The 115,343-nt window shown below is 41.2% G+C and carries 109 protein-coding genes and 2 pseudogenes (1 of these 111 running past the window's edge); 53 read left to right on the top strand and 58 right to left on the bottom strand.

Annotated elements, in window-relative coordinates; genetic code table 11:
• Together DRW42_RS29070 and DRW42_RS29075 are read right to left on the bottom strand one after the other, a co-directional pair.
• The coding region (locus tag DRW42_RS29070) for an IPT/TIG domain-containing protein (protein WP_425273471.1) at positions 1-257 on the bottom strand (257 nt) is incomplete at its 3' end.
• Positions 181-1,548: an IPT/TIG domain-containing protein gene (locus DRW42_RS29075; RefSeq protein WP_208643554.1), complete on the bottom strand. Its 1,368-nt coding sequence runs from the start codon at positions 1,546-1,548 to the stop codon at positions 181-183. The genes DRW42_RS29075 and DRW42_RS29070, both read right to left, overlap by 77 nt.
• 82 nt (positions 1,549-1,630) lie before the next feature.
• Between DRW42_RS29075 and DRW42_RS12655 the strand changes: the two genes are divergently transcribed.
• On the top strand, positions 1,631-2,683 hold the full coding sequence (locus tag DRW42_RS12655) for an SAM-dependent methyltransferase (protein WP_113949196.1): 1,053 nt from the start codon (positions 1,631-1,633) through the stop codon (positions 2,681-2,683).
• Here DRW42_RS12655 and DRW42_RS12660 read toward each other — a convergent pair.
• From DRW42_RS12660 to DRW42_RS12680, 5 genes are all read right to left on the bottom strand, one after another.
• Positions 2,680-3,843 carry an ABC transporter substrate-binding protein gene (locus tag DRW42_RS12660; protein WP_113949197.1) on the bottom strand — a complete coding sequence of 388 codons (1,164 nt, stop codon included), beginning with the start codon at positions 3,841-3,843 and terminating at the stop codon, positions 2,680-2,682. The two genes, DRW42_RS12655 and DRW42_RS12660, sit on opposite strands and share 4 nt — an antisense overlap.
• 92 nt (positions 3,844-3,935) lie before the next feature.
• Entirely contained in the window at positions 3,936-4,550 is a 615-nt protein-coding gene (locus DRW42_RS12665) for a phage tail protein (RefSeq protein WP_113949198.1), read from the bottom strand.
• 39 nt (positions 4,551-4,589) lie between these two features.
• On the bottom strand, positions 4,590-5,543 hold the full coding sequence (locus DRW42_RS12670; protein ID WP_113949199.1) for a methionyl-tRNA formyltransferase: 954 nt from the start codon (positions 5,541-5,543) through the stop codon (positions 4,590-4,592).
• A 326-nt stretch (positions 5,544-5,869) separates the two neighbouring features.
• On the bottom strand, positions 5,870-6,817 hold the full coding sequence (locus tag DRW42_RS12675; protein ID WP_113949200.1) for a sulfotransferase family protein: 948 nt from the start codon (positions 6,815-6,817) through the stop codon (positions 5,870-5,872).
• Entirely contained in the window at positions 6,817-7,533 is a 717-nt protein-coding gene (locus DRW42_RS12680; protein WP_113949201.1) for an aspartyl/asparaginyl beta-hydroxylase domain-containing protein, read from the bottom strand. Before DRW42_RS12680 ends, DRW42_RS12675 begins: the two co-directional genes overlap by 1 nt.
• Positions 7,534-7,619: 86 nt before the next feature.
• Between DRW42_RS12680 and DRW42_RS12685 the strand changes: the two genes are divergently transcribed.
• Positions 7,620-8,123, top strand: a complete 504-nt coding sequence (locus tag DRW42_RS12685) for a hypothetical protein (protein ID WP_113949202.1) — start codon at positions 7,620-7,622, stop codon at positions 8,121-8,123.
• A 46-nt stretch (positions 8,124-8,169) separates the two neighbouring features.
• Positions 8,170-8,787, top strand: coding sequence for a hypothetical protein (locus tag DRW42_RS12690; protein WP_113949203.1), 618 nt, complete (start codon positions 8,170-8,172; stop codon positions 8,785-8,787).
• Here DRW42_RS12690 and DRW42_RS12695 read toward each other — a convergent pair.
• The 4 genes from DRW42_RS12695 to DRW42_RS12710 all read right to left on the bottom strand — a co-directional run bounded on the left by DRW42_RS12695 (position 8,784) and on the right by DRW42_RS12710 (position 12,734).
• Complete coding sequence (locus DRW42_RS12695) at positions 8,784-10,016, bottom strand: MFS transporter (RefSeq protein ID WP_113949204.1); 1,233 nt, start codon at positions 10,014-10,016, stop codon at positions 8,784-8,786. The genes DRW42_RS12690 and DRW42_RS12695 overlap by 4 nt on opposite strands.
• Positions 10,009-11,082 (bottom strand): zinc-binding dehydrogenase, encoded by a 1,074-nt coding sequence (locus tag DRW42_RS12700; RefSeq protein WP_113949395.1) that lies wholly within the window; start codon positions 11,080-11,082, stop codon positions 10,009-10,011. Before DRW42_RS12700 ends, DRW42_RS12695 begins: the two co-directional genes overlap by 8 nt.
• Before the next feature lie 34 nt (positions 11,083-11,116).
• Positions 11,117-11,803 (bottom strand): phosphonatase-like hydrolase, encoded by a 687-nt coding sequence (locus DRW42_RS12705; RefSeq protein WP_208643555.1) that lies wholly within the window; start codon positions 11,801-11,803, stop codon positions 11,117-11,119.
• A 235-nt stretch (positions 11,804-12,038) separates the two neighbouring features.
• Positions 12,039-12,734: a LytR/AlgR family response regulator transcription factor gene (locus DRW42_RS12710; protein WP_113949205.1), complete on the bottom strand. Its 696-nt coding sequence runs from the start codon at positions 12,732-12,734 to the stop codon at positions 12,039-12,041.
• Positions 12,735-13,008: 274 nt separating this feature from the next.
• Between DRW42_RS12710 and DRW42_RS12715 the strand changes: the two genes are divergently transcribed.
• The gene (locus DRW42_RS12715) at positions 13,009-13,446 is read left to right on the top strand and encodes a hypothetical protein (RefSeq protein WP_147243733.1); all 438 of its coding nucleotides are present in this window, start codon (positions 13,009-13,011) and stop codon (positions 13,444-13,446) included.
• A 71-nt stretch (positions 13,447-13,517) separates the two neighbouring features.
• On the opposite strand, the gene DRW42_RS12720 is transcribed toward DRW42_RS12715, so the two are convergent.
• The 7 genes from DRW42_RS12720 to DRW42_RS12750 all read right to left on the bottom strand — a co-directional run bounded on the left by DRW42_RS12720 (position 13,518) and on the right by DRW42_RS12750 (position 26,121).
• Positions 13,518-15,383, bottom strand: a complete 1,866-nt coding sequence (locus tag DRW42_RS12720; RefSeq protein ID WP_113949207.1) for an FG-GAP-like repeat-containing protein — start codon at positions 15,381-15,383, stop codon at positions 13,518-13,520.
• A 52-nt stretch (positions 15,384-15,435) separates the two neighbouring features.
• Positions 15,436-17,217, bottom strand: coding sequence for a metallophosphoesterase (locus DRW42_RS12725; RefSeq protein WP_147243734.1), 1,782 nt, complete (start codon positions 17,215-17,217; stop codon positions 15,436-15,438).
• 173 nt (positions 17,218-17,390) lie between these two features.
• Positions 17,391-18,935: a RagB/SusD family nutrient uptake outer membrane protein gene (locus DRW42_RS12730; RefSeq protein ID WP_113949209.1), complete on the bottom strand. Its 1,545-nt coding sequence runs from the start codon at positions 18,933-18,935 to the stop codon at positions 17,391-17,393.
• Between the two features lie 18 nt (positions 18,936-18,953).
• Positions 18,954-22,343 carry a TonB-dependent receptor gene (locus tag DRW42_RS12735; protein ID WP_244215263.1) on the bottom strand — a complete coding sequence of 1,130 codons (3,390 nt, stop codon included), beginning with the start codon at positions 22,341-22,343 and terminating at the stop codon, positions 18,954-18,956.
• 180 nt (positions 22,344-22,523) lie between these two features.
• Positions 22,524-23,528, bottom strand: a complete 1,005-nt coding sequence (locus DRW42_RS12740) for a FecR family protein (RefSeq protein ID WP_113949211.1) — start codon at positions 23,526-23,528, stop codon at positions 22,524-22,526.
• Between the two features lie 328 nt (positions 23,529-23,856).
• Complete coding sequence (locus tag DRW42_RS12745) at positions 23,857-24,447, bottom strand: RNA polymerase sigma-70 factor (RefSeq protein WP_113949212.1); 591 nt, start codon at positions 24,445-24,447, stop codon at positions 23,857-23,859.
• Positions 24,448-24,711: 264 nt separating this feature from the next.
• Entirely contained in the window at positions 24,712-26,121 is a 1,410-nt protein-coding gene (locus DRW42_RS12750) for an aminotransferase-like domain-containing protein (RefSeq protein ID WP_113949213.1), read from the bottom strand.
• Positions 26,122-26,208: 87 nt separating this feature from the next.
• On the opposite strand from DRW42_RS12750, the gene DRW42_RS12755 reads away from it, so the two are divergent.
• From DRW42_RS12755 to map, 4 genes are all read left to right on the top strand, one after another.
• Complete coding sequence (locus DRW42_RS12755) at positions 26,209-27,102, top strand: DMT family transporter (protein ID WP_113949214.1); 894 nt, start codon at positions 26,209-26,211, stop codon at positions 27,100-27,102.
• 24 nt (positions 27,103-27,126) lie between these two features.
• Positions 27,127-27,636, top strand: coding sequence for a GNAT family N-acetyltransferase (locus DRW42_RS12760; RefSeq protein ID WP_113949215.1), 510 nt, complete (start codon positions 27,127-27,129; stop codon positions 27,634-27,636).
• A gap of 1,667 nt (positions 27,637-29,303) precedes the next feature.
• Entirely contained in the window at positions 29,304-30,497 is a 1,194-nt protein-coding gene (locus DRW42_RS12775) for a winged helix-turn-helix domain-containing protein (RefSeq protein ID WP_113949218.1), read from the top strand.
• A 67-nt stretch (positions 30,498-30,564) separates the two neighbouring features.
• Complete coding sequence (gene map, locus DRW42_RS12780) at positions 30,565-31,329, top strand: type I methionyl aminopeptidase (RefSeq protein WP_113949219.1); 765 nt, start codon at positions 30,565-30,567, stop codon at positions 31,327-31,329.
• A 40-nt stretch (positions 31,330-31,369) separates the two neighbouring features.
• Here the strand turns inward: map and DRW42_RS12785 are convergent, their stop codons facing one another.
• From DRW42_RS12785 to DRW42_RS12795, 3 genes are all read right to left on the bottom strand, one after another.
• The gene (locus DRW42_RS12785) at positions 31,370-32,056 is read right to left on the bottom strand and encodes an ATP-dependent Clp protease proteolytic subunit (protein ID WP_113949220.1); all 687 of its coding nucleotides are present in this window, start codon (positions 32,054-32,056) and stop codon (positions 31,370-31,372) included.
• Positions 32,057-32,135: 79 nt separating this feature from the next.
• Entirely contained in the window at positions 32,136-32,405 is a 270-nt protein-coding gene (locus DRW42_RS12790) for a hypothetical protein (protein ID WP_147243735.1), read from the bottom strand.
• Positions 32,386-32,946, bottom strand: coding sequence for an RNA polymerase sigma factor (locus tag DRW42_RS12795; protein ID WP_113949222.1), 561 nt, complete (start codon positions 32,944-32,946; stop codon positions 32,386-32,388). The genes DRW42_RS12790 and DRW42_RS12795 overlap by 20 nt, the downstream gene beginning before the upstream one ends.
• A 263-nt stretch (positions 32,947-33,209) precedes the next feature.
• On the opposite strand from DRW42_RS12795, the gene DRW42_RS12800 reads away from it, so the two are divergent.
• The 7 genes from DRW42_RS12800 to DRW42_RS12825 all read left to right on the top strand — a co-directional run bounded on the left by DRW42_RS12800 (position 33,210) and on the right by DRW42_RS12825 (position 37,509).
• Positions 33,210-33,569, top strand: coding sequence for a VOC family protein (locus DRW42_RS12800; RefSeq protein ID WP_113949223.1), 360 nt, complete (start codon positions 33,210-33,212; stop codon positions 33,567-33,569).
• A 12-nt stretch (positions 33,570-33,581) separates the two neighbouring features.
• Positions 33,582-33,791, top strand: coding sequence for an EVE domain-containing protein (locus DRW42_RS29265; protein WP_244215264.1), 210 nt, complete (start codon positions 33,582-33,584; stop codon positions 33,789-33,791).
• Positions 33,761-34,021 (top strand): EVE domain-containing protein, encoded by a 261-nt coding sequence (locus tag DRW42_RS29270; RefSeq protein ID WP_244215265.1) that lies wholly within the window; start codon positions 33,761-33,763, stop codon positions 34,019-34,021. The genes DRW42_RS29265 and DRW42_RS29270 overlap by 31 nt, the downstream gene beginning before the upstream one ends.
• Positions 34,014-34,481: a MarR family winged helix-turn-helix transcriptional regulator gene (locus tag DRW42_RS12810; RefSeq protein WP_113949224.1), complete on the top strand. Its 468-nt coding sequence runs from the start codon at positions 34,014-34,016 to the stop codon at positions 34,479-34,481. Before DRW42_RS29270 ends, DRW42_RS12810 begins: the two co-directional genes overlap by 8 nt.
• Positions 34,482-34,627: 146 nt before the next feature.
• A complete protein-coding gene (locus tag DRW42_RS12815) occupies positions 34,628-34,825 on the top strand; it encodes a hypothetical protein (protein ID WP_113949225.1) in 198 nt (65 codons plus the stop codon).
• A 296-nt stretch (positions 34,826-35,121) separates the two neighbouring features.
• Positions 35,122-36,984, top strand: a complete 1,863-nt coding sequence (locus tag DRW42_RS12820; protein WP_113949226.1) for a PAS domain-containing sensor histidine kinase — start codon at positions 35,122-35,124, stop codon at positions 36,982-36,984.
• Positions 36,985-37,227: 243 nt separating this feature from the next.
• Positions 37,228-37,509 (top strand): hypothetical protein, encoded by a 282-nt coding sequence (locus DRW42_RS12825; RefSeq protein ID WP_113949227.1) that lies wholly within the window; start codon positions 37,228-37,230, stop codon positions 37,507-37,509.
• A 64-nt stretch (positions 37,510-37,573) separates the two neighbouring features.
• Here DRW42_RS12825 and DRW42_RS12830 read toward each other — a convergent pair whose 3' ends face one another.
• From DRW42_RS12830 to DRW42_RS12840, 3 genes are all read right to left on the bottom strand, one after another.
• Positions 37,574-38,404, bottom strand: a complete 831-nt coding sequence (locus DRW42_RS12830; protein WP_113949228.1) for a hypothetical protein — start codon at positions 38,402-38,404, stop codon at positions 37,574-37,576.
• 145 nt (positions 38,405-38,549) lie between these two features.
• Complete coding sequence (locus tag DRW42_RS12835) at positions 38,550-39,317, bottom strand: LytR/AlgR family response regulator transcription factor (protein WP_113949229.1); 768 nt, start codon at positions 39,315-39,317, stop codon at positions 38,550-38,552.
• Positions 39,318-40,412, bottom strand: coding sequence for a sensor histidine kinase (locus DRW42_RS12840; protein WP_113949230.1), 1,095 nt, complete (start codon positions 40,410-40,412; stop codon positions 39,318-39,320). It abuts the gene before it with no gap.
• A gap of 314 nt (positions 40,413-40,726) precedes the next feature.
• On the opposite strand from DRW42_RS12840, the gene DRW42_RS12845 reads away from it, so the two are divergent.
• The 3 genes from DRW42_RS12845 to DRW42_RS12855 are packed head-to-tail and all read left to right on the top strand — an operon-like array spanning position 40,727 to position 42,240.
• Complete coding sequence (locus tag DRW42_RS12845; RefSeq protein WP_147243736.1) at positions 40,727-41,179, top strand: hypothetical protein; 453 nt, start codon at positions 40,727-40,729, stop codon at positions 41,177-41,179.
• A 54-nt stretch (positions 41,180-41,233) separates the two neighbouring features.
• On the top strand, positions 41,234-41,806 hold the full coding sequence (locus tag DRW42_RS12850; protein ID WP_113949232.1) for a Crp/Fnr family transcriptional regulator: 573 nt from the start codon (positions 41,234-41,236) through the stop codon (positions 41,804-41,806).
• Positions 41,807-41,850: 44 nt separating this feature from the next.
• Positions 41,851-42,240, top strand: a complete 390-nt coding sequence (locus DRW42_RS12855) for a DUF4260 domain-containing protein (RefSeq protein ID WP_147243737.1) — start codon at positions 41,851-41,853, stop codon at positions 42,238-42,240.
• 88 nt (positions 42,241-42,328) lie between these two features.
• Here DRW42_RS12855 and DRW42_RS12860 read toward each other — a convergent pair whose 3' ends face one another.
• The 3 genes from DRW42_RS12860 to DRW42_RS12870 all read right to left on the bottom strand — a co-directional run bounded on the left by DRW42_RS12860 (position 42,329) and on the right by DRW42_RS12870 (position 44,318).
• Positions 42,329-42,733, bottom strand: a complete 405-nt coding sequence (locus tag DRW42_RS12860; protein ID WP_113949234.1) for a GlcG/HbpS family heme-binding protein — start codon at positions 42,731-42,733, stop codon at positions 42,329-42,331.
• A gap of 73 nt (positions 42,734-42,806) precedes the next feature.
• Positions 42,807-43,670, bottom strand: coding sequence for an SDR family oxidoreductase (locus DRW42_RS12865; protein WP_113949397.1), 864 nt, complete (start codon positions 43,668-43,670; stop codon positions 42,807-42,809).
• A 78-nt stretch (positions 43,671-43,748) separates the two neighbouring features.
• Positions 43,749-44,318: a Crp/Fnr family transcriptional regulator gene (locus DRW42_RS12870; protein WP_113949235.1), complete on the bottom strand. Its 570-nt coding sequence runs from the start codon at positions 44,316-44,318 to the stop codon at positions 43,749-43,751.
• A gap of 256 nt (positions 44,319-44,574) precedes the next feature.
• Here DRW42_RS12870 and DRW42_RS12875 point away from each other — a divergent pair, with 256 nt between their 5' ends.
• Together DRW42_RS12875 and DRW42_RS12880 are read left to right on the top strand one after the other, a co-directional pair.
• On the top strand, positions 44,575-45,333 hold the full coding sequence (locus DRW42_RS12875; RefSeq protein WP_113949236.1) for a glucose 1-dehydrogenase: 759 nt from the start codon (positions 44,575-44,577) through the stop codon (positions 45,331-45,333).
• A 79-nt stretch (positions 45,334-45,412) separates the two neighbouring features.
• Positions 45,413-45,997, top strand: a complete 585-nt coding sequence (locus tag DRW42_RS12880) for a TetR/AcrR family transcriptional regulator (protein WP_113949237.1) — start codon at positions 45,413-45,415, stop codon at positions 45,995-45,997.
• A gap of 253 nt (positions 45,998-46,250) precedes the next feature.
• Here the strand turns inward: DRW42_RS12880 and DRW42_RS12885 are convergent, their stop codons facing one another.
• The gene (locus DRW42_RS12885) at positions 46,251-47,738 is read right to left on the bottom strand and encodes a glycoside hydrolase family 99 protein (RefSeq protein ID WP_208643556.1); all 1,488 of its coding nucleotides are present in this window, start codon (positions 47,736-47,738) and stop codon (positions 46,251-46,253) included.
• Positions 47,739-48,513: 775 nt separating this feature from the next.
• On the opposite strand from DRW42_RS12885, the gene DRW42_RS12890 reads away from it, so the two are divergent.
• The 7 genes from DRW42_RS12890 (at position 48,514) to DRW42_RS12920 (ending at position 57,473) form a co-directional block, all read left to right on the top strand.
• A complete protein-coding gene (locus DRW42_RS12890; protein WP_113949238.1) occupies positions 48,514-51,618 on the top strand; it encodes a SusC/RagA family TonB-linked outer membrane protein in 3,105 nt (1,034 codons plus the stop codon).
• 11 nt (positions 51,619-51,629) lie between these two features.
• Positions 51,630-53,516: a RagB/SusD family nutrient uptake outer membrane protein gene (locus tag DRW42_RS12895; RefSeq protein WP_113949239.1), complete on the top strand. Its 1,887-nt coding sequence runs from the start codon at positions 51,630-51,632 to the stop codon at positions 53,514-53,516.
• A 6-nt stretch (positions 53,517-53,522) separates the two neighbouring features.
• Positions 53,523-54,206, top strand: coding sequence for a DUF3823 domain-containing protein (locus tag DRW42_RS12900; protein WP_113949240.1), 684 nt, complete (start codon positions 53,523-53,525; stop codon positions 54,204-54,206).
• Positions 54,207-54,256: 50 nt separating this feature from the next.
• Positions 54,257-55,597: a glycoside hydrolase family 99 protein gene (locus DRW42_RS12905; RefSeq protein ID WP_113949241.1), complete on the top strand. Its 1,341-nt coding sequence runs from the start codon at positions 54,257-54,259 to the stop codon at positions 55,595-55,597.
• Positions 55,598-55,793: 196 nt separating this feature from the next.
• On the top strand, positions 55,794-56,099 hold the full coding sequence (locus tag DRW42_RS12910) for an ArsR/SmtB family transcription factor (protein ID WP_113949242.1): 306 nt from the start codon (positions 55,794-55,796) through the stop codon (positions 56,097-56,099).
• Positions 56,100-56,153: 54 nt separating this feature from the next.
• Positions 56,154-57,122: a zinc-dependent alcohol dehydrogenase family protein gene (locus DRW42_RS12915; RefSeq protein WP_113949243.1), complete on the top strand. Its 969-nt coding sequence runs from the start codon at positions 56,154-56,156 to the stop codon at positions 57,120-57,122.
• 117 nt (positions 57,123-57,239) lie between these two features.
• Positions 57,240-57,473 carry a nuclear transport factor 2 family protein gene (locus DRW42_RS12920; RefSeq protein WP_113949244.1) on the top strand — a complete coding sequence of 78 codons (234 nt, stop codon included), beginning with the start codon at positions 57,240-57,242 and terminating at the stop codon, positions 57,471-57,473.
• Positions 57,474-57,674: 201 nt separating this feature from the next.
• On the opposite strand, the gene DRW42_RS12925 is transcribed toward DRW42_RS12920, so the two are convergent.
• From DRW42_RS12925 to DRW42_RS12935, 3 genes are all read right to left on the bottom strand, one after another.
• Positions 57,675-58,064: a RidA family protein gene (locus tag DRW42_RS12925; protein WP_113949245.1), complete on the bottom strand. Its 390-nt coding sequence runs from the start codon at positions 58,062-58,064 to the stop codon at positions 57,675-57,677.
• 81 nt (positions 58,065-58,145) lie between these two features.
• The gene (locus DRW42_RS12930) at positions 58,146-58,739 is read right to left on the bottom strand and encodes a Crp/Fnr family transcriptional regulator (RefSeq protein WP_244215266.1); all 594 of its coding nucleotides are present in this window, start codon (positions 58,737-58,739) and stop codon (positions 58,146-58,148) included.
• Positions 58,740-59,055: 316 nt separating this feature from the next.
• Entirely contained in the window at positions 59,056-60,966 is a 1,911-nt protein-coding gene (locus DRW42_RS12935; RefSeq protein WP_158544336.1) for a tetratricopeptide repeat-containing sensor histidine kinase, read from the bottom strand.
• 463 nt (positions 60,967-61,429) lie between these two features.
• Here DRW42_RS12935 and DRW42_RS12940 point away from each other — a divergent pair, with 463 nt between their 5' ends.
• From DRW42_RS12940 to DRW42_RS12970, 7 genes are all read left to right on the top strand, one after another.
• Positions 61,430-62,179 (top strand): hypothetical protein, encoded by a 750-nt coding sequence (locus DRW42_RS12940; protein ID WP_113949247.1) that lies wholly within the window; start codon positions 61,430-61,432, stop codon positions 62,177-62,179.
• Between the two features lie 61 nt (positions 62,180-62,240).
• The gene (locus tag DRW42_RS12945) at positions 62,241-62,987 is read left to right on the top strand and encodes a hypothetical protein (RefSeq protein WP_113949248.1); all 747 of its coding nucleotides are present in this window, start codon (positions 62,241-62,243) and stop codon (positions 62,985-62,987) included.
• Between the two features lie 23 nt (positions 62,988-63,010).
• On the top strand, positions 63,011-63,484 hold the full coding sequence (locus DRW42_RS12950) for a hypothetical protein (RefSeq protein ID WP_113949249.1): 474 nt from the start codon (positions 63,011-63,013) through the stop codon (positions 63,482-63,484).
• Between the two features lie 11 nt (positions 63,485-63,495).
• Positions 63,496-64,434 (top strand): NHL repeat-containing protein, encoded by a 939-nt coding sequence (locus tag DRW42_RS12955; protein ID WP_113949250.1) that lies wholly within the window; start codon positions 63,496-63,498, stop codon positions 64,432-64,434.
• Between the two features lie 14 nt (positions 64,435-64,448).
• Positions 64,449-65,030, top strand: coding sequence for a hypothetical protein (locus DRW42_RS12960; RefSeq protein WP_113949251.1), 582 nt, complete (start codon positions 64,449-64,451; stop codon positions 65,028-65,030).
• Positions 65,031-65,041: 11 nt separating this feature from the next.
• Positions 65,042-65,533, top strand: a complete 492-nt coding sequence (locus DRW42_RS12965) for a hypothetical protein (RefSeq protein ID WP_113949252.1) — start codon at positions 65,042-65,044, stop codon at positions 65,531-65,533.
• A 105-nt stretch (positions 65,534-65,638) separates the two neighbouring features.
• Positions 65,639-66,358: a LytR/AlgR family response regulator transcription factor gene (locus DRW42_RS12970; RefSeq protein ID WP_113949253.1), complete on the top strand. Its 720-nt coding sequence runs from the start codon at positions 65,639-65,641 to the stop codon at positions 66,356-66,358.
• Positions 66,359-66,604: 246 nt separating this feature from the next.
• Here DRW42_RS12970 and DRW42_RS12975 read toward each other — a convergent pair whose 3' ends face one another.
• A complete protein-coding gene (locus DRW42_RS12975; protein ID WP_113949254.1) occupies positions 66,605-67,096 on the bottom strand; it encodes a hypothetical protein in 492 nt (163 codons plus the stop codon).
• A gap of 550 nt (positions 67,097-67,646) precedes the next feature.
• Here DRW42_RS12975 and DRW42_RS12980 point away from each other — a divergent pair.
• Entirely contained in the window at positions 67,647-69,119 is a 1,473-nt protein-coding gene (locus DRW42_RS12980; protein WP_113949255.1) for a serine hydrolase domain-containing protein, read from the top strand.
• A gap of 166 nt (positions 69,120-69,285) precedes the next feature.
• Here the strand turns inward: DRW42_RS12980 and DRW42_RS12985 are convergent, their stop codons facing one another.
• On the bottom strand, positions 69,286-69,816 hold the full coding sequence (locus tag DRW42_RS12985) for a hypothetical protein (RefSeq protein ID WP_113949256.1): 531 nt from the start codon (positions 69,814-69,816) through the stop codon (positions 69,286-69,288).
• Between the two features lie 89 nt (positions 69,817-69,905).
• On the opposite strand from DRW42_RS12985, the gene DRW42_RS12990 reads away from it, so the two are divergent.
• The 9 genes and pseudogenes from DRW42_RS12990 to DRW42_RS13025 all read left to right on the top strand — a co-directional run bounded on the left by DRW42_RS12990 (position 69,906) and on the right by DRW42_RS13025 (position 76,313).
• Positions 69,906-70,661, top strand: a complete 756-nt coding sequence (locus DRW42_RS12990) for an immunity 22 family protein (protein WP_113949257.1) — start codon at positions 69,906-69,908, stop codon at positions 70,659-70,661.
• 1,109 nt (positions 70,662-71,770) lie between these two features.
• Positions 71,771-72,073: a hypothetical protein gene (locus DRW42_RS12995; RefSeq protein WP_147243738.1), complete on the top strand. Its 303-nt coding sequence runs from the start codon at positions 71,771-71,773 to the stop codon at positions 72,071-72,073.
• A 26-nt stretch (positions 72,074-72,099) separates the two neighbouring features.
• The gene (locus DRW42_RS28775) at positions 72,100-72,255 is read left to right on the top strand and encodes a hypothetical protein (protein WP_158544337.1); all 156 of its coding nucleotides are present in this window, start codon (positions 72,100-72,102) and stop codon (positions 72,253-72,255) included.
• A gap of 91 nt (positions 72,256-72,346) precedes the next feature.
• The gene (locus tag DRW42_RS13005; RefSeq protein WP_113949260.1) at positions 72,347-74,032 is read left to right on the top strand and encodes an AAA family ATPase; all 1,686 of its coding nucleotides are present in this window, start codon (positions 72,347-72,349) and stop codon (positions 74,030-74,032) included.
• A complete protein-coding gene (locus DRW42_RS13010) occupies positions 74,029-74,958 on the top strand; it encodes an HNH endonuclease (RefSeq protein WP_113949261.1) in 930 nt (309 codons plus the stop codon). Before DRW42_RS13005 ends, DRW42_RS13010 begins: the two co-directional genes overlap by 4 nt.
• An 8-nt stretch (positions 74,959-74,966) precedes the next feature.
• Positions 74,967-75,122, top strand: coding sequence for a hypothetical protein (locus tag DRW42_RS28780; protein ID WP_158544338.1), 156 nt, complete (start codon positions 74,967-74,969; stop codon positions 75,120-75,122).
• Positions 75,123-75,164: 42 nt separating this feature from the next.
• Positions 75,165-75,449, top strand: coding sequence for a hypothetical protein (locus DRW42_RS13015; protein WP_113949262.1), 285 nt, complete (start codon positions 75,165-75,167; stop codon positions 75,447-75,449).
• A gap of 10 nt (positions 75,450-75,459) precedes the next feature.
• Positions 75,460-75,798: pseudogene (locus tag DRW42_RS13020) on the top strand (MvdC/MvdD family ATP grasp protein); the annotation flags it as partial.
• Positions 75,795-76,313: a hypothetical protein gene (locus DRW42_RS13025; protein ID WP_113949264.1), complete on the top strand. Its 519-nt coding sequence runs from the start codon at positions 75,795-75,797 to the stop codon at positions 76,311-76,313. The pseudogene DRW42_RS13020 and the gene DRW42_RS13025, both read left to right, overlap by 4 nt.
• A gap of 394 nt (positions 76,314-76,707) precedes the next feature.
• On the opposite strand, the gene DRW42_RS13035 is transcribed toward DRW42_RS13025, so the two are convergent.
• The 3 genes from DRW42_RS13035 to DRW42_RS13045 all read right to left on the bottom strand — a co-directional run bounded on the left by DRW42_RS13035 (position 76,708) and on the right by DRW42_RS13045 (position 84,187).
• Entirely contained in the window at positions 76,708-77,754 is a 1,047-nt protein-coding gene (locus tag DRW42_RS13035) for a hypothetical protein (protein ID WP_113949266.1), read from the bottom strand.
• Positions 77,755-77,804: 50 nt separating this feature from the next.
• Positions 77,805-82,937 carry a P-loop NTPase family protein gene (locus DRW42_RS13040; protein WP_113949267.1) on the bottom strand — a complete coding sequence of 1,711 codons (5,133 nt, stop codon included), beginning with the start codon at positions 82,935-82,937 and terminating at the stop codon, positions 77,805-77,807.
• Between the two features lie 467 nt (positions 82,938-83,404).
• Positions 83,405-84,187 (bottom strand): hypothetical protein, encoded by a 783-nt coding sequence (locus DRW42_RS13045; RefSeq protein WP_113949268.1) that lies wholly within the window; start codon positions 84,185-84,187, stop codon positions 83,405-83,407.
• Between the two features lie 521 nt (positions 84,188-84,708).
• On the opposite strand from DRW42_RS13045, the gene DRW42_RS13050 reads away from it, so the two are divergent.
• Positions 84,709-84,888, top strand: coding sequence for a hypothetical protein (locus DRW42_RS13050; RefSeq protein WP_147243739.1), 180 nt, complete (start codon positions 84,709-84,711; stop codon positions 84,886-84,888).
• 9 nt (positions 84,889-84,897) lie between these two features.
• Here DRW42_RS13050 and DRW42_RS13055 read toward each other — a convergent pair whose 3' ends face one another.
• From DRW42_RS13055 to DRW42_RS13100, 12 genes and pseudogenes are all read right to left on the bottom strand, one after another.
• Entirely contained in the window at positions 84,898-88,128 is a 3,231-nt protein-coding gene (locus tag DRW42_RS13055) for an error-prone DNA polymerase (RefSeq protein WP_113949270.1), read from the bottom strand.
• Positions 88,129-88,138: 10 nt separating this feature from the next.
• The gene (locus tag DRW42_RS29275; RefSeq protein ID WP_244215267.1) at positions 88,139-88,402 is read right to left on the bottom strand and encodes a hypothetical protein; all 264 of its coding nucleotides are present in this window, start codon (positions 88,400-88,402) and stop codon (positions 88,139-88,141) included.
• A 50-nt stretch (positions 88,403-88,452) separates the two neighbouring features.
• Positions 88,453-89,643: a Y-family DNA polymerase gene (locus tag DRW42_RS13060; protein ID WP_244215268.1), complete on the bottom strand. Its 1,191-nt coding sequence runs from the start codon at positions 89,641-89,643 to the stop codon at positions 88,453-88,455.
• Positions 89,644-89,647: 4 nt separating this feature from the next.
• Positions 89,648-90,376, bottom strand: coding sequence for an ImuA family protein (locus DRW42_RS13065; protein ID WP_113949271.1), 729 nt, complete (start codon positions 90,374-90,376; stop codon positions 89,648-89,650).
• 236 nt (positions 90,377-90,612) lie between these two features.
• Positions 90,613-90,927 (bottom strand): hypothetical protein, encoded by a 315-nt coding sequence (locus DRW42_RS13070; RefSeq protein ID WP_113949272.1) that lies wholly within the window; start codon positions 90,925-90,927, stop codon positions 90,613-90,615.
• On the bottom strand, positions 90,914-91,132 hold the full coding sequence (locus tag DRW42_RS13075; RefSeq protein WP_113949273.1) for a 3-isopropylmalate dehydratase: 219 nt from the start codon (positions 91,130-91,132) through the stop codon (positions 90,914-90,916). Before DRW42_RS13075 ends, DRW42_RS13070 begins: the two co-directional genes overlap by 14 nt.
• A gap of 11 nt (positions 91,133-91,143) precedes the next feature.
• On the bottom strand, positions 91,144-91,512 hold the full coding sequence (locus tag DRW42_RS13080; RefSeq protein WP_113949274.1) for a hypothetical protein: 369 nt from the start codon (positions 91,510-91,512) through the stop codon (positions 91,144-91,146).
• 48 nt (positions 91,513-91,560) lie between these two features.
• Positions 91,561-91,983 (bottom strand): hypothetical protein, encoded by a 423-nt coding sequence (locus tag DRW42_RS29280; protein WP_425273475.1) that lies wholly within the window; start codon positions 91,981-91,983, stop codon positions 91,561-91,563.
• 33 nt (positions 91,984-92,016) lie between these two features.
• Positions 92,017-92,336 (bottom strand): annotated as a pseudogene (locus tag DRW42_RS29285) (DUF3560 domain-containing protein); the annotation flags it as partial.
• Between the two features lie 63 nt (positions 92,337-92,399).
• On the bottom strand, positions 92,400-93,113 hold the full coding sequence (locus DRW42_RS13090; RefSeq protein ID WP_147243740.1) for a hypothetical protein: 714 nt from the start codon (positions 93,111-93,113) through the stop codon (positions 92,400-92,402).
• A gap of 381 nt (positions 93,114-93,494) precedes the next feature.
• Entirely contained in the window at positions 93,495-93,806 is a 312-nt protein-coding gene (locus DRW42_RS13095) for a UPF0758 domain-containing protein (protein WP_113949276.1), read from the bottom strand.
• Positions 93,803-94,054, bottom strand: a complete 252-nt coding sequence (locus DRW42_RS13100; RefSeq protein WP_113949277.1) for a hypothetical protein — start codon at positions 94,052-94,054, stop codon at positions 93,803-93,805. Before DRW42_RS13100 ends, DRW42_RS13095 begins: the two co-directional genes overlap by 4 nt.
• 157 nt (positions 94,055-94,211) lie before the next feature.
• Between DRW42_RS13100 and DRW42_RS13105 the strand changes: the two genes are divergently transcribed.
• The 3 genes from DRW42_RS13105 (at position 94,212) to DRW42_RS13115 (ending at position 97,803) form a co-directional block, all read left to right on the top strand.
• Positions 94,212-94,607: a hypothetical protein gene (locus DRW42_RS13105; protein ID WP_113949278.1), complete on the top strand. Its 396-nt coding sequence runs from the start codon at positions 94,212-94,214 to the stop codon at positions 94,605-94,607.
• 239 nt (positions 94,608-94,846) lie between these two features.
• Entirely contained in the window at positions 94,847-96,976 is a 2,130-nt protein-coding gene (locus DRW42_RS13110) for an AAA family ATPase (protein ID WP_113949279.1), read from the top strand.
• Entirely contained in the window at positions 96,973-97,803 is an 831-nt protein-coding gene (locus tag DRW42_RS13115) for an HNH endonuclease family protein (protein ID WP_113949280.1), read from the top strand. The genes DRW42_RS13110 and DRW42_RS13115 overlap by 4 nt, the downstream gene beginning before the upstream one ends.
• Before the next feature lie 88 nt (positions 97,804-97,891).
• Here the strand turns inward: DRW42_RS13115 and DRW42_RS13120 are convergent, their stop codons facing one another.
• The 5 genes from DRW42_RS13120 to DRW42_RS13140 form a co-directional block, all read right to left on the bottom strand.
• The gene (locus DRW42_RS13120) at positions 97,892-102,121 is read right to left on the bottom strand and encodes a hypothetical protein (protein WP_113949281.1); all 4,230 of its coding nucleotides are present in this window, start codon (positions 102,119-102,121) and stop codon (positions 97,892-97,894) included.
• Between the two features lie 289 nt (positions 102,122-102,410).
• The gene (locus DRW42_RS13125; protein ID WP_113949282.1) at positions 102,411-102,722 is read right to left on the bottom strand and encodes a helix-turn-helix domain-containing protein; all 312 of its coding nucleotides are present in this window, start codon (positions 102,720-102,722) and stop codon (positions 102,411-102,413) included.
• 11 nt (positions 102,723-102,733) lie between these two features.
• Positions 102,734-102,862: a hypothetical protein gene (locus DRW42_RS29385; RefSeq protein WP_279634135.1), complete on the bottom strand. Its 129-nt coding sequence runs from the start codon at positions 102,860-102,862 to the stop codon at positions 102,734-102,736.
• Between the two features lie 34 nt (positions 102,863-102,896).
• Positions 102,897-103,565 carry a hypothetical protein gene (locus DRW42_RS13135; RefSeq protein ID WP_113949284.1) on the bottom strand — a complete coding sequence of 223 codons (669 nt, stop codon included), beginning with the start codon at positions 103,563-103,565 and terminating at the stop codon, positions 102,897-102,899.
• 141 nt (positions 103,566-103,706) lie between these two features.
• A complete protein-coding gene (locus DRW42_RS13140; protein ID WP_113949285.1) occupies positions 103,707-104,534 on the bottom strand; it encodes a hypothetical protein in 828 nt (275 codons plus the stop codon).
• A gap of 623 nt (positions 104,535-105,157) precedes the next feature.
• Here DRW42_RS13140 and DRW42_RS13145 point away from each other — a divergent pair.
• Positions 105,158-105,640, top strand: coding sequence for a protease (locus DRW42_RS13145; protein ID WP_113949400.1), 483 nt, complete (start codon positions 105,158-105,160; stop codon positions 105,638-105,640).
• Between the two features lie 375 nt (positions 105,641-106,015).
• Positions 106,016-106,507 carry a DUF6985 domain-containing protein gene (locus DRW42_RS13150; RefSeq protein WP_113949286.1) on the top strand — a complete coding sequence of 164 codons (492 nt, stop codon included), beginning with the start codon at positions 106,016-106,018 and terminating at the stop codon, positions 106,505-106,507.
• Positions 106,508-106,597: 90 nt separating this feature from the next.
• Here DRW42_RS13150 and DRW42_RS13155 read toward each other — a convergent pair whose 3' ends face one another.
• A complete protein-coding gene (locus DRW42_RS13155) occupies positions 106,598-107,017 on the bottom strand; it encodes a hypothetical protein (protein ID WP_113949287.1) in 420 nt (139 codons plus the stop codon).
• 827 nt (positions 107,018-107,844) lie between these two features.
• On the opposite strand from DRW42_RS13155, the gene DRW42_RS13160 reads away from it, so the two are divergent.
• Complete coding sequence (locus DRW42_RS13160) at positions 107,845-110,121, top strand: glycoside hydrolase family 3 N-terminal domain-containing protein (protein WP_113949288.1); 2,277 nt, start codon at positions 107,845-107,847, stop codon at positions 110,119-110,121.
• Between the two features lie 193 nt (positions 110,122-110,314).
• Here DRW42_RS13160 and DRW42_RS13165 read toward each other — a convergent pair whose 3' ends face one another.
• Positions 110,315-111,247 carry an MBL fold metallo-hydrolase gene (locus tag DRW42_RS13165; RefSeq protein ID WP_113949289.1) on the bottom strand — a complete coding sequence of 311 codons (933 nt, stop codon included), beginning with the start codon at positions 111,245-111,247 and terminating at the stop codon, positions 110,315-110,317.
• A gap of 572 nt (positions 111,248-111,819) precedes the next feature.
• Between DRW42_RS13165 and DRW42_RS13170 the strand changes: the two genes are divergently transcribed.
• Positions 111,820-112,242 (top strand): cupin domain-containing protein, encoded by a 423-nt coding sequence (locus tag DRW42_RS13170; protein ID WP_113949290.1) that lies wholly within the window; start codon positions 111,820-111,822, stop codon positions 112,240-112,242.
• 497 nt (positions 112,243-112,739) lie between these two features.
• On the opposite strand, the gene DRW42_RS13175 is transcribed toward DRW42_RS13170, so the two are convergent.
• Positions 112,740-113,591 carry an SDR family oxidoreductase gene (locus DRW42_RS13175; protein WP_113949291.1) on the bottom strand — a complete coding sequence of 284 codons (852 nt, stop codon included), beginning with the start codon at positions 113,589-113,591 and terminating at the stop codon, positions 112,740-112,742.
• A 135-nt stretch (positions 113,592-113,726) separates the two neighbouring features.
• Here DRW42_RS13175 and DRW42_RS13180 point away from each other — a divergent pair, with 135 nt between their 5' ends.
• Positions 113,727-114,056 carry a winged helix-turn-helix transcriptional regulator gene (locus tag DRW42_RS13180; RefSeq protein ID WP_158544339.1) on the top strand — a complete coding sequence of 110 codons (330 nt, stop codon included), beginning with the start codon at positions 113,727-113,729 and terminating at the stop codon, positions 114,054-114,056.
• A gap of 73 nt (positions 114,057-114,129) precedes the next feature.
• On the opposite strand, the gene DRW42_RS13185 is transcribed toward DRW42_RS13180, so the two are convergent.
• A complete protein-coding gene (locus DRW42_RS13185) occupies positions 114,130-115,029 on the bottom strand; it encodes an alpha/beta hydrolase (RefSeq protein ID WP_113949292.1) in 900 nt (299 codons plus the stop codon).
• A gap of 9 nt (positions 115,030-115,038) precedes the next feature.
• Positions 115,039-115,343, bottom strand: partial view of a nuclear transport factor 2 family protein gene (locus tag DRW42_RS13190; RefSeq protein WP_113949293.1) — the 3' portion only. Its footprint extends 118 nt past the window's final position; the window shows 305 of its 423 coding nt (coding positions 119-423); the start codon falls outside the window, past its right edge — the gene reads right to left on this strand; it ends in the stop codon at positions 115,039-115,041.

Here is a 115,343-nt window from a genome sequence, read left to right on the forward strand (position 1 = left end):
GTAGCGCCGAAGGTTACCGCAGTCGCACCGATGAAGTTGGTACCATTAATGGTCACGCTAGTGCCTCCGCTGGTAGGACCACTGGTTGGGCTCAAAGCTGTTACCGTTGGCGCAGCGATATAGGTAAACTGGTCGCTGGCACTGGTTGCACTGGTGCCACCAGTTGTAGTGATGCGGACATCAACCGTACCTGTTCCCGCCGGTGCGGTCGCNGGCACTGGTTGCACTGGTGCCACCAGTTGTAGTGATGCGGACATCAACCGTACCTGTTCCCGCCGGTGCGGTCGCAGTAATCTGTGTTGCCGAATTAACGGTAAAGCCTGTAGCCGCCGTAGCGCCAAATCTCACCGCGGTTGCACCGCTGAAGTTGGTGCCGGTAATGGTTACGCTAGTGCCTCCGCTGGTTGGGCCACTGGTTGGGCTCAAAGAAGTTACCGTTGGCGCAGCGATATAGGTAAACTGGTCGCTGGCACTGGTGGCGCTGGTGCCACCTGGTGTAGTGATGCGTACATCAACCATACCTGTTCCCGCCGGTGCGGTCGCCGTGATCTGTGTTGCCGAGTTGACGTTGATGCCAGTAGCCGCCGTAGCGCCGAAGGTTACCGCAGTCGCACCGCTGAAGTTGGTACCATTAATGGTTACGCTAGTGCCTCCGCTGGTTGGGCCACTGGTTGGGCTCAAAGCCGTTACTGTTGGTAGTGCTAAAGTGGTAAATAGTTGATCTGCACCATAGGAAGTACCAACGCTATTTATGGCATAAGCGCGTACATGATAAGTTGTAGAACTTGATAGTGTTGTTTCATTATAGGTAAATGCACCTAGTGCAGTTCCAGCAACTATCCTTTTGGTATCGGCAGTTGTAGGATTAAGGCTTGTTGAATAAACAAACCCTTTTTCTGTGATGGTTGCAAAACCAGCACTAACCAAATTCCCATTAAATGTAGCAGAAGTAGCTGCTATAGAATTTGCAGTATTAGTCGTTATTCGTGGAGAAGGGTCGTATGTAAAACTGGTTATGCCCACATAGAAATCGGCAGCGTTAGTATTATTTGGAAATTGAGCATTTGTAGTAATGGTCAATAAAACTTCATCGATATCGCTCCACCCTGTTAAACTATATGGATATGCTACATTTGCATTGGCCAGATATACGTTTTGAGTATATTTAACCGTACCTGATTTTTTACCTTCTATCCTGATATACTGATCCTGGCTAAAAGTGAAAAAATTAATTGTCTTAAAATTAAAATTCTGACCATCTGCCCGCTTTATGGATGTTTTAGCATTACCGGTGGCTGTAGGCGTTGGGTCGCCCGATTGAAGCCAAAGCGCCTGATCGTTATATGTCCAAAATCCCGGGCTATTGGCCGACATTGTAAATGTCCAGCTTTCCTGAGCTGCAGTAGTCTGCGTAAAAGACGTTGTTCCCAATTTCGTCCCGTTGACCGGATCACCTGATATATTAGTAAAATCGAGTGTTCTTGTCTGCCCATACACAGCTATCTGAACAATCAACAAACAAATTAATAAGTAAAATTTTCTCATCATATTTAACACTTTATCATATATATTTATCCAAAATAATTTTGAATATTTCTTTTATTATTGCACTTTATCTAAACTTAACACCATGTCTGTCTCAAAAGAATCCTTGAATCATCGAACGGTATTTGAATTATATTCTAAAAAATTAACAGGTGTAATTGCTACTCCTGAAGTAATTGAAACTGTTAACGAATTACATCACCTCTATTCAAAACTCACTGCTATTGAAGGTGTTCTTGCACCGTCTGATACAGATGAAGTTTTTGAAGAATTGAGCGAAAATGGTACACGCGTAAACCCATATATGGCTGCTTACTGCTTTCTCGATTACCTTCGTTCCTACAAATTCACACTTGGCATTAAAAAACTCATCGATGATAAGCTCAATCAAGGCAATCAGAAACCTTTACAGATTTTATATGCAGGAACTGGCCCGTATGCATCGCTTATATTGCCTTTAACTACCGTATTTTCTGCACATCAAATCCAGGTTACTTTGCTTGATATCCACCAATCATCTCTGGATGCAGTTAATAAACTGATCTCAGCATTTAACCTTGAGGCTTATTTTAATGGTTATATCAAAGCAGATGCAACCCTCTTTATTCCTGATGATCATATCAACTATGATATTATCATTTCTGAAACGATGGATAAAGCCCTGCGCAAAGAACCTCAGGTAGCTATTTTTAATCATCTTCGCCAGTTTTTAAAACCAGACGGGGCTTTTATCCCTGAAGAAATACGCGTTGATCTATACCAATCTAAATGGGACGAAGAAAAAAATCCAGCTTTCGAATATTTCCTTGATGCAGAAACCAGAAAACACAATGCTGCATTTCGCGAAAAGATTACCAACCTGATGGCCATTAATAAACACTCTGTTACAATATTTAAAAGAACAAATTCTGATCATCTTCTTTTCCTGAAGAAAATTGACCCTGAAAATTTTAAAGCGGAGTACACAGCCTTGCTTCTGCTTACCGAAATACAGGTTTATAAAGACATTACCTTAACTGAGGACGAATCCATTTTAACAGAGAAGGATTATTTGTCTCCTTTAAATGATCGAATCCTTCAATCGGGGTTATCTTTTTATTATAAAATGGATAATGATCCCCGTATTACATGCGGTTAAATGCATAAATATGGGTTTTGCCAACCACTCAAATTTTCTTCATGTATTTCAGTAAAAATAGCATCATCAAATGCCAGTCGTTTACCCTGTTCAACCACAACCCTATGGGTATTTGATCCCGATACATTAATTTTAACGATATCTACATCTGGTAATAAAAAGCCAGATTTTGGATAAAAATTAACATCGCCACGTGGTCCTTTCTTTTTATCCGTCCGCAAATGTTCCATCACTTTATTCCAATCGCGGCGCTGTATGGCGGGTTCCATTTCCTTAAGGGTCATGCCCGCTTCAAATCCCAATAATGAAAATACATCAGCCTCTCTGCCAGATTGTCCTTCCACGATCCGAACGAAGGCATCATTAATATCGCCGGCCATTTCTCTTGACCATTGCGAATAGGAATAAAAAGATAAAGGGAATCCATTTATCTCTTTAAGCACGTCAGTAAAACACATGGGTTCGGAAAGTAATAAAGGCACCTTTTTATCCAGGCCCCTATCATAAAATGCCCTGATAAATTCTGCGGCCTGAGGCCCCGAAAACAAAGCATGTAAATAAGCTGGCGGGGCTTTTTCAATATTATTGAGTAAAACCTCCACATTAAGTGCATGAGGTTCATTATGATTTAATGAAAGAATATGAAAGTCTATCAATTTAGATCCCGCAGCAATTGTACCATGCCTAAAAGAAGAAGCCAGATGATAACCACCATCGTAAGGAGGCATAATAACAGCGCCATTATCACCAAAATATTTTTGCGCCCAGTAACCAAGCGCATATTCTCCCTGCCATAATTGATAACTGCTGTGAAATATATTAGGACTGGTATAACTTATAGATGGAAGATATTCACCCATATCAAAGAAAAAAGCAAGTTTTTGACGCTTTTCAATTAATGGGATCAATTCTGGCATGACCCTATAACTTATATAGCCCATTAGAATATCCACATTATGAAAATTAAGCAGTTTTTGTGCTGCTTGCTTTACATCGGACTCTTTTCCCTGACCAACATATTCTGGTATAAACTGATAATCCTTCTGGGTATAAATATCCCTACACAAGCCTGCAAATAAACCATTTACAATGTTGTTTGCATGATCTGGATAAATAGAAGAATAAGTGGATATAAAACCAATCTTAACAGGAGGTATCATGAGGAAAACGCTAATAAAAAAATATTACTTTACTTAATTTGAGTCAATAAAATGACCAACCGTTAGTTGCAGGCTGGTCACTTTATGAATTTTTAGTTTCTGCTTGGGTATATACCTTCTACTACTATTAATGCCGTTAATGCGGTATAAGGATTTGAAATACTAAAAGGCTGACTGCCACCTGCCACAGCTACAGTTACATTACCTGTTGGTGTGATCGAACTTCCACTGGAAGAACCAACATTCAGATTGATATCCGGAGTTGCATTGTTATATAAACCAATGCCAGCAGTACGAGGAACAACCATTTGCGCTAGCGTATTGGCCGACGTTGAAGGAATCGCAGCAGTTCCTACAGCACTAGAGGCCATTACAGCTGGTGCAGGAATGCTAACGCTATTACCTGTAAATGCGGCACCATGAGTGTGAATAGGCATGTTAGAGATCGTTAACGTTATCTGAGAATTTCCTCCAACACTGCCGAAAGGATAGGTTGTAGTGCCTAATGTGCCTGCACCAATTACAGTTCGTCCAGCAAGGTTGGGTAAGCCGAATGTGCTTTGTCCGTTACCGCCGAAAGCAGTACCAAGCAAAGAATAAAGCGCTGAATTTGATGCAATTGAAAGTAGCTGTCCATTACAGCCTGCAAATCCACGTGGCACAAAAGTACCCGCGAACATTCTTACCATCCCCATGTAATCTTCCATAATTTTAGTTGTTTAAAGGTTTAAATAGTTATTGTTTTATTAATTATTAAGTATTTGATCCTGAATGTTATTGCTAAAACGTGCGCCGGTCTTTACGCCTAAAGCAACCAATTTATGACCGGATAAAATAGATTCGTTGTTCCTAACCACATTAATCCTTAAAAAACTATCATATTTACAGGCCACGAATAAACCATAATTCCCGTCAGCAAAAACGATTGTACCTGGTTCTTCTCCACTTACATCATTTATAATTGCCGGAGAAACCTCAACTATCGAAACTTCCTGCCCGTTTAGAAATGCGATAGCCCCATTATAAACAGGGTTACAGGCATTAACTAAATTCATAATTTCTGCAGCGGTCTGATTCTCCCAATCAATAATCAAATCTTGTTGATTTACGGAAGGTAAAGTGAATGAAAGATGCTCATTTTGATCTGTCAGCATGTAATCGTTATTATTAAGCATATCGAATGCTTCAGCAATAATACTTACAGCTATAAGACTTAGCCTATGATTCAATGCCCCAAAACTTTCTTCTGCCCGAAGCTGAACTTGCTGCTGATGGAGTATCGGCCCGCTATCAAGGCTACTGCTTATTTTATGGATAGTAATTCCCGTAAAAGTTTCTCCATTTTTAATTTGCCAGAATAAAGGCGCTGGCCCGCGATATGCAGGAAGTAGGCTAAAATGAACATTAAAGAAGCCTAAAGGAGGTAAATCTAATAACGAATTGGGTATCTTTTTCGAAAATCCAAATACCAGCACCAAATCGGCTTTTGTAGAAATTATAAGATCGTGAACTTGTTCAGAAAAAGACGTTTGCGTAATTACTTCATAACATGCTATGCCTTTTAAATCACAGAAATCATGTATCTCATTTTTAATCAGCTGATTACCTGAAGTTACGACACACTCTAGCCACTTTTTTTCAAATAGGGCATTTATAGTGGGCAACGCCGCTATATGGTTTGAGAGTATTAAGATTTTCACTACGGAACTTTGGATGATTTGTATTGTAAATATCAGACAAAAAACTAATATAAAGCAATCCTTATTTATAAGTATTTTTCATCAAAAAATTAAATTATGCATCTAAACCCTCAAGAAAAGCTTTTTGAGTCATTTTTTTTTATTGACAATTGTCAAACTCCATTAAAAAACACAGGGAATATTTAAAACTAACTGATCTTACTAAAAAAAATAATTAATACTACACATAACGACATTTTTAGTTAACGTATAAACACCCCGTATTTAACTCAAAACAAATACAAACCTGATATTAAAATGTAATGTAAGTGTTTCTTCATCAGGCATTATTTTACTCTTAATGTGTTGATCAAATGCCAGTAGGCTGAATTGACTTCTGGATATTCGGGCAGGTCGGTTTTAGTTTCCTCATTAAAAGGCTGGTCAGGATATTTACTATGAAAGCTTAGCCGTTTTTTCATTTCATTTTCTTTTGCATTTTCCTTACCTATTGATGCAAAAAAATGAGTAAGCAGATTTTCCATCCCCCAACTATAATCATAAAAATGGTTGAGCGGGTTGTTTTCTAAAACTAAACTGTAAAGTTCCCTGTAATAAGCTGTGAGTACTTCAGCCGTAAAGAAATTAAAATCGCTATAATGTTCCTCCCTTAATTTTACCTTAAGGAGATCAGCTTCTATTAAACCTGGTATAGCGTGTATCCCTCTCCTTTTATGGTGCGAAACAATAACTGCATCAGGTTCTCTGGTGAGAAAATAAAATGGTGTATCAGGAAACCACTTTCTTAAAAGGGGATAAAAATGAATGTGCCAGCTATCAAGCTTTACAAATAACTGTTCATACCCGTGTTTACGCTTTTGCCCCATTATTTTCAGTGCAGCTTTAAACCACTTTTCGGTTTCTGCTTCCTTTAAATTTTCATCTTGTAGCGGTGCTCTCAAAATTTCATCAAGCAAGGGAGCCTCTGCATAAACAATATTATCTTGATCGGTTGATAATGCCTGCGATAGTAAAGTGGATCCGCATCGGGATACATGAAATATAAAGGCTGTTGGCGTTACTGCTTCGATTTTAGTTGATGATTCGAGTAAAAAACCGGTATCGCTTATTGATCTGTACTTCGAACGTTCACTCATCTTAGATAAGCAGATCCCTATGGTTTCATCAAAAAATGGTTCGGCGATGTGCCTGTCACCAAGATCCATCCAACGCAGTTGCCATAGGCCATCCTGCTTTTCTAATTTATAGGGAATCCAATTATGCAATATTTCCATCAGATCGTTTTTTTCAGATCTTGAATCAGTTGTTTTGATGTTGGAGTATTTAGCCGTTCCAATTCTTCTATTACCTTTAACGTACTTTCTCTATCCATCTGCTGTTCCTTTTGCTCAGCTGACATATCATAACCATGTGCAATAAAAACTTCATCCGTCCAACTGTTGCGCAAAGCATCTATCACCAGGTGAACCCTTACTATTTCGCCATTATTTTTAATGGCATGGGTTTGGTCGAAATCAATATACCAGCAACTGCCTTCTTTAAGCACCAACTGGTCATCACAGGCAATAAACTCCACCTGTTCGTTGGTTTGAATAGGTATATGGATTCTACATGCACCATTAACATAATTGCAGCCCCTATCCCTGTGGGGTTTAATTTCAGCACCCGGGTGCAAGGCCAACAGCCTGATCGATTCTTTAGGGCATTGCCACCAATCGAGTATAGATTTGATATAGGGCAGCTTTTTTAGCAAAGCTGTTTCTTTGTAGCCCTCTACACCGTAGTTAGACAAAATATCGTCTTCCTTTCCACTTGCCGATTGCAGTGATATACTTTGCCAGCTTCCATCATAATCTTTTGTGTTAAAATGATCTTTCCAATCTAAAGTCATGGCTATAGCAAGCTCTTTTTTGAGAAGCTGAACATCATATTGCTGGTTAAACTGAATATATCTGGTCACGGTGGGATGATTTTCTGTAATATTAGACATTGTTTATTAATCTGCAAATTTTTAAACCAGATTTATGGCATGCATATTTTTTATCATTTAAATTAGCATATTGAATCTGAATTAACATGGAACACAATACCAATCTTATACTCTCTTTCTTAGCCGATATCGGCATCAACTATAACCTTGAACCAATAACCGGCGAAACGTTTTTACCCGGGCTTAAACTGCGTAAAGGAGTACTTATTGTAGATATAGAAAAATTACTTTACCCGGGCGATATTTTGCATGAGGCTGGCCACTTAGCCTGTATGCCTCCAAATATCAGAAGTGAGATGAGTGATAACCTGCCCAGCGGCGATTTACATAATGGCGGTGAGCTTATGGCCATTGCATGGTCGTACGCTGCATGTATTTATCTGGGTATAGATGCCAGGGTGGTATTTCATGAAGATGGTTATAAAGATGCTTCGGAATCGATTATAGAAAATTTTAAAGAATCGAGGTTTATTGCCGTGCCCCTTTTACAATGGCTCGGAATGAGTTATGATGAAAAACAGGCAAAAATACTTCATCAGGAGCCATACCCCGTAATGCAAAAGTGGCTTTGTACGCAAAGACCAGGATAGCTTTTTTATGCAAAACTTATTCCTTTAGATTTCAGCATATTAAAAAATGAACATTTTAGTAACATTCAATGTTGCTATACTGATTATTATCTTTTTTATAATATTGAAATTAATGACAGGTTCGGAACGATTAGCAATTTGGGTAGCAGAAAAACATAAAAATCAGCTGATTAGAAACACCGGACTACCCTATTTTGATCATTTAAAAAAGGTAGCTCTATTGGCAAAAAGTGCTGCAGAATACGGCTACGAAATCGGCCTTTGCCATGATCTGCTGGAAGATACAAATACCACCAGTACCGAACTGCAAGAAGCGTTAACAGGCTTTGGTTATAGTCTTGATGTTGCCAAATTTATAGTACAGAACGTAATTGAGCTGACAGATGTCTTCACAAAAGCTGCCTATCCTAAATTAAGTAAAAAGGAAAGGAAAAAACTGGAAAGCAAAAGGCTCCAAACTGTAAGTACAACCGCACAAACCGTAAAATATGCCGATTTAATTGATAACATCGCCTGGACGATGAAATACGACATCAAACATGCAGCAAAATACCTGAAAAAGAAATTTGCTCTTTTACTGGCTTTAAACCGTGGCAATCATCAACTGAGGCAGCAAACAATGGAAATGATTAAACAGGGATTATCAGATCTTGAGGTAGTTTAAGCAGTTTTAACCAGAGGTTGTTTCATATATTTTACCGCTCCAACACAAGCTACCGATAACAGGCAAAGCACTGAGATAACGATAAAAATACTATTGGTGCTCCCTGTCGTATCAATAGCGAAACCCAGTAAAGGCTCTCCAAAAGCAGCAAAAAGATAGCCGATCATATTCATAAACCCTATTCCTGTACCGGTAAGGCTACTCCCAAGTAAATCGGGACTAAGTGGGAAAAAACAGGCCTGCGGACCATAAACAAAAAAGCCAGCCAGCAACATCAGTATACTACCTAAAAGCAGGTTATGCACAGGCGAAATGTATATCAGGATGGCAATAACGGCACTTACCAACATGCCGAAAAAAATAGCTTTAACACGGTCTTTTTTAAATAAACTATCAGATAACATCCCGAAAGTTAATGCACCGGCGGACATCCCCACAGGCAATAAAAAGGTTACCCACAAATTGCCGGGATTATCTTTCCAGTTTCCGCCAAGGTAATGAACCGGAACCCAAAAAATAAGGCCATACCTGGCCATACTCTCAAAGCCAAAACCAAGCGAAACAACCATAAATCTTTTATTTCCCAAAACCATCCGGTAGCGGTCTACCCAGCTAACTTCAGGCTGTTTTTTTACCTGTTCATCTGTTGCAGCCCCTGGTTTATCGCGGGCAATAATTAAAAAGGCCGTGGCCGAAATCAATAGCAGTAAAACAGGCAGCCTGAATAACATGCGCCATTCGTAACCCTGCTGCAATAATATAATCGAGAGCAGGTAAGTTACTACTGATGATAAGCCTGCTGCCATGGTATAAAAACCAAAGGCCTTACCCCGTTCCTCTTCACTCCACCAGTTATTAATCAGCTTGGCGCCCGGCGCAAAGGCCATCGATTGAAAATAACCATTTAAGGCCCATAATATCATAATTACGGTTCCACTTCCGGCAAAGCTAATGGCAACATTGGTGATGATAGAGAGGTATGCCCCAACAGTTACCATTAATCGTGCGCTAAAACGATCGGCCAGATTTCCGTTAATCAACTGCCCGATTGAATAACCGATCAGCATCGAAAAACTGATCCAGCCAATAGCAGTATATGGAATGTGAAGATCGGCTGCCATCCCTTTTGCCGCCCAGCCAAAATTGTGCCGGCCGGTATAAAAAAACAGGTAACAGAACATGGTAATTAGCAGCATTTTCCATTGCTGTGCCCTGAATTTTTTATCCATGATGCTTTAAATTAATACCTACCCTGAGGGGCTTGTTGGCAACCGCAAATTCAAAAGCTTGGTTGGCACTTAAAAGATCAAATTCTTTTGATACAACTTTTTTAAAGGGAAAAACCTGGTGATTTCTGGTAATAAAGTTAACGGCATAAACAAAGTCTTCGAAATTATAATTATGCAACCCTTTTATGGTAATCAACCTGCGCACCACCGATTCTGCATCGATTTGTACCTTGCGTGTATTAAAAACCGCACCAATCCAGATTGCAGTTCCGCCAGTGGCCAGTTTTTGGATACTGTTTTCCATGGCATCGGCCGAACCGCTCATATCAAATGCAATGTCGATTTCGGCCGGTAAAACACTCGAAACATCTGTTAAAAGGTGTGTTTCGTTTGCGCCAAATGCTTTAGCCTGTTCTAACCGCTGGGCATTAATATCAGCCGAATGGATAATGGCAGCACCAGCATCTTTACACATGGCGGCACATACCATACCGAGCAAGCCGCTGCCCGTAATTAATATCTTTTTCCCACTTATTTCACCGGCAAGCCTTATTGCACCGGCAACCGTAGCAACAGCACAATTAATAATGGCAGCTACCGGTAAAGGGATGGCTTTAGAAATTTTCAGCACTGCTGTGCCAGTTTTAAGCACACAATAGGTAGAAAGACCACCGTGCAGCGCATCATTGCCGGTAATCTGCGCATGACCGTATTTAAAAAGATTTTCGCCTTTTTGAGGCATCCCGATTTTAGCCATGGCCGAATCAGGATCAGAAGAAAAAATACTCCAGGTTACCCGGTCGCCTATATTCAGTTCGTTCCCCAGGTAATCTTTTTGATGGTGTGTTTCAGAAAAGGCAACAATTTCGCCCACAATCTCATGACCCAAAACTGTAGGCACCTTCTCCTGCCGTAAACCACAAAAAGTATGCAAATCGCTGCCACAAAGCGTGGTGTAAAGGTTTTTGATCAAAATTTCACCATTATGCAATGTTGGGATCTCTTTTGTCAATACTTCCATGGGCTGTCCGTGCCCGTTAAAAGCTACTAATCTGGCTTTATCCATAAATCTGATCTTATATCTGGTATAGAAGAATTTATCAGCAATCAATTAAAGGCAGTATGTCGATCAGATCATCTATTATCAAATCAGGTTGTGCCTCCAAGAGTTGTGCTGCCGTATGGGCACCTGTGGTTATCCCCACACTAAGGCCACAGCCCGCATTCTGTCCTTCTTCTATATCGATTGCCGAATCGCCAACTTTAACTACGCTCTTGCTGTCGGCAATATTAAAACGTTTCATTGCAAACTGGATCATATCAGGATCAGGCCTGTTACGCGATACATCAGAAGCCGTTACCAATGCATCAAACTCCTTTCCTTCGCTCCAGCCTATTTTTTTAATAATCGAATTGGCAGTAACGCTATCATAACCCGTGTTAAGCACGGCTAAAATATTCCTGTTTTTAAGCGCTGTAAAAAGTTCAACAGCATTAGGTTGCGGCAAAATTTCTTCAGTAGCATAGGCATGCGTTAAGGCCACAATAAACTCATCATATATTTTATCGGCAAGATCTTCATTGCTAACACCCGCATAAGTTGATAATACTGAACGTATGGCCTGTTTTTTCTCTTTACCAGCGCCCTGGGCCAGTACCTGATCAAGACTAAAATCAAAACCAGCGTTATTGATGGCCTTTTGAAGTGTTTTGTACACCAGGTTATCTTCATTTACTGTGGTTCCGGCCATATCAAAAACCACCATTGCTATTTTATTCTTTTTCATTTCAAATATTGCTAATTGCGTTAATTATTTTTTTGCTGAATTAAAGCTAAAAAATTGTTTAGCAAAACTAAACATTGTTTATACAAAAAATACATAATCAATGTTAATTTTATATTAAGCTTTATAAAATGAATTTCTTTTAAACCTGAAGCATACCTGAAATAAGAGAAGTTTATTTAAACAAGCTGGTTTTAAGTTAAGTTTGTTACAACAGTCGAATACAGCCTTACACCGTTTATAAAAATGTCATTCTTTTATTTAAATCTGCCCTATAGGTTTCGGATACAGGGATCAGGTTATGATTGATCACCAGCGTTTTGCCTTCAGCCGTGTCTATTTTATTTAAATTGATGATAAATGAACGGTGTACCCTTAAAAATACGTTCTGCGGCAACTTCTGTTCTATTGTTTTTAAAGAAGAATGGATAGAATACTGCTGTTTTGTGGTATGTACTTTCACATAATCGCCCGTAGCCTCAAAAAACAGGATATCGGTAAGTTTTAACCTGCTGATAATATTGGAATGGCGGATAAATACGTAATCAGACATATTGCCATCTACCGCTATACTCTGGTTGGAAAAAATTTCTTTAGCTTTTTCAACAGCTTTTAAGAAACGGGAAGGAGAAATGGGTTTCAATAAAAAATCGACCACATTAAGGTCGAATGCTTCGGCTGCATGTTCGGCAATGGAGGTTGTAAAAATAATCAATGGCCGTTTATCTTCCAGTATTTTGGCAAATTCTAACCCACTCATTCCGGGCATCCTGATATCCAGGAAAATGAGGTCGATCTGTTTTTCCGCAACCAGTTGATGTGCTTCAATAGCATCATTACACTCCCCGGCTAAAACCAATGCACTATCGAGTTCGAACATCCTTTTCAGCACGGTACGGAATATTTTCTGATCGTCAACAATTAAGCAGTTCAATTCAAAATTATCAAGTATTGATAAGAACAGACATTTGCTTTAATAAAACCTTTCAATATGTTAGAATGAAATGTTTTATCGTTGTAATGATTGGCAGTAATAATGTTTTAAACAAGTATAACCAACTAAACGCCAGCACCACATTAATATCAAAGGATAACCCATATTCCTTTATGGAGTAAAACTGCCCATTCAAAGCATAATAACACCCTTTTATCGATTCTCTATTTTTTCACTTATCTGGTGGGCTTACTTTCGGCAAAAGTTTACCTTTATGAAGTTATATATACGCCAGTTATTTATATTATTACTCATTTCTTCAGGTTTTAGTTGTTACGCGGCAATGTCCATTTTAAAGGTTCCGCCACCACCAAAAGGTTGTTTGAAAAATGGGATAATGTATACTCATTATACACACAATGTTTATGATGGATACAACCCTGTTGATCAAACCATTACCGGATACCGTTACATTTTTGGTTCTGATGCTGTTGTGTGTTATGCTAATGAAACACTTTTTTTGGGGCCAAACCCAAATGCCGGTGGTGATGTGGCAATAGGTTGCGATGTGAATAAATTTACTTATGCAGACACTACGGTGAACTACTCTTACAACTTTACAGTGATTGCCTGCCCGATTGATGGCGAAATTTCTTTTTTAATACTTGCCGTGAGTACAGCTGCAGTGCTTGGAATAAGGAAAAACAAATAAGCTAGTTTAACACCAAAAGAAAATTTATGAAAATGGCCTTAGCAGGATGCTAAGACCAATTTGAAGCTTTTTTACTTCGCGAAATAATTACGGAGTTCTCCGCTATTTTCTCCATAGTTCCAACGGATCTGGTCTGCTTTTCCGTCGCCATTGATATCAGAGAAATAAAATACTGTATTTTCACTCTGGGATGTTCCGCGGAGCGAATAAACTGGTCCGTCAAAACCTGATGTTGTAGCATAGTACACTTTAATTTTGCCCAGGTAGTTTGTTGGGTTCCAGTAAATCTTGTCTGCCCTGCCATCGCCGTTTACATCGGCAAAATAGAATTTGGTACTATCCGAAACACTTGTTGCACCACTATCGCTAAAAGTTGAAGAAGCGGTAAAAGTTCCATCACCATCAGAAAGGTATACCATTGCTTTGCCTGAATTTAAAGCGGGGTGCCAAAGAATTTTATCTGCCCGGCCGTCGCCATTTATATCCTGATAATAAAAAGTCGTTCCACCTGTAGTACTTGCTCCTTCGCTACCAGCTACAACTGTACTGCTAAAGTTCCCGTTTGATGTAGCTAAATAAACCCGTGTACGGCCCGAATCGAAAGTAGCGTTCCAATAAATTTTATCTGCTTTTCCATCGCCGTTTACATCTGCAAAATGGTATACCGTTGTACTACCAGCACTGGTACCTTCGGGATTTTCTATCGCCGTTGTGCTGAAATTTCCATTAGTAGTAGCCAAAAAAACGCGTGTACGGCCTGAATTGGTTGTAGGATCCCAAAGGATTTCATCCGCTTTCCCATCACCGTTTACATCTGCATAATGGTAACGCGTAGTGGTTAGAGTAGATGCACCTGCTGCATGTTTAACCGCAGGCGAAACAAATGTTCCGTTACCGTTTGAAAGAAAAACCTGTGGTTTGCCATCATCAAAATTAGATCTCCAGTAAATCTTATCTTTTTTGCCATCTCCGTTTACATCGGCAAAATAAAAGTTTGTAGTTGATGCAGCACTTAATCCATTGGCATCAACATGCGCACCACCAAATACCGAAGGCAGGTAACTTGCCATTACCGGCCAATGATCTGAAGGCCAGAAACCACCATAGCTGGTTTTAATGATTTTAGAGCTGGTATAGGCCATGTTTCGATCGCTCATCATCCAATCGAGTTTATTGGTTCCCGTAGCCGTCCAACCGTGGAATGTTGGTTCGCCGTCGCTATCGCCCAGGGCGTCTACTACATCCAAACCGCTTTTTAAAATTCCGATTTCTGTAGTTCCTGGAACGGCATTAAAATCGCCAAACACGATTAATGGCAGATTTTGGGTATTTTTCTGGTTCACACCTGCCACCCATGCATTTGCATTATCGATACGCACGGCCTGCGAATCGAACTGCCAGTGACTATTGCTGATGAAATATTTCTGAGAATCTGTTTTGTCAGTTAATATTACCCAGGTTGAGGTATTGGTTGGACCAATATCCAAAGTACCGCTGCTGTTTAACGTAAAGCGACTATTTTTAAAAAAGATCGCCTTTGGGGTGCCGGTAATCGCGGTATCGTAATATTCGCCATAACCCAAAGTAGCCATTTGCCCTCTAAACCAGGTTTCGAAACTGTTATCAGAAAACTCCTGCAATCCGAATACATCCGGATTATTATCTACAATAATTTGCCTGATGTTGTTCTGCCGCTGGGTAATGGTTTGCGGATCGCCCGGATCGTTATGCCTCACGTTGAAGGACAATACTTTAATTTCGGTTTGCCCGGCTAATAGGTTGGCATTTGAGGCTGCAAGGGCATTAGGTTTTGCACCAAAGGTTTTGTCGATTTCGGCAAGTTGCGCATCCTTACAACCAGTAAAAACTGATCCTGAGAGGAATAAGCCCAAAGCCAGATCTCTGAATCGAGTGGCCGGTAACTGATTTTTTTTCATAGTTTTTTTTGAGAATTAATTGATTTTGTGGTTCGTGATTATTTTTTCAAGCTTATTTTATAATGATTAATCTTGCAGCTGGAAGGATATTTACAAGATCAGCCGCAGTTCCTCCATCAGCATTGATTACCGAATTATCCTGCAGGTAGATTTTACCTGAGCGGAGCACTGCAATAGTTGTTTTTCCACCATTTTTGTAATTACCAGGGACCGGGATATCGCCCGGTTTCCCAAAAACCACAGGTTTGTTAAATCCAATCAGCCATTCGCCGGTTGAAGGACGGAATAACGCCATATCGGCTTTTCCATCACCATCATAATCAGCCGGAACCGGAACATCGCCCGGTGTATGTTTTAGCTGCAAAGGAATGTTGCCCAGGCTGGTTTGCCACATGGAATTGTCTTTACGGAAAAAACCGACATCCAATATCCCATCGCCATCGTAATCGGCCGGAACAGGCACACCGTTTTTATGTCCGAATTTGATACTGTCTAGGCCATCGAAATACCAGGTGAGGGTGGATGGACGGTAAACGGCAACATCGGCAAAACCATCGCCATCCCAGTCGCCACAAACGGGTATATCACCCGCCTGCCCTAACACCACTTCTTTTCCACCCTGGATATAAAATTTCCCTTCTGACGGCCTGAAAACGGCAAACTCTGTTTTGCCATCACCATCATAATCGGCAGGTGCGGCAATATCACCGGCTTTACCGAAAGCAACATCGGGCTTGCCGGCAACTTTCCAGATGCCATTTAAAAAAAACGAAATTTCGCTGATGCCATCGTTGTTATAATCCTGATACCTGGCTACTGTGGTATGGTGAAACCATGGAAGCGTAAATTTGCTGTCGGCATCGGTTTCTTCTTCGCCCGTTACCGGAGAAAAGGTACGAACACTGATAAGATCTTTTGATTTTGAAAATTTCATTAAACGCATCAGCCCATGTCCGCCGTCCGGGCGACTCTGATAATCAGACAATAATGATTTGATCACATTTCCTGCATAACCATCCTGACGGTAACCTTCGCCATTATCGCCTACGTGGCCCGATAAGGTTAAAAATACGTTCGGATAACTTTTTAAACGGTCGAAAACCCGCTGACCCTGTTTTGAGAATTTAGGAAATCCTTTTTCGTTGGTACCTGTTTTTTTATTAAAATGGATAATGGAATGACTGACTAAAATGGCCTTACGATCATTGAATTTCTCCAACATGGTACTTGCCCATTTGTTCATCCCTTCGATATCTTCATCGTACGAATCATACTCCAGAAATATCGTGATAAATTTATAGCCACCCGCTTCGAACAGGTCGTAATGGCTATCATTATCATTGCGATAATGACCTCCGTACCATTTTTTATCTTTAAAATGAGCTACACCAAAATATTTATTGTACTGGTCGGTTTTGCCGCTTAAAGGATACTGGCTTTTGGTTTGATCGTGGTTGCCCACCGCCATGCCGTAAGGAATGCCCTGCGGATAACCCGGCTGTGGCTTTTCGAGTTTATACATGGAGTTTGAGGCATTTACCCATTGCTCGGGGAACATTTCGCCGTTATCAGAGATATCGCCCAGATGGATCACATATTTAATATTTTCTTTCGCGGCATTTTTAACGATCCACTCGGTTTGTGCAGTAAACATTTCCTTTTTCCCTCCATTTTTCTCCGAGGTATAATATTGGGTATCGGGAAGTACTACAATGGCAAATTCATCGTCGGCTCGCTCTTCTTCCTGCAAAGGGATGAGGGTTGCGCTAGTGCTGAGCAATAATTGCGCACTGAGAAAAACACAAAAGCTTTTCTTTAAAAGATTTTTGTTCAAAGTCATTATCGGTTAAATTTTATTTTATCTGATGAGAACGTAATCGGTACGGTTAGCTTAGGCAAAGTGATTTAACCACAGATAAAAAGGATGCACACAGATATAAATATCTGTGTTTATCTGTGTGCATCTGTGGCAAAAAAAATAAACGTGATGTATTTTATGCGCTGATCTTAAAAATAACCTGGATTCTGGATTACTTTCGGGTTTAAACCTACTTCGTTCTGCGGAATCGGGAATAACAGGTTATGGTTATCGATCACATAAGCATCAGAAGAAAGGAATGGAAGCTGCTGCCTGATTTTGATGCCAAAAGCATTAATTACAGTAATCGCCTTTCCGGTTCTTAATAAATCCGTCCAACGGTGGTTTTCGAAAGCCAATTCTATGCGGCGCTCGTGCAAAATGATGTTTTTTAATTCGGTTTGATCGGTTGTAACGATATCAGCAAGTCCTGCCCTTTTCCTTACCCTGTTCAACGGTGCCAGTGCAAGCGCAGATTTACCCTGTTCGTTTAAGGCTTCGGCCAATAACAATAAGGCATCAGAAAAACGGTAGATCGGGAAATCATCGCCCGAACCTGTAGTAGCTATTAACGGCGAATGCAGGTATTTTTTGATATAAGGTACACCGGTTTTCCCGGCAGCCGGCACATAATTGATAATGCTTTTAGCTGCCGAATAAACAAAATAACTGCTGGCATCGTAAGTACCTTCGGCAATGCCGATAGAAGCATCAAGGCGTTTATCATTCGGTTCAAAATCGGCAATCAGATCGCTGCTTGGGGTATTCCAGCCACCTGTACTGGTATTATCAATAGCGATTCCGGTTAATATGCGGGTATCTTTACTGCGTGGAATAAAGTGGAAAGAAAGTACATTTGGTGTAGCCCCTGTAATGGAACCACCCAAAAACTGGATCTCAAAAATCGATTCTTTTCCGTTTTTATTGGTTGGTAAAAAGGCATCACCGAAATTGGCATTCAGGTCGTAACCCATGGTAAGCAGGCTGTTCAATACGGTTTCGGCCTCAGCCCATTTTTTCTGCACGGCATAAACATTGGCCAATAACATGGCTGCCGAACCTTTGGTGGCCTCGCCTGTCTGCGGGAATTTAGCTGGGGCTGCAAGTTCGTTCATGGCATCTTTTGCATCAGCCACAATCTGAGCATAAACCTCGGCTTCGGTAGAACGGGGCTTAAAGGCATCTTCAGCTGTTTTAACCTCAGTAACTGAAAGCGGAACACCACCATATAAACGTACCAGTTTAAAATAGTTAAGTGCCCTTAAAAACTTCGCCTGTCCATCTAAATTTGCCTTTACGGCATCGTTTAAATCAGATCCTTTTAACCTTTCGATAATGATATTGCAACGCGAAATGCCGGTATAGCTGTGCTGCCAGGTTGCCGAAACATAAGCATTGGTAGAAGTATTGGTAAAATCAGAAATGTTTTCGCGCTCTACATAAGCCGTTCCCCTATTGCCCGGAATGGGCTGGTAAACGGTGTTATCAGAATGCATTTCGGAAGTGAAATAATCGTTGATGAGCACATCCCTTAATGGCGCATAAGCTGCAACCACGGCCGAACGAAACTGCTGTTCGGTTTTATAAAATACCCCGTCGGTATAAGAATCTTCGGGATTAAGTTCGATGAAATTCTTTTTACATGCACTAAGGCCAATGGCTAAAAATGCAACAGCTATATATATCTTTTTCATTTTGTTAAGCTTTAATGGTTATCTGAATGTGGTAGAAATGCCTAAAGAAAATGTTCTTGGAATAGGATAAGCATTTTCATCAATGCCAACACCCAGTGTCGGGTCGGATCCGCCAACATTGATTTCGGGGTTCATGCCCGAATAACCGGTGATGACAAAGGCCTGTTGTACAGAGGCGAACACACGGAGGTTTTTAAGCATCAGGTTTTTAACCGGAATGTTATAACCAAAGGATATGTTTTTGGCCGTTAGATAAGATCCGTTTTCAATCCATTGTGAATTTACCGAACGGCCGATACCGGTTGTGCCCGATTTTGTTCTTGGATATACGCCTGATCCCGGGTTTTCAGGAGAACGCCAGCGGTCGGCTGCAGCTGCCAGGAGTACCCTCGAACCGTCCATATTGGTTTGATAAGCCCATTTTGCTGCATTTAAGATCTTACCACCTACGGAAAACGTCATATCGATAGTAAGATCGAAGTTTTTGTATTTAAAATTGTTCACCATACCGCCGGTAAAGGTTGGTGTAGGATCGCCGATAAAAGTACGGTCGTTCACATCATCAATTACTCCATCACCGTTAATATCCTTTACTTTTATGGTACCAATGTCCGAACTTCCGTTAGGTTTTGCCGGGGTACTTAAATATTTGGCAGAATTGGCCAGATCAGCTGCATCTTTGTATAAACCTTCGTAAACAAAGCCATAAAATTCGCCCAGGTGGTGACCAACCTGCTGACGGAAATAATCAGAGCTTACGGTAATGTTCCTCCTGATATAGCCCGGATCAACCAGATTGGTAATCAGGTTACGATCGAAGGAAAGACTTAAATTGGTATTCCATTTTAAATTACCCGTGAGGTTTTTTGAGCTGATGGAGAATTCATGTCCCCACATTTTAAGTTCGCCCACATTGAAAATAATCTGCGAAAAACCCGATGAAGTTGGAATGGCACGTTGCTGGATCAATCCATCAGTCAGTTTTCTATAATAATCGTAAGTAAAGGTAATCCTGTTATCCAGTACCCCTATTTCCAAACCAAGATCGAACTGTTTGTTGCGTTCCCACCTTAATTCCTGGTTAGGCAAACGGTTAATGGTTTGTCCCTGGGTTATGGTATTGTTAAAGTTGTAATAATAGGTACCGATGGTGGCCTGCGAATCGTAATTGCCTGCAAAAAAGTTATTTCCGGTGATGCCATAACTTGCACGAAGCTTCAAGAAACTGATGCCTTTCAGGTTTTTCATAAAAGCTTCATCACTTACAATCCATCCGGCAGAAACTGAAGGAAAACTTCCCCATTGTTTGTTAATGCCGAATTTCGAAGATCCATCGCGCCTTACTGCTGCTGATAACAGGTACCTGCCTTTGTAAGCATAATTAATACGGGCAATTGCCGAAAGCAACGAATAAGAACCTGCTCCACTGCCACCGGTTACGCTGGTTGCCGCGCTTAAATACTCAATATCATCGCTTGCGAAACCAAGTCCGGTTAAGTTATTGCTGTAGGTATTAAATTCCTGGGCAGAGTAACCGATTAAAGCATCAATACTATGGTCTTTTCCAAAGGTTTTGGTATAGGCCAGGTTTCCTTCAGCAGTCCATGAGCCATTATCAACTGATGAACTCGTTCCGGTGCTTTGTCCCTGCGTACCGGTTACCAGGCCGCCCTGAAAATATTTACGCATCTCGGCACCTTTATCAACCCCCAGATTGGTTTTTACACTCAGTCCAGGTAAAAATTCGTAGTTCAGATAGGCGTTACCCAAAATACGGGTGGTATTGTAATCATCATTGGTGAGCATGTAAGTGGCCAATGGATTGATGTAGGCCACCATACCTGGTGAGGCCACGCTCCTGGCATAACTTCCATCAGGGTTATAAGGGGATGCCAGTGGACTTGCTTCAAAGAAGCGTTCGAAATATCCGCCAACACCATCGCTGTTCAGCCTGTTATTATGGTCCATCCGGTAACTAGGCGCAAGGTTAAAACCCAGTTTAAGTTTGTTATTTGCTGAAGTAAAATCCTGGTTAAACCTTACTGAAAACAATTTGGTTCCGTTATTAATCACTACTCCCTGTTGTTCCTGATAACCAGCTATAACTGTTGAAGTAGAATGCTCGCGGGCCGATTGAACGGTTAAATCATAACTCTGGATAGGTGCCGTACGGGTAAGCAGGTTAAACCAGTTGGTTCCTTCGCTGTATTGTTCGGGATTGTCGTAAGCTGCATGATAATCAGCAGCAATGGTATAACCAGGTTCGTATTTCAATCCATCTTCTCCACGTTCTTTCATAAAGGTGGCAAATTCCCTGGCAGTCATCATTTTAGGCAAATTTCCAGTAGGTATTTTCTGAATGCCATAATAGGTCGAAAATTCTACTTTCGAATCGCCGGGTTTTGCATGTTTGGTGGTGATTAAAACCACGCCATTGGCAGCTCTCGATCCATAGAGTGCTGTTGCGGAAGCATCTTTCAGAAAACTAAAGCTCTCTATTTCAGCAGGGTTGATATTATTGATGCTTCCGGTGATCGGTGTACCGTCAATCACGAATAAGGGTTGGTTGCTCGAATAAAAAGATGCTGCACCGCGAATTATGAAACCCATACCACGGCCCGGTTGTCCGCTGGTTTGCGCAATCTGTACCCCTGCAACTTTTCCCTGCAACTGCTGGGCAAACTGCCCTACCGGCATATCCTGAAGCTGGGTTGCATCAATCGTAGCAATTGATCCGGTAACATCTTTCATGCGCTGTTTTCCGTAACTCACCACCACTTCCGAAAGCTGGTTGTTGGTAGGTTTCATCGAAAAACTTAAATTGGTTGTTTTCCCGTCTCTTACACTTACATTGGTTGTTTTTTGAGAGAGAAAAGAGATATAAGAAACTTCAATAGTATAATTTCCCGGTTTTAGCGAAATGCTGTAGTTTCCGTCAGGATCACTTTGAACCGTTTGTCCCGTTTCGAGTATTTTAACTGTAGCGCCGGGCAGCGGACCACCTTTTTCGTCGGTGATGCGACCGGTAATATTGCCCGGTTGTTGTGGAACAGGTTTTTGGGTAATGACCACATACCCTTCTACAATTTTATATTCGAGATTGGTCCCGCTAAGCACCTTTTCGATCAGGTATTTTACGGTTTTGTGCTGTTCGGTTAAAGTAATTTCGGTTTTAAGACCGCTAAGCAATTTTTCGGGAAGCACGAATTTGACACCGCTTTTCTCCTGGATGTTGAGCAGACCTGCTTTAACACCCGAATGATCTAAATTGATACTGATTACCTGATCGAGGTTCTGGCTGTGAACACTCCCGGCCAAAAGCACGCCGATAAAGGTAAACTGTGCGATTAAAAGCATAAATGAACACCTCATCATAAACTTAATTGTAGGATGTAATCCTTTTTGCATAAATTTGTATATTAATGGTTTGCCCGGTTATAAGCCGGAATAATTATTGATATTTTTCATTTAAACCGCTCTGTCGTCGAAAAGCAAGCGGTTGTAATGCGATAAAACGACTTCCCCTCTTTAGGGACGGGGAAGTTTGTTAATTTCAATCCATTGTTTTCCTTTCTTATTTTTTGAATGTTAACGGATAATGATTTCGTTATTTTTAATGTTGTAATGAAATTTTCCTGCGGCACCAAGTACGTTTAATAACTTGTTTACCGGTACAGTGGCATCTATGGTTAAGGTCATCCTGTCACGCGATTTCCGTTGATTTTTAAAGGTGATTTTAACATTATACCAGCGCTCGAGTGTTTCGCAGATTTCTGATAATGATGAGTTGCGGAAAGCCAGTTGCGAGGTTTTAAAACCAGTAACATCGCTGATCTCGATATCCTTTGTTGTAGCTTTCCCCTCGAAATAAACCACCTTTTGCCCCGGAATGAGGATGGCCAGTGATTCGATCTTATTACCCCTCACCTTATCTACCCTTACTTTTCCGGTAGCTACCTCTACGCTAAGCGGTTTATTTTTAAAAGCTTTTATTTTGAACGAAGTTCCCAGAACCTGCGTTCTTACTGCTCCGGTATGGATGATAAAAGGTTTTTTGGGATTTTTGGTCACTTCAAAAAAAGCTTCACCATATAACGAAAGTTCCCTTTTATTAGCCGAAAAGCGTTCGGGGTACCTTAAACGGCTGCCAGCACCAAGGTATACCACACTGCTATCGGATAAAGTAATTTTCGAACGCTGGCCATTAGGATTACTATGTTCGATAAAAGTTAAAGCCTGCTCCGTTGGTTTGCTGAAATGCGTGATCAGGTACACACTCAGTGTAGCAATCAGCAAAGCTGCCCAGATAGCCGCATATTTTAGGTTGAACCGCTTTTTTACCGGCAGTGCTTTTTCATTTTCAGCGGCAATACGTAAGTTAATTGCATTACGCCATTTTGCCTGTTTGAGATGAGGCACATTTTCTTCTTCGAACAATGCAAAATCTTTCGTTTGGTTTGCCGACAGGATTTCATTTAATAAAACTTCAGATTCGGGCTTTTTCAGGAATATACGAACCCGTTCTTCTTCCTGTTTGGAACAAGTACCTTGAAGAAATTTTTCTATCAGTATTTTATCAACCTGTTGGGGCATGTTTGTTTGGCTGGGCGCATGTTGAGTGCCTATCTAACAAGGGACAAAAAAGCTATTGAGGGGCTAATGTATTTTTGAATAAAAACACAAAACACTGATTATCAATTAAATAATTTTAAAATCTTTTACAAAAGATTGGTTTATTAGCTTGACTTTGATAATAAATTTACTTTAAAAAGGTTTCTTGAGCGCATTTTCAGCTCATAATCGTCACCCTGAATTTATTTCAGGGTCTTTGATGAAAAAAATGCTGACCAATAATTAGCTATTAGAGTTTTGAAAACAATAAAAAGTTAATAAAATCAATTCAACCGTATGAATCGAGTTGTTAGCGTAGAAAAAGTAAAATCCCAATAATCAACACAGCATCCTTGTACCTTAAAAAACCTTTACGGAAATGGTTTAGTGAAAATTTGATGTGATTTTTTACGGTATTGATGGAAATATCTAAGTTATCGGCAATTTCGGCGTGACTTAGTTCTTCTTCCCTACTCATTTGAAAAACAATTTTACGTTGTGGACTTAAAAGATCAAGTTCACTTTTATAATCCTGCTCCAACTCGCTGGTTAAGATTGAATGGTCGGCACTATGGCTGATAAAGGAAATATGATTTTCGATACTTTCTATCGGAGCGGTCTGGATTGCTCTTTTCCTGATGGCCTTGATGGTGGCATTTTTTGCAGCCCTGAAGATGTAATATTTAAATTCTCCCTGAATTTCGAGCGTGTGCCTTTTCTCCCATATCCACATCATGAGGTCCATCATGGCTTCTTCTGCAAAACATGCGTCGTTTACATAACCAAGTGCATAACGATAGAGTTTTGTAAAATAACGATCGAATAAAACATTAAAAGCTTTCAGATTGTCGCGGGAACATTCCTCTAATAACTGCTGATCTGAAAGTAAGGGATATTCCATAAAAATGGATGCTTCTGTTTTCAGCAAAACTAGAGCCCCCACTTTATGATTTGATTAATTACATGTTAAGGATTCATTAATAAAAGTGGTAAGAAAACTTGAATGGTTTTAACGTCCTACTAAGCAATGTTATTAAATTAAGACTTTTAACCACAGATGTACACAGATAAACACAGATTATGTCCGTGTGCATCCTTTTTATCTGTGGTTAAATTATACCCATGGTCTTAGCGTCTTGCAATAATCTATCCGTTTAATAAATGACTAAAGCATCTTCGCCAAATTGCCCAGTTGTTTCAGTTTAAAATCGATTTCATCTGTCCAGGGCATACCCATGCATATCCGCAGGCAATTTTCAAACTGATCCTGCAGGGTAAACATGCGACCTGGTGAGATGCTGATTTTTTGTTTCATGGCCAGATCGTAAAGCTTTACGGTATCGGTTCCTTTTTCCAGTTCCACCCAAATAGCAAGTCCGCCCTGCGGACGGCTGATTTTAGTTCCTTCCGGAAAATAAGTTGTTATGGCATGGTTAAAACGCTGGTAATTTCCTTTCAATGTACGCCGCATTTGGTGAATATGAACGTCGTAACGTCCGCTTTTAAAGAAGTTACCTACTACCTGGTGAACGAGCGAAGGTGTGGCAATGGCATGCACCAGCTTCAACTTTAGTATTTTATCCTTATACTTTCCGGGTGCTACCCAACCCACGCGGAAGCCCGGAGCAAGGGTTTTCGAAATGGCGCTGCACCATAATACATTCCCTTCCGTATCGAAAGCCTTGCAGCATTTTGGCCTTTGGGTACCAAAATAAAGATCACCATATACATCATCCTCAATCAATGGGATATCGTGATCTGCCAATATTTTAACTACTTCTTTTTTATGTTCGTCGGGCATACAGCTACCCAAAGGTGTGTTAAAATTTGGAATCAGTACACAGATGTTGATTTTAGAAACCAGTTTTTTCAAGGCTTCAATTTCGATACCGGTAACAGGATGTGTGGGTAGTTCGAGCACTTTTAAGCCCAGACTAATGGCCAGCTGAAAAATTCCGGGGTAACATGGACTTTCAATCGCAACGGTATCGCCAGGTTTTGCCAGGGCCATCATACAAAAAGAAAGCGCCCCCATGCCGCCACTGGTGGTAACCAGATCATCTTCATTTAAATTACCTCCCCAGCCGAGCGAACGTACAGCGACCATCCTGCGTAATTGTACATTCCCCTGAAGCGGCTCGTAGGCTGTGCCCCCCTGTAGCGATCTGCTGGCCTGTAAGATCTCCTTTTGGAGTTTGGCTAAAGGTAAAAGGTTGCCCGAGGGAATACCAATTGAAAAATTAGTAATATCATGATTCCCCAAACTGGAATATACTTTTGTAATCAGTTCTTCAGGCTCGGCATAACCAGGCATTAATGCGGGTTTACTTACCGCCGGAAGTGGAAGACGCTGCATGGAACGGTTACTGACAAAAAAACCCGATTGCGGTTTGGGATCAATCAGCGACTGTGCTTCCAGTTCTAAAAACACCCTTTTTGCCGTATTCATTCCAATGGCGTGTTCTTTACAGAGCATACGCACCGATGGCAGCTTATCGCCAACCTTTAAAATGCCATTCCTGATCTGGGCGGCTATTCCATCTGCAATTTCATGGTATCTAAAAATCTTTTTCATAAACGAACTGTATCCATCCAAATATACAAAACTGATACTGTATTTACTTATTTCTCTTTAGCACTTTTGGTTAAGCAAATTTCAGATATGATTAGCACAACAACAGGTAGCCTGGCTACCAATAAAATTTCAGGCGGATGGCTTAACGGTTTTATCGGAGTATTGATTTTTAGCGGATCGATGCCGGCCACTAAAATAGCCGTGATGGATATGAATCCGGTTTTTGTAACAGTTGCAAGGGCCGTAATAGCAGGTTTGCTTGCGCTTGTGGTACTGCTGGTACTTAAAGAGAAACGTCCGGCCAAAAGCAATTTAGGATCGCTGGTTATTGTGGCCTTTGGTGCGGTAATCGGCTTTCCATTATTAAGTTCTCTGGCCCTGGCACATATCACTTCGGCACATTCGCTGGTATTTATGGGTTTATTGCCTTTGGTAACGGCTGTGTTTGCGGTTTTACGCGGAGGCGAAAGGCCAAAGCCTGTTTTTTGGTTCTTTTCTGTATTGGGCAGTGTATTGGTAGTTGGTTATGCAGTTTATCAGGGCATCAATGCATCACCACTTGGCGATCTGCTCATGCTGGCCGCAATTGTACTCTGTGGTTTAGCTTATGCAGAAGGTGCACGCTTATCAAAAACCCTTGGCGGCTGGCAGGCAATATCGTGGGCATTGGTGATTTCGCTTCCGCTTATGCTCCCACTGCTATTTGTATTTAAACCGGTTTCCTTTTCGGTAATCAGTCCCGGTGCATGGGCGGGTCTGGCTTATATTTCATTATTCAGCATGTTTATCGGATTCATTTTCTGGTACAAAGGATTGGCACAGGGTGGCATTGCCAGCGTTGGACAATTGCAGCTCTTACAGCCATTTTTTGGACTGGCACTTGCTGCTACGCTATTGCATGAAGAAGTAAGTTTAAACATGCTTATGGTAACCATCGGGATTATCCTTTGCGTTGACTGTTCAAAAAAATTCGCTAAATAAATAATCAACCTCAAAATCAATAATATGCACATCAGTAACAGTACCACAGCAGATATTGCTGAAATTTTCCGTCTTTATGAAAGCGCTACAGCTTTCCAGAAGACGAGATATACACTCCATTGGCCAAAATTCGAATCCTCTCTTGTTGAAACCGAAATAAATGAGAACAGACAGTGGAAAATAACCATCGATGGAAAAACCGCCTGTGTATGGGCCACAACCTTTGATGATCCTCAGATATGGGAAGAAAAAAATGCCGATCCTTCAGTTTATATCCACCGCATTGCTACCAATCCCGAATTTAAGGGGCAAAATATGGTCGCTCAAATTGTAGCATGGGCAAAGGAATATGCAAAAGCAAATGGCAAAACTTATGTAAGACTGGATACAGTTGGCCCAAATGAAGGCCTGATTAATCATTACACGAAAATGGGATTTGAGTTTTTAGGGCTATATGATTTAAAAAATACGGATGAACTGCCTGCTCATTACCATGGCAATCCGGTGAGTTTGTTCGAGCTTTTGGTTAAATAAACTGAAAAACAGGCGTAATTCTGCGGTAATCAGCGAAAGCCAAGCGCTACATGTTTTTCCCGCAGATTTAAGAAGATTTACGCAGAGCAATAAATTAAAAGCCACGGATGCACAGATAATGGAAAATGTAAGATGGAAAATGGACGGAACTCTGCGGTGATCAGCGAAATCAGCGGGAACCCAAGTGCTACATGTTTTTCCCGCAGATTAGAAGATTTACGAAGAATAGTCAAATTAAAAGCCACGGAGGCACCAATGATGGAAAGTGTAAGATGGAAAATGGATGGAACTCTGCGGTGATCAGCGAAATCAGCGGGAACCCAAGTGCTACATGTTTTTCCCGCAGATTAGAAGATTTAGGAAGAATAGTCAAATTAAAAGCCACGGAGGCACCAATGATGGAAAGTGTAAGATGGAAAATGGATGGAACTCTGCGGTGATCAGCGAAATCAGCGGGAACCCAAGTGCTACATGTTTTTCCCGCAGATTAGAAGATTTAGGAAGAATAGTCAAATTAAAAGCCACGGAGGCACCAATGATGGAAAGTGTAAGATGGAAAATGGATGGAACTCTGCGGTGATCAGCGAAATCAGCGGGAACCCAAGTGCTACATGTTTTTCCCGCAGATTAGAAGATTTAGGAAGAATAGTCAAATTAAAAGCCACGGAGGCACCAATGATGGAAAGTGTAAGATGGAAAATGGATGGAACTCTGCGGTAATCAGCGAAATCAGCGGGAACCCAAGTGCTACATGTTTTTCCCGCAGATTAGAGAAGATTTACGCAGAAGAATTAAATTAAAAGCCACAGATGCACAAATGATGGAAAATGTAAGATGGAAAATGGACGGAACTCTGCGGTAATCAGCGAAATCAGCGGGAACCCAAGTGCTACATGTTTTTCCCGCAGATCTAAGAAGATTTACGCAGAAGAATTAAATTAAAAGCCACAGATGCACAAATGATGGAAAATGTAAGATGGAAAATGGACGGAACTCTGCAGTAATCAGCGAAATCAGCGGGAACTTAAATGCTACATGTTTTTCCCGCAGATCTAAGAAGATTTACGCAGAATAATAAATTAAAAGCCATGGATGCACAAATAATGGAAAATGTAAGATGGAAAATGTACGGAACTCTGCGGTGATCAGCGAAATCAGCGGGAACTTAAATGCTACATGTTTTTCCCGCAGATCTAAGAAGATTTACGCAGAATAATAAATTAAAAGCCATGGATGCACAAATAATGGAAAATGTAAGATGGAAAATGTACGGAACTCTGCGGTGATCAGCGAAATCAGCGGGAACCCAAGCGCTACATGTTTTTCCCGCAGATTAAGAAGATTTACGCAGAATAGTCAAATTAAAAGCCTCAGATGCACAAATAATGGAAAATGTAAGATGGAAATGGACTGAACTCTGCGGTAATCAGCGAAATCAGCGGGAGTCCATACGCTACATGTTTTCCCCGCAGATTTAAGAAGATTTACGCAGAAGAATTAAATTAAAAGCCACGGATGCACGGAAAACACGGAATAACCTATCCTCACCTCTTTTGCGCATCATNGGATGCACGGAAAACACGGAATAACCTATCCTCACCTCTTTTGCGCATCATTCTTCGCGTACTTTGGGGTTAAAAAACAGAAATCATCAATATATTCGTGTTATGGAACCTATTGTACTCACGAGATCACAGGCACGGAAAATCATTTTACATGCAGCAGGACTTTCGAAAAAGGCACAGTTCGGCGCCGGTATTGAGGCCGTTTACAAGGCAATCGATCATTTGGGATATGTACAGCTTGACACCAATTATGTGGTAGAACGCGCCCATCATCATGCCTTATTTGCCCGTGTACCGGATTACGAGCCTACCTGGCTTGCCGGGCTTTGCGAAAATGGCGATATTTTTGAATATTTTACTTCCGATGCCGGCTATCTACCCACTCATGAGTTCCGTTTCTCGCTACCGGTGATGGAAGCTTTCCAAACACAATACAACGCGCCGATTAAAAGGGAAGCAGATTTAATGGAGCAGATTTTAGATCAGGTAGAACGTGACGGAGCAGTAATGGTTGGCGATTTTGAGAACGATCGGCAGGAAGCAAGTACGGGCTGGTGGGATTGGCGACCAGCCAAAGTAGCACTCGAAAGGCTTTACCTGGAAGGCAAGCTAATGATCAAACGCAACAGTACTTTTCAGAAAGTTTATCATTTACCATTGGATGTAATACCGGCGGACACTGATCAAAGCATGCCTGCCCCCGAAGAATATGCACAATATGTGATCCGCCGTACTTTGGGTGCACTTGGAATTTCATCGGTAAAGGAAATGGCCTGGCGTTCGCGTCGTGTAAAGGGAAATCTGGTGAAAAAAGAACTCGAAAAAATGCTGCAGAACGGCGATGTTCATTTCGTAAATGTAGAGGGTATAAAAGGTCCTTTGTACATGTTATCCGGTACGGATATAAACGTTAGCACTACCGAAGAGGTTTTTATCCTCTCGCCTTTTGATATCTTAAATGTATTCCGGTTCCGTTTAAAAGAGTTTTTCGACTTTGATTACCAGATAGAATGTTTTGTTCCGGCCCCTAAAAGAAAATATGGTTACTTCTCACTTCCTATCTTATCGGGAGAAAAATTTATTGCCAGGATGGACGCCAAAGCCGACCGAAAACAAAAACTGCTTATTATTCATAACCTGCATTTTGAGGAAGTAGATATTGATGAAAAAACCATCGATAAATTTGTTGATGCACTTAAAGACTACATCATATTCAATAAATGCAGAGATATTACTTTTAAAAAATCAAATAACAGCGATTTATTGGCAATAATCAGCGAAAGATTTTTGGATTAATTAAACCCTGAAAACACGATTAGTTATTTTACTGAATTAATCTCTATTTTAGTTAAAAAAACATTACATGTCGATCACTACTGAAGCAGAAAAAAGTGGCATACAACGGACCAGCGATGCTGTTGCCATCACCTTAAAGAAAATGCGCGAATACGCAAAGCCGGGCATCTCCACAAAAGAACTTGATGAGTATGGGGGTAAATTACTTTCCGAAATGGGCGCGCGTTCTGCCCCCTTTTTAACCTATGCTTTTCCGGGCCATACCTGTATCAGCATTAATGAGGAAGCGGCACACGGCCTACCATCTGCAGATAAAATCCTCAAAAATGGCGACCTGGTTAATATCGATGTATCGGCTGAATTAGATGGCTACTGGGCCGACAATGGAGGCTCTTTTGTATTGGGCGACGATATACACGGCCATGGCAAACTTATAGCGGCATCAAAATCCATATTAAAAAAGGCAATCGGCCAGATCAAGGGAGGCGTAAAAATATCGGATATTGGAAACCTGATTGAAACCGAGGCCAAAAAAGCAGGTTACATCGTGATTAAAAATCTTACAGGCCACGGTATTGGCCGGAGCCTGCACGAAGAACCTCATGAAATTGCCAACTTCCGCGACAGGTTTAATACCAAACGTTTCAAAAAAAATTCGGTGGTGGCTATCGAAACATTTATTTCAACACATTCAACCATAGCCGATACCCAACCTGATGGCTGGACTTTAGTTGGCAATAAAGGTGGTTTTGTTGCACAGCATGAGCATACCATTATGGTTACCGATGGCGAGCCTGTAATATTTACTTTAGAAAACGGTATATGGGATTAGCATTACCTGCTAATCCCTATAACCGATCAACTGTAAGCATTTACTCCCTAACGAGTATTTCATCTATCATTCCAAATTCCTTTGCTTCAATTGCAGTCATCCAATAATCGCGGCTGCCCACTTCATTTATTTTTTCGTATGTCTGCCCGCTGTGTTTAGCCAAAATCTTATAAAGATCGGTCTGTACTTTCAAAACTTCTCTAATGCTGATATCCATATCGATGGCTGTTCCCTGGGCGCCTCCCGAAGTTTGGTGAATCATTACCCTGGAGTGTTTTAGTGCCGATCTTTTTCCCGCAGCCCCCGCACACAGCAAAACCGAGCCCATAGAAAGCGCAATGCCAGTACATATTGTGGCCACATCCGGAGAAATAAATTGCATGGTATCGTAAATGCCAAAACCGGCGTAAACAGATCCCCCTGGCGAATTGATATACAATTGGATATCTTTCTTCTCGTCAACCGACTGCAAAAAAAGCAATTGGGCCTGTATTACATTTGCATTCTGTTCGCCCACGGCCTCACCCAAAAAAATGATCCTGTCCATCATCAGCCTCGAAAAAACGTCCATTTGTGCTACATTGAGCTGTCGTTCTTCCGTAATATAAGGAGTCATAGCCATTGGTGGCACATAAGCTGGCGATTTAGCCATATACTGATCCACATACAAACTGTTTAACCTGTGGTGTTTTACCGCATACTGGCGGAATTCGTTGTTAATATCCATCGTAATTTATTTAAATTTTTAGACATAGTTTTCCCTTTGCCCTAAAAAGGTACATGGAAGTAAAACTGAAATTGAAGGCTTATTTATTAAACATACGCATAATCCGCTGCCTGAAAGTTTGATGTTTCACGGTGTTAAATAGCGTATCGTGTATTTTTTCTATTTCCATTTTAAGTTGTTTCCGGCCATAATCCTCAACAACCTGATAGGTTTTTTTCTGCCAGTAAACTTGTTCTCCAAGTTGTGGCTGCAGTATCATTTTTGCAGCAAAAAGACAGTTTTCGCCATCCTCACTGTGGGATAAAAGATAATCCTCTATCAAACGCAGCTCATTCAACGATGTCTTCATATTTTAGGGATTTTTCTTTAACGGTTTCCTTAACTTTTTGGAGGCATTTAAATTTCTGGGCAGTTGCCGATCTTGCACCCGAAAAACCAAAACGGCCAGCAAGGGCATCCATATCCAGTTTCTCGTAATAAAATGCACTGAGCAGTTGCATACATTTTTGCCCGGTCTGTTCCAGCAAACGCATCAGTTTAAAGGGCGCAACCTCCCTATATTCTATATCTGCTACATCAATAACAGCTTTAAAAACATGATCTTCCAAATCAAGCGAACTATGCCTGCTGTTTTCATGGTAACGTTTAATCCAGAGGTGTTTTGCAATCCCCAGCAGATAGGATTTCTCGCTGTATTTTAAGGCCAATCCGCTTACCTGCACCTTTTCATAATACAATACCAGTGCATCCTGAAAAATATCCTTTGCTTCATCAAACGATCCGCCCATTTTAGCTACATGTTGGGCCACCAGGGGAAAAGCCTGCTGGTATAGTTTCATAAAAAGAGCCTCGCGACTGCTCATTTTCTCTGGGATAGGTGTTGCACTCATGCTTTAATTTTTATAGTATGTGGCAATTTTTGATCAGATATCACCCAAAAATATCAAATATTTAATTTTGAGCACTAAACACCAGGGGCAATTTACTTTTATCAGGTTATTTTCAATTATTACCTGCCGGAGATAAATGATGTATCTCCATTAACAATCGCCAATTTTTCAAAATAATCCTGATGATCAATTTTTAAATGTAAAAACATTTTGCATATTGTTGTCGCGAATACTATATTTGCAACTACAATAAAATAACTAAAATGAGAAAATTAGCATTTGCATCCCTTCAGGTTAGGGATTTAGACCTTTCAAAAGATTTTTACACCAACAAACTGGGCTTCGAAATAGCCGTACAAACGCCTGAAGCCTGTGTTTTCAGCTATAAACAAGGTGATGCCAGCTTTGCCATCAGAAAACCGATGATCAACCTGGAAGGAAAAGAATTAGGTGTTGGTACATCGCTATGGTTTGCCATCGATGGCAATATCGAAGATCTCCGAGAGCAGTTTACCGCAGCCGAAGTTGAAATGTTGGGTTCAATTAACACAACTCCATTCGGAAAAACGCTGATCGTAAAAGACCCCGATGGATACAACATCACTTTTTTACAAGCAAACTAACAAAACAGCCACATGAAAAATGAAAACACAAAATACTGGATTATTGTAGCTTCTAAAGATCATGTTAAAAATGGCATAGCAGAAGGATTTGCACAAGCCTGCCACGGTAAGGCATCGCCCCTAAAAAGAATGCACAAAGGTGATTTTATTATTTATTACTCTGGAAAACAGACCATGGGGCAACCGCAGCCATGCCAGCAGTTTACTGCTATTGGCAAGTAACAGGCGAAGATACCTACCAAACCCAGGTTTCGGAAGATTTCTGTCCTTCAAGACGCAATATCGATTTTTTGCCGAACAAAGATATTTCTATCCTACCTTTGATAGCTGAACTGGATTTCATACCAAACAAAAAAAGCTGGGGTTATCCATTCCGCTTTGGTTTTTTCGAAATCAAACAGCGCGATTTTGAATTGATAGCCTCACAAATGCTTATACAAGATTATGCCTGAAAAAATAGAATTTCATTTTAAGAGTCCGCTTGATAGTCCGGGTTACCTTTTGGGCCAGCTCACCATGTTATGGCAGCGCAAGCTAAAGCGGGTACTTGATCCTTTAGACCTTACACACACGCAATTTGCCTTGCTTTGCGCACTGGCCTGGCTCTCGAGAGAAAGCGACAATGTTACCCAGGTTGATATCGCCAACCAGGGCAATGCAGACCGGATGATGGTATCGAAAGTATTGCGTACACTCGAAGAAAAAAAATTCATTACCAGGAAAGAACATAAAACTGATACCAGGGCAAAAACCATCAGCCTCACAGCATCAGGTGAAACTGTGCTTCAAAAAGCTATAATAATGGTAGAAAACGCAGATTTATCATTTTTCTCAATGCTTGATAAGGATTTGCCTGGCTTGAATGCAAAGATGGCAGCCTTGATAGAGCAGAATAAAAACGACTTGATTTAAAACCACTTTTCCAAACTGATCTTCAGTATACAGTTTGGTTTGGTTTGATTTGCTTTGATCAGGTTGTAGTGAAACTAAAAATTCACAAAACTTTCGTACAGATACAAGTGTATTATTATTAATACTTTAACATAAAATCTATTCTTATGAAAAAATTAATGATGATGATGCTGGCCTGTTCAATCACGCTTGCCTCAGTTGCCCAAACCAGGCAAGACACCACCAAAAAGAAAACCGAAAAAACGAAACCAGCCAAAAGCAAGCAATGGCCTTCGAAAAAAGACACCACAAAGCGTGATACTCTTAAACGGGATACCACACGAAAAACTAATCCACCACTTTAATTACCCGGCCCGAAAGGGCCTTTTTTAACCCTGGTCTGTTCATCGGTGATTAAGTTTTTAGAGCCAAAAGTATTTTCAGGTTCTATACAGACTGAACCTTTAAATTGCTTTATTTTTTGGCTTTAGTAAGCAAAATGCGCACCGTTGCAAAAATTTGTTGTTCGCATTAAAGCAGCATAAACAAAGCAACTACCATGGATAAAATAGAAAACAGGTAAAATCTTTATCATGCGTTGAAGCCATGATATTCTTAAACAACCATTTATTTTTTAGCTTTGAAGAATTAGCCCGAGCTTATGGATATTAAGGACAATGCGCAGTTAAAAATTTTGGTAGAGTGTGCCCCTATCGGCATCTGCATTCTTGATGCGCAAACCTTTGTAGCAGAAATGGTTAATGATAAATTTTTGGAAATTGCCCGAAAGCCCAAAGCCGATATCATTGATAAATGGTACTGGGATGCTTTCAGGGAGGTAAAGCACCTGTACCAGGCAGCGCTTGAAAACGTGGCAAAAACACTGCAGCCTTATCATGCCGATGAGGCGGAAGTAACACTGATCCGGAATGGCCAAGCAGAACATATTGTTGTAACTTTTGTATATGCACCGGTTAAAGACGAGCATGATAAGGCGACCAAAATAGCGGTTTGGGTATTGGAAAATACCTTGCAGGTGAATGCACGTAAGAAAGTTGACCGTGATAATGCGCTTTTAGAAAAAGAGCGCAACAGGCTTTACGAAGTATTTATGGAAGCCCCTGCCGGCATCTGCCTATGGACAGGCCCCGATCTTGTTTACGAAATGGTAAATCCAGCCTACCAGCGGATCCTTGCTGGAAGAAACCTGTTGGGAAGGCCAATTCTCGAAGCTGTACCAGAATTAAAGGGTGCACCACTGATCGATTCCATGCTGGATACCTACCATTATGGAACACCTTTTGAAGTTCATGAACTGCATGTACCGATTGCAGATTATGAAGGCGGACCAACTATAGACCGTTACTTTACCTTTAATTATGTACCCAGACGCAACCTGGATAACCAGATTGACGGGGTATTTAATTTTGTATTTGAGGTAACCGAACAGGTTATTGCCAGAAAAAAGGTTGAAGAACGTGAGAAACATTTCCGCCATCTGGCCGATCTGGTACCGGCAAAAATTTCCAATGCACTTCCCTCTGGCGAAGTAACCTTCTTCAATCAGCACTGGCTTGATTTCGCCGGAATGGGTTTTGAGGAACTGAGGGATTTTGGTTATCATCAAATGATGCACCCCGAAGAAATCCAGGCTTTTCAGGATGGTCTGGGAGAGGCTGCAAAAACCGGTATACCATTCGTGTCGGAAATGCGGTTCAAAAATACCGAAGGCAGGTACATCTGGCACCTGAACATTGCTTCTCCTATTTTAGATGAGGAGGGAAAAATCCAGATGTGGGTAGGCTCCACCACTGATATTCAAAAAATCAAAGAAGAAGAACAGCGGAAGGCAGATTTTGTAAGCCTGCTCTCCCACGAAATTAAAACCCCGGTAACCTCCATCAAAGGCTACATCCAGCTCATGAAACGGGAAATTGGGAAAGATAGTTTCCAGCGGGAAAAAATTTCGGGAGGACTGGACCGCCTGGATCGTCTGGTGATGCAGCTTACCGCCCTCGTATCGGACATGCTTGATCTGACCCGCATAGAAACCGGACACCTGCACCTCAATAAAAAACCTGTCGACCTGGATGCCTTAATCAACGAAGTAGCCGGCGATTTTAAAATGACTAATCCGGAACGGGAGCTTATGTTTTCGGAGCAGGGAAATTTTACGGTAGCGGCAGACCGCGATAAAATTGCACAGGTACTCATCAACCTGATTTCAAACGCAATAAAATATTCTCCTGCTGACAGTCCGGTAAAAATTACCACGTCTCAAAACAGCGATGGAATCAGTGTGAGCATTACCGACCAGGGAATCGGGATCAGCGAAAAAGATCATAAAAAAATATTTGAACGTTTTTACCGCGTAGAAGGAAAGGGAAAATACCAGTTTTCGGGTTTTGGAATAGGCCTGTATCTTGCAAATTCCATTATTGAGCTCCATGGAGGAAAACTTAGCCTCGAAAGCGAGCCCGGGAGCGGCTCTACCTTCACTTTCTTACTGCCAAAAGAAGAGTAAGACATAATGTTGCAGCCTGGCTAAAATTTACGAGGGATGGAGAAGAATTGCTCCACACGTTTGCAAATAGCCTTTTTACAGGTAAATATTAAGGAGAATTGTGCTGTTTATCCTTTATAGCGGTTTTTTTAAGATTATTTCACTTAAAAAGATTGGTGCAAATCATTTTTAGATTGACCATGATTTGCAGATAAAACCTCGGGACGAAAAACTTTTTTAGGGGTTTTCCCGTTTATCGCTATTATGAGCACTTACACTATTCAGGAACAATTTAATCAATACCTAGATCTTTTAAATAAAATCCACAATATCGGTCATGATATTGATGCCTCAATCAATGAGGTAGAAATAACAGACCTGGAGGCAAAAAGAACGGTATTGAAACACCGGCTACAGATGGTTAGCAAAACCTTAATTGCATCGCTAACAAAAATGGACAGCAGATACCCGATCCATAACCATCTGGGCAACGGCACTACATATCTATACGCAGAAAATAACAAACTGATGTTCGAATATCATTAAAGTTGATAAACGCATAAATCATGATGACTTATGCGTTTATCGAAATCATTTTTTTTCCTGGCAATTACCTTTTAACATAGTTTGAATACTCAGAGATAGTTTGTACAGGTACAGACTGACCTAAGAATTTGCCTTGCATATCCAGATTCTGGTTGATTGTGAAGTAACGTTTTGCCTGTTCATCCCACCTGTATTTTGTAACGATATTTAGTTTATCGACGCTTAAAATTTTAATTTTAACAGGTTTCTCATTAAGGGTCTGTATCTGCTCTACCCGTTTTGTTTTAAGGTTTACAGTGATTAAAGACCGGCAATCTTTCATAAATGCGGCATCCTTTGGAGCAGTAGCTGCATCAATTTTACTGCTGATTACCAGATAATCAGGCGTTTCTTTCTCGATCCTGAAACTCGAATCATCTGATTTAGATTGCGACGGCTTGCTTTGGTTTTTCCTGAACTCATTAATATCGCCTTTGGAGGGAGATTTTCCATCTACCGAAACCACTGTCCACTGCTCATTAGCTGTGGCTGATGGGTCAAATTTAGCTTCAATGGTTTTGCCTTTTCCGGCGGCTGACGTAGATTGTTTTAAATCAAAACTATAATCATCAGGCTGCGCAAAATTATTGGGGTCGAGGATGGCAGCGTCAATATTATATTTAGACAAAACACTCAATACGCCTGTTTTCTGGGCAGAAACACTAAGCGTTGAAATCGCCACGAGAAAAGCCGCCAGCAAGGCCGTTTTTCCCGAACCTGACACCGGTTTGGTATTTTTAAATTTCTGTACAATTGCACTCATTAAAGCTTTAATTGGGGCAGCTAGGCGCTGAATTTTTGATTTTTTCGCATCAACTTCTGAACCGGTTACGGATACAACTTTTATTTTATTCATTTTTTTATATTATTATAATGATGCAAAATTATGCCCGGATAAAGTTTCTTTGAGCTAATAGTTAAGTGAAGTGTTTAAAATGGTTAGTCAGTCGTCAGTTAGACTTGTTGAATTGCGTAGGTTGTTTCTAAACTATAGCTTTTGATTAAGAATCTAACCATATCTTCAGCATCGGAGCCTTCGTCCGGCTAACAATAATATCCGGATCATCACAATTTTTGATCTTAAGCCGCAGTTTACCATTAAAAAAATTATGAACCTGTTCAATAGAATCAATATGCACAATGTACTGTCTGTTTATTCTGAAAAAACTTTTAGGCTCCAGCTCCTGTTCGAGGATTTCCATTGTTTGGGGTACTGCCATTTGCTCTCCGCTATATAAATTAGCGTAACTAATGTTCAGGTTTGAATAAAAAAAGGCAATATCTGCTACATTGATTCTTTTATAAGTATCGCGGTATGAAAGCAGAAAACGCCTGCGGTATTCTTTCGGTTGCAGTTGGGCCAATACGCTTTCTAATAGTACCTGCGAGGAGATTACCTGCTGGGTTACACTTTCATATTTGGTTAAGGCAGCTTCCAGCTCATCTTTTTCAACGGGCTTCAGCAGGTAATCAATACTGTTATATTTGAATGCCTTTACCGCGTATTCATCATACGCTGTGGTAAATATGACTGGGCATTTTACTTCTGTGAGCTTAAATATCTCGAAACTCAGACCATCAGCAAGTTTTATATCCATCAGGATCAGATCAGGACTGTCGTTCTTCGAAAGCCAGTTTACCGCTTTTTCTACACCGGGAATAATACCTACAATCTGAGCATTCGGCCTCACCTCCAGAACCAATCTTTGTATTCTTTCAGCGTTGGGTTTCTCATCTTCCAGGATCAATATCTTTTTAATCACATTCATTTAATTAAGAGGGATTTTTACGGAGAAAGTTTCAGCGATTTCAATAACAACTGGCTTTTGATCACCGATTAAAGCATACCGGCTCATGATATTTTTTAACCCCATACCTGTGGAGCGGGCTTTATTGATCAGGGGCAATATCGTATTGGTAACGATTACCTCGTCGTCTTCATTTACATGAATACTGATGTGCAATGGATGATCTTCCATCGTACGGTTATGCCTTAGCGCATTTTCAATCAGCAATTGAAGCGTAACCGGAGCGATCAGCCTTTCAAGCTTTGATTTATCGATGTTGATTTCAAAAACAAAGCCCTCTCCCATCCGCTTTTTTATCAAAAAAAGGTAGGCATCGAGAAATTTCAACTCTTCACTTAATGTAATCAGCTTCTTTTTAGAATTAACGAGCAAATACCGGTAAACTTTAGCAAAGTTCTCTGCATATTCATATCCTAACTGCTGATCTTTCAAAATCAATTCAGAAAGTGCACTTAAGTTATTAAAAACAAAATGAGGGTCGAGCTGCAATTTAAGGGCCTGTAACTCAACTTCGGCGGCCAATTGTTTGTTTTGAGCAGCCTTAATCTCGAACTCCGCTGCTTTTGAAGTTGCAATCTTCCAATTCGTCAGTAAAAAATCGCCTGTATTCAGTGTACTCACCATAAGCGCCCACAATATTAATGCAATAATGCTGTATAAACCCTGTCTTAAACCAATTTGCGAAGATGGTGTGCCCGCCGCATTTCCAAACAGAAAATAAATTGTAGCCCAGCAGGTGATCAGCAATAAAACTCCCGCAATCTGATATAAAGATTGGGTAATCAGGCGTTTAAACGGGTGTACCATCCAGGGTATTTTTTTGTTTAAAATTTCATCTATGTATAGGCTTATTGCCAAAAGAATGCCGCAGAATACAAGATTACTTAAGGCATTTATGATGATTTCTGAAACAGATTTACCGAAAGAAACTTTCCAATAAGCATAAGGAAATATGATGAATACAATTGCATAAGAACTTACAAAAGTAAAAGTTAATAACAGGATGATCTTTCTTTTTCTATCTCTTTTGCTTGCTATATTTTCTTCACCCGTCATAAAATGATTTGAATGCAAATTGTTTTACATCCATTTAGTTATTTTTTTTAAAAAATTGTTACACAGCTGAACAAAAAACCTGCTGGAAATTAAATTGTGTATTTAAGTTGAAATGCTTCTTGTTGCTAAGTCCAATCAAATTTACCATGCGAAGAATTTTGACGTAATAACCCCCTAATATAGACTATTTCGCACGCTACATCACAAGATATTAGTTCCCGATCTTTGTATAGAGATCGATTCAGCTGAACGAATCTTTGAATAAAAAATCAACAGGAGAAAATAACTATAAACAATTATCAACTTATCGTCCAATGAAAAACAACATCAATCCGGCATTACAAGAGTTAAAGCAATTTATCGGCAACTGGGAAATGGAAATATCAAATGCATCTTTCTTACCCGATGCCAATGCAATTATTAAAGTAGGGGCATCTTTTGAATGGTTTGAAGAAGGAGAATTTTTAATCTTACGCCAAGGCACAAAAAATAAGGAAACACCATGGGCAATATGGTTTATTGGTCATGATAAAGATGCACAACACTATACCGTACTGTACATTGATGATCAGCAATCATCCCGGGTATATGAAATGAGTTTTGAAAACAGGATATGGAAAATGTGGCGCAATGGCCCTCAATTTTTACAACGCTTTACTGGCGAAATCAGCCAGGATAAAAACATCATCTCGGGATATTGGGAAAAGTCTGTAGATGGGAAAAACTGGGAGCACGATTTTCACCTCACTTATAAAAAAGCCTTATAGAATTAATGCAAAAAAATGGGCAAATTCGTCCCCTGATTTTAAGAAACGATTGATATGCAGGAATTAGAAAATTCTATCAGGGATTATTTCATGGTCAGTCCGGAGGATTGTAAAACAATAGCCGGACTGTTTAAAAGTGAAACAATAAAAAAGAATGCTTTTTGGTGCCAAACGGGCAGGCCATGCGATAAAATGAGCTTTGTACAGGATGGGATTTTCAGGCTTTATGCCGATCATCCATCGGGGAGGGAAATTACCCAATGGATAGCAGTAAACGGATCTTTCCTTACCGATGTCTCAGCGTTTATGCTTAAAAGCACCTGTACATTTAATATAAGGGCGCTAACTACCTGTAAAATATTCACCATTGATCGTAAGCATTATGAAACCCTGGGGAATTTGGTGCCAAAGTGGTCCGAAATTGAAAAACTATTCATCAGCCGGTGTTTTGTGACCATGGAAAAAAGGGTTTTCGACCTGATATCACTTTCTGCTGAAGAACGTTACAAACAGCTTTTCAGCTATAACCGCGAATTGTTTAATCAGGTTCCGTTACAATACTTGGCATCGATGCTTGGCATGACTCCCGAAACGCTTAGCCGCATCAGACGCAAGTTAATTTCTTGATTTTTATCAAGCCGGAAGGTGGTAACAGATCCTACTTTTGGATTATGAAGTCACTAATTAAAATCGAAGAAGCTGCCATTACCGTTATTTCGGTATATTTTTTAACCAGGTATAATTTAGGCCTGTCTTTCTGGGTATGGATCCCACTTTTTTTCGCTCCCGATATTGCGATGTTAGGCTATGTTGGTGGCACGCGGTTAGGTGCTGTTTTTTACAACCTGGTTCATCACCGTGCTGTTGGCCTTGCCCTGGCTGGTATTGGATTGCTTACTTCAAAAGATATTTTCCTGTCTGTAGGGATTCTGTTGTTCGCACATTCGTCTTTCGACAGGATGATGGGTTACGGATTGAAATATGATGATAATTTCAGGCATACACACCTGGGCTGGATGGGAAAAGCCGGTAAAGAAACCACTCCTGAACAAATGGGTTAACCGCCGGCATGGTTAACAGGATTTTATTATGGTTCTGATGCGCTGTGGTATATAAAATGGTCAGGGAAAGTTCCCTGACCATTTTAATTTATGATCTTAGTGCCTCGGCACCGGCAATTGCTACCTGATGGTCCTGATCAACAGTTCCGCCGGATACTCCGATCGCCCCGATTACCTGGCCGGTTTCATCTTTTAAAACCACACCACCGGGGAAAGTGATCAATCCGCCATTTGAATGCTCGATATTGTACAATGGTTGTCCGGGTTGCGAAAGCTTACCAATTTCACCCGAATCCATATCAAAAAACCTTGCTGTTTTTGCTTTTTTAATGGAGATATCAATTGATCCGAGCCAGGCATTGTCCATTCTGTGAAATGCCTTTAAATTGGCGCCTTCATCAACAACCGCAATGTTCATGGCTACGCCGATCTCTTTTGCTTTGGCCTTGGCTGCCGAAGATAATTTTTCTACTGTTTCTAATGTTAAGCCCATCGTGTTTAATATTGATTATATGTATCTGATTAACATCCCGTAAGCAATATTGTTCTTCTCTAAAGGCCTTTTATTATGCTAAAAGCTCTCCCATTCCGAATAAGGTTAAGCCTTTGCCAAACTGCTCTGCAACAGCCTGGTTGGCAGCATCTATGTATTCACCCGTTATCGGATCAACAACTGTTCTTAACGGTCTTTTACCTTTTTCGGTGGCTATTAATTTCACAATTGCATCAGCAACGTCCTGTGGATTGGTTTGATGGCTCTGAATCAGCCCACCCAGAGCAGTCATCATTTTATTCGGAATATCAGCGATGGCACCATAACCTTCGAACACGGACTGATCTGAAGCATAGACTGTTTTTTGCGACATTTCAGTTGGAAATGCACCAGGCTCCAAAATCGCCACATCTATTCCTAAACGTTTAACTTCGTAATGCAAACCTTCACTAAGTCCTTCTAAACCGAACTTCGATGCGGCATAAACTGTTGCAAAGGGGAATGATACCCTTCCAAATCCACTGGTTACATTAATAATCAGGCCCTCCTGCTGTTTACGCATCGCTGGTAAAACCTGCCTGATAAATCTCCAGGGTGCAAAAACGTTTACATCAAACATGGCCTGTACATCTTCAGTGGTAAAACTTTCCGCTACGCCATGCATGGAAAATCCGGCGTTATTAACCAGTACATCAATGGAGCCTTCTTTAGAGATAATGGTTTTTACAGCCTGTTCAACGCTGCTTTCATCGGTAAGGCTAACATCAAGAACAGTTACATTATCAACCGCCGATAATGCTACTGCTTTATCTGCGTTTTTACTTGCAGTATCCCTCATCGTTGCATAAACCGTGTGACCTGCTGCCGCAACACTGTGTGCGGTAAGCCAGCCAAAACCACTATTTGTTCCTGTTATTAATACGATTTTTTTACTCATCTTTTTATTGTTTAAATGATCCATGCAAAGGTTGGGCAAGTGAACCATAAAACATTTACCATTTGGTAAAAAGCATCTTCAGCGGATATTTTTCCTTATTCTGCTTAGCGACTGCTGGGTAATACCAAGATAGGATGCCACGTAAGAAAGCGGGACACGGTTAACAAGTCCGGGAAAATGGTCGAGAAAGGAAAGATAGCGGGTTGTTGCATCTTCTGATACCAATGGACTTCTCCTTTCTATTGCTTTAAGGAGACAATTTTTGACAATGAGGTGCTCAATCTCTTTCCAGCCAACAATCGTGTTACCGATTTCATCCCAGTTCTTTTTCGAAAAGACCAGCAACTGACAGTCTGTTATCGCCTGTATATATTCTGAAGCAACCATTTGCATCTCAAACTTTTGCTGGTCGGAAACAAAATTATTTTCCTCAACAAAAGAATGTGTGATCTCTTCACTTTTATTGTTATAATAACAAAACCTGGTTACTCCTTTAAGAAGAAAACCTACATATCGTGGGATTTTACCAGCCTCCGAAAAATATTCCTCTTTGCGTAACTCCAGCGTTTCGGCCTTACTCAGGATAAGTTCAATCTGCTGGGGATTCAGGTTGCCGAATTGCAGTATGTAATTGACAAATTCTTCCATTTTACAAATTTCATCTTTATAAATGAAAACCTATTTACCATATGGTAAAAAATGCCGTATCCTAAAAGCAGATTTAACCCATTTAACCTTCTTAGAGTTCAAAACGCTGGTTAAGATATTCAGATCCCAGATAAAAAACTAACAATCAACGCATTAAACAGAATGATAATTTGATGACATTTAATATTCGGAATGTTCGTTCCAAATATTATACCTTTAAGGAACATTCATTCCATTAATAATAAAAAAAAGAAAAATGAGTAAATTGAAAGATAAGATTGCCGTTGTAACTGGTGGTACTTCGGGGATTGGTTTTGCTACAGCCAAGGCATTTATTGCGCAAGGTGCAAAAGTAGTTATCACGGGCCGTAAACAATCAACCCTTGATGAGGCCGTTAAGGAATTAGGTAATGATGCCATCGGCATACGTTCAGATGCCTCAAGTGTTAAGGATACAGAAAATTTAGCAGCACAGGTAAAGTCGTTATTTGGAAAGGTAGATATCCTGTTGGTAAATGCTGGTGGTGTTGAAGTGTTTGAGCCGATCGGACAAATCACTGAAGAAACTTTTGATACCGTTTCAGGCGTCAACTTTAAGGGCGCTGTATTTACTACGGAGAAGTTTGTTCCACTTTTGGTTGATGGCGCCTCAGTTATCCACCTGGCCTCTGTTTCAGCATTTTCGTTCAACGCCGGTAATGCCATTTATTCAGCAAGTAAGGCGGCGCTGGTGGCTTACAGTAAAAATGCTGCACTTGAACTGGCAGGAAGAAAAATCCGTGTAAATGTGGTAGAACCTGCACTGACAGAAACCCCTGGTATCCATAAGGGTGCTTTTGCAAACGATGAAATCCATACACACATCAAAACTTTGATGCCATTTAAGCGCTATGGAACCGCTGAAGAAGTATCCGGATTGATTGTCTTTTTAGCCTCCGATGAAGCGTCATTTATATCGGGCAGTGAAATCACCATTGATAGTGGTGCCTCCATCAACGTACCTATGCGGTTGTAATTTTTTTTGACCAAATACGGAACGATTATTCCAAATTACTTACCTTTGTGAAATTGTTAAATTTTACAAAGGTTTTTTTATGGCACGCACAAAGGTATTTAACGAGGCCGAAGTCTTGGATCGGGCAATGAACCTGTTCTGGCAAAAGGGATATCATGCAACATCTGCACAGGATTTGGTTGACGGGCTGGGTATTAGCCGGTCTAGTTTGTACGATACTTATGGCGATAAGCACTCGCTTTTTGTAATGGCTTTGAAACAATACCGCAAGGAAAGAATCGACCCGGTAATTCAAGGTATAAATAGTGCTGAGGATATTGAAGCTTATATCAGATTTGTTTTTGAGGCTGTAAAAGAAGATGCGCTGAGCGAATCCCGGTCATGGGGCTGTTTCATGGTAAATTCGGCCGTGGAACTGGGAACAGTTGATAGTGATGTGGCAGCCATTGCAAACGATATCATGAAAGACACGGAGGATATAATAGCTAAAGCCATCGAAAAAGGGCAACAACAAGGTGTTTTCACCAAAACGCATTCCGCAAGGTCATTATCGAGGTTTATTTTTAATTCGTTGAATGGACTTAGGGTAACGATGAAGTTTGATGCGAGCAAAAAAATGTTTGAGGATATTGTTAATGTTTGTCTCGCCAGCCTAAAAGCATGATTGGATAGGTGCAGAACTTGTTGAATTTGTCATTCGTTCGCGGAGTTTTATCCTTCCAATCAAGCCTTGAAGCTATTGCTAACACCTTTTCTAAAAAAACTCCTTTTCCAGGTCAGACTCTTTTGAGATATCCCCATCTGTGAAGTATTTTAATATTTTTTATTTACCTGGTTATTTTAGTGATCCCGTAGGTGCGGGTAATCTTCCACCTATTTATCCCCCAATCTAGTTATTTAAAGTATTGTTTTCAAGCCTATTTCCGCTGAGGAATTTTTATGCTTAACGGTTTCTCATTCCTAAGCATTCTGGCAGCCTCTCCTGTTAACCAAAGATAATGGTCTGAGGGTTTGTCGTCCAGGGTGATAAACGAGGTAGCTTTGCTTACCGGTGGATTATTTGTTGCTTTAAATATTGCGGTGGCCTCATTTACCTCATCAAACATGGCCACGTACAGCATTGTGGCACCTGCATTGATCACAGTGCTGATCTGCTGCCAGTAAAAGCGTCCGCCCTGCCTTGGAATTGATCCTATAGGTTTAATATCATCCGGAAACTCATATTTACTTAAGTTATGCCAGCTAAAGCCTGGGTAAATGCACGGAACATAATCGATATGGTGATCACGGCACCATTTTAAATCTGCCATCGTGTTATCGCGTAACCGGTCCATATCATTATGCAACAATGGAGAATAACGCTGTACAGACCATGGCAATATGATATCGCTCTTCTTGATAAGTTCATGCAGGTACGGGTCATTAATGCAATCTGCATTGAGCGTTCGCCACGCCATCGGAACGCCGAGCATTACCGAGCAGCCACCGTATACCGGATCATTTTTAAGAAAATCAATAAACTTATCAAGACCGATATTGCGCATATTATAGGGCCTGTCAGGGAACCCTACCCCCCAAATGGCGACAAGGGGTTTGCCATTATGATGAATATATGTCTTCTTTCCGGTCTGGTTTGTTACTTTAAGTTGATCTACCAGGTATTTCCAGTCCTCGATTAGTGCAGAGCAATCTTCTCCTGAAGCCTTCAGGCCAGAAAGATCATACATGATACCAATCGCCCTTTCATATTTCGAGGCTGCTTCAAAAGCATTTTTAAGAATGTCGGAAGCATTTTCATTCCTGCTTTTCGCAGCATTGAAAAACCTTTGCATAAACACACCGTCCACCCCATATTCCTTCATCCACTTAAAATGAAGATCTGTGGTACTTTTATCATGGGAACTGAAAAACTTAGCTAGTTGTCCATCACTGAGCTTCCACGGGGTATCGTAGGTTTTCTGATATTCCCCTACATCAGGCCACATATCAATTCCGCTTCGTTTCTCATCACCATAGGAATAACTTTTTGAATTTGTCCCGTCACCTTCGGCCCTAAACCAGCCCTGGTAACCAGCCATCACCAGGCCTTTATAAGACGGGTATTGGGTGTGCTTATCGTGCTTATGCTGAGCATTCCCATAACGCGGGGTAAAAAGCAAAAATATCAGGCATACACTTAAAAATTTCGTAGCTGGGCCCGCCAAAGGTTTACATATTTTTAAAAACTGTTTGCCAAACCGGTCTGGCTCATAATAATTACACACGGGACTACCCTGCTGATTGATGGGATGATTCGACTTTATTTTTAAGCCGGTTCTATCCGGATCAGTTTCACTTATTAAGTTTAAAGTCCTGGAATTAAATTGGGGGTTTGCGATGTTTACCTGCGACAAATTGTTATACATAAAGATGCTGGAGTTATTTGGTTAGTGATACGTTGGCAAACATATTTCAGAATATTAAAAAAATCTTAAAAAAAAATTAATGCATAAGCACAATTCCTTTTTTCCACTGGACTTTAACAAAAAAATAAATTAAAAATGCAGTGCACTTGTTTTTATTACAGATTCGGACTGACTAGCGGGATCAAAAAAAGTCTATGAATTTCTTTTAAGCCATACCATTTTCCAGCAAGAGGTTTTAACCGGGAAGAACTGACATTTACCTTAAACTTTTTAGTGTACTTTATTATTTTCAGTCGGCTTGCTTAGGTAACATTAACGGCTTATTCGATTAGCATAAGATCATTGATTTTAAGGCAAAGCGATGGGTATGAAATAGCTTTTATGCAAAAAAAACGGATTCAATCCCAATCTGGATTTGACCTAATCAGTGCTGATCAACCGGAAATATAAATACCTGATTGGATCATTAGCTACCCAAAAAATTTCTTATTGCAAAGCCTATTGCACATATCCAATTTTATCGGTAAAAACTACTGATTATATAAAATTATGCCCACCCGTTAAGGTTTTGTTAAGGTTTTGTTAGTTCAGGCAGCCTTTAATTGTATAAATAACCCAGGACGGATGACTTTCTAAAGATACCGCCCAGTGCAATTAACCTAACCTGATATTATATGTTTCACCGTAATCATCCGCCTTAGATACCTCTGCAAGTACCTGATTGCCTACCCAAAGGGTAAAAAAACCAAATATAAATCTATCACAGAGAACCAGTATGAAAAAATCCAAATACCTATTATTGCTATTTTTTCTTTTCCCGTTCAATCTGCTTGCCCAGCAGATGGTTACGATCCGCGGAAAAGTAACTGATGCTTCCGACGGGAAAATTCTACCCGGCGTTGTTGTTACCTCAAATTCGCCCACAGGTAAAATCTCGGTAAGTACAGATGACCAGGGAGCCTATTTGATTAAAGTTCCGGCAAATAGCCAGGAACTTAGCTACAGTTTTGTGGGAATGACTGCCCACACCGAAAAAATTGCAGGTAGAACAGTTATTAATGTTGTACTTGCCAGCAGCCAATCCGAGCTGGATGAAGTTGTGGTGATTGGCTACGGATCACAGAAAAAGGAAACGCTCACCGGATCAGTAGGTAATATTACCGCCAGGGATATCCAGACAACCACTGCCATCAGCCTGGCCCAGAAAATTCAGGGCAAGGTGGCCGGTCTTCAGATCAGGCAAAACGGAGGAGAACCTGGAACATTTGATAATTCAATAAATATCCGTGGTTATGGCGGAAGTCCGTTGTACGTTATAGACGGGGTGGCTAGAGAAGGTGCCGGCGAATTTCAGCGAATCAATCCGGAAGATATCGAAAGCATTTCTTTTCTTAAAGATGGTTCTGCGGCCATTTACGGTTTGCGGGCTTCAAACGGCGTGGTGCTGGTAACGACTAAAAAAGGTGCCAAAGGTGATGCTGCGTTTAATTATAATAGCTTCGTTGGTTTTTCTAGTCCGACAGATGTGCCCCGGATGGCCAATGCTGCCGAATGGATCCAAATGCGCAACGATGCGGCCTTTTTGGGCACAGGTTCACCTTTTATTCCAAGAGAAGAACTCAATAAATATATAACCGGAGCGCCGGGCTATGAAAGTACGGATTGGTATAGCGAGGTAATGAAAAAATCGGCAATACAGCAACAGCATAATGTGTCAGCAGCGGGCGGGGGTGATAAAACGCAATATTTTGTCAGTTTGGGTTACCAGCGCGAAAGCGGTTTGCTTAAAACCGGTGACATGGGATATTACAAATACAACATGAGGTCTAACCTGACCACACAACTAACCAAAAACCTGAAGGCTGAAATATTTATTGCCGGCAGGTACGACAACAGATTTACCCCAGGAGAAAATTTCTTTAACATATTTAAGGGTACCCGCGTAACACTACCAACTGAAAGGCCTTATGTGAACGGAAATACAGCATATCCTTCGATTGTTACACCCTCTAACCAAAACCCTGTGGTGTTGGCAGACCGGGATATCACCGGATATAGTGAAAACGTTAACAGGAATGTCCAGTCGACCGTGGCATTAAACTATAATGTGCCCGGAGTTGAGGGCTTGAAGATCCGTGCTGCAGCATCTTACGACATGAACGGCTATTCTAATAAGGACCTTTCGAAACCGTATAACCTCTACACCTTTGCCAATGGAAATTATGTAAAACAGCCGCAACGTGTGGGTACAGGAAACATTTCTAATGTTATAGACAATAACAACAACCTTACCCTGCAAGGCCAGGTAAGCTATAGCAGGTTATTTGCAAAAAAACACAATGTGGGGGGAACACTGGTTGTAGAGCAACAGCAGGGATGGAGCCGGAACACCCTGGCAAGGAGGTATTACGATTTTTATACCACAGACCAGCTCAATTATGCCGGTCTGAGAACGCCTGAGGCCGCAGGCCTTGAGGGCCAGAGTGCATATCTTGGATACGTAGGAAGGTTTAACTATGATTATGCAGGCAAATACCTCATCGATTTTGTTTTCCGTCAGGACGGTAATTATGCCTACAAAAACAAATGGGGTTTTTTCCCCGGAGTAAGCGCGGCCTGGAGGGTTTCAGAAGAAAATTTTATAAAAAACAAGCTGCCCCTGATCAGCAATTTAAAACTTAAAGCCTCTTTCGGTACCGCAGGCGCAGCGAACTCGGTAGCACCTTTCCAGTATGTACCAGGTTTCGGCACAACAGGGGGAGGAAATTACGAGTTTCAGAATGATATCCTCACCACCGGGATTGCAGCCCCGCCGATTGTGAACGAGAACCTAAGCTGGACCAAATCAGAGTTTATCGACTTTGGCCTGGAACTGGGGCTCTGGAAAAACCAGCTTACCTTCGAATTTGATGTGTATCAAAGGGATACCAAAGGAATCGCCGCCACCAGGAATGTATCCCTGCCCAACACTTTTGGTGCTACAATCCCCTTTGAGAACCTCAATAGCGACAGGGTACGTGGTATAGAATTTTCACTTGGCCACAATGGTTCAATCGGAGAATTTAAATACAATATTTCCGGAAATTTCAATTATTCCAGACAGATGGATTTGTATGTGGAGGGCGCCCCGTTTACCAACAGTTATGACCAGTGGCGTAACCAAAGAGCCTACAGGTACAGAGACATCAGCTGGGGTTACACTTACGCCGGCCAGTTTCAAAATAAAGAAGAAATCTTACAACACGCCCTGCAGAATGGAGACCAGGCCAATATCCGCGAACTTCCCGGAGATTATAAATTTCAGGATATCAATAATGATGGTGTAATCGATGACCGCGACATGCTTCCGCTGTTTGACGGATCAACACCTAAATTATTTTACGGTTTAACTTTGAATGGCTCTTTCAAGGGTTTCGATTTCAATTTGCTTCTACAGGGTTCAGGCAGGTATACGGTAAGGTTTAACGAAGTGTATGGTGAGATACTCGCCTTTAGGGGTAATACACCGGCATACTTTTTTGACCGCTGGAGACTTTCCGACCCCTATGATATCAACAGCGCATGGATTCCGGGAAAATATCCGGCCTCCAGGTTTAATGGTGATGTTGGAAGGATTTACACTGAAAGCTCGGTATGGAGAAGAGATGCCTCATACGTTCGATTGAAAAGTGTGGAACTGGGCTACTCCTTCCGCCCATCTTTTTTTGCAAAGGCCGGGATAAAAAAACTCAGGATTTACGCCAGTGCATTTAACCTGCTCACGATAACAGATCCTTTTGTTAAAGCATTTGACCCTGAAAGAGCAGAAGGATTGTTTAGCGCCGGTTTAAACTATCCTTTGTCAAAAACCTACAACTTCGGTATAAATCTTAATTTTTAAACGACACGATCATGAAAAATCAAAAAATATTTATACTAATGGTCTTGATGCCCTTTCTGCTTTCATCTTGCCAGAAGGTACTTGATCTTAAACCAACAGATAAATTGCAACCTGAGCAACTCTTCAGCGATCCGGAGGGCGTAAAGGTATATATGGCAAACTTATATTACCAGTTACCCATTGAGGACTTTACTTTTTTCAGACAAGGGGTAAATTTCAATGGTGGAGATCCAAACAATGGAGGTTTTGCACCGGCTATGGTTACCGATGAGGCCATGCATACCGAATTTGGTGATTTTATCGGAAACGATGATTTTAAATGGTGGGAACAAGGATATAAACTGATCCGGGAAGTAAACCTGATGATTGATGTAATCCCGACCCTGGCTATCAATGAGGCGGAAAAAAAAGCATTGATCGGTGAAAGTGCATTTATAAGGGCTTATGCCTACTTTTCACTGGCAAAACGTTATGGGGGTGTTCCGTTGATCAAGGGATCACAGCCCTATGGCTCTCCTGAATCATTGAAAGTGCCTCGCAGTACAGAAAAAGAAACCTGGGATTTCGTTTTACAGGAATGCGATGTCGCGATTGAAAACCTTGGTACTGAAAAAGGAAGAAGGGCAAACAAGTTTACCGCTTATGCACTCAAATCACGTGCAGCACTTCATGCCGCATCACTGGCCAAATTCGGCAGCAGGGCACCATTAACAGGCGATGCGGTCACCAAAAAACTTGTTGGGCTTGATGCTGCCACCGCAGCAGGATATTATGACGCTTGTATTAAGGCTTCCCAGGCAGTTATTGCCTCAGGCCAGTACAGTCTTTTCAGGCCTAATCCAGCCAACCCGGCTGAGGCGGCAGAGAACTACAGGCTATTGTTCGAAAATCCTAATTCGGCGCCCGAAGAGGCCATATTTGTGAAAGGATATGCCCTTCCCGGTACCAGCCTTGGCCACAATTACGATATCTGGTACCAACCTGCCCAATTGGCAAACGGATGGCCGCATCCGGGAAGGATGAATCCGACACTGGATTTGGTTGATACTTATGAGAGTTATGATGCTCCGGGAAAAAGCGCACCAATAGTAACCACATCAGACGGCATCACCGGCGATTACAATGGATATAGTCCAACTAAAAACTACATCAGGTATGATAGTCCAAATGCAATTTTTGCAAACAAGGATGCCAGACTTTGGGGAACAGCAGTTTTACCTGGCACATTGTGGAAAAATACCCCGATCATTATCCAGGCAGGTTATGTTAAGCCCAATGGTGAGGCAGTAATCAGGGTAAAAGACCAGATTACAATCGGAAACAATACATTCCACACCTATGGCGCTGCCAGTGTTACCCAATATTCGGGTTTTGATACCTATGGAGGCAATAATACAAGAACCGGTTTTTCATTTAAAAAGTTCCTCAACCAGCAGAAACCAGTCGTAGCAGGCTGGAATCAGAGTACTACCGATTTCATGGAGTTTAGGTATGCAGAAGTGCTATTGAATTATGCCGAGGCGGTAGTTGAAAGCGGTACCGGCGATGCAGTGCTTGCCGCAAAGGTGCTTAACGACATTCGAAAACGCGCCGCACACACCACCAATGAACCCCTTACCGTGGAGAATGTGCAGCGGGAAAGGCGCGTTGAACTGTCTTTCGAAAACAAACGCTTTTGGGACCTGATCAGAAGAAGGGAATTCCATACTGAGTTTAACAACAGAAGCATGCATACCCTCCTACCGCTCCAGGACCTTCGGGCGCTTCCGGCAACAAAATACATCTTTGTACGGGTTGTAGTTCCCAATACAAACCCGAGAACATTTGAACCAAAAACATATTACAGGTACATACCCGGGATTGGCACAAATGGTTTAGTTCAGAACCCACAGTATTAAAAAATCATGAAAAAGATCCATATCTATATTTTAGCAGTAACACTTGCGTTTTCTGCTTGTAAACTTGACAATCTGGAGAAGCCTGCGGCAGGTTTATCAGGAAAATTTATTGATGCACAAACCAACGAACTGGTTCAGCAGGATATTATACGCGGTACCCAAATTGAACTCAAAGAGCACGGTTATGACCCGGTATCATCACAGTTCCTCGTTGTTAAAACTGATGGCACCTACGAAAACAGCATGCTATTTGCAAATACCTATACCATACAACCGGTAAGGGGCAACTTTATCGCTGTAGAACCACAGGAGTTTAAGATAAGCCCCGGGTCGACCCTTGATTTTAAAGTTGTGCCTTATATCCGTATCAGAGAGGCCAGCATCACCAAAACTGGAAACAAGATCGTTGCTACCTTCAAAATCCAGCAGAATATCATCAGCAACGTAAAAAAGATCGGTTTGTACGCCCATGTCGATTCCCGCGTTGGCGAGCCTATGAGGCAGGCTGCTACAGAACGGGAACTGAATGCGGTTACGGATGCAAATCAGGTGTATACACTGGAGATCGATCTTCCTTCAAACAGCGCTGTACTCAAGCCAGGAAACCAGTATTATTTCCGGATCGGCGCACTGATCGATGCAAGCGAGGCTAAATTAAATTACGCACCCGCAGTACGTATAACGATATGATAAAACCGTTTGCCAGCCTGTTAACAGGTTAGCACTAAAAAACTAAATATATGATCACGAAAAAAACAGGTATCTTAGTTGTCATTTTAGCGTTGATTGGCTTTTCCTGCTCAAAAAGCGACACTGATAATGCTAACGGCGGTGGAGATCCGGGCCCACCTCAGATTCCGGTGAAAGAAATAGTTTATGATGAGACCGGATGTTTGTACACCTCTTATAATAACCTGGTAATGGCAGGCTATCAGGGATGGTTTGCCGCACAAGGTGATGACTCAAACCGTAGCTGGTACCATTACCGCAATGATTGCGGCTTCCAGCCCGGCTGTGCAGCGGTAGACTTTTGGCCGGATATGGCTGAATATAGTAAAAAATATATCAGTCCTTTCAGCTTCGCCAATGGCAATGCGGCTTATCTCTATAGCCCTTATGACGAAGAAAGTGTTGACCTTCATTTTAAATGGATGAAGGATTATGGTATTGACGGCGTTTTTATGCAGCGCTTTGTTGTAGAGGTAAAGGATTCCAATCCGGCAGGCAAAGGGCACTTTAACAAGGTGCTGGCAAACGCGCTTAAGGCAGCTAAAAAGTACAGCAGGGCTATAGGCGTTATGTATGACCTTAGCGGCTGTACCTCGCAGGATATGGCAGCGCTGGAAAAGGACTGGGCTGAAATACAGGCGGAATTTAGGCTGTTTGATAATGTGGCAAATCCAACATATATCAGGCACAATAAAAAGCCATTGTTAACGATCTGGGGAACCGGATTTAACGATAATAGAAAGTATAGCATTGCTGATGTACAACAAACCGTATCCAGGCTGAAGGGGCCTGAGAAAAAAGTATCGATTATGTTGGGGGTACCTTATTACTGGAGAACACTCAATAACGATACAGAGAATTCTCCCCTGCTGCATGCCCTTATTAAACAGGCCGATATCATTATGCCCTGGGCAGTTGGAAGATATAATGCAGACAATTATAACCAAACTGCAGGAACTGTGCTGGCAGGAGATATCCAATGGTGTGCCAATAACAACATCACCTATGTTCCCCTGGTATTTCCGGGCTTTAGCTGGGGGAACCTTAAGAAAGACCCTTCCGTTTATAATTCGATACCCCGCGGGCAAGGCAACTTCTTATGGAAACAGGTTGCCGGAGCCAAAATATCGGGAGCAAAATCACTTTATGTAGCCATGTTCGATGAGATTGACGAAGGCACTGCAATATTTAAGGCGCTGAGGGAAAATGAAGTTCCGCTGAATGGCTCAGGGAAGTTCACCGGTATCGAAAATAATTTGCAATCAGATTATTACCTCTGGCTTACAGGTCAGGCTGCAAACTGGTTCCACAATACCGGAAACTATTCTGCGGTAAAACCTATTAGACCATAAGTTATGGCTATTGGTAGCTTGACCAATTAGAACAGTGATATGGCCGGTACAGATTAATTGTACTGGCCATTTCATTTTTGAACATAAACATTACTATATAGTAATCCAGGCATCCCGGCTGCTGGAAAATTAACATAAATGTGTCAATTTCAAAATCAGGCTTGTAGGTATTTAGGTAAATACCTAAATTTGTGACATGAAAATACTTGAAGTAATCAAAGCATTATCCAATCAAACCCGTTTAGATATCCTGACCTGGTTGAAAGAGCCCTTTGATTATTTTCCGGCCAAGGAACTAATTGACTATAAGGCCTCACTGGGTGTATGTGTTTCCGACATAGCCAAAAAGGCTAAAATGTCCATTCCCACGGTTTCAGTTTATCTTAAAAATATGTCGGCAGCAAATCTTTTGATAGCAACCAGAAAAGACCAATGGACTTATTATAAACGCAATGAAAAGGCCATACAGCAATTAGCCCAGTTGATCAGCAAAAAACTATAAAAAAATTTAAAAATACATTTAGGAATTTACCTAAATAACTAAATCATAAAAACAATGAAAGCAGCAGTATTAAACGGATTTGGTCCGGTTGATAAGTTTGAAATACTTGAAATCCCTATCCCAACTCCCGGGCCTGGTGAAGTGCTGGTAAAAGTAATGGCCACATCGGTGAACCCCCTGGATTTTCAGGTTCGCCGGGGAGATTATAAAAATGAACTTCAACTTCCGGTAATTACCGGGCACGATATTTCCGGCGTGATTGTAGAGACCGGAACGGGCGTCAAAAATTTCAGGGCAGGTGATGAAGTGTATTATACTCCCGAAATTTTTAAAGGACAGGGAAGTTATGCAGAATACCACTGTGCCAATGAATCCATCATCGCGAGAAAACCTGAAAATATAAACCATATCGAGGCCGCAACATTCCCTTTGGCAGCAGGTACAGCCTGGGAAATGCTTTACACAAGGGCACAACTTAAAATCAACCAAACCGTTTTGATACATGGCGGCGCTGGCGGTGTAGGGATCCCCACTATTCAACTGGCAAAAGCAATGGGTGCTACAGTTTACACCACGGCGAGAAGTGTTCACCACGCATTTCTCAAAGAATTGGGAGCCGACCATATCATCGACTATGAAAAAGAAAACTATATCGATAAAATACTGGCGCTTACAGCTAACCGGGGCGTAGACGTCGTAATCGATACAATAGGTGGAAACACGCTCTCGGAAAGCGGAAAAGTGTTAAGCCAGATGGGACAAGTTGTTACATTGGTTGATATTGAAACACCCCAGAACCTGATCCACGCCTGGGGAAAAAATGCTACCTACCATTTTGTATTTACCAGACAGAACAGGAATAAACTGGACGAACTTACCAGACTGATCGAATCCGGAAAGCTAAAACCGGTATTAACCAAGGTTTTCCCGTTGCAGGAGATCGCTAAAGCACACAGTCTGCTTGAATTTAAGGATAGTGATAAAAATTTTTACGGAAAGATCGGTATACGGGTAGGCGATTAAAAAATGATGAAACAAAAATCAGATAATGGATAACAGGAACATTTTTATAAAGGCAAACAAGGCCCTTGCAGAAGGGAATTATAAGGAATTCATCACTTACTGCAGGGATGACATTAAGTGGGAAAACGTGGTGAGGAAACGTTTAATGGAAAGGCCGAACTTCTGGATTATATCTACTCAGTTTATACCGGACTGACATTTAAAACGGAAAATTACATCAAAGAAAATGATTTTATCATTGAGCTTGGCCAGATTACTTCACGGGGAAATGAGGCAAAAACGAGTGATTACTGCGATGTGTGGAGATTTAAAGATGGAATGATCAGCCAGGTCAGGTCGTTTGTGATTTAAAAAGGATTCGGGACAATCCCTGTTTTTTCGGTTTGCCAAAGCAGATTTTACATCAAATGCCCAACATTGGCATAACGGAGTGTTGGGTATTATCAGGATCAGAATAAAACCGGCTGATGGTCTGCAATGATACAGGCCATCAGTCGGGATTCACAAAAATCCGGTAGCATTCCCATGTTTGAACGCGACCTCTCAATGCCGTTATTTCACAACAGTTGCCTCAAGCTCAACCTTTAGGGTTTCAAAAAGCTCCACCACCTGGAACAAGGTCAGGGCCTGCCTTATTCCATTTTTTGCTATCCAATCTTTCAGTATCTCGAAGTGAGCCATAAACTCTTCGTTGGATGTGGTATACACATTGAGCCTTACAATATTCTTTACCTCATAATCTGATTCACCGATTACCTGCTCCAGATTTTTTATGGCCAGAAGCAACTGAGTTTTCATATCTGCATTGCTCGATGTTCCGTCGGCGTGAACTGCTGCCTGTCCGGCACAATAAAGGGTGCTCTGCACATTTTTTACTTCAACAGCCTGTACATAATTACGTCCGTCCTGCCATGTCCAGGGATTGATTTCTCTTTTTTCCATATCGTTTTTTTATATGGCAAAGGTCGGCAGTAAATACGGATGGTACTTGTGAGCTAACGCAAGATTATGCTGTGATCAACATCACATCGGATGCGAAAACCTGCTCAGGGTTTCCCTCGAAACGCCAAGAAAAGCGGCGAGCTGCGTTTTGGGTACACGCTGCACCAGCTTTGGATACTGCTTAAGCAGTTGCTCATATCTCTCCCTGGCATTTGAGGTGAGCATTGATAGTATCCGGCGCTGCGAACTGATAAAACCAAATGTTGCTTTTTCTAAAAAGAACCGCTCCATTTTTGGCACCCGTTTACAGAGTGCATGATAATCATTAAGGGAAATGCGCAAAACTTCAGTATCTTCAAGGCACTCCAGCGACATGGTCGCAGTTGCCCCTGTGTAAAAAGCCAGAAAATCACTTTCCCACCAATCTTCCATAGCAAACGCCACAATATGCTGTTTGCCGGATGTTTCTGTGAAAACCAATTTCAAGAGACCTGAAAGCACAAAATAATTATATTTAACGGGCTCACCTTCCTGTATAAGAAACTGATGTTTCCTGAATTTTTTCGTGCTGAAATGATCCATGATGCAGGAAAACTCGTCATCGGTAAGACCTATAATTTTTTCGATATGTTCCCGGAGTTGTTGCGCCATTGTTGGGTCAAAGATAATCATCATGGTTGAAAATTTTTTAATATACCTACCAGATGATTTCGCTGTGATCTTTTATTAACCTGGGCGCCACCTTAAAATTGATATGCAGGAAAATTAAACGATAGCAGGTAAATGGAGGAGTTTTAATCGATTATACACCAAAATACTTCGTCTTTTACATAACCATTTACTGATGGCAAATACATCAACGTTGTTGACTAACCTCACCAATGATCATGAGTTACTGGATATTGGTATGACCAAAATCGAAGGATAAAAAACAATCATGATTGATCGAATTATGATTGTTTTTTTGCCATCATCATTGTTGTCTGTAATTTTAGCATTCTGCCTTAACTACTGGCAAACATATCGTAGCGATGGTACCCCGGTAGTTATCGCCTAAGCGGATCTGAAAACTTGCCTTAAATCCATCATGTTGCCTGTTGATCATTTCCACCCTTTCCAAAATAGATTGAAGTCCTATAGATTTCTCCTTTATACCTTTGGGAAGCAGTGATTTTGTATTTTTCTGATAGCCAACCCCGTTATCAATAACTGTTATACAAATATGTTCTGTTTCAAAATTTAAGGCTACATCTAAATGCGCATCGGGTTGTGGCGATTCGATGAGCCCATGTAATATCGCATTTTCGATTAATGGCTGAATCAGCATGGGCGGTAAAAGAAAATCCTTAAGTTCTACTGCCTCATCAACCCTAAAGGTGTAAGTAAAAGCATGATCATAGCGCATAGCCTCCAACTCTGTATAAAGCTTAATTGCTTTCCATTCCCTATCAGCAGTGACCATGCTTTTGGTGGAGTTTTCGAGAATTAATCGGCTTAAGGCCGCAAATTTTTGGATCAGCCGCGAAGCCACTTTTTTATCGTTATCCATAATGTAAGATTCGATAGAATTTAATACATTAAAAATAAAATGTGGGTTCATCTGTGAACGTATGGCTTTCAGTTCACTTTCTGATAACTGGTTCTGGTAACTCAATTCAGTGTTAAGTTGGGCTGCCTGTTGTTGTTGCAGCGTGTTTTTAAACCGCAACTGCCTAATCCGGTATTTATTGTAGAGAAACAATATAACAGAACTTAAGATCACTAATATTAAAATACCATAAAGCCAAAGTTGCTTAAATTTGAGTTTACTTAATTGTAGTTCTTTATCACGGATGGCAATTTGTCTTTCGCTGTCAAGCGATGCAATCTTATTTTTAATTTCTTGGGAGTAAATCGAATCCTGAAGTTTAATGTGTTTTTTCAGGTTATACAAGGCTAATTTATAATCTTTTTTATATTCGCCTAATTGGGAATATGGCAGGGTAAGCTGAAAAATTAATTCATTTACACCAGCCTTTTCACTTAGTGCAATACTTTTGGCAAAATAGTTTTCAGCATCAGCCATTATCCTCTCTTTATTTAATTTTAGCTCCTTTTCTACTAATGCCAATTTCTTAGGATCTTTCAGTATTTCGAAATACACAAAACCATAATTACCGAGATTGGCAATGGCGTTTAGGTTATTTGGAGCTATCCGGTCCCAGATATTTTTAGCATTTTCGAGGTAATTGATCTGTTTAATGGGATTATTACTGTAAAGATCAACCATTTGCGTATAGATCACTGCTTTGCCAAGCTCATCGTCGGTTTGCTGGTAAAGTCTCAGTGCTTTTTGATAATATGGCTTTGATAATTCACCTTTGCCATCAAAAGCGTAGCTATTACCTAACATCTCAAGATTTTTAGCCTCGTTACTTTTAAAATTCGTACGCTGAAAAAGATAATCTGCTTTTAAAGCATAGTATCTGGCTTTTTCAAAATTGCCCTGCTGGATATACATGGCCGCTATATTAGTCTCAGATAGGGCAATGAGTCTGTTGTCCTTTACTTCTTCTGCTTTTTTTAATGCTTTAAAGAAAAAAGTTGCCGCCTCTTTGTACTTACTCATCCTTTGATAAATAGCTCCCAGGTTAGTATAACTTCCAGTGATAATCGACCTATCTTTTATTTCTTCTGCCAAAGCAAGTGCCCTATCTTGATTTTTAATGGCTTCATCGTATTTACCGATATCTAATTGAATTGACGCTATATCATTGACACATAACATCATACCGCGCTTATAACCAATTTTAGAGGCAAGTTTATAACCTTCCTCAACATACTGCATGGCCTTATCCGGGTTGTTGACAGACAGGACTGAATTGAGCTTAAAGAGGATATTTACCCTATTTGTGTCTGGCAAATTCTCATCCAGTAGTTTAAGAAGGCTATCTATTTTCTGCTTCCCATGTTGTTGCGCAAAACATTTCCTTGTAACAAAACAAAGAAAAAATAGACACAGCATTAATTTTATCAGCTTGCTCATTATCATAATTATATTCTACCTAAAATAACTAATAATTGCCTGTTTATTTTTTATCACTCGCTAAATAAAAAACCTTGTTTGCTCAGTTTAATGCGCATTTCATTTTCCGGGCATAAAATAGCAGGTAAAAAAATATAAATCCATTGTATCGCAAACATGCCTTTCGGGAATTATGAATAGAAATTATTCTCCAATGGCATGGGTTGCTTTCCTCAGCCTATCCATCCTTTCACTCATCTATCCATCTCACTCAATCATTGTGAAAAAATAGTATTTCCAGGTAAGCTAAACTTGTATCAGCAAAATGAAATAAACATTAGCTCAACCTAAAATTACAACTATGAAATACTTAACCCTTGCAATCGCTTGTTGCATTTTACTAGCCATTGCCTGTAAAAAAAATCCTGATCAGGCCCGGGAAGTTATTAAAGGCGACCTGAAAGAAACCATTGAAACCGTAAACGGCATTACCTATAAAATTTTTATGGGCAAAGATGCCACCACTTTTAAAGGCATTTTGGTGATGGGCAGTGGCAACGACGAAAACAATCCTACAGAAGGCAATTTAGATGGGGCCGCCGAAACCGCCATCTGCGAAAAAGCAGCAGCTAATGGTTATGCCGCGGCCATTGTTAAGTATCGTAAAACGCCTGGCAATGCCAATTCCGATGCCTGGAATACCAGTGCTAAAATGATTGGTGAAGATTACGATAAATGTATTGTAGCCATAGCCGGTAAATATAACATCAGCAAAGCAAAGGCTGTGGTAGGAGGTTACTCTTTCGCCTCTTACATGCTCTTTAGTGATATTTCTGCCAACAATACGCTTAGCTATTGTAAAGGTGTACTGGCTGCATGTGGCGGCAGCGGTGCCTGGAATGCCCAGAATTTTAAAGTTCCGGTTTTTGCCATCAACTGTAGTGGCAACAATGAAGGAGAGTATTATGGAAAGGGACTTTATGATCAGATACCGGCAAACTCACCAATTAAAGCCAAAAGTGAAGGCATCACCGATAATGGCTGCAGTACACACTGTGATGGCGACTGGACGGATAAAATGTACAATAAGATGGTTGTTTGGCTGAATTAAAAATAACAAGACAAACCATACCGACTAATAAATAAAATAATCAACCCTTAATTTAAAAACTATGAAAACATTAAAATTGATGTTAAGCGTCGTGATGCTGATGGCCACCTTAGCCGCCTGCAAAAAAGACAAGAATGATCCCAACGATCCAAACAACCCGGAAAACATCCAAAAGGTAACCAAAACAGATTTATTGCCTTATTTCATTGTAGCAGAGCGTAAAACCGGAGACCAGAAGCTGGCCATTATGACTTTTACAGAAGATGGTGACGGACTTAAGGTAAACCTGCACCGCCAAGGCTACCTCAGGAGTATCACAGCAGCGCTGAGCGATAATGTACTTAGCTTCGATTTAGATGGCACTGGCAACTATACCTACCGTTATACTCTTGAAAAAAATGCTTCAGGACAAATAACGCTGAAATCTTACCTGTATAGTGATAAGACCAATGCAGCCCAGGGATTTGAATATGCGGTTCTGGCCAACAGCACCAGTGTTCAGAATTATGAAAATGCCGATTTCAAAACAGGTAATCTCCTGTTCAGGTTTAGTGCTGCTAAAACCATCGATTGGGATATCAGGGAGCGCCAGATCGGCACTAAATATTATCCACCTCCCATCAATCAAACGCTTCCTGTTACCGGCATTGCTCCGGAGGTATCTATACCCTATTACGCATTAAGCGCAGGCAGTTTCAAAGCAAACAGTGATTTTATTGGCGCGATGGTACCTAACTGGAAAAATGTGAACAGCCCGGTTATGGTTATAGAACGCAGCAATATCATCTATCAGACAAATAAACAGTAATCATCAAATTAAAAACTAACAAAATGAAAAACGTTAAAAACATCCTGAAAATATTCATCATCATGAGTGTTTTCTTTACCCTGGCTTCGTGTAAAAAAGATAAAAATGAGGATGGGGCATCGGGAGCTGTAGCCGGCAAATTCGATTACCAGAATAACAGCAACAATATTAATTCCGGAGATTACAGAGGTGGAAACGGTGATGGTGCATGGCTTTATTTCCTTACCCCAGATTTTAATTCCGTACAGATCCGTTTCAAAAACCTGGGCAATTATGTCATTCCGATCGGCTCTTTTACCTATAAAAATGGTGCCCCTTACAATACCGCCACAAATTTTGCCGGAGGTGCGGTAACGGTTAACAATGTAAGCGATGAAATAAATGGCGGCACTGTGGTAATTGCTAAAGATGGCGACAAGTATACCATCACGTTTGATGCCACTACAGCCAAAGGTCCATTAAAAGGAAGTTATACAGGCACATTGAAAAAAATCTAATCAGACTGGCCATGAAAAACCTTAAAAAATTCGCTCCCTTATTGTTCCTGCTGCTAATGGCAGGAGCAATTAACTCTTGCAAAAAGAAAGTTCAAGACGAACCAGTAGATACCTGTGGCATACCCGAATTGCAGATAACCGCTTCAGCAGATGTGGCCAATCCCTGCGGGATTGCAGTATCGTCCGGCGGTAAGGTAGCCATTACAGAATTTAAACAACCTTATGGTTCTACCGGGACAACAAAAATCTGGAACAGCTATAGTGATCTGCTCACGAAAAAGGCACCTGCCCAAACTTTTCAAAGCGTGGGAGCCGAAGCCATTGCCTTTGACAACAATGAAAATTTATACATCACCGAAACCGAACTGAATGCCCGGATAGTCATCTATAAAAAGAATACTGTTAACGGGATTAGCACCTATCAGTATTCCAGGGTAATACAGGAAGGCTTCATCAATCCACGCGGAATTGCTTTCGACAGTAAAAACCGCCTGTACCTTGCCGATGACGGCAAAGACAGATTGCTCCGTTTTGATGATCCTTTAAACAGCAGTACCTTCAGTGTTCTGGCAGCAGTATTTGGAAGTCCGAAAGGACTGGCCATTGCCAATGATACCCTTTACCTTACCGGATATAGTACCGACAGGCTTTACAAGTATGGATTAACGGCATCAGGCGCTTTAGGTAAAAGTGTAATCGTAAACTTACCAAAACTGGTTGATGTTGCAGCTTATGGAAATATTGTTGCGGCGGCCTCCCCTGGCAACAAGCGCATTACCCTGTTAAACACCAACCAGATCCAATCAACCGAGGTGAACTTTACCGGCTGCACCAAAACGCTCACAGGCAGTGGAGATATCTATGGCCTGGCCTTTGTAAAAACAGCAAATGGTTACGGGCTTTTAGCAGCCCACTATAACCAAAACAAGATCATATTTTATCAACCTTAACCATACGTCCTACCATGAAAACCATCCTTACCATAATACTGTGCATTGTTGCAATCAATATCAGCGCACAAACAAAAAAAAGACCGGCAAAAAAACCGGTCAACCAAACAGTTGCAAAACCCACCTTACAACCACAACCCAAAGCTAAAGCCAGTACTAAGGCAGATGCTTACAGCACATCCCAAAACTACAGTACCGCAATCGGGGTTAAATTTCTCTATGGCATATCCCTTACTGCAAAACATTTCTTAAAAGAAAAACATGCTTTGGAAGGCATATTCACCTACAGGGGTTTTAATGGTCTGGGTAGCCAGATCGGAGTAAGTCTAGCCTACGAATACCACCTGCCTGTAAATGCTATACAGAATCTGAAATGCTATGTTGGTGGAGGTGGCCATTTCGAATATTTTTCATTCGATGATGATTTAGTTGATCCTACCACAACAGTTGGTGCTTTAGGTGTGTTGGGGCTCGAATATAAATTTAAAGGTCTTCCCATTGCCATTAGTGCGGATTGGCAACCAGTATTCACCTTCAATAGCGGCGGAGGCTTTAGCGCAGAAAATGGTGGTATAGGTGTTAAATATACTTTCTAAAACTATCGGTTATGAAAAAAATCCTCACCATTGCTTTTTTAAGCTTGCTAAGCCTGGGCGGCAGGGCACAAATTCGTTCGCAGGTGCCGGTAAACATACAGATTGCCAACAGCCAGAGCGATACAGAAAAAATCAGGATCCCCTTTCCCCAACCCACTACTTTACATGATAACGGCGGCTGGGAAAAAGGTCCGGGCAATTGGCAGCAGGCGATAAAACATCCTGTGGCCTACCGGAGCGGGCTATTATTCTTAGACCGCAAAAAGAATGGCCTGATCAAATATTTCATGGTCGAAATCCGTTTTGATAAAGCAGGAACAATAGACCTGACCGCCAACAGCATGGCCACAAGCAAAGCTGGCAAGAATACCTGGAAAACCATCTTTGGCAAACAGAATGAGGTTGTAAAACAAACCATTATCTGCACCGAAAACGATTTTGGTACCGAAATGTATATTTTTCTTAAAAATTTCAGGCCGTACAGGCGAAGCCAGGTAAACTGAGTGATGGATAAAAATCCCTCACCGGTACATTACCATAGAAAATATCCCGCGAAGGTTTGGCCAAACGGATTTAAAACCCGAATTTTATGATTAACACATTCCCCTATGTTAAAGGCTGTTATTTTAGACGATGAAACCCGAGGAAGTAAATTGCTTTCGCAAAAACTTCAATCTTTTGAGGATGAACTTCAGGTTGTGGGCATTTTTAACGAGCCTGCCAAAGCCCTGAATGCCATTATGACGCTGGATCCAGATGTTTTGTTTCTTGATGTAGAAATGCCAGGAATAAACGGCTTTCAATTTCTGGAGCGTTTGGGCAGCTTCAGTTTCGAGGTGATCTTTACCACCGCCTATGATAGTTATACATTGGAAGCACTCCGCCTGAGTGCTGTAGATTACCTGATGAAACCTGTAGATGAGGACGATCTGAAAACCGCTATCACCCGCTTACGTAAACGGGTAGCCGGAAAAATTAAACAAAGGAACCCAAAATCTGAGTTTTTAAATGCACGACTGGCATTACCAACCGCAGAAGGTGTTTATATCATCGATAAAACAACCATTCTCAGAGTAGAAGCCATGAGCAATTACAGCGTTTTCCTGCTTACCGATAATAAAAAAATCATTGTATCCAAAACCCTGAAAGAATATGAAGTGCAATTAAACGATGATTTTTTTATGCGCATTAATCGCTCGGTAATCGTAAACCTAAGTTATGTGGTAAAATACCGCAAGGGTGATGGTGGTACCTTAGAACTTAGCGATGGTGCAGAGGTAGAGGTTTCGCCGCAACGTAAAGAAGCGTTACTGCAGAGGTTGTTCTGAAGGCTTCATGCTAAAACCCGTACCCTTAATACAGGTTCAGTGTTTAAGGATCTGTTTTCTGTTGGTCCAAGCCTAAAATGTCCTTTTAAGTACGCCAGGCTATATGGTAAAAGACGGGTATAAAGTTCGGAATGCGAATTAGTGCAGACTTTAGCGAAATCCCATCTACTCTAATTGTAAAAATCTAGGATAATAAAAAACACTATTACCTTTTGGGAATAGTGTTTTTCATTAAGTTATCAGGTGTTATTGCCCCACTGCCCTGCTTATGTGTGAAATTTTACCATCTAGGCCATTGTGGTAGTGAAAATATTCAACAACCCGGTTACCACTACCGCCGTCCCAGAAAACGCCGGGTGCAGCACCAATATCGAAACTCGGAATTACCACCCTGATTCCCGGAGGTAAAGTCCCTTCAACTTTAATAACAGCATAATCATCATCCGTTTGTCCATCGGGATTATCAAATACGACAATTTGGGTATTACTCAGCGGGCCTTGAAGTACCATCGATTTAATCCTGTCGTTTGCACCACTAGGAATAGTTTTTTTAAGATTCAAAGGTTTTGTGGAATGATTTCCATAGGTGAGTACCAGGTTACCGGTACCGTTCCATTCCTGGTAGAAACCAAATAAGCCTTCCTGAGGGAGGGGGCTAAGTGGCTGGACGTCATTCGGGGCAACAGGTTGCCACTGACCGGTCACAACCTGTGCCGAAATCGCCTTTGAGGCTAACAAAAGCCCGGCAAATAATAATGTTTTGTAAATTTTTATAGTAAAAGATGTCTTTTTAAGTTTAACTTAAGACAAGGTATGGTTAATACAAAACAAAATCAATAATAATCAGAAATAAGCATGATCATGAGAAATGTTCATTCTGGTGCATCTCGATGGCATGAACGCAAAACTCATCCTCAAATCATTCATTAATCAGGCTATTAAACTAATCGAAAAAGTTTTCAAGCGGATGATAATATTAATTAAGCTCGCCATAACCATTTAAATCAAAACGAGGTTACCATTATTAAAAAAAAACATCACACAAACGTGATTTATTATTTATATTTTTACCTTCTAATCCTATCCACCGATGAAAAGTATACACTTCTGGGCCGGACAAGTAGCATCCAAGGCATTATTAGAGGCCTACCTCGATCAAAGTATATACCTGAGGGTATGGGCAAAATATGATGTATAAGCAGCAGCTCCATTTCTATGGAGCGATAAGCCAAAGTTCGACAAAGGGTAAATTTGATCAAAACAAGCTATAACGAGAAGAAAAAAATAAATGAAGAAACTTTTTACAATCCTTTCTGTTCTCTTGACAACTTTTTCTGCATTTGCACAAGTTGGTAAAAATTCAGATTTATACAAAACCGTTCTAGCAAAAGACAGTTTGCTTTTTGACGTTGGTTTTAACCATTGCGACATCAAACAATTTGAGAAATTGTTGAGCGACAACCTCAAATTTTATCACGACAAAGACGGAGTTTCTGACAAAACTAAGTTTTTAACTGACTTAAAAAATGGAATTTGCAACAACCAAACCAATCGCCAAGTTCAGCGGTTTTTGGTAAAAGAAAGCACCGAAATATTTCCTCTTTATAAAAATGGGATTCTTTATGGTGCAGTTCAGAATGGCGAGCATAAATTTTCAGAAAAAAGAGAAAGTCAAGGTGGAATTGCAAAGTTTACCAACGTTTGGCAATTAGAAAACGACGAATGGAAACTAACAACCTCATTTAGTTTTAACCATCAACCTGACGATAATAAAAAAGTTGAAAAATTAGTTTTTGACAACGAAACTAAAATTGAAAAGTTGTTGAAAGAAAATAAAGTTCCGACTTTGGGAATTGGAATTATTGAAAACGGTAAACTGCAACAAGTAAAAGTTTTTGGCGAAATTTCAAAAGGTGTTTCAGCACCATTTAACACGATTTTTAATGTGGCTTCTTTAACTAAACCTGTAACAGCACTAGTTGCGTTAAAGTTGGTGAGTTTAGGAAAGTGGAATTTAGACGAACCCGTTTACAAATATTGGACTGACCCGGATATTGCCAACGACCCACGCAATAAGAAACTTACAACGAGAATTATTTTGAGCCATCAAACGGGATTTCCGAATTGGAGATATATGAACGAAACTAAAAAACTTAATTTTCAATTTGAACCAGGAACCAAATATCAGTATTCGGGCGAGGGAATGGAATATTTACGGAAAGCATTGGAAAAGAAGTTTAAAAAATCATTACAACAATTAGCTAATGAACTTATTTTTCAACCATTGAAAATGACTGATACAAAATATATTTGGGACAAAAATGTGGACACCACAAGATTGGCAATTGGGTATGATAAAGATGGAAAAGCGTACGATATTGTAAAGAATAAAATACCCAATGCCGCAGACGATTTATTGACAACTGTTGAAGATTACGGCAAATTTTTGGTTAGTGTAATGAATAGCCATGGCTTATCAAAAATTGTGTTTGAAGAAATGACCAAAAACCAAGTAGCAAGTACAAAAGGAAAGCATTTTGGTTTAGGTTTTGAAATTTATGATTTAGGAAATGGCGAAATAGCGTTGTCTCACGGCGGTTCAGACAATGGCGTTCAAACAATTGTATTTATTTTACCAAAAACTAAACAAGGACTTTTGATTTTCACAAATTCAGACACAGGCGGAAGCGTTTACGAAGATTTATTGAAACATTATTTAGGAGAAAACGGACAAAAAATATTTGACATTGAGACGAAATAAAGATACAACAGCTAACAGTTGGCAAACGGCGGGTTCAGTGTTAAATACAAGTTCAGCATTTCGATTGAACTTTTGTACTAAACCGAACATTTGTGTTTCGATTTCCGCCACTTCGCGAAGCTGCAAACCGTTAAAGCCATCTGACGTGCTAGCCTAAAAAACGGCATCAAAACTGATGTGCATCAATTACTAGGGGATTCGATTTCAGCTCAAAATCGAACCACAAGGTCTTGCCCACTATTTGTTCACGATTATAAAACGTTTTGCTGTATAACCCTCCACTTCCCACACCAACTCCGTAGTTATCACTTTTTTTAAGGTGCTGCTGTAATTTGTTCACGAAACTCTTAATGTTCTTATCTGGTGTTTTTGAGATCACCCTTAAGCTCAGGTTTTCAAGTTCATCTGGTGTAGATTTTCCGCCACGCATCTCGATGGCATGAACGCAAAACTCATCCTCAAATATATCGCCATCCCTCTCCTCAAGAAATTCCACCGAAGTGATATAGGCCAAGGAATAGCGTTCACCTGCCTTTAACAAAAAATCTTCTCTCCTGCTGACTTTTTTTAAGGCAATACGTTTTCCAGCTTTTGTTTCGATATAAACATGCATTGCCAATTCATTAATCAGGCTATTAAACTCATCAAAAAAAATTTCTAAGGGGATGATAATATTAATTAAACTCGCCGTAACCATTTAAATCAAAACGAAGTTAACTATTATTACAAAATATCACAACATCGTGATTTATTATTCCTAATTTTAGCTCATAACTTTATCTACCGATGAAAAGCATACATCTATGGGCTGGACAAGTAGCATCCAAAGCATTACTAGAGGCTTATCTCGATCAAAGGATATACCTTAAGGCATGGGCGAAATACGATAACGAACCGCCGACCGGAAACCCTGAAGAAGATGCCGAACCCTCGCCAAATTTAATGTGCGGGTTCTGTAAGGACACGGGAATTGATATTTATGATGAGGATATGATGGTGCTTAGATATTATACTCGTCAGGCCGACCTTGATAAGATAGCTAAAGATATTTCAGCAGATGCAGCGCAACTTGGGAAACTATTAAGGAAAAACAAGATCGAAAACTTTAATGCCGTGATTGCTTATGACGACAATAGCCTTAAGCCTAAAAAGTCTCCGTATCCAACCCTATTTAAATATCTGGGCAAATTGTCTGATTCGGAAACATCAACTGGCTCGAAAACCCAAACGAGCCACTACCTATGGACCGGAGATGTTCAGCTTTCAAAAGCTGAAATTATCAAAAGAACCGGACTGAAAAGCAAAGAGATCAGTGACCTGAAGTTCTTCTTTAGCAAAGAAAAGAAGAGGATTGATGAAACCATCATTCTCGGGTCGGCTGACTTAGATCTCGCTGAACAGCTGATCCTAAAGGTAGATAGTTTAGGGATTTCCCAAACCGCTAATGCAATTTTAATGCTGTCCCTAAACAGTAGTATCCAAATCAATATTGAAAAAATCAGCAAGAATCTGCACATGGATTTTATTGCAAGGCAAAATTAGACGAAATCATGAAAAAGAAATATACGATAGCGCAGTTAGCCAATCCTAAATGATTCGATTTTCACGTTAACTCGATTATTTTCTATTTTCACCAAATCGGCCATTAATGATAAGTGAAAGCTGATTGGTTCAATATTCTCCGAAAAATTCGATTCTGAAAGCCTGCAACATCGAACCGCTTTAGTAAACGGATCATTTCAACGCATTTATCTGATAAACAAGGAATTAGAAGGCAAAAAAAAAGGGCAAAAGATCTTTAAAAATCCTTTGCCCTGTGAAGGGTCAATCGCAGTCCAAAATCCAAACCAAATTATCGATGAATTAATCGAAATAGGTAGTTTTTCAGAAATTCTTGCAAATAAGTAAATCCAATATTGGTTTTGTATCAATATGCGCAAAGACAAAAGCTCCCTACCTAATTGGAGATTATCCAAAAAGTGGTCACTTGTTTTTCAATAAAGCGGCCACTTTTTTCAGCTTAAACTGATCAATTAGTTGATTTTAAGTGCTTTTAAGTTGCTTGTGAATAATGATTATTGTCAAGGGTAGGGTGACTTTAACCGAGCTCATAACGCTTTAAAAATAGATTTTATTCAGAGATAGTAACCTGGTTTTCAAAATCAGGTTTTTGGTGTGCGATAATGCATTGTAAAGGCTATTTGAATCGAAAATTGTTGGCTGGCTTTAAATATGACAGTGGTCAGGAAGATTAAAGGACAATCCTGTTCAGGTTCGGCACAGCTTTGATGCTGCAGGGATTAGATATATTTGGGGTACTACTTTATCCTACCCAACTCAGAACTGGGTAATTCCCCGGGTGTACAGTTTGAACCGGAATCCGGTGACTACTATTGGGTTCTTCCCCACTTTTGGTGGTTTTTAGTTGCTGAATACTTGAATGAATCTAACAAATGCATTGGCTGTAACGCTCTCGACACGGTTTTTCTATCATCCATAGATTGACAACTATTATTTTCTACCCAGAAAAAGAAAATTATTTATAAAATAACTATGAGCCCCAATTTGTGAGTTTGAGCGTTGCAAAAAAAAAAACATCTGTCATATTAATAAAGAAAATATTGACCACCAAAATTGGGGAAGAACCACTATTGCCGAAATCCCCGGATAGCGCAAAGAAGCTGTCGGAGACTTTTGGTAAGATTGCCCAGGACCGCGAAAGCATCAGTATTAATAGGTCGGATACTTCGATTTCCCGCTCTACGCAGATGGATTATGCGATTCCGGCATCGAAGATTGCAACGCTGTCTTCAGGGGAATTTGCGGGCCTGGTAGCGGATAGTCCGGGAGAAAAAATTCCCCAGAAGATGTTCCATGGGGAGCTGCAGAATGACAATGAGGCGATTGCCAGGGAAGAAAAGGCTTATGTTGATTACCGGAAATCAGGAAGGTGAGCGCGGAGGATGTGCAGGCAAATTATATGCGGATTAAAAGGGAGGTGCTAGATCTGGTGAATACTGAGCTGGAGAAAATGCCCAAGTTAGAGGTTAAAGAAAAACGTAAAGAAAAAAAACAGGGACAGAAAAAATCCATGGAACTGGCCAATCATGGCGATGGTCATGCGCTATCGATGTAGGAATTTAATTTATGATAGAATTAATAGATTGTCTATAAAATTTTGAGTGCATTCATTTTTTTTTATTTTAGGTCAATAAATTACGCAACTTATGTCTATAGCAACAATCCATCAAGAAGTATTCGATTTCCTGATAGAACAACATTCCATGGATGAAAACTTTTATTTCAGCCTGAGGCAGATAAACCGGAGTGGCCGCCTGGATAAGGGCTACTGGTTTCTGGGAAATGAATATTACCTTTCCGTTTCCTTTTGGATGGGAAGTGATAATAGTACCAAATCGCCTAGATTGACTTTCATTATTGTTCATGATGGGTTGACCTATTTCGAAATTGATTCCAAACACGATTCAAGACCTTTCTTTAGCCAAGACTTTCTATTAAAGTTAGGCTTTATTGAGCCGTCTCCAACTGAAGTAAACAGGAAATATTATGATTTTGAAAGAAATGACTATTTAAAATCACTTGAAAGTTTTCTCCACGGAGACAAAATCATCGTGGACGATTATGTAAGGAGGAGAATAGCTGATATCAGCGCACTGGATGAAGATCCTGAGGTTGATTTTATATGGCCATCTACTTTCGAAAAACAGCTCAAGATTGTTAAGAGGTATCAGCAGGAAAGAAAAAACAAAGAAAAGAAGACGGGTTACCTCAGAACCTTTCATATTGGCAATTTCGGTCCAATAAATGATCTTGCTTTCCCTGAAATACCGAAAGGTTGCCGATGGGTGTTTTTAACCGGGGAGAACGGCGCCGGAAAAACAAGTGTACTCAAGGCACTTGCAGCCTCAATTTGCAACAATAATGATCATGGTATTGTAGTAGCCGCTGATTACGCTGATTTTAAAACCAAAATTGGCATAGAAAGGTTGGACGGTACAGAGGAAAATTCGGTCGAGGGAAAAAACGATTTTAAAGATAAAAAGTGGCTGATTAGGGGATTTGCAGCTTATGGTCCAGTAAGGTTAATCACGGAGGGGAGCTTAAAAGGGGAATGGGCGAACCTTAATGAGAACAGAATTAGCAGAAGGGCAACCTATGGGTTATTCAGTCCGATAAATGTGCTTAGAGACGTCAGCGGTGAATATATATTGGCAGTTAAGCCAAAATACTATGATTTGACCCTAAATGACTTATTGGAAAATATCGAAACCAATCTGGAAATTATTTTACCCAATATAGATAAAGTGGAAATTGTTCCCGCTGGAAAAGGTCATCAAATTAAATATTTTCAGAAGACAGGGGAAAACAAGAATGATAAATGGTTCGTTGACTTTGAACAATTGCCCTCAGGCACTAAAAATTTCTCGGCATTAATATTAGACCTGCTCCTTAGATTTTCTGAACAGCAGGATGACGTGGCAGATATTGCAGATTACGTTGGTATAGTTTTGATTGATGAAATTGACTTGCACCTGCACCCTAAGATGCAGAAAGAAATTATTGTACAATTAGCAGAAACATTCCCCAACATTCAATTCGTTGTTACCACACATAGTCCGATACCTATGCTTGGCGCACCAAAAGATTCTATTTTCATCAATATTCATAAAAATGAGGAGAACCGGATTTGCGCGAGCAAGATTGATGTAGACATTACCAATATGCTTCCTAATACGATTTTGACCTCACCGATTTTTAATTTCGATGAGCTTATTAATGAAAACCATATACCAGAAGAGCCTTTAATGACGGAAGATGATTACAATGAGGCAATCTTTTACCGGATTTTAGAAAAAAAGATTAGGGAGAACACTATTAATCCACAGCCATGATCCATCTTCCTACAAAACAACACCATCAGGCCCCTGCCCGATTAAGTGTTGCAGGGGCGCTTCGACAGATCGAGCGTGCCTTCTTGGGCGCAGATGGGGATGAATACAATGCTACTTATTATCCACATCAGGAAGTAACAGATCTTCTGAGGGCCTATTCTATTCACAAGACCGCGCTTGCTCCCGGTGATCAGCCCAAGTGTAATTATTGTGAATCCAGAATTGAACATGCTGCAACATTACAGGTGGAACATTATAGGCCGAAAGCAAAAGTTGAAGCTGGAGAAAATGATAATGTTGAAACTTCGGGGTATTTCTGGCTGGGTCTTGAGTGGACGAATCTCTTATTGGCATGTCCAAAATGCAACGGCAAGGATGCCAAAGGAAATAAATTTCCAATTGCGGGAATAAGAGCCGTGCCGCACAACCCTGTGCAAAGGGCAGGGAGAGTCCTAAGCCTTGTCCGTACAGATTGCTTAACAAATTGTTTGGTACTGCAGCAGGAACTGCCAATTTTATTAAATCCAGAGGTAGATCATCCGGAAAATTGTTTGACATTCAATATTCTTGGACACATCAGGGGCATTGGCAATGATGCATATAGGGCAGATAAAAGTGCTGAAATTTACAGGCTAAATCGCGATGAGCTCCAAATCAACCGTAAAAAAGTATGGGATGCGATTAAAAACGATATTAATGTCGATATAGGTGGTCATCAGGCAAACTTTTTAACAGAAGACGGGCTGAGGTTCCGCTTCCGTGCTTTGGCCGCTAAGCTGATAAAGCGAAAAGAAGCCTCTGAAGAATATACACTATGGGGCCGTTTTTTAAATACTGAAATTGCCTTAATGTTAACCTATTTGGACGCATTTTATCGCAATTTGTTCATCGAGGAATATAATGATGTTCTAGCCAATCAACCTTAGGTAGAGCAATGAAGATTAAACATTATGAAATGAATATTCCGGTAGCCAATCCCTTCGAGAATTGTGTATTGGACCGTGAAAAATATGCTAAGGCATTGATGAGTCTGCTCGCAAATTATAAGGGTGGCTTTGTACTGTCCATCAATAATGTGTTCCGTACCTGATATTTCAATGCCTGGGAAAATGATTTTGGCAGTGCCCCCTTAGTGGCAATTATTTCTGAACTGAAAACGCTTCAGGGGAAGAAGAATGATGCTATTTTTAAAAGTGTCCTTCAGAAGGCGGCGGTAATCAGTAAGAATGTTGCGCCTGGATTGATCAAGGCGTTCGCCGAAAAATATATCAAGACAGAGGTTTTACTCGATGCGATTAAGGGGGCAAGTGAGGGAGCGGCAGAAATCTTCAAGGAAGAGGTGGATAATTATGCCAGGAAAAAGCAGGGGCATATAGAATTCCGGGAGGAACTGGAAATCCCTTGCTCAAACATTTAGTACACCAGTTTTTCTCCAGCAGCTGATCCTCAACCGTTACGATATCCGGGTAACTATCATCGGACAAAGCGTATTTGCCGTCAGAATTGGTAGAAAAGGTAATGAAGTGGATTGGCGTAGGCCTGAAGTCGAAAAACATTATCAGCAATTTCAGCTCCCCAGAGCTTTGGAGGAAAAACTACTAACCATCATGACCCATTTTAAGATGGTCTATTCAGCTATTGATCTGATCGAAACCCCAGATGGAGATTTTGTTTTTTTGGAAATCAACCCCGTGGGTGAATGGGCCTGGCTGGAGTTGGAACTGGGCATGAATATCTCAGAGAAACTGATTGATGAATTATTATGAGTGAGCTTAAAGAATACCTGGCACCGCTGGTGATGCCACAAAAAAAGATCAGACCGTTACTAAAAAGCTTAAAAAGTTCGTGGAGCATTCTCATTCATGGAATTTTGCCCCACCAAAGCGCTGTTCAACCTGAAAAACTTTTTTTTGACGAGCACATTGGCAGCGAGGAAGAATATATGGCGGAACTGGCTATGGAACTCTACAAAGAATCCACCGCCCGTATCGATGCACTGGAAGAGAAGGGATTTAAATTATTGACCTACATCTCTGCAATATCGGCCATTTCGGTTTACTTTATCGGAAAGGAACTAGATGGCTTTTTCAAATATACTGTGATTGCTTCACTGCTATTTTTGGTCATCGCGATAGTAATCTCGCTGCGCTGTATTGGGATCAAACAACAAAAAGCATTGTTCATCGATAGCCTGTTCAAATTTGAGACAGATGCAGCGCCAAGTGCACAAAGTAAAAAGGCTATAATCGCCAGTCTGATCAACTGCGCGGTCTTTAATTAAACCGTTTCCGATAATACCGCAGACATACTGCGTGCCTCCAGATTTATGCTCTCCATTGGTATATGGACCACGGCACTTTCCTGTGTCTTTTTTCTTTATAAATCTCCTGACAAAGCGGAAATGCGTATGGTAAAATTTTCTGACAGCACCTATATAAGGGATGCTGTATCAAACTTAAAAATCCAATCCCTGTCAAATGCAGCCCAGGAGAAATTAAACCACCAATTGAAAACAAAACTGGACTCTCTTGAAATGATCACCCGAAAATATATCAATGAAAAGCCGGGAAATGACACCGGTAAGTAACAACCATAAACGCTGTATAATTGGATATTTCAGCTAAAGTGACTACTCCATCCGGGATGATACTGAATTTCGCTTAAAACAGGCATTATCACTTATTTTTAAAAAGAATCTTAAGAACCGGTTCCAATTCTAAAGTCAGATATAAGTAGGTAATCAATTTTATCGCATTTATTTTTGTTCCAAAATCATTATTTGCCCCGTGTAAAATAGAATGCCGGTTTAAAACATCTGCATCTCCCTTTTCTGATCTGTAGTAACCATAATACTGGTTACTAAATGTAAGGAAAGAACTGAGTGCCATACCTGCAAAGCCAAGGCCATGTTCGTGTTTTTCAGATAACACTTTGTATTCTGCCCTGCTGATTTCATTTTTAGTCAATAAAACCATTAGTTTCCGGGTTGCAGCCCCGGGTTTTAGGTTATCGATTTCTTGCTCGCCAAATCCAGCTGCCTTGAACATGGCATTTACAGAAACCATATCTTTGCCAAAATCCTTGGTATCAAAATAACGGCGGGTTAGAAAATCTAAAATCGGATATATAGAAGTAATACAGGATGCGTAACGACCCTTTTTAAAATTCGCAAAGATCTCTTTTACAATATCTCTTTTTTCCTGAAGTATCTGGTTTTCAATAATTTTTAGAGACAGATAATCATAGTTTTCATTAAATAATTCAATATTGAAGGTTGAAATATTTGTCACACCGAAAAACCTACAGATTAAAGGAACGATGAGATAATCAAAATATTCCAATTTCTTTCGCTTATGATAACGTAAAAGCCACATACATCTGGTTATAATGTTTCTTGGCATCTCAAATGCTTCATCAATCTTTAATCTAAGCCCGCCAAACAGATCAAAATATTTAAAATCATTCATTCCAAGTTTTGTAAACATAAACTCATTGAGATATCCAATTTTGATTTTTGCAGGGTTAACGTATAAAGGAAGCGGCCAATTGTGCTCATCGTAAATCCAACAGGCATAACGCATCACATCTATCGTTCTGTGGCGGAGATACAATTGTAAACTTTCACTTATATTTTTAGGATAAACCGGGAGTTTAGTTTTTGGCTTTTTAGGTATTTTCTTTTTTAATGTCTCTAGATTAGCCTTCAGTTTTTTGGAATCCATTGTAATTTTTATTGAAAAGATTTTAACTGAATTTCTTTTTTTCTGCTAGGTCAAAGTACGGAAATCATAGCCTTTTGAAGTTCAATCCCGACTGTACTTCGTATTGACACGAGGTACTCTACCAACAACCTAAAGAGCACTAACGAATCTTCATCAATTAGGTTAGCACGGTATTTATGCCATAATGTATTCAAGCAGTCTTCCAATTTTTTATCGTGTTTAGGATGGCCGACATAAATTCTTCCCTCGGGAGCATTCTCTTTCATTTTAAGTGCCATGCCAAAAAAGAGATTCAACGTGTAAAGCCCTTTAAAAAGCATAAAAATCCCCGAAGGAGTAGGCAAAAACTTTAAAAGGCCTAGCATTACGTACGGATTGAGACTAGATTTGGTAAGATATATCGAATAAAGATCCTGACATCGCGCCGTAAAATCACTAAAATCATCTTCCCAAATACCAACTGTGTCGGGATCTAATCCGTAGAGACAAAGCCGGAAGTCACTTTGCCTGTCAACAGAAGCGATCTTCCAGGTCTCTAGGTCCTTGGTAAATATCACCATTCGGTGGAGCAGCTGTACCATCATACCATGCTCAGCCGGTCTATCGATATTTTTGAGGTAGAAACACCTCATTAATAGTTCAATCTGCTTAACACCGATATAGCCGTATTGCAGAATTGGCTGCCAGAATACATCTTGCCGGCTCTCCTCTTCTATTGAAAAAACAACTGTCCAGAGATTCATTAGCATATACCTTGAAAGCTCGTCTGGAAAATCGTCAAGTTTTTTTCCACCGGGCACAATAGGCCCCATCTGATAGATCATATAGGCAATACCTTTTAGCCAATAACCTTCGATCAGTTGTGTATCTTCTGGTGATAGTGAGTCCAAAGTTATTGGCAATGCTTTAAAAAAAGCTAAAATATAATCATTGTTTGCGGGAGCTAAGCGGGAATAGTCCGGACTGTTTTCCTTATCCTCTCGTCTTCCCCTGCCCTTAGCCAGGCGGACTTCATGCTGCTTCAACTTCTCCCAGTCCATGGGCAGACCGGCTATCCGGTTATCTATAAAATCCTCAATCAAGTTTTTGAAATCCTCAGAAAGGTCTGGCTTATAGGGTTTACTTTGAAAACAATATCTCAAAAGCAGATTCTGCAATTGAAGGAATTCAGGATCGGACCAGTTTCTTAGCATGCCGGCATACTGGAAAACCTTCTGGGTAGAATCGAGGTTAAAAAGCAGCAGACACATGGCAATAATTTCGCGGCCTAGCCTGGATTGTGTATCATGAAAATAAAGCCCAGGTGCCATTATGCACAGGAAAGAATGCCAGTTCAGACCAGTACCGAATTCATGGGATTTTTCCAGGTTAATAAATCTGTGTTTTAAAATAGCCAATGTGGTGTTAGCTATATATTCCCAGTACCCGAAATGCTCATCTTCCCAGATTTTGCTTGAAAAAATCAACCTGGCCGCTACTGCTGTAATATGGGTATATGGGGAGTGGATCGAATATTTATCGGGTTTATACGGTCCACTTTGTTCCCAAATTCGAACAAGAGTGGTTAAGGATTCAAAATACTTTTTGGATTCATCCAAATTCAGCAGCTCTCCGTCTTTTATTGCCTGCATTTGCTGATACTCTTCAACAAAAAGATTAGCAGATTCGGTTTTCTTTTTACGTGTTTTTTTTGTGCTGGGTACTGGTAATGGTTTTTGACTGTAGCTAATTACTTCATCATTTCTCCATTCCAAATTATAATTTTCAAGATCAAAATAATATAGCAGGTCATTGGCATACTGTCCCAGATTCTTATCAGACGGGGCTGATTCCGCCCGTAACTTCCAGGCTTTAATCACTCGCTCAAAATTTTCACGATATGTGGAATCCAATATAAATTTGGGATGGAGAATTGCCGTTATGGGTGTAAAGCGCTGGCTGCGCTTGTCCCACTTTTCCTTTTGCGGATACCAGGACTTTGGAAAGCCGATATAAGACCATGCATCATACTTCGAGTTATACATCCTGTCATAATATACCAAATCCAAATTAATAAGAAGATCATGCAGGATGGCATCAAAAAGTACAGGCTTGGATTTCCCCACCACAAAAACAAGTCCGAGGATGGCGAGGGATTTTGTTTTTTCCAGCATATACTCAAGATAAGGGGAAATATCTACGGCCTCTTCCAGCTTATCATACAGGAAATTTTCCAGAGACATCAGAATCGATATCAACATATCGGGCGTACCTGCTGTTCCCATGTCTTTATTCCAGCCAAACACCCGGTAATCACCAAAGAAAAATTTCGAATGCTCTCCAATACCAACCGAAAGGCCAATGGGGCCATCATCCTTGTGATAGTTTTTTTCAATATAACGATCAGTGCAAAAATCCGTCAATTTACAGATAAAACCAATAGCTTCATGGGGGCTAAATTTTAGAAAATTTGTAAACGGTCCCCGTAAGAAAAACGGCGTATTATAGTCAAAATCATTGACGATAAAAAGATTACCATCTTCGGGACGGTGATAAAAGGGGGGGATATCATTTGGTTCATCTATAATACAGGCCAGAAGTAGCTCGCCAGCCAATCCTGGCTCAAGCAGATACATGGGTGTTAAAGTGTCGGCCTCCATGCACACTTTCCTGAACTCTTCATTTATCCGGCTTGTTGGTCCATCAGGCCAGGGCTTGGTCCTATGATCATTGGGGATGTAATTTTCTAACTTCTCTTTCTCCCTACAGGCAAGCTTTAGGCTGAGTTCCTTGACTTCCGCCCTTGCTTCTGCAAATCCGAATAACATGGCTTTAATAGCCTTTTGGTTTGCATCCTTCACTTCACCACCTGGATAGGTATTACGTTTTGATGCTATTTTGGCAACAATATGAATTGCGATTTTAACGGCCCTGTCCCGCAAGAGAAAGCTGGGAGCATGTTTTAACCAAATGAATACCATTTTTGAAAGCCCGATTTCATCCAAGCCCGCAACAACTTCAAGATTCCCTAAAATAAAATCCAATACTGGTGGCCAATAGTGAAATATTGGTAAACGGTCGATATCTATTGCTTTTTGTTCTGCAATTCCAACTTCCCTGCAACTTCTTAAGACTTCGGGATTGACTGTAGTTGCCTTGATGAGAAATAGTTCAATTAAACGCTTTAAGTACTCCCCCTCTTTTTTGAACAATAATTCTTTATGTGTTTCAAGGCTTTGGTCTGAGTTTGAACCGATAAAAAGTCCTGTCAGAAAAACATCTTGTATGATGATACTTTTGGTCTCGCTGGAACTTAAGCCCATAAACTGCTTTTGCCAGGCATTACTGCCACTTTCACGCGCTAGCAGAAAAAGAGCGTAGAGTTGTATTGCCCGGTCCCACATAATTGTTGAAACCTTTTTTTCTTCTGTAAAACTTTTGAACTTATCGCTAGAAGAACGAAAATGCCGGTATCTCGCCCAATCTCCGTATAGATCATGAACAAAACTTATCTTCCCGTCACGAAAGCGAAGAAACCCTCTGGTAACCAGATCATCAACCGGATCCAGATCACTCGTGGTAAACCGAGAGGTATCAATAGTTAGGTTAAGGCTGTCTGCTTGTATTGAAGCCAAAGCGATCATAAAGGAAGGGTGCTTTACGCCCATTTTTTCAATCTCCTCCCTCCAGATCAAATCAATTATAACTGTTTCTGAAAAAGTGTCCTCATCATGGCTCAGCTGCGAAATGTGATAGGATAGCTTGTCTAAAAGTTTAAGGTTACTGACAATTTTGCGAAATTTTTCATCCAGCATCAGTCTAGCAAGCTCCGGAAAGGCTTCTATCAACGCTATATTTTCACGCTCACCAAGATTTTCTACCATAACAAGCGCATCGCTTGTAACTGAAATATTTCTTCTGCTAAGAAACAGGTAAACCTCACTGACACTGTCGGAAGGGATGGTAAACAAAATTTTCCAGGAACTATCGCCCAGTGCTAAAATAAACCGGAGCAATCTTGCCAGCCTATCCTGCTGTTGTGGGTTGGTAAGTTTTTCCGGCCCATCAATGATCAAATAAGATGGTCTGGTTGTACCCTTCTCAATCAGTTCTTCCAGGCTATGTTCAAGGCCGAGACCATTACTTAAGTTGGGTAACTCAAAATCCACTGCCTCCAGCCAAATTACATTTGCAGAAGACGCAACTGTTTGGACAAACTTTTTGGCAGCTATCGTTTTCCCTGCTCCCGAGCTGCCTGATAGTATACAGATGTGATTATTAATAAAATTTTTCTGGATTAATTCCAGCTGATTAGTTCTCGAAAAATTAATCTTTCCTCCAATTGTATCTTGCAAAATCCCAATTGACAGGGCTGTTCTTTCCCTAACCTTATCCCAGTCTTTTTTGAAGACAGGAAAATCTTTTAACCTAAAAACTGGCAGCAGAAGCCCTATAAGTTTTATTGAATCAAGATAACCACCAAACGGTGCAAAATCCCTGGGAATAGATCTTAAAAATGCGTAAAGCTTTGTTTTCTCTTCAATTGTGGGGTTTTCCAATAATTCACCACAAAAATCCAGGGCTCTTTCGGCCGAAGTAGACTGAGCTGCATTTAAGTCCAACGAAAAGAAAACAAATTTTGACAACATCAACACAGATTCTTCTTTCTTCAATCCAGAAAGCACAAACAAGGAATCCGGACACTGAAATGAAAGATATATTGAACGCTTCTGTACAGAATTTGCTTTGTGTTTGGTGTTTTTCTGATAAAAAACAGCTGCATCCTGAAGTCTGGCCTGTTGAATCACCGCATCTAAATCCTCGCCCAGTTTTCTGGCCAGCGGTGGTTGAATTAGACCACAGTAATCTTTATTGCTGTTAAAAGGATTGTCTTCTTTCTCCAGATACTGTTGCCACAACAGCTGGTTTAGCTCAGAATCAATCCCATTATTATTAATATGCTGATTGCTTTTTATCGAAAATCCAATTTTATATTCTTCCGTTCCGGAATCCATCGTCAAAACCACATCATCAAATAACCAGCCGTTCGCTCTCATCTGCAATTCGATGCGGACGATAGTCCCAAATGTTGGACCAAATGGCTGCTTATTGCAGAGCATGCAAAGCGAGAGGTAGGCAACAACGTTATCCTCGTACGTTGTACCGTTCATTCCAGTCTGTAAAGTTGTTGCGATTTCCCCCATGGTTATGTATTCCCCTAAGGTAAAAAGTGTGGATCAAAATTATCTGATCACTGGGAGGAATTTATCCACAAAAGAAACTTTTACAACAGAGGCCCATCACTTTTGCGAAGGCTTCCCTTTCTGATATTGCGCTCTTAGCGCCTGCTGTCGGGGATCAGCATATAGCGCTTTTATATTTTCATCATTAATGACCTGATTAGCGAAAAAAAAGCAAACCAAACTTAATTCTGAATAGAAGATTTTAGAAGGGCGCAACCCAAATAATGTTCAGCAAATTGCAAGCCAGAGATAAACTTATTATGTATGCATCATCGCTGGAGCACGCAGCCGGTGATCATTTACCTAACTTTCATTACCAAAGATCTGATGACATTGGATAACGTCCTAAAATCCCATAGTAGCTTTGTGGTAAATGAAGTGAAGCGAAATCTGAACTATCCGCTTCACTAAAAAATACCAATAATAATTTAGTTAAGGTTTAAAGACTGATCATCAGCCTGAGCTGCTAATTGGATAACATAGCCAACCGAAAAAGAGTCGATTAAAGAAAGCGCATAGTTACGGTCTATTGGCAACATATCAGGTGTCAATACATCTTCATCAATGAATTTTTCCGCATCCCATAACAAACGGGTCAACTCGGGATTCTCAGGTTCGATACGCTCAAAGACACGCTCAAATGCCTGATTTGCTGCCGTAATGAATTCTTCACGGTCATCCTTATTTAGTGGGAGCGAAGATATTTTTGTGGTAGGAACACTTGATACACTGTCATCCTTTTCCCATTCAATTTCAATATCTTCGTCTTTTAACAGTCGATAATCATCGTAATAAATGTCTTGTTCTCCTTCCAGGAAAACGTCTGTAAAGATTTGCAATTTAAATTCATCATCAAGCTTTACTTTATTTTCAGTTTCAATATGCGAAAGGTAATCAACCCAGTCCCGTACACTAACTCTATCCATGTTATCATAAAGTAAAAATGATAACTCAATTTTGGCTGGCGAAGCTTTTGAAAAGTCTGACCACTTATCCAGGCCGCATAATTTTGCAATTACATGCAGGGCATTCCCTAACTTAAAGTTTTCTTCATTAATATTGAAGTCATGTACGAGCAAGTCGAACTTGAAAAATTTCGGATCGTAGTCATACACGTTACGCCGCAGTTTAGGATCAAATGAAGAGGTTTGGGTTTTGAAATCTTTGTGAAGATTTTTTGCTTGGAGTTTTAAATACTCAATAGGTGTCATAATACATTCCTGTTTAGACCTACTTAACTATCCTTTGTATTTGCGTTCGTAATCTTGTTTGGATAATAAGCAGGAGGTTTGCATTATTAAACAATTAATTGGCTGAATAGATCTTTGCACGAACGAGCAAGCTTGCCAAAAAGCTTACACAATTATAGAAATAAAAATTCTTAATGTCAATACCTGAATTCAGCTTAAAATTATTTTGGATATTTTTCGAGGCATAAGACTCAACCAAATAAACCTCCCAAAAAACCATCAAAATTCACAAGAAAAAATTTAACAATTTTATCTATACGGTAATAGGTACTAATTTTAAATAATCCAATAGTTGCAGAATGAAATAGCACTCGATGAAAGCGTGGTAATTCGGTTATAGTCCGTCTATTCTCGTATCCGGTCCGGCCTTAACTTAGTGCTTATTATTTTAAGTACATAATATAAATACTATGGATGCAATACTGAGCCTCAACTTCGTGAACATGATTGAAACACTTTTTTTGACCTTAAAATATATTGATATGACGATAATTGTCCTCATCATAGCCCTATTGCCAATATTTGGCTTCGCTGCATTTACCTTCAAGGGAAACATAAAACCAAATGAAAAGAAATCGATGACATTCAAGTCCTGGTTATTCAGCTTTACCATTAACCATGAAAAAGGCGAAGATCTGAATGATGAAAACACCGAAGTTTAGGTCCAAAGCTTACTTAAAATTTCGCCCAGCATGGAAAGTTGCTTTGGGAACTTCCTCGCGGGTTTGGGCTCTTTTATTGTGCGCTGGATATGGCGCACTTTTTTCATCCGCGCGCGATAAGGTTAAAACCGGCAAGTCATCCTGCTCGCGTTGCACCAGCTTACCCAGCATTTTGGTGAGGTCAAAGCACTTGCTAACAATCACATGTACCACCTCACCTTCTCTTTGCAGCCGTCCCTCCACCATCAGCAGGCGCGCTTGCAGAATTTCCTTGCGATAAGTTTCAAACAGCTTTTCAAAAACCACCAGATTAGAAAAACCGGTCTCATCTTCTATGGTGATAAAACATACCCCACCGGCAGTTCCCGGACGCTGGCGCACTAAAACCAAGCCGGCTACCTTGACCAATTGCCCATCGGTGGTAACAGTACTAATATGATGCGTCGAGCGGATATGCAATAAATCCAGCTGCTCACGCACAAAGCTCACCGGATGCGCTTTTAACGAAAGTCCAACAGTTGCGTAATCCTGAACCACATGTTCACCGGCACTCATTAGCGGCAGCTCCACCTGCGTTTCCAGCTTGCTTTCCGAAGGCTGGCCTTTAAAAAGCTGCTCCGGCATATCCTGCAAGGCAGAAACTTCCCATAGCGCCTTTCTGCGGTCCAGGCCAATGGAGCGGAAAGCATCCGCGTCTGCCAGCCGTTCCAGCGTGGCCAGTGACACCCCAGCATCGCGGAGCGCTGTGATGGTAAGATAGTCCTTTCCCCGGTGCCCGGTCAAAACCTGCATTTCCTCTTCACAAATGCCCTTGATCTGACGGAATCCCAGCCGTAATGCATGATATTTACCAGCCATTTCTTCCAAGTGGTTATCCCACAAAGAATGGTTGATATCCACCTCACGCACTTGAACACTGTGTTTCTGTGCATCAATCACAATCTGAGCAGGCTGGTAAAACCCCATGGGCATACTATTTAGCAAGGCTGCTGCAAAGACATCCGGATAATAACATTTTAGCCAGCAGGAAACATAAACCAATAATGCAAAACTGGCCGCATGGCTTTCAGGAAAACCATAACTACCAAAACCTTCCAGCTGTTTAAAAATACGCCTGGCGAATTCCTCGGTATAACCCTTAGCCAGCATTCCATCAATGAGTTTCTTTTCGTATTGGTTCACCAGGCCTTTGAACTTAAAAGTTGCCATGCTCCGCCTTAGCCCGTCAGCCTCTGCCGGAGTAAAACCCGCCGCAACTATCGCAATCTTCATCGCCTGTTCCTGAAAAAGCGGAACACCCAGCGTCCTGCCCAGGATTTCCTCAAGCTCAGGGGAAGGATAATCTACCGCTTCTTCACCATTGCGCCGGCGCAGGTAAGGATGTACCATATCCCCCTGGATTGGGCCAGGCCGTACTATAGCAACCTCAATAACCAGATCATAAAATTCCTTTGGGCGCAAACGCGGCAGCATCGACATCTGCGCACGGCTTTCAATCTGGAATACCCCCAGCGTATCGGCGTGACAGATCATTTCATATACCTTTGGATCATCCTGGGGAATATTGGCCAAAGTCAGATTCAGCCCGTAATGTTGCTTGCAGAGATCAAAGCCCTTTCGGATACAGGTTAGCATGCCAAGTGCCAGCACATCCACCTTTAAAAATCCCAGTGCATCGATATCATCCTTGTTCCATTCGATATTAGTGCGGTCTTCCATCCTGGCATTCAGGATCGGACAAAGATCGGTCAATTTGCCATTGGTTACCACAAATCCCCCGGTATGCTGGCCCAACTGGCGGGGGAAGCCCATCATCTGGGAGGTCAGCTCCAGGGTCTTTTTTAAATGCGGGTCTTCCGGATTCAGTCCCTGTTCAGTCACCCTTTTACCCTCAAACCACTCATCGGTAAACTCCCAGATGGAGCTGGATAATCTATTGATCGTATCTACCGATAAACCCATTGCTTTGCCTACATCGCGGATGGCGCCTTTCTGGTGCTGCTGGGTAACGGTCGCCACGATTGCTGCCCGTTCGCGGCCATACTTATTATAGATATATTGGATAATTTCTTCCCGGCGTTCGTGCTCAAAATCCACATCGATATCAGGCGGCTCATTCCTGGCAGGCGAAATAAAACGTTCAAAAAGCAGGTCGAATTTCATGGGATTGACCGAAGTAACCCCCAAGCAGAAACAGATCGCCGAATTTGCCGCTGAACCCCTACCCTGGCAGAGGATACCGCGGCTACGTGCCTCGCGTACGATATCTTCCACAAAAAGAAAATAATTCGCGTAATCCATCTGTTTGACAAAATCCATTTCATGGTTGATCATCTGCACAACTTTTTCGGGAACCGTATCTCCATAGATTTCTTTTGCCCCCTTCCAGGTCAGGTATTCCAGTTCAGCAAGCGGCGTCCTGCCGCTTTTATTGATCTCTTCGGGATAAACATATTTAAGCTCATCGAGCGAAAAAGTGCATGCCTCGGAAATTTCCAGCCCGTTTCGGATCGCCTCAGGGTACTTGCGGAACAATCTATGCATCTCTGCCACTGGCTTTAAATAGCGTTCAGCGTTCTGGTGCAAACGAAAGCCAGCATCAGCAATCGTACATTTCTCCCGCACGCAGGTTAGTACATCCTGCAGCTCACGACGAGATGAATCATGGTAATGAATATCACCAGTTGCCACTATCGGAATGTTGAAACGATCAGAAAGCTGATTGATCCTAAAAAGTTTTTTATCATCATCACCAGAATAAGAACGGCTCATCGAAAGATATAAAGCGCGCCCCAATGCCTCCCGGTATTCTTCAAGTGCACAGACAAAACTGGATTCAAAATTAAAACTACGATCCAGCATTGGCGGCATTATAGCCATAAATAAAATGCCCTTACTATGGGCATAGACATCGGCTTTATTTAGAAAACATTTTCCTTTTTCAGCCCTGATATTGCCCATACTCAGTAAAGCGGATAACCTGCCATAAGCTTCCTTATTGGTTGGATAAGCAAGCAGGCTGGGTCCGTCCAGCAGATCCAGACGGCAGGCCGGAATCAGCTGAATATCTTTTTCCTTTGCCGCAGCATAAGCGCGAACGATACCTGCCAAGGTATTGCGGTCAGTAATGGCCATCTTTCGGTAGCCAAAGGCCGCCGCCTGATCAATCAGCTCATTAGGATGCGAAGCGCCCCTGAGAAAGCTGAAATTGGAAGTCACCTGCAATTCACTATATTCCATACGCTAATATTTAAGCAAAAAATCCATGGATAAACCAATCATTACGCTCTCTTTCATAATAATGGCCTGAACGGAACAACCAGTAACGGCAGCCGTTTCCATCCTCTACCCGGTAATAATCCCGGTGCTCACCCTGATCCAGCCACCATTCCCTTTCGATACGTTCAGGACCATCTGCCTTGGTCACCTGGTGCCGTAAACCCTTATAGATAAAAAATTTTGGTGCATGATCGGGGATCAGTGCCATTACCTCGATGGGCTCCGGACGTGGCAAAAGCTCAGTCGGCCTGGGCTGATCTGTTCTCCAGTCTGAAAGCGGCTGATCTAAAATAGAGCGAGCAGGCCTTGCTGCCCTTTCCGGCCAATAAGCCGTAGCAGGCAGATAACGCTGGATGACCTTTGTGCTACTTTTCCCGCCACGCGGTCCAGTAAGCGGATAACGCTTTTATCATTTAATCCCGGCCGGGATTCCCATAGCGCCTCCTGGTCGATCGCTACATCATCCACTTTACCGATATCCAGTACAAACATTTCAATCCCCAGCCCTGGACGGATCTGCTCGATCTTAAGCTCGAATAATTTAAACAAATGCCCGGCACTATGGCTGGCTGCATTGGTGCCGATGCTTACCTGTTGCGCTTTACCATCAATGCGGAAACAGTTCAGAGTCCCGGAGCGGAGCCCTTTACCTTCTTTCGCCAATTGAGCACATAAAATATCCAGCAACCGTTGAATGGCCAGCTCAATCGCTGTGCGGGTACGGATCGGTTCCATGCAAAAAAGACGCTCGGTAAAAGGAACAACCTGTTGCAAAGGCGTGATGAGCTCAGTCTCTGTTCCCAAGGCCTGACCAAGCCGCAGCAGGAAATCATCACCGAACCTGCGGCGCAGGACTGAGCGGGGCATGTTAATAAAACTTTTGATCTGGTAAAAACCCAGCTTGCGCAATTTGGCCAAAGTTACCTCCTCCAGCCGCAGGGCTTCGGGCGGCAGAGAAAGCAGTGCTTCCGCCTGCGCGGAGTTGGGAATGATCGGCGTAATTTTGCCATAATGCGAAACCGCCCAGGCAGCACCAGCAGTATCTGCGATTGCCATGCGAGCAGTGTAACCTTTACTTTTTAATTTGGAGACAATTTCTTTCAGGTATTCCCGCTCACCTCCCCAGAGATGTGCACAGCCGCTGATCTCCAGGATCAGCCCATCCATTAAAAAACTATCCACTGCTACAAAAGGCGAATAGCGGATACACCACTCTCCCAGCCCTTTGAGCAGTTTCTCAGCCCGTCCAGCCTTGTCATCCAGAACTTCAAGACCTGGACAAATGGCCTTAGCATCAGCAGCACGCATGCCCATTTCAACGCCAAAGTTGAGGGCCTGTTCACTGACTGCGGTAACAAGCATACGGCCATGGTCCGGTGCAGCGAAAACAAAAGGGATCTCCTTTAGCTCCGGCCTTCGGATCAGCTGCCAGTCACAGAGCAACTGGCGGAACCATATACATACATACCTTTTCATGGGGCTATCCTGACCGGCGGTAATCTATAGCGGTCATTTTCTGCTGTGGTTTTACTTCTGCAAACTGATCTGCTGCCCATTCCATCGTCCAGCTGCCGGGCATTCCGCTACGTACTTTCAGTAGCTCCACGTTCCAGCGCGGAAAACCAAGGCCAGGCAGCCCATCTTCGGTTTCACTGGGCAAAGGTGTAATTCTCCAGCGCGCGGTAGCAATGGTAGAAGAAAGCCCTTTGGCATCCCTTCTAAGGATAAAACCAGTCACACCACTTTTTTCCACCGCCAGCTGTAAACGGCGGGATTCGACCAGGCTCAAAGTACTCACTTCCGCTACCACAGCAGCCAGTCCTTCTGTTTTCAATGCCTCTTCCACAATCCAAAGCGCATCTTTTTCCAACTCGACATCCATAAAGATTATACGTTCGGGATCAGCATTAAACGCCTTGAGCGAAGCGGGGTATACTTTTCTGCAGCTACTGATCCAGGCGCAGGCCGCACCCTCATTCATAAGCACCGAAAGCAATCCTGCAATAAAGCCATCACTGGCAGCGGAATGTTCTGGCGAAAAATTCAGGAATTCATGGATCACTCCTCTTGGAAACACGCCACCTGGAAAAGCTTTTTCGATGCTGCCCAGACCAACAGATTTTGAATGGCCAGAAGGTAAAGCCTTAAAGCCCTGCCAAAGCAGGATATCCTGCTGTAATTTTTCGATCAGTTCACGCTTTGCCTCCATAATACCCCTTTTTTACATAAAACTAATTTTATTAGCAACAATAAAATCTTAAGCAAAATTAATACTAAAATTTTTAGTAAATCAAATATTGTGGATAAGTTTTAATCTTGGACAAAAAAAGACGCTAGTCAGCACTCCCAATATGTTATAAATTTCACTTCATCCATCACTTAAAGCGCCGTAAAAAAAGCCCTCCCGCAAATGCGATCAAGGTTTAGGTAGCTAAACAAGAACAATTAACTGATTTCTTCGAGCTGGGTTAGCAAATCCAGTAGAAATTCAAGGCATATCTCCCCATCTGACAAAAAACCGATCAGCGGTTTTTCCCCGATATCATCAAAAGAAGTATCTACCCAGATTGCCCCGTGTATATCTAATCGCAAGCCTTCGATATACTGTTCAAGCTCAGCATCAAAAGGAACATGTTCGAACTCCTTGCTATCCACTCGCCTGCCGATGCGGATAAGTTCGTTTTGTATTGCGCCAATTATAGCTGTTTCCACTTTTTGTAGTTTTTGTTTTAGCAGCAGGGATGTTTTAATTATGCTCATAACCCGACTCCTTACTGTTTTTTAACAGGTTCAACTTTATAAAAATATCGCGCCAATAGGCCTGCCTCTTCTGATCAAAGCGGTGCATATCCGGCGCATCATCGCTGTGCAGGTAATGGATATAATCGGCCACCTGATAAATGGCCGCCTGCAGGTCATCTATTTCAATTAGATTCCCTTCGTTGTCTCTGATGTATTGTTTCATGGCTATAGATTCTAAGTATAGATCAATGCGACCGCCTGTTTAAAATTTTCACTGCCCGAATGGCTGGCATATTTTAGAATGCGGTCACCTATAAAAAGTGCCGTATACCCATAAAAAAGCTGATCGGAAAACACTTTGCTGTTCTTACGCATCGTGTGGCCGTGTTTTTTTAGCAATGCCGCACATTCTTCGGAAAGGCTGAACCAGTAATCAAAGGGCATAAATCCGTTATCCCAATTCTTTTTATATTCTTCATGGTTTTCTCTGAAATTAGTGCAGACCTCTGCAAGGTGATCCAACAGCGCTGGCATTTCATCGGGAAAAAGTTCAAATAAAAGTCTCCCCTTGCCCGTATTGGTTAATTCATGTAAAGCTTTCATAATCTGAAAAATTAAGCTAGGGGCAACAAGCCCCTAGCTGGTCAAACATTAATTTACTTTGACAGCGATCAGCTTTGCCCAGTAAAGCGCATTAGTTGAAATATTGCGTTGCCAAGCGCCTTGCGAGCCGCTCCAACGGAAACCGTGGCGTTTTAACTCCTTACGGATTTCTTCCACCGGCTTACCCTCAAAAATCATTTGCAGCCGCCCAGCCGCCTTGTTCTCCCAAATCCGAACGCCGCCAATCAGCATATCAAATTCTGCCCTCGCCTCGATTGCTTCCAACATTTTAATGCGGCTTTCTACCGTTTTAATCTTTGCATTGTTATTGGTCAGCTTGTAGGAAGGGAAGCCAACATAACCGCCACGGCTGGTATCATTCAGCTGTGCCCACATTTCAGGCGTAGCTGAGGGTAACAATAAAAAAGCTGCTTTATTCTGTCTGCGCAAACACCTGTTTGCTGCTTTCATAAAACTTTGCAAAGCCTGTAGCTTGGAAAGTTTATCCTTTAATTTTGTTAAGGCCTCGGGATCATCGGAAAAAATCGCATCATTTGAGGCGATCGTTTCGGCCTTTTCGGCATAATAGCCGCCTTTTTCTGCTTTTCAACAGAGCTCCCCATTTTGTCATGTATTTTCTGCCTGTACCTGCGGTCACGCTTTTCGCTGTGATGACCGACCAAAATCGGTTGCGCCATGGGAATAACCGAAGCCATATCAGAAGCCGAGCTGTAAAGCTGACCGGCTTCTTTTTCGTTTTTAGCAGCCTGCGCCCTCGCATAATTAATGCGGTTTTCCCTGCGCTCATTAAAATCGTGTTTCATCTCTTTAAAAATTAAATCAAAAAATAAATGCCCTTTGGTCTTTTGCCAAAGGGAATCAGCATTTTAAGCAGGAATAAAAATCTCGCTTTCAATCTCCGCCAACTTATCCACGCAAAGACGGTTAACATCCGCCGCCACCGCTTTAATGATAAAAGGGTTTTTGGTCGAAAATTCCCTGCCGTTATCATCTTCAATCGTCAGCGTACAGCCCTGATAAAAATTAACATCTGTCTCTTCCGCATCATCCTGCTGCGCCACCTCGAAAGCCTCTAAGGTGCCGATGGTCTCGAGTAGCTTGCCCCTTTGATTGATGCGGCGTGTCAGATCCAAAGCCAGTTTAATCGTAGAATCCAGATTTCTAGCAGGCTTAAGCTCCTCGGCATGCGTTTTAGCCCCCTCTTTCTCTCCAGCCCCAGTTTTCCCTTTTTCGGAATCCATTTTAGCCTGCAAAGTTTCCACTTTTGCCCCCTCGCCAGCTTTTACCTCTGTTTTACCGTTACCCGAAGACTTATCAAAATCCTTGTTCGGCACAATCGCAGTGCCGCCAGTAGAAGCAGCAGCAGCGCCACCAGCTAAGCCATTAGCTTTATTATCAACTGAACCATTATTTGCAATTGCACTGGAATTAATTACTGTAGTTTTCATAATTTTTAAATTAAATGTGAATGGAAAAAAATTGAACAACCACCCAATCGGGCGGCAAAACCCTGCATGCGCAGCGTGCAAGACTAAAAAATCGGAGTTGAGTGGTGGGCTTCTGCCTTTAATTGTATTCATGGTATTATGGGTTTAAAAAATATCAGTCGGCAGGAGCCTCCTGCCTTTTTGATAGTCACCCTCACCTGAACACAATCCATTTTTCAAGACAAGACTTTGCGGAAAAAAAAACCTCGTGAGCGCTAGCGAACAGGGAAGATTTTTTTCCAGCAAACCCGCAGGGCACCGGTCTTGGCGGAAAATGGATTGTTCAGAAATTTGTGCTCAAAAAAGGTAGAAGCAAAATTTTGTGCAATTAAAAACACCTTACCCCCTCACATCTATCCTCATTCATCTCAGGAGAATCATTCATCAAAACCCTGAGCTTTAACGCATAAAAAAACTAGAATAAAAAAAAGCCTTCGACGAGTGCCGAAGGCAAAAAAATCCGAAAACAATAATCTAACACCTTCCCAAACGCCTGCCTAGTTCCATGGCAGCCATAACCGAACTTGATTTGGCGATTCCCATTCCGGCAAAACGGCACAGACCGGGAAAACCCAAAAGAGAGAGTTGCAGCAAGTTTCCTTCCACACTACCCAATATCCGGTAAGCCAGATCAATTGCCGATTCATTGGGCGTGCCCGAACCGATCAGCATGGCAAGCAGTTCCGTATCTGTCATTGCAGCAAGGCCATTTCCCAGCATTTTTTCCCTTGACCGCAGCTCCACTTCCATAGCTTTAATCCTCCTCACCTGTTTCTGCTGATTCAAAAGGCGAATGTTCTAAACGGATTCATAACCTTTCCCGTAGTGAGCATCAATGAAGAAAAGCTTCCGATCAGCATCTCAAAATCCTCCTCGAATACACGCAAACGCTCCATACTGTAAGTACCATCCCACTGGGCATCGCTCCTGGTAAAACAGATGTAATTGCTGTTATTCCTGGCCAGCCGATAATCCAAAAAGTAGCTCCTGTTTCCCTGGCAAAAGCTTTCTGATACCAAAACAATATTTCTCATAACGATAAAATTTAATTCCGGAACAAAGTTCTACCCGGCCTCAAATTTTTATAGCATAAAAAATCATCTTATCTGATGACCAAAAATGAATATGGTTTTCAGATAAAATTATCCGATATTAGATATTAGTAACCTATACAAATCAAATAGATAGCTCATGAGCCAGCAAGCAACACCCCAAGAAAAAACGCGCTGCCGCTATTGTGAAAAAGAATTGCATGGCAGGGCAGGAAAAATATTCTGCAACGTAGATTGTAAAAACAACTACAACAGCCGAATTCGTTCATTTAAACGCGCCACAGAAAACGAGCTCTTCCCTAAGGTGATTAATGCCATCAAAAAAAATTACCGGATACTTATAGAATTCCACCTTCAGGATGAAAAAGACGGGATCTTAATGGTCAAAAAAACCGATCTTGAAAACCTTGGATTTAATCCCCAATATTTTACCGCAGCAGCCCTGGATAGCAATGAGACGCTCTGGAAAAGCTGCTTTCACCAGTGCTGGGCAGATTATGAAGAATATTTTGGCCTAAGGTATGTTCTTGAATAAAATACTAGGAATCTACGCGATACATGCCTAAGTGCCATCTTTTGCTTCCTCTAATTAAGTCTTAAATTACTTAGTTTTTAGTACTAGAAATTCCAACAAGTCAGCTTATACTTGCACGAAACCAAAGCTGAAGTCACGGATCAACTTTGCAAAAGCTATAAAAAACGGTCAGTTCCTTATTTAGTTAAGCAATATACTATACAAACTGAAAACGGGACAGAACACTTAATCTACCCATAATGATAAAAATCGAAAGAAGCGAACTTCCAAACTATTATCGATCGGATGAATATAAAAAAGCCAGCGAGCTGCTAGAAATTAGCCATCAAGAAAATAATCAGAAAAGAGCGTTTTTTGATACCAGCATTTTTTCATCCTTAAGAGCAGATCTGGTCAAATTATTTCACAACAAATGTGCATTCTGCGAATCTTCAGCACATTCGCCAGCTTATGGCAGTATCGAAAACTTTCGGCCGCGATCAGGATCCAGAACAGACCAATCATTTTTCCAGGACCATTACTACTGGCTGGCATACCAGTGGGAAAATCTCTATCAAGTCTGTAATATTTGCACCAAACACAAAAGGGATTTCTTCCCAATCCTGGATGAATCAACCCGGGCAAAAGTAGGCGCAGATTGGAGTGAAGTAATGAAAGAAGACACGCTGCTGCTTGATCCTTGCTATGATGACCCGGAGCTTCACCTGCAATTTGAAATCAATGGATTTGTTACCGCAATAACAGCCAAAGGCTGGGCAACTGTCGATCTGTTAAAGCTAAACCGATCAGATTTGCTCAACTCGAGAAAATATGCTGTCCAGTCGTTTCTATCATATCTTAAAGACCACGAGCTTCCAAAAAGACAACTCGATGAAGAAGGTAAAAGCTTTGTTGAAGATTTGTTCCGTTCTAGCACCCGCCAAGGGCACGCAGCCCCCCTGCGCTCAGCATATAAAAGATGGAAAAACGGCGAAAATGATTTAAGCCCGGCAAGTGACGCCCGGGAGGTCCTCTCAACCATGACCAATATTTTTGACAACGCCATTAAATCAATCGATAAGGAATCCCCGAAAATCAAAAAAATCATCTCTAAACTGAATGTGTTTTCCATCAAGTCCGTAGAAATTAGCAACTTCAAAAATATTGAACATGTCAAACTGGAAATTCTTCCCTCCATAGAGAACGGCGGAAAAGAACCCTGGATGCTACTACTGGGAGATAATGGGATCGGAAAAACCTCAATCCTTCAAGCGATAGTTCTGGCACTTTGCGGAAAAAATCAGATTTCAAAATTAGGCATCACCGCTAGCGACGTACTCAAAATGGGAACCTCCTCTGGATATGTTAAAATAAACAGCTATGAAAGCGACAAGGAAATTGAACTTACTTTTACTGCTGATGGCTTTGTTAAAGCAATACCGCGGACCCCAACATTTTTGCTGGCCTATGGTGCCACCAGACTACTGCCAAAAGGCAATCTCACGGACAATACCAAAAGCAACAGACTGGTAAACATCCGCAACCTGTTTGATTATACAAAACCCCTTTCTAATGTAAATGAATGGCTCGATACAATTGGCAAAAAAATGTTAGAAAAGCGTGTGCTGCCCGCACTCTCAGACCTACTTGATCTTAAAAAGCATCAGAAACTCGAATTCAATGACAATGAACTCAGCATACACGAAGGCAAAACGAAGCTTCCGCTATCCTACATCAGCGATGGATACAAAAGCATCATCGCCCTTGCCTGCGACATCATGAAATCCCTTTCTGCTGATAATGCCAATTATCACTCCACAAAAGGTATCGTGCTAATCGATGAACTGGGAAACCACCTTCATCCCCGCTGGAAAATAAGAATCGTCAATGCGCTTCGGGAAGCATTCCCACAATTACAATTTATTGTTAGCTCACACGAACCACTATGTCTGAGGGGATTGGCTCATGGCGAAGTATCGGTTCTGATGGCAGACAGCAGACAAAAAGTACGCCTTATCGATAAATACCTATTGCCTGACCATAATGCGATGAGAATAGACCAGCTACTCACTTCAGACCTTTTTGGCTTGCTGGATACCCAGGATATTGAAACCGAAAAACAGTTTGAACAGTATTACGAGCTTTTGAGTGTCAAAAAAGAAGACCGGAGTCCTGAGCAAGAGCAAAAACTCCGCGAATATATCCAGCTTTTGGCAGGCAAAGAACTTCTGGGCAACACCCCGCAAGAGCAGGTGATTTACGAAGTGGTGCATGAGGTCTATGCCAAAAATCTGATCAAAAACGGATTTGCACCAAAAGAGGCCTTAAAAGAGCAGACCGTTGCCGAAGTAAAAGAACTTTTAACCGCTAAAAGACTGGACTGGATATGATCAAAATAACCCGGCCGGCAAAACCTGATTTTATGAGTCAGGCAGATAATAAATGGGACAGGGAAACCCAGCAAGCCATTGACCATTTCTCTAACCAACCCATTATAGGGGATTTTGAGTTCAATGCTTACCGTGACCCTGAACTGAAAGAAGAGTTGAAAAAAGTTTTTGTCAAATGCGCCTATTGCGAGAGCATATACGATCAAAGCGCAGATGGCGATATAGAGCATTTTCGCCCAAAAGGCCGTGTAAACGAAAAAAATCCGCAGAGCCCAGGCTATTATTGGCTCGCCAACGATTGGGATAATTTGCTGCTTTCTTGCCAGCATTGTAACCAGCGGCGATTGCACCTACTCGATGGCGATGATCTAATCTCTCCCGCTGGAAAGATGGATCAGTTTCCATTATCAGATGATACCAAACGCGTACACCGGCATGGAGAATCCCTGCAGGATGAAGAGCAGGTCAGGCTATTAATCAACCCCTGCGATCTAACTGAAAATCCAGAAGACCACTTTGAATATGAAGACACCAAAACAGCGATGATCCCGCTGAGCGACCGGGCAAAGATATCCCTTGCCGTTTACGCGCTGCGAAGACCAAAACTGGTGCGGGCGAGGAATGAAAAACAACAATTCCTTTTTAAGCAGATCGATGTAGTCCGGCGGGAACTCAGCCGCTACAACCGCAGTCCGGACGAGGAGCAAAAGGCAATTCTAGATCAAGAATTGGACAATCTATTATTTTACACCAGTCCAGTGCAGCCCTATGCCGGAATGTGCAGGTTTTTCGTTAACAAATTTTTAACCGAATCTGGGCTAAAATAGAAAAAGCAGATAGCTATAATACTAAAACGACCACCTAATCAATAAAAACAAAACCAGCGGGCAAAAATCAGCGTCACCCACATCATAATCAGATCAGATCAAAACGGTATTTATCGAGCATCAAGGCAGCCTGCGCCAAAGAAAATGGCCTTGAAATATGTTTGCAAAAACATTCCTGCATATCCTTTTTAAAATTGTTCAGATAAAAAACATCGTCATCTAAATCCATGCTAAAATTCCGGGCCGTAAAGCTGCCCATGATTGCTGTGCAGCTCGCAGCATCATGAGCATTAGCGATAGAAAGCAATGTTTCTGTGGCCATCCGCATAAAAGATGAGGTTTTACGATCAAACAGCCCCGGAGAAACCATTCCATGTTGACCGGCTTCAATGATATTTAAAATATCATCAACGGCATCTTTGTTGCTAAAGTTTTTCCACGAACTATTATAACCACTGATCACGGCTTCTCCATTGTAGGGCTGCTGCATCATCAAGCTAAGTTTTTTAAAAGCTAGCGGACTATTGTTTTTAATCAACATTTGAATCATCTCTTTTTCACTCATTAATCCCAGTTTGGCTAACTGCTCATAATGATCAGAAATGAAGAGGCTCACGTACTCCTCTCCAGCTGTTTCAGTTAACAGCCCAAGAAGAAAAGAAAGAAAATATTGATGTCTTGTGTCAAAACCAAAAATTTCAAGGAGCCGTTTTAAGTATTCTTCGTCAGCTGCAAAAAATTCCCTGATTACCTGCTTTGGCAGGTAATCACTTTGCTGATTAAGCGCCGTAATAACCTCTTCTTTTAAACCCGGTTCGTAATTAGTACTTGATAATCCATTCTCTCGAAAATACTGCAAGAGCATAAAACGGCCCCGCAAATTTAAAGTTTGACCTTCCAGAAGCACCAGAAAATATTGATGTATCTCCTCGGAGGAAACAACGCCCTCCATATAGTCCAGATTAATCTTTTCATGATCCATCCCCTCCCAGATCATTTCCAGAAGCAGTCTTTGATCCAGCTCCACAAACTTAAAATAGCGTTGAAATTTGAAAATAAGTTTACCTGTCAAGGCAGCCGATCCATCATGGTCAGCAAAATTCCCCTGATAATAATCAAAAGCGCAGCTTTGGTTTGCTAAGCACCATTCCAAAACCGTTGCCCTTTGTTCTGGGCGGGCAACCTTTCTGCTGCCCTCCTTTGCAGGTAAAACCTGACTGATATCCTCCATCCTGTTCAGCTCATTAGCCAAAAGTGCTTGCTTAAGATCAGCTACCGCTAACATCTTTCTTCCCTTATATTCATTGGCAATAAGCTCCCTAAGCAGCTGCTTGGAATAGGGATTAATCTCCCGCTCAAGATCATGTTCCCGGTAATACCTATCAGTAAATTTCTCCATACGTTGCTTCGAAAGCCTGGTTACACCAGCAAGTTCATAAATGCGCTGCATTTGCAAAAGCAGCTCAGGCAGATCAAATCTGAGATCCAGCTCCCGCTGTTCCCTATTCTGATGCCACAACCTTAGCTCCTGGTTTTTCTCCTTATCGATATGATCCTCAAACCGGTGACTGGTTTGCGTTTCCATAAGACTTTCAAATCGGATCGCCAGATCCACGTGCTGATGGGAAATGAGATTCCGATACCGATTGATGAATTCCTGATTCAACAACCCGCGCTTATACCCATCCACAATACAATCAAATCCTTCGGCATGAGGCATTGCTGCCAGAAAATACGCCAAAGGGGGATAGTTAATTGCGCTGGCGACCATGCGTTGATAGAGCTGAAGCTCCAGTTTACACGCCTTGATCATAGCGATCAGTGGCCCCTCCTGCATGTAGCGGATCCTGTCCCGGCCAGCCGCTAGGGTCAGTACATCAACGAGTTCATTTCCAATAAGCGCCACATTAGCGGCAAAGATTGGTCCCGCATGCTCCAAAAACGAGACAAACAACTTTTCTTTAAGTTCGTAATTATTAAACCTTTCGATCAAAAAGCTAAACACCTTTAGCAGCAATAACGGATCTTTAACTAGACAGAAAATATCAAAAATTTTCTCTTTGGTTGATATTAGCGTCCCAGTCTTAGAAGAATAATTCCATGGTTTTTCCTTGATTGCTTTACTTAGTATTTCCAGTACATAGGCCAAATAAAGGTGCAGGTTTTCTCCATTAATACCATTTAATAGTGGCCTTACCACCTCACGCTGATCAAAGCCGGCAAGCTCAGCAATAACAGTTGTAAACAGAGATGCAAGAAAAGGCTCTGGTAACTCCAGCATCAGACCAAGCACATTTTCGAGCAAATTGACCAATACCTGATCCCTTTTAAATTCATCCACAACCTGGAGAACAACCTCACCGATCTGTAAATGATAGGCTTTACTTTTTGCCATTTCTTTAAGCAGCGAAGAAGCTGAAATTCTTGACCTTAAGTTTAACTCCCTATCTCTCAATACCGCTATCAGGTATTCCACATTCGCGTTGGTATCTCCAAATTCAGCCATCGGTGTAAGATCATCAATCCAAAGTTTGTTTTCTAGTACCCTGTCCTGAAAAAAAGCCTGGAATGCCATATTTCTGCTCGGCTCAGGAATAAGAGCAGCTTTGGCCTCAAATAACAACTCCGCATCATTTTCGCTCAGCCATTGCACCAAGGCAGCATATACCTCCTTATCAAATTCGATGTTCAGCAAAAAGGAAATCACATTGTGCCAACTGGGATGTACCTGCTCAAAATTTTCCCCAATAGCAATGAAAGCTATAATTTCCTCAAAGGACAACTTCGATAAAAAGCGGGCCGTCAAGTATTCCTGAATGTTTTTATGCTCAAAACTCCAAGTCCCCGAAGGATTCTGTTCGAGAAAAGGATTTTTGAAAAAAATATTACCGGAGTTTGATAAACTCCAGATCTCATTTTCTTTTAACTCCGAGCGTTGCATAGCCTCCATCGCCACCGCTATCCGGGTTGCGATCCCAAGCTGCTCTTCGCTGCTGAAAGTAAGGTCATTCCTATGCTTTTCAGTGAAATCCTCCTTAAGCCTGCGCTCAAGATAGTCCTCAATCAACTTTGCCCTAGAAAGATCAACCTTTTTTTCCCGGACAAAACTTTGCCCGATAAGCTCCAGATAAAAAGGATTCTCCAAAATATCCCGGTACCGCCAATAATCAAATTTTTTCTTTTTACGCGGGTCAATATCATATTTCTGATATAAAAAGCGAATCGCGCCCCCTTCAGTGACGCCATTTAAAAAGACAGTATCCAGCCCCTGAATAGACTTGATATATCTTAAATAAATATTTGTTCTGCAACTGATCAGGATCTTTAAGCTGCCTGCATCTAGCAAATTTTCATGCGTGGAGGAAAACCTTCGGAGTTTATTTGTAAAATCAGTGATATCATGCACCTCATCAATCCCATCCAGTATTAGAAGCAAAGGATTTAAATGTTCAAAATCAGGGGGTAAAAGCTCTTCGATCAGTGTTGCTGAATGAAAATCTCGAAGATGCTCATACTTCGGCATCCATGCTCGAGCCACTTCATCTTCCCACAATCTTACCGCTAACTGTTCCAGCTCATTTGTTTTGCCATATCCTGGATTTCCCAGCATTACAACACCCCATTTTGACGAAGACAGTGCCGCTTCAATACGCATTGCCTGTTCAATCTCTTCCCAGTAAAAAGGTGAGTGTTCAAATTGCCTGCGCACAGTACGGTCAATATGAAAATTATTTTTTTTGAGCTGACCGATATACTTACCGCGATCACCCTCCCGGATAACAACTTTTTTTAGCCTCTTATCCGAAAAGATCAATTTTTCGAATTTTCGGAGCCATTTCGCCCGTTCCTCCCCCTCTACAGCCTGTACATCAGATTTATACACAACCCGATACAAATCCGGATACAGTGCAAAATATTCTTTTATATAAGCATTGGGCGTCAAAAAGTCTACCGGACATTTTGAAGCTATTGCCTGAAAGAAACCTTCAAGCTTAGTCTCTTCATTGGTATTGGCAAAATCAACAAAAGGCGAAATAAAAAGCAAAAGATCAATTTGATCGTGCGTGGAAACGATATGCGGGATTTTTTCTACTGCATCAGCAAAAATCAATTTGGATGAATAATCCTTGCATTCTACATAGATCCTACGGCTGACGCGATCTCCATCCACTACCTCAAGTAAATTATCGTAGCCGTCCTGTGTTCCTGAATACTGTGTTCTGGACCGCACAATCTCATAGCCCAGTTCGCTTAAAATGCGTTCGAGAAAATCTTTGGCCAGCTGTTCAAAAGCTCCACCCTTTTTGATGAAAGACATTAATATAAATTTAGATCAAAAGCGGGGAATCCCAGCGCAGCTCAAAGTTAACAAATCGGGACTATCCCATCAAGATAAGTGATAACGGAACTCAAAAGATTTAACTTAAGGGCAGCGTATAACATTAATCAGATGGCCATCCCCCATTCCTATCAAACCAATATGCCCGTATACGGTGACTGATACCACTGGAAGGCTTCAATCAAAAAAATAACATTGCACTCAGTAAAAACGATAATGTATTTTACAAAAAAACGGACACCTGGGTATCCGTTTTTAATATCTGATCTTAAGCATCTCTGAGCGTTTTGGGCAGATCGAACATTTCAAGCAATAGCCCAGAAACAAGCGGAAATACCTTTTCAAAAGTTCCCCGGTTTTTCTCAGGTATATCTTCCAGGTCGGTTGCCAATAGAAAAATCAACAATTCCGGAACTTCAAAAAAAGTGCAAAGCTTTTTCATCGTACCACTATTGGGCGTTTTTGCTCCAGATTCGATCTGACTAAGCGAAGTCTGGGTAATACCGACCTCAGCAGCCAATTGTGACTGATTTAGGGATTTTTGTTTCCTTAACTTTTTAATTGCTATGCCAATATTCATTTTAGCGCTCCTTACCCAGATTTAAACATTTCCACCAGTAAGTTTGCAGCTTGCAAACCCAGGGATATGATTGCGTTCCAATCTGGTCTTTTTTTACCGGAATGCTCCTGAGCACTGTTAAGCGCCACTTGTGCTTCCATAATTAAATTCTTTTGATGCTCGGATAAATTCTGATTATCCTGCGATTGCAGTCCTGTTAAAGCTTCCTGCAGTTTTTTGATATGTTCTAATTCCATAAAGGATATTGAAATGTAAATAACTTAAACAATTGAATTGATTTTGGTTATTTACAGTACGATCTTCATCGTCCATATCCTTGAACATCAGCCTGACAATCGATCGGAAGGAAGCCCGTTTATCAACCATGAGATTATAGTAAGCCCGAATTACATGCCTGATACGGCTTTCTAGCTTTTCCAGTTTTTTCTTCAGCAGCAGCGCAGCTTCAGCCAAAAAGTTTCCCTTCGCCTTTTGAACAAATTCTAAAATCCTGACATCATCGCCAAGATATTCATAAAGTAAATGCGGTTCCCAGCTTTCGGCCAATGGATAGATTTCACATTGTTCAGCTTCACCAACAGAAAACTTTAAGCCAAACTCCTCTATTCTTACCTCAAGGTTTTCCCTCAAAACCGTAGCAATCTTTTTTAGTCTTTGCAATAAACTGACCGGTTCTTTTGAAACAATCTCTTCCTCGGACGCAGTTACACCAACCTGCGGTAGCTCAATGCTAACATTGCTTTTCACGGCAAGGGATTCGACATCCTGCAAAAGTTCTTTAATCTCATCTCTTCTCGCAATTAGCTGAGATTTTTCAGCAGATAAAAAAATTCGTTCTTTCATAAAAACTAATTATTACTCAAAGTTAATAAAAGTATTTAATAATCACAAATTAATTTATTTCAAGTTCTAAAAATTAAAACCAATTAGCTAATATAAAAGACGCAAACAGATAAAACTAGTCAGCTAAATCAAAAATTAGCATTAACCTGCATCAGATTCACCAACCGACTTTTTAGCCAAAGAACTATCCTTGATTTTTTTGTGGTAACTGGAATTGATTTCCCTGCAAACCTCATCTATGGCTTTTTTAAACCTTTTGGTATCGCTATCAGAGACATTAATCTTTTTGTCCAAAATATACCTTTTCTTATTCACTTCTTTGATCAGTTCTGAACCAGCCTTCTTATTGTTATGGATGAGCACATTTCTAATTAGAAACATCTCCTTCAGATCGGTATTATGCTTTATCGAAAACCCTTTTTCATTCATAAAATCAATCCATCCGGTAATGGAATCATACATCAACTCTCTCACCCTATGGTTTATTAGCTTTTCCAGCGTATTGCCTGCTATAATAGCATCTATTAACTGGTAATCTTTCAACGTTGATTTATTTGATTTCAAACTTTGGGGAAATTTCTCGAAGAAATTCCTAATCGTATCATTAACAAAGCCCTCCACCAGAATGCAATACGTGATCACTAACTGCTCCCTGGCCAGAGCAGGTATGTTTCTAACCATTTGGAGTTTTCCTTTCATCACTTTCCTAAGCAATACTACGTCAGACTCCGAAAGCGTTAACGACACGTTCTTTTGTCCTTGAGAAATGGCATCAAGTGCAATTATGGCTTCTTTATATTTAGATTTTTTCAGAACCTGATCAATATTCTCAAGTCCCATCTTCTCCAAAATCTGCAGATTACTAGCCTCCAAGTGCAAAGCGCCATAATTTGCAGCTTTGTAAACCTCTTCTGCCGTAGCTAGGTTCCTGATCAATTGACTATAAGGGGTGTCTGGAAATAATTTCATCTGGTATTTTGATAATAAAAATGAGGACTGCGGGCCAATTAAAGTGAGGAAAACCAACCTACGCAATATTCGCATTTATAAACTACAAAAACACTACAAAATCCAATAGCACACTTGTTTCACAATCCGCGACTACCAGCGGTTTATCAAGCTAGATAACTTTCCATCAAACGAATACCAAACATTCCAGGTAAAGTTAATTAATATGCTCTCTCAATGGGGTTTTTAAAAAAAAGCGCATCAATCCTGATAGCGCCATTTTAGATAAAAAAGTGCATACCTTAAGGTTTGCGTCTCAAAAATAGGAATTACCTTCAAAACCCAGCTAAAAGTTAAACTGCTTTTTTATAACTGCAAGCAGTTATGAACTTTATATTTTCCGAAGTGAGCAACCTATAAGCCTGAAAAAGTATTTTACTTTCATAGACTTTTTTTACAGGTATAACTGCTGATACTATACAATGGATAAAGCTTTCAGCCGTATGAGCGGATACCCCACCAGTCGCCCGGACAACAAATCTACCATGGAATTATTTTAATCAGGCTGGAAATCTTTGAGTTAAAAACTACCTGTAGCATATCTTGGGTTCTCACCGTTTCCATTAACAAAAATTATGAAATATATGCTGAAACTAAAATTAATTATTCCCGCCGTATTGATTGTACTCGCAGGCTGTAGCCAAAAGGTTCACAATACCACTTCAGAGAGCAAAAGTGATTCACTCTATGTCGTTTTAAAAATAAAGGACATCATCAAAACCGGCGAAAAAGTAACCTTAAACTTTACCATTCACAACGACCAGTCCACTGAAAGATCCTTTTGCAAATGGCACACACCTTTTGAGCCCCTGATGAGCAAATACCTTGACATCAAAGATGAAAATGGAAACGAGGCTTCCTATAAAGGACCAATGGCTAAAAGGATCATGCCTCCTCCAGCAGACAGCTACCTTATTATTAAACCAAAAGATATACTGTCTTCAGAAGTCGACCTGTTAAAAGCTTATCAACTGGAAGCAGGAAAAAAATACACAGTTTCGTATAATTCCAGCAGTATCAGTGGAGTGAAAGCTACCAACACAGTTACCTTCAGGTATACTAAATAAGCCTAGAACCTGTACTACCGATGACCATAAATTTGATTAATGATAAACTTATCAGATTGTTGATTAACCATTATTCCGCAACGGGAACAGTAGTAAATACCGGCCCGTGCTTAGGGCCTGCGTGTGTATGAGCGGTGGCCGGGCAGTTGCCCAGCCAATATAAAAAGGCAGTATCAGAATTAAATCACCCGCGCATAAAACAAAACATATACAGTTGCCCGGGTCTCCCGGCCTATGTGGTGAATATTACGGTATGGTATCCCAAACATAAAGCCACTGATTAATACCAGTGGCTTTATTTCCCAGAAGACTTACCCTATTTTTTATACCTTTAAACAAACAACATTATTTAAAAACTTATCAGGTAAAAGATAGATGACAGCACATCCATTCTGGGGAAAAGTCGAACAGGACTGGGCAGGATTCTCTGCCGAAATTACCTTCTTCCATCCATTCTTTAAAAACAGCGGTATAGAAATCTTCCTTGGTGAAGAATTTGACGAAGATGGTGAAGAGATAGAAGAACCACCAACAGCCCAAATGTTGTCCGGTTATGCCGATACATACAAAGATTTTATAGTTAACATTGAAAACAGGCTAATCGCCCTTCAGGAAAGCGCATTCGACCGCTATCAAAAGTTGTATGCCAAATATTACGAAAACCCACTTCAATCAGAACAACCAGCACTGAATATCAATAATATCGAACATCACAATACCCACATCAGGGAAATCATATATATCAGAATCCTGGATGAGGAAACCATTAAAATATCCATACGCTATGCCCTGGACACCGAACACGGTATTGAGTTTAAATTTACAGGCGGACAGATTGTAGCTATCGGCGGCATTGCAGAAACCTAATGGATGCCCGCATCAAAATTAAATACAGGAGATGAACCAGGAACCCCGCAGGTAACCACTCCTTAGTAAGGGTAACAGATGAAATACAATTTACCCCTTGGGGGCTACATATTTTAAAATAAGCGCCATCAGTTTTTTATCCGTGAAATAATTGCCTTTCCCATAAAAAAGCCCGAATTGGTCAAAGCAATATTTCACCCGTACCTTACTGTAATTGAAGGTTACCAGTCCACGGACATCGATACTGTTTGTTCCCTCATTGATCACAAATTCTTTTGCAGAATTATCAAACGCTTGCATTTCGGCCTTTGCCTTAACCAACCTTGTCTGTTTTGAGTTTTTAAACTGGCTGTTAAACTGAGTGCAACTAACCGCAACAAAGCTTTCCGTTCCAAAGTCCTCCCACTCAATTTTTACAGACTTAAGTTTTTGCTTTTGTGCAAAAGAACCAGCTGGAAAACATAAAAACAACACTGCACTAAATATTAGTACTTTAAAACAGTCTATCATAAAATTTAGTTATTGGTGCAATATTAGCAAAATATCAACACAGGTTTAAACATTTTATTGCTCTGAGCAAGGAAACCCGTAGAATTATCCTGTACTTACATTCAGTAGGTTTCGCCCTCTTCAAATCATAGCTCCCATAACATACCTAACACTAACATTAGCTACCAGCGCAGTAACAAAAAGATGTATAGAACCTATTTACCCGTTCCATATCAGCCAGGATTCCGACAGTAAGTTCCGATAAATATTGCTTTCCAAATTTCCCGATAATAGGCGATAAATATAGTCACTCAAAACGGTTCGGCAATCAGGCCAGCCAGATGGGTATAAATTTTTCCGATACACAAAAAAAATATCATTTCAGATGAATGTATTATCCATCTTTTTGCGGATTGTGTCTATTTGCAGCCTGATTTGATCAATGTAATTTAGGTTTCTTTCGCAGACCTAATGACTTTTATATGTATAAAGATCAGTGTTCGGCTCATGAGGTGGCCGAAAACCAATTGAGGCGAAATGAAGGCCAGCATAATTTGAAAAAATAAAGAATACGATATCCGTGACACAGAAAATACTGATTATAGCAATCCAAGAACCAAAAAATATTTTCACAATAAAAACACTGATGTTACTCAACAGTCAGATGCAAGATATATATTGAACACCGCTATGGGAAAAGATTTTACAATTGAACAGTGTTCTCCGGCGCCTTAAACACAACTTCAAAAAAGTCAAAAACTGACCTCTCCGGTAGGAATCAGAATTTAAAGCTATACGGTAGCAAGGCAGTAAAAAATATTTATTATAAACAACAACAATCCAGCTAAATGAGAAAGATGTTTTTCACTTCAATGGGGCTATTGCTTATCACATACAGCAGTTACGCTGTTGATAATTCCCGCTCAGATACATTGCTTTACAAAAACAGTAAAGCCCCTGTACCCTTACGTGTGGAGGATCTACTGAAGCGCATGACGCTTAAAGAAAAGATGCTACAGTTACAAAACCGCGGATCAGGAAAAATAGAAGATATCGAACAGATTTTTAACGGGCAAAGTTATGGATGTACCCATGAAATGAATATGACTGCGCAGAAATGTGCAGATATGTACCAGCAGCTACAGACCTATATACAGAAAAAAACCCGCTTGGGCATCCCTGTCCTCACTGCCGCAGAAGGTATTGAGGGGATTCTGCAGAACAACTGCACCATCTTTCCCCAGGCTCTGGCCCAGGGCAGTACTTTCAATCCGCAGCTGATACAAAAAATGACAAATGCAGCAGGTAGCGAGGCACAGGTTATCGGCATCCATCAGATCCTCTCGCCTGTGCTTGATATTGCAAGGGAACTCCGCTGGGGAAGGGTTGAGGAAACCTTTGGTGAGGACCCGTTTTTGATAGCAGAGATGGCCACTTCTTTTATCAGGGGTTACCAACAGTACAACATCACCTGTACCCCAAAACATTTTGTTGCCCATGGAAGCCCTTCAGGCGGCCTTAACTGCGCGAATGTGAGCGGTGGCGAACGTGAATTGCGGAGCCTGTACCTCTACCCTTTTGCCAAAGTAATAGCAAATACCTCACCACTCTCGCTGATGTCATGCTACAGCAGCTATGATGGAGTTGCGGTGAGCGGATCTTCTTATTATATGACCGATATATTGCGTGGGGAATTGGGTTTCAAGGGTTACGTATATTCGGACTGGGGATCTGTTGAGCGGTTGCAGACCTTCCACCATGCAGTGAACTCGAGAGAGGAAGCTGCAGTGAGATCATTGGAAGCTGGTGTTGACCTTGACGTTGACGGCGCTTATGAAACATTGGAGAAAATGGTTACAGAAGGCAAGTTGGAGATGAAATATGTAGATCAGGCCGTACGGCGTATACTGAACGTAAAATTCACTCTTGGACTTTTTGAAAACCCCTACGGTGATCCTTCAAAAGTACAAAAAGTTGTCCGCAGCGCCAAAAATGTTGCGATTTCGAAGGAAGTCGCCGACGAAAGTGCGGTGTTGCTGAAAAACGAAGGGAATATCCTGCCGTTGAACCTATCAAAATATAAGACGATCGCTGTAGTCGGCCCTAATGCGGACCAGACCGTATTTGGCGATTATGCCTGGACGGGACGGGATACCAAAGAAGGAGTTACCTTACTACAAGGGCTAAAAGATGTTATAGGAAATAAAGTACGTCTTAATTATGCTCAAGGATGTGACTGGTGGAGCAAAGACAGAACAAAGATCAATGAGGCCGTAAAAGCAGTGGAGGCAAGTGATCTCACAATTGTGGCTATCGGCACCCGCAGTACATTTTTAGGCCGGAGCCCAAAATATTCTACCTCGGGAGAGGGCTTTGACCTTAGCTCACTGGAACTTCCTGGAGTACAGGAAGAGCTTTTGAAAGCGGTCAAGGCAGCAGGCAAACCCTTTATTGTTGTTTTTATAGCCGGAAAACCCCTTGCAATGCCATGGGTGAAGGACAATGCAGATGCGGTAATCTGTCAGTGGTACGGTGGTGAAATGCAGGGCAGATCATTGGCCGATATCATTACCGGGGCAGTTAATCCATCAGGAAAATTGAACGTGTCCTTTCCACGAAGTACAGGAAATTCACCCAGCTACTATAATCATTTTGTAACCGATCGCAACGAACCTTTTGATAGCCCTGGCAATACTGAGGATCCCAAAGGCCATTATATTTTTGACAGGCCAGACCCGCTTTGGAACTTCGGACACGGTCTAAGCTATTCCAGCTTCAAATATATAAATTGTAGTTTAGCCGACTCTGTACTTACCTCAAAAGACATTATAAAGGTTGATATAGAAATCCAGAATACCAGTGAAATAGATGGACAGGAAGTGGTACAGGTTTATGTCCATGACAAGGTCAGTTCGGTAGCTACCCCGGTACAACAGCTAAAGGCATTTAAAAAGGAATGGATAAAAAAGGGAAAGCAGAAAACGGTGCACCTTGAAATACCTGTTTGCGAACTTGGTTTGTATAATATCAAAATGCAGTATGTAGTGGAACCTGGCGAATTTGAATTACAGATTGGTGGGGCTGCCGATGACATCCACTTCAAAAAAACAATTACCGTAAAATGAACACAAAGGAATTAGAAATACCAGGACGATTAACATTGCCACATCAATCAGGATCAGCTCAGCGTATCGTCCTAATATAGCTTGTCATTAAAAATTGCTTTTAGAAAAACAATGATTTGAATTTATTTTTTGAAGTAATTTTAAATCAGGGGGTGTCCTACCTTTTTGGACACCCCCATAACCAACATTTCGGTTAGTAATCCCAGAACATTGGCACCCAACGAAAGGCTTCTCCATCTACCACTACATGTCCTACTGATGGGAATGGTAAATGCGTCGCCACAAGTAGCCCGCCAGTAGCCGCAACTTCCTTTAAAAGATTGGTGCGGACGCGCACAGCCTCTTGGGGATCGTGTTCAAAGCCATTATACCAATCAGGGTGTTCGAAACCAACCGCGAACACAAGGTCGCCAGCAAATGTCAACCGGTCATCACCAGATTGAAGATTTACTACGCTATGACCAGGGGTATGACCACCGGTACGGGAAACGGTTACGCCCGGTGCCACTTCATACTCCTCATCGAAGAGTCTTAATTGGCTCTGATACACCTCACTGAATTTCTTGGCCGTTGCGCGAAGCGCATCTGGAAACCCTGGCGGCATAAATACATGTGAGAAATCGGGCGACTCCCAGAATTTTACTTCTGTAGCGGCTACGTGAATCCGCAGATCCGGATTCAAACGTTCTTTCACCCCATCAACGAGTAGCCCACCTACATGGTCCATGTGCATATGGGTAAGAATCACATCAGTTACAGATGGAAGCTCAATACCAGCAGCCTCAAGCCGTTTAATTAACTGCCCTGCTCGTGGTAGGTGCAAGTCTGGGTCTAGTCCAAGTCCAGCGTCTATTAGTATAGTCTGGTCACCGCTACGAACGACAACCACATTTAATGCCCAATCGAAAGCTTCAGAGGGCAGGAACATGTCGTCAAGCCATTCTGCCCTATCTTCCGGGGCGGCGTTGTGTGCCAACATTTGGGTTGGAAGTGGTAGCACGCCATCACTGATAACCAAAACTTCAATTTCTCCAATCTTCAATGCATAACGAGAGGGAACTAGCTCTTCACCTGTTGTTGTAATTACAGGTAAGATTTTAGTAGCAGAAGTGTTTTTTAAATTCATTGTTTTCTCCTTTTTTAATTTATATAAATTGTTAGTTAATAGTTAAACTCACTCTACCCAGTATAACCAATGCCCATACCAAACAAATAAAACACTATAAATCAAATACTTAAAAAAATAACGAAATACTAGAGCGCGCGACATATCGCTATTTCCGATTTACTCCCGACATTTCAACACCTTACAAAAAGATAAGTGCTCGCTAAAATCAACCAAAAAAAAGATTTTGAGGAAAGCGCAGTTTTTTTTTAGTCTAGGTGATCCCCAGAAACTGCTATAACGCTGAAAATAGTTTTTTTTTTAAAGAATCTTTATTGGTCTTTGGTGTGATATTGCATTCCATCATTTTCAAAGCCGCTACATCTCGGCAATATCTGGCGAGATGACGGCATAACGTTATTTAAAAAACACAGAAAAACACAAACAAAATACTGTTTTACAGGTATTTAAAAAATTGGTTTTGTTTTTGAATGAGCTATTAATAGTAATTCATGGCTTATGGCAAACGATGGATTACTGTGAAATAAAGTACCTGATTAGGACACAATCTTCAATTATTAAAATCAGAAAAAATGGAAAAAAAATTATTAGGAGCAGCTATACTTAGCCTTGCACTAAGTTTTAGTGCAAGCGCACAACATGCATCAAAGGACGAGGTGACTCAGGTTCCACCTAAGGTGGTCTTTAAAAAGGTCATCAACACCAAAGAGATCAAAAATCAGGAAGTCAAAATGGTTTTGGTTACATTTGGTCCCGGAGAGTCTTCCAAGGCACACCGCCACCCTATACCGACTATAGGTTACGTTCTTGAAGGCGAAATCGCTTCTACTTTTGAAGGTAAGACGCACATTTATAAAAAAGGAGATACTTTCTGGGAAGAGCCAAATGGCCTGCATAATTCTACCAGGAATTTGAGCAAGACAAAACCTGCTAAATTACTAGCTTATTTTATTGGCAGCAAGGAGCAGCCTTTTTTGGTACCTGAAAAAAAGTAGTTACTGGCAGAAATTCGGGAATTGCCAGTGATACTGTTACTACCCTTAGCAACTCCACAGGCAAGGGAAAAAGAAAGCCATTTTTTCCTGGCTCATGGTGTAAGTAAGGTCAAATAGTAAAAAAATAATGACAGAACATACAGCATTCCTACTTTCTGATGACGCTCAGAACCAGCGTTTATCAAAAAGAGTAATTGCGATGAGTATCCGGCAAAACATCAATAAGCCCTGAACATATAGGGAATCTCCCGGCTTGTTACACGCAGGAGGTCTAAGGGCGATTCGTTCGGAATTTACATGTTTTATAAACTACCAGATACCTGAAACAACATAAATTGCCCCCACTTAAGATACCGGACTTTGGAAATCCACAGTCCGGTATCTTTCACTTCAAAATTCATCTCGTTTATAGCTGGTGATCAGATTGCTGCGATAGCCGTTAATCAAACCGAAGAGGTAATGATCCCAGATATAATGTCAAAACATGCTTTTGCGATTTAAGACATGTATTTTGAAACCCACTTGGCTTTAAGTTCACTCGCTGAATTGTTATACTCATAATCCACACCCTGGGCAATTGGATCTACTGAAGTTCTTAGTGGTCTGGTTTTTTTGTCCATGTTAACGAGTGCTAACGCAGCATCTGCAATCATTGCCGCGTCCGGCTGGTGCTTTTGCAGAGCATTTCCCAATTGAGCGCCAAAACCTGCCATCATCTGCGCGGTCTGTTCACCATATTCAGCAAGAATCTCCTCGCGGTCGGCATGTGTTCCCTGTTTGGTATACATTTCGGTCATGAATGCACCCGGTTCAATGATTACAGTCTCAATTCCCTGTCCGATTAGCTCATCATACCCACCTTCTGTAATGCCTTCAAGCGCGAATTTTGAACTGTTATAAGGAACCTGAAAAGGTGGAGAAAAGCGTCCTGCATTACTTGAGACATTTATAATAAGACCATCTCTCTCCTTACGCATAGCAGGAAGCAGCTCCCTGTAAACACGCAAAACTCCAAAAACATTAATGTTCATGATCTTCTGGAATTGCTCCAGGCTATATGCCTCAAGCAGGCCCATCCCCTGGATTGCCGCATTATTGATCATCACATCAATCTTACCATATTTTTTCAGTATCGAGGAAATTGCAGTTTTTACAGAATTATCTTCTGCTACATCAAGTTCCATTACCTCCACGCCCGGAAGGGCTGAAAGCTCCCCGGCAACAGCTATATTTTTGGTTTGGCTACCGCGCATTGTTGCAACCACTTTAAATCCTTCCGATGAAAACTTTTTAACCATCAGTGTTCCAAAACCACTGCTTGTACCTGTTATTACAATTACTTTACTCATTTCAATTTCTTTTTTAATTATCTTGCACAAAGGAAATGTTTGACCATTATTTATTCAAAAAATCGCCGTTTTTACTGGTTTCCAAAAGGTAACTAAGCGTCAAAAACTAGTTTCCTAAAGGTAACTAAGCAACACATGAGAACAATTCATCACGATCCAAAGGACTGCCACATCATACGTACAGTCGAGGTAATAGGCAACAAATGGAAACCGGTAATTCTGGTCCAGTTATTCGATGGCCCGGTCAGGTTTGGAAAACTTCGCCTTTTTATACCCAGTATATCCCAGAAAATACTGACCCAGCAATTAAGGGAGCTGGAGCAGGATGGCCTGATCGTTAGAAACCACTACAAGGAGAAAGTCCCCAGGGTAGAATACGAGATCAGTGAAAAAGGAAAGACCCTTACTCCCGTTTTGCAGGCCATGTTCGACTGGGGAAAAAACGAACATCCACCGAAGTCTTAAAACCTGCAGCCAGTTAAGGGACGAAGGGCCTTTCAATCTTTTTTGGGTATGGAAGCAGCAGAAAAATCAAAGCTTATTTGCCTATTGTTTTTCTTAACCACTCTCCGGCCTGCTGTATCGCCTGGTTTGCCTCCAAAAGATGCGGATAGAACCACGGAAAAATGTGTATCATATCCTTCCAGACATTTAAGCTCACTGTATTTCCTTCCATTGCTGTCAAGCGAGACAGCTCTATAGCGTCTCCCAACAGCACCTCACTGGAGCCGACATCGATCAGCAAAGGCGGAAAGTCAGCGAAGTCACCATAAACCGGGGAAGCCATCTCATCAGCAGCAGGATGTCCGTTCAGATAAAGCTCCCGCAAAGCACCCAATGTTTGTCTGCTCAGCATCGGATCTTTAGCGCCAATTTTCTTGTAAGATGGACTATCCAGGTCCATACTAATCCATGGACTTATTGCATACAGCGCAGCCGGCCCCTGATATCCCCTTTTTTTAGCGAGTTGAGCAACAACAATAACCAGTCCTCCTCCTGCGGAATCGCCAGCGAGAACTATGGGTTCATCATTACCAAGCTTAATCCTGAGCTGAACATAAGCCTCGAAGGCATCTTCAGCCGCCGCCGGAAATACATGTTCCGGAGCAAGCCGATAATCCACGCAATAGGATTTCAGCCCGCATGCCTGCCCAATATGCCCGGCGAGTCCTGCATGATCCTCTGCACTACCAGCAGAATAGCCTCCGGCGTGAAAGAAAAGTACCGCACCTTTGGACGCTACCTCTGGAGCTGATATCTCCAGGGCTGGGACATTCCCCAGCAATATCGGGCTTGTGCCCCAACCCTTTGGCAGTGCAGAACCCTTACCATAAGCTGTTTGACGGCTCCTGGTTTCTTCGAGAGAATTTGGCGGGTTTACAGAAGTGAAAAACTTTTCGGTAAATTCCCGGATATCCATATAGTTTGTTGTCGACATAAGCTAATTTTATGGTTTTTCAAGTTGCCAAAGCACCGAAGCCTTACGCTCCAGAAAATGCCAGTTATCTTTTCCGAAGGTAAATTTATCACTGTAACGGCCACTCATTACGGCCGTTCTTGGTTCACCGCTAACAGTCTTGTAAAGCGTCCAGTAGGCCTGGGCAGAAGCACTCAAACCATCCTGCGCGATTTCGATTATGATATTGGTAATCTCGTGGGTAGTTGCCGAACGTCCGTTTTCCAGAACCTGGATCATACTGGTTGCAACCGCGGAAATTTCTTCCTTTCCTTTAGCTGACATCTGGTCAATCC

It is taken from the genome of Pedobacter miscanthi (assembly GCF_003315595.1).
Classification (GTDB): domain Bacteria; phylum Bacteroidota; class Bacteroidia; order Sphingobacteriales; family Sphingobacteriaceae; genus Pedobacter; species Pedobacter miscanthi.

Bases quoted from the DNA above. Each gene is read 5' to 3' on its own strand.
- DRW42_RS12930 (WP_244215266.1), bottom strand. From the start codon at position 58,739: ATGATGATTATCTTTGACCCAACAATGGCGCAACAACTCCGGGAACAT.
- DRW42_RS13035 (WP_113949266.1), bottom strand. From the start codon at position 77,754: ATGGATTCCAAAAAACTGAAGGCTAATCTAGAGACATTAAAAAAGAAA.
- DRW42_RS12890 (WP_113949238.1), top strand. From the start codon at position 48,514: ATGAAAAAATCCAAATACCTATTATTGCTATTTTTTCTTTTCCCGTTC.
- DRW42_RS12755 (WP_113949214.1), top strand. From the start codon at position 26,209: ATGATTAGCACAACAACAGGTAGCCTGGCTACCAATAAAATTTCAGGC.
- DRW42_RS13100 (WP_113949277.1), bottom strand. From the start codon at position 94,054: ATGAGAAATATTGTTTTGGTATCAGAAAGCTTTTGCCAGGGAAACAGG.
- DRW42_RS12985 (WP_113949256.1), bottom strand. From the start codon at position 69,816: ATGGTTACGGCGAGTTTAATTAATATTATCATCCCCTTAGAAATTTTT.
- DRW42_RS13045 (WP_113949268.1), bottom strand. From the start codon at position 84,187: ATGACACCTATTGAGTATTTAAAACTCCAAGCAAAAAATCTTCACAAA.
- DRW42_RS12885 (WP_208643556.1), bottom strand. From the start codon at position 47,738: ATGTATAACAATTTGTCGCAGGTAAACATCGCAAACCCCCAATTTAAT.
- DRW42_RS12925 (WP_113949245.1), bottom strand. From the start codon at position 58,064: ATGGAAAAAAGAGAAATCAATCCCTGGACATGGCAGGACGGACGTAAT.
- DRW42_RS12735 (WP_244215263.1), bottom strand. From the start codon at position 22,343: ATGCAAAAAGGATTACATCCTACAATTAAGTTTATGATGAGGTGTTCA.
- DRW42_RS12850 (WP_113949232.1), top strand. From the start codon at position 41,234: ATGCAGGAATTAGAAAATTCTATCAGGGATTATTTCATGGTCAGTCCG.
- DRW42_RS13125 (WP_113949282.1), bottom strand. From the start codon at position 102,722: ATGAATATTGGCATAGCAATTAAAAAGTTAAGGAAACAAAAATCCCTA.
- DRW42_RS29280 (WP_425273475.1), bottom strand. From the start codon at position 91,983: ATGAAAGCAGCAAACAGGTGTTTGCGCAGACAGAATAAAGCAGCTTTT.
- DRW42_RS12665 (WP_113949198.1), bottom strand. From the start codon at position 4,550: ATGGAAGATTACATGGGGATGGTAAGAATGTTCGCGGGTACTTTTGTG.
- DRW42_RS12820 (WP_113949226.1), top strand. From the start codon at position 35,122: ATGGATATTAAGGACAATGCGCAGTTAAAAATTTTGGTAGAGTGTGCC.
- DRW42_RS12970 (WP_113949253.1), top strand. From the start codon at position 65,639: ATGTTAAAGGCTGTTATTTTAGACGATGAAACCCGAGGAAGTAAATTG.
- DRW42_RS13140 (WP_113949285.1), bottom strand. From the start codon at position 104,534: ATGAAATTATTTCCAGACACCCCTTATAGTCAATTGATCAGGAACCTA.
- DRW42_RS12795 (WP_113949222.1), bottom strand. From the start codon at position 32,946: ATGAGTGCAACACCTATCCCAGAGAAAATGAGCAGTCGCGAGGCTCTT.
- DRW42_RS12750 (WP_113949213.1), bottom strand. From the start codon at position 26,121: ATGAAAAAGATTTTTAGATACCATGAAATTGCAGATGGAATAGCCGCC.
- DRW42_RS12775 (WP_113949218.1), top strand. From the start codon at position 29,304: ATGGAACCTATTGTACTCACGAGATCACAGGCACGGAAAATCATTTTA.
- DRW42_RS12745 (WP_113949212.1), bottom strand. From the start codon at position 24,447: ATGGAATATCCCTTACTTTCAGATCAGCAGTTATTAGAGGAATGTTCC.
- DRW42_RS13060 (WP_244215268.1), bottom strand. From the start codon at position 89,643: ATGAAAAGGTATGTATGTATATGGTTCCGCCAGTTGCTCTGTGACTGG.
- DRW42_RS12860 (WP_113949234.1), bottom strand. From the start codon at position 42,733: ATGGGCTTAACATTAGAAACAGTAGAAAAATTATCTTCGGCAGCCAAG.
- DRW42_RS12655 (WP_113949196.1), top strand. From the start codon at position 1,631: ATGTCTGTCTCAAAAGAATCCTTGAATCATCGAACGGTATTTGAATTA.
- map (WP_113949219.1), top strand. From the start codon at position 30,565: ATGTCGATCACTACTGAAGCAGAAAAAAGTGGCATACAACGGACCAGC.
- DRW42_RS13055 (WP_113949270.1), bottom strand. From the start codon at position 88,128: ATGGAATATAGTGAATTGCAGGTGACTTCCAATTTCAGCTTTCTCAGG.
- DRW42_RS29265 (WP_244215264.1), top strand. From the start codon at position 33,582: ATGAAAAATGAAAACACAAAATACTGGATTATTGTAGCTTCTAAAGAT.
- DRW42_RS13090 (WP_147243740.1), bottom strand. From the start codon at position 93,113: ATGAATACAATTAAAGGCAGAAGCCCACCACTCAACTCCGATTTTTTA.
- DRW42_RS13150 (WP_113949286.1), top strand. From the start codon at position 106,016: ATGACAGCACATCCATTCTGGGGAAAAGTCGAACAGGACTGGGCAGGA.
- DRW42_RS13120 (WP_113949281.1), bottom strand. From the start codon at position 102,121: ATGTCTTTCATCAAAAAGGGTGGAGCTTTTGAACAGCTGGCCAAAGAT.
- DRW42_RS12990 (WP_113949257.1), top strand. From the start codon at position 69,906: ATGAAAAGCATACATCTATGGGCTGGACAAGTAGCATCCAAAGCATTA.
- DRW42_RS12825 (WP_113949227.1), top strand. From the start codon at position 37,228: ATGAGCACTTACACTATTCAGGAACAATTTAATCAATACCTAGATCTT.
- DRW42_RS13040 (WP_113949267.1), bottom strand. From the start codon at position 82,937: ATGGGGGAAATCGCAACAACTTTACAGACTGGAATGAACGGTACAACG.
- DRW42_RS28780 (WP_158544338.1), top strand. From the start codon at position 74,967: ATGAAGATTAAACATTATGAAATGAATATTCCGGTAGCCAATCCCTTC.
- DRW42_RS12840 (WP_113949230.1), bottom strand. From the start codon at position 40,412: ATGACGGGTGAAGAAAATATAGCAAGCAAAAGAGATAGAAAAAGAAAG.
- DRW42_RS13050 (WP_147243739.1), top strand. From the start codon at position 84,709: ATGACGATAATTGTCCTCATCATAGCCCTATTGCCAATATTTGGCTTC.
- DRW42_RS12950 (WP_113949249.1), top strand. From the start codon at position 63,011: ATGAAAAACGTTAAAAACATCCTGAAAATATTCATCATCATGAGTGTT.
- DRW42_RS12905 (WP_113949241.1), top strand. From the start codon at position 54,257: ATGATCACGAAAAAAACAGGTATCTTAGTTGTCATTTTAGCGTTGATT.
- DRW42_RS13010 (WP_113949261.1), top strand. From the start codon at position 74,029: ATGATCCATCTTCCTACAAAACAACACCATCAGGCCCCTGCCCGATTA.
- DRW42_RS13105 (WP_113949278.1), top strand. From the start codon at position 94,212: ATGAGCCAGCAAGCAACACCCCAAGAAAAAACGCGCTGCCGCTATTGT.
- DRW42_RS12915 (WP_113949243.1), top strand. From the start codon at position 56,154: ATGAAAGCAGCAGTATTAAACGGATTTGGTCCGGTTGATAAGTTTGAA.
- DRW42_RS12800 (WP_113949223.1), top strand. From the start codon at position 33,210: ATGAGAAAATTAGCATTTGCATCCCTTCAGGTTAGGGATTTAGACCTT.
- DRW42_RS13110 (WP_113949279.1), top strand. From the start codon at position 94,847: ATGATAAAAATCGAAAGAAGCGAACTTCCAAACTATTATCGATCGGAT.
- DRW42_RS12815 (WP_113949225.1), top strand. From the start codon at position 34,628: ATGAAAAAATTAATGATGATGATGCTGGCCTGTTCAATCACGCTTGCC.
- DRW42_RS29385 (WP_279634135.1), bottom strand. From the start codon at position 102,862: ATGGAAGCACAAGTGGCGCTTAACAGTGCTCAGGAGCATTCCGGTAAA.
- DRW42_RS12845 (WP_147243736.1), top strand. From the start codon at position 40,727: ATGAAAAACAACATCAATCCGGCATTACAAGAGTTAAAGCAATTTATC.
- DRW42_RS13135 (WP_113949284.1), bottom strand. From the start codon at position 103,565: ATGAAAGAACGAATTTTTTTATCTGCTGAAAAATCTCAGCTAATTGCG.
- DRW42_RS12855 (WP_147243737.1), top strand. From the start codon at position 41,851: ATGAAGTCACTAATTAAAATCGAAGAAGCTGCCATTACCGTTATTTCG.
- DRW42_RS12870 (WP_113949235.1), bottom strand. From the start codon at position 44,318: ATGGAAGAATTTGTCAATTACATACTGCAATTCGGCAACCTGAATCCC.
- DRW42_RS12680 (WP_113949201.1), bottom strand. From the start codon at position 7,533: ATGTCTAATATTACAGAAAATCATCCCACCGTGACCAGATATATTCAG.
- DRW42_RS12715 (WP_147243733.1), top strand. From the start codon at position 13,009: ATGAAGTTATATATACGCCAGTTATTTATATTATTACTCATTTCTTCA.
- DRW42_RS13115 (WP_113949280.1), top strand. From the start codon at position 96,973: ATGATCAAAATAACCCGGCCGGCAAAACCTGATTTTATGAGTCAGGCA.
- DRW42_RS13165 (WP_113949289.1), bottom strand. From the start codon at position 111,247: ATGAATTTAAAAAACACTTCTGCTACTAAAATCTTACCTGTAATTACA.
- DRW42_RS12910 (WP_113949242.1), top strand. From the start codon at position 55,794: ATGAAAATACTTGAAGTAATCAAAGCATTATCCAATCAAACCCGTTTA.
- DRW42_RS12830 (WP_113949228.1), bottom strand. From the start codon at position 38,404: ATGAATAAAATAAAAGTTGTATCCGTAACCGGTTCAGAAGTTGATGCG.
- DRW42_RS12730 (WP_113949209.1), bottom strand. From the start codon at position 18,935: ATGAAAAAGATATATATAGCTGTTGCATTTTTAGCCATTGGCCTTAGT.
- DRW42_RS12875 (WP_113949236.1), top strand. From the start codon at position 44,575: ATGAGTAAATTGAAAGATAAGATTGCCGTTGTAACTGGTGGTACTTCG.
- DRW42_RS13170 (WP_113949290.1), top strand. From the start codon at position 111,820: ATGGAAAAAAAATTATTAGGAGCAGCTATACTTAGCCTTGCACTAAGT.
- DRW42_RS12760 (WP_113949215.1), top strand. From the start codon at position 27,127: ATGCACATCAGTAACAGTACCACAGCAGATATTGCTGAAATTTTCCGT.
- DRW42_RS12965 (WP_113949252.1), top strand. From the start codon at position 65,042: ATGAAAAAAATCCTCACCATTGCTTTTTTAAGCTTGCTAAGCCTGGGC.
- DRW42_RS12690 (WP_113949203.1), top strand. From the start codon at position 8,170: ATGAACATTTTAGTAACATTCAATGTTGCTATACTGATTATTATCTTT.
- DRW42_RS12865 (WP_113949397.1), bottom strand. From the start codon at position 43,670: ATGAGTAAAAAAATCGTATTAATAACAGGAACAAATAGTGGTTTTGGC.
- DRW42_RS12880 (WP_113949237.1), top strand. From the start codon at position 45,413: ATGGCACGCACAAAGGTATTTAACGAGGCCGAAGTCTTGGATCGGGCA.
- DRW42_RS12980 (WP_113949255.1), top strand. From the start codon at position 67,647: ATGAAGAAACTTTTTACAATCCTTTCTGTTCTCTTGACAACTTTTTCT.
- DRW42_RS12685 (WP_113949202.1), top strand. From the start codon at position 7,620: ATGGAACACAATACCAATCTTATACTCTCTTTCTTAGCCGATATCGGC.
- DRW42_RS29270 (WP_244215265.1), top strand. From the start codon at position 33,761: ATGCCAGCAGTTTACTGCTATTGGCAAGTAACAGGCGAAGATACCTAC.
- DRW42_RS12740 (WP_113949211.1), bottom strand. From the start codon at position 23,528: ATGCCCCAACAGGTTGATAAAATACTGATAGAAAAATTTCTTCAAGGT.
- DRW42_RS13065 (WP_113949271.1), bottom strand. From the start codon at position 90,376: ATGGAGGCAAAGCGTGAACTGATCGAAAAATTACAGCAGGATATCCTG.
- DRW42_RS12900 (WP_113949240.1), top strand. From the start codon at position 53,523: ATGAAAAAGATCCATATCTATATTTTAGCAGTAACACTTGCGTTTTCT.
- DRW42_RS13175 (WP_113949291.1), bottom strand. From the start codon at position 113,591: ATGAGTAAAGTAATTGTAATAACAGGTACAAGCAGTGGTTTTGGAACA.
- DRW42_RS12675 (WP_113949200.1), bottom strand. From the start codon at position 6,817: ATGGAAATATTGCATAATTGGATTCCCTATAAATTAGAAAAGCAGGAT.
- DRW42_RS12895 (WP_113949239.1), top strand. From the start codon at position 51,630: ATGAAAAATCAAAAAATATTTATACTAATGGTCTTGATGCCCTTTCTG.
- DRW42_RS12695 (WP_113949204.1), bottom strand. From the start codon at position 10,016: ATGGATAAAAAATTCAGGGCACAGCAATGGAAAATGCTGCTAATTACC.
- DRW42_RS12955 (WP_113949250.1), top strand. From the start codon at position 63,496: ATGAAAAACCTTAAAAAATTCGCTCCCTTATTGTTCCTGCTGCTAATG.
- DRW42_RS13160 (WP_113949288.1), top strand. From the start codon at position 107,845: ATGAGAAAGATGTTTTTCACTTCAATGGGGCTATTGCTTATCACATAC.
- DRW42_RS13185 (WP_113949292.1), bottom strand. From the start codon at position 115,029: ATGTCGACAACAAACTATATGGATATCCGGGAATTTACCGAAAAGTTT.
- DRW42_RS13075 (WP_113949273.1), bottom strand. From the start codon at position 91,132: ATGAAACAATACATCAGAGACAACGAAGGGAATCTAATTGAAATAGAT.
- DRW42_RS13155 (WP_113949287.1), bottom strand. From the start codon at position 107,017: ATGATAGACTGTTTTAAAGTACTAATATTTAGTGCAGTGTTGTTTTTA.
- DRW42_RS12660 (WP_113949197.1), bottom strand. From the start codon at position 3,843: ATGATACCTCCTGTTAAGATTGGTTTTATATCCACTTATTCTTCTATT.
- DRW42_RS12720 (WP_113949207.1), bottom strand. From the start codon at position 15,383: ATGAAAAAAAATCAGTTACCGGCCACTCGATTCAGAGATCTGGCTTTG.
- DRW42_RS12810 (WP_113949224.1), top strand. From the start codon at position 34,014: ATGCCTGAAAAAATAGAATTTCATTTTAAGAGTCCGCTTGATAGTCCG.
- DRW42_RS13145 (WP_113949400.1), top strand. From the start codon at position 105,158: ATGCTGAAACTAAAATTAATTATTCCCGCCGTATTGATTGTACTCGCA.
- DRW42_RS13005 (WP_113949260.1), top strand. From the start codon at position 72,347: ATGTCTATAGCAACAATCCATCAAGAAGTATTCGATTTCCTGATAGAA.
- DRW42_RS28775 (WP_158544337.1), top strand. From the start codon at position 72,100: ATGCGGATTAAAAGGGAGGTGCTAGATCTGGTGAATACTGAGCTGGAG.
- DRW42_RS12700 (WP_113949395.1), bottom strand. From the start codon at position 11,082: ATGGATAAAGCCAGATTAGTAGCTTTTAACGGGCACGGACAGCCCATG.
- DRW42_RS13070 (WP_113949272.1), bottom strand. From the start codon at position 90,927: ATGAGCATAATTAAAACATCCCTGCTGCTAAAACAAAAACTACAAAAA.
- DRW42_RS13025 (WP_113949264.1), top strand. From the start codon at position 75,795: ATGAGTGAGCTTAAAGAATACCTGGCACCGCTGGTGATGCCACAAAAA.
- DRW42_RS12835 (WP_113949229.1), bottom strand. From the start codon at position 39,317: ATGAATGTGATTAAAAAGATATTGATCCTGGAAGATGAGAAACCCAAC.
- DRW42_RS12940 (WP_113949247.1), top strand. From the start codon at position 61,430: ATGAAATACTTAACCCTTGCAATCGCTTGTTGCATTTTACTAGCCATT.
- DRW42_RS12960 (WP_113949251.1), top strand. From the start codon at position 64,449: ATGAAAACCATCCTTACCATAATACTGTGCATTGTTGCAATCAATATC.
- DRW42_RS12945 (WP_113949248.1), top strand. From the start codon at position 62,241: ATGAAAACATTAAAATTGATGTTAAGCGTCGTGATGCTGATGGCCACC.
- DRW42_RS12785 (WP_113949220.1), bottom strand. From the start codon at position 32,056: ATGGATATTAACAACGAATTCCGCCAGTATGCGGTAAAACACCACAGG.
- DRW42_RS13080 (WP_113949274.1), bottom strand. From the start codon at position 91,512: ATGAAAGCTTTACATGAATTAACCAATACGGGCAAGGGGAGACTTTTA.
- DRW42_RS12705 (WP_208643555.1), bottom strand. From the start codon at position 11,803: ATGAAAAAGAATAAAATAGCAATGGTGGTTTTTGATATGGCCGGAACC.
- DRW42_RS12790 (WP_147243735.1), bottom strand. From the start codon at position 32,405: ATGAAGACATCGTTGAATGAGCTGCGTTTGATAGAGGATTATCTTTTA.
- DRW42_RS13180 (WP_158544339.1), top strand. From the start codon at position 113,727: ATGAGAACAATTCATCACGATCCAAAGGACTGCCACATCATACGTACA.